The 115,343-nt window shown below is 30.1% G+C and carries 123 protein-coding genes, 2 tRNA genes and 5 pseudogenes; 42 read left to right on the plus strand and 88 right to left on the minus strand.

All coding sequences use genetic code 11. The features are described from left to right. The 17 genes and pseudogenes from FMM56_RS06375 to FMM56_RS06455 all read right to left on the minus strand — a co-directional run. Window positions 1-319, minus strand: a 319-nt coding sequence (locus FMM56_RS06375; protein ID WP_150152011.1) for an arsenate reductase family protein, incomplete at its 3' end; no start/stop codon positions are given. After that, a complete protein-coding gene (locus FMM56_RS06380) occupies window positions 316-1,662 on the minus strand; it encodes a class II 3-deoxy-7-phosphoheptulonate synthase (RefSeq protein WP_150152008.1) in 1,347 nt (448 codons plus the stop codon). The genes FMM56_RS06380 and FMM56_RS06375, both read right to left, overlap by 4 nt. Window positions 1,663-1,790: 128 nt before the next feature. Continuing rightward, on the minus strand, window positions 1,791-2,147 hold the full coding sequence (gene rplS / locus FMM56_RS06385; protein ID WP_150141666.1) for a 50S ribosomal protein L19: 357 nt from the start codon (window positions 2,145-2,147) through the stop codon (window positions 1,791-1,793). A 9-nt stretch (window positions 2,148-2,156) separates the two neighbouring features. Beyond that, window positions 2,157-2,867, minus strand: coding sequence for a tRNA (guanosine(37)-N1)-methyltransferase TrmD (gene trmD / locus FMM56_RS06390; RefSeq protein ID WP_150141665.1), 711 nt, complete (start codon window positions 2,865-2,867; stop codon window positions 2,157-2,159). Next, complete coding sequence (gene rimM / locus FMM56_RS06395) at window positions 2,867-3,394, minus strand: ribosome maturation factor RimM (protein ID WP_150141664.1); 528 nt, start codon at window positions 3,392-3,394, stop codon at window positions 2,867-2,869. Before rimM ends, trmD begins: the two co-directional genes overlap by 1 nt. Further along, window positions 3,387-3,629, minus strand: coding sequence for a KH domain-containing protein (locus tag FMM56_RS06400; RefSeq protein ID WP_150141663.1), 243 nt, complete (start codon window positions 3,627-3,629; stop codon window positions 3,387-3,389). The genes rimM and FMM56_RS06400 overlap by 8 nt, the downstream gene beginning before the upstream one ends. Before the next feature lie 2 nt (window positions 3,630-3,631). Continuing rightward, window positions 3,632-3,859, minus strand: a complete 228-nt coding sequence (gene rpsP, locus FMM56_RS06405; protein ID WP_150141662.1) for a 30S ribosomal protein S16 — start codon at window positions 3,857-3,859, stop codon at window positions 3,632-3,634. A gap of 65 nt (window positions 3,860-3,924) precedes the next feature. Then, complete coding sequence (ffh, locus tag FMM56_RS06410) at window positions 3,925-5,262, minus strand: signal recognition particle protein (RefSeq protein ID WP_150180541.1); 1,338 nt, start codon at window positions 5,260-5,262, stop codon at window positions 3,925-3,927. A gap of 62 nt (window positions 5,263-5,324) precedes the next feature. Continuing rightward, entirely contained in the window at window positions 5,325-6,077 is a 753-nt protein-coding gene (locus tag FMM56_RS06415; protein ID WP_150180540.1) for a pseudouridine synthase family protein, read from the minus strand. Beyond that, the gene (gene waaA / locus FMM56_RS06420) at window positions 6,058-7,212 is read right to left on the minus strand and encodes a lipid IV(A) 3-deoxy-D-manno-octulosonic acid transferase (RefSeq protein ID WP_150208105.1); all 1,155 of its coding nucleotides are present in this window, start codon (window positions 7,210-7,212) and stop codon (window positions 6,058-6,060) included. Before waaA ends, FMM56_RS06415 begins: the two co-directional genes overlap by 20 nt. 200 nt (window positions 7,213-7,412) lie before the next feature. Then, window positions 7,413-8,120: pseudogene (locus FMM56_RS06425) on the minus strand (zinc ribbon domain-containing protein); the annotation flags it as partial. 9 nt (window positions 8,121-8,129) lie between these two features. Then, window positions 8,130-8,855 carry a Nif3-like dinuclear metal center hexameric protein gene (locus FMM56_RS06430; RefSeq protein ID WP_150208110.1) on the minus strand — a complete coding sequence of 242 codons (726 nt, stop codon included), beginning with the start codon at window positions 8,853-8,855 and terminating at the stop codon, window positions 8,130-8,132. Beyond that, entirely contained in the window at window positions 8,856-9,716 is an 861-nt protein-coding gene (gene glyQ / locus FMM56_RS06435) for a glycine--tRNA ligase subunit alpha (RefSeq protein ID WP_150208113.1), read from the minus strand. It lies immediately after the preceding gene. Then, window positions 9,713-10,303: a DUF3972 domain-containing protein gene (locus FMM56_RS06440; RefSeq protein WP_223811480.1), complete on the minus strand. Its 591-nt coding sequence runs from the start codon at window positions 10,301-10,303 to the stop codon at window positions 9,713-9,715. The genes glyQ and FMM56_RS06440 overlap by 4 nt, the downstream gene beginning before the upstream one ends. Window positions 10,304-10,312: 9 nt before the next feature. After that, window positions 10,313-10,807 (minus strand): 5-(carboxyamino)imidazole ribonucleotide mutase, encoded by a 495-nt coding sequence (purE, locus tag FMM56_RS06445; protein WP_150141655.1) that lies wholly within the window; start codon window positions 10,805-10,807, stop codon window positions 10,313-10,315. Next, complete coding sequence (locus FMM56_RS06450; RefSeq protein ID WP_150151995.1) at window positions 10,808-12,061, minus strand: peptidase U32 family protein; 1,254 nt, start codon at window positions 12,059-12,061, stop codon at window positions 10,808-10,810. Then, a complete protein-coding gene (locus FMM56_RS06455) occupies window positions 12,058-12,765 on the minus strand; it encodes a protein phosphatase CheZ (RefSeq protein ID WP_150141653.1) in 708 nt (235 codons plus the stop codon). Before FMM56_RS06455 ends, FMM56_RS06450 begins: the two co-directional genes overlap by 4 nt. 262 nt (window positions 12,766-13,027) lie before the next feature. Between FMM56_RS06455 and glnA the strand changes: the two genes are divergently transcribed. Then, window positions 13,028-14,458, plus strand: coding sequence for a type I glutamate--ammonia ligase (gene glnA / locus FMM56_RS06460; RefSeq protein ID WP_150141652.1), 1,431 nt, complete (start codon window positions 13,028-13,030; stop codon window positions 14,456-14,458). Window positions 14,459-15,153: 695 nt separating this feature from the next. Here the strand turns inward: glnA and FMM56_RS09230 are convergent. The 5 genes from FMM56_RS09230 to FMM56_RS06475 form a co-directional block, all read right to left on the minus strand. After that, window positions 15,154-15,282 carry a hypothetical protein gene (locus FMM56_RS09230; RefSeq protein ID WP_263312617.1) on the minus strand — a complete coding sequence of 43 codons (129 nt, stop codon included), beginning with the start codon at window positions 15,280-15,282 and terminating at the stop codon, window positions 15,154-15,156. A gap of 802 nt (window positions 15,283-16,084) precedes the next feature. After that, window positions 16,085-16,234, minus strand: a complete 150-nt coding sequence (locus tag FMM56_RS08770; protein WP_190319032.1) for a hypothetical protein — start codon at window positions 16,232-16,234, stop codon at window positions 16,085-16,087. Window positions 16,235-16,315: 81 nt separating this feature from the next. Beyond that, complete coding sequence (locus FMM56_RS06465; RefSeq protein WP_150208116.1) at window positions 16,316-16,783, minus strand: tRNA (cytidine(34)-2'-O)-methyltransferase; 468 nt, start codon at window positions 16,781-16,783, stop codon at window positions 16,316-16,318. Next, window positions 16,783-17,775, minus strand: coding sequence for an alanine racemase (locus FMM56_RS06470; protein ID WP_150208119.1), 993 nt, complete (start codon window positions 17,773-17,775; stop codon window positions 16,783-16,785). The genes FMM56_RS06465 and FMM56_RS06470 overlap by 1 nt, the downstream gene beginning before the upstream one ends. Further along, window positions 17,775-18,755 (minus strand): murein L,D-transpeptidase family protein, encoded by a 981-nt coding sequence (locus FMM56_RS06475; RefSeq protein ID WP_150141649.1) that lies wholly within the window; start codon window positions 18,753-18,755, stop codon window positions 17,775-17,777. The genes FMM56_RS06470 and FMM56_RS06475 overlap by 1 nt, the downstream gene beginning before the upstream one ends. A gap of 181 nt (window positions 18,756-18,936) precedes the next feature. Between FMM56_RS06475 and FMM56_RS06480 the strand changes: the two genes are divergently transcribed. From FMM56_RS06480 to FMM56_RS06490, 3 genes are read left to right on the plus strand one after another with little or no spacing between them, the layout of a single operon-like run. Further along, window positions 18,937-19,407: a copper chaperone PCu(A)C gene (locus FMM56_RS06480; protein ID WP_150141648.1), complete on the plus strand. Its 471-nt coding sequence runs from the start codon at window positions 18,937-18,939 to the stop codon at window positions 19,405-19,407. Then, a complete protein-coding gene (locus FMM56_RS06485) occupies window positions 19,394-19,831 on the plus strand; it encodes a hypothetical protein (RefSeq protein ID WP_150141647.1) in 438 nt (145 codons plus the stop codon). The genes FMM56_RS06480 and FMM56_RS06485 overlap by 14 nt, the downstream gene beginning before the upstream one ends. A gap of 4 nt (window positions 19,832-19,835) precedes the next feature. Continuing rightward, a complete protein-coding gene (locus FMM56_RS06490) occupies window positions 19,836-20,387 on the plus strand; it encodes an SCO family protein (RefSeq protein ID WP_150141645.1) in 552 nt (183 codons plus the stop codon). 150 nt (window positions 20,388-20,537) lie between these two features. On the opposite strand, the gene kcuS is transcribed toward FMM56_RS06490, so the two are convergent. The 9 genes from kcuS to secA form a co-directional block, all read right to left on the minus strand. Further along, a complete protein-coding gene (gene kcuS, locus FMM56_RS06495) occupies window positions 20,538-20,759 on the minus strand; it encodes a KCU-star family selenoprotein (protein WP_150141644.1) in 222 nt (73 codons plus the stop codon). Next, on the minus strand, window positions 20,725-22,839 hold the full coding sequence (locus FMM56_RS06500) for a carbon starvation CstA family protein (protein ID WP_150141642.1): 2,115 nt from the start codon (window positions 22,837-22,839) through the stop codon (window positions 20,725-20,727). The genes kcuS and FMM56_RS06500 overlap by 35 nt, the downstream gene beginning before the upstream one ends. A gap of 437 nt (window positions 22,840-23,276) precedes the next feature. Beyond that, the gene (locus tag FMM56_RS09040; RefSeq protein ID WP_223811481.1) at window positions 23,277-23,498 is read right to left on the minus strand and encodes a hypothetical protein; all 222 of its coding nucleotides are present in this window, start codon (window positions 23,496-23,498) and stop codon (window positions 23,277-23,279) included. A gap of 74 nt (window positions 23,499-23,572) precedes the next feature. Continuing rightward, entirely contained in the window at window positions 23,573-23,725 is a 153-nt protein-coding gene (locus tag FMM56_RS09045) for a hypothetical protein (protein WP_223811482.1), read from the minus strand. Further along, entirely contained in the window at window positions 23,722-23,940 is a 219-nt protein-coding gene (locus FMM56_RS06510) for a hypothetical protein (protein ID WP_150151990.1), read from the minus strand. The genes FMM56_RS09045 and FMM56_RS06510 overlap by 4 nt, the downstream gene beginning before the upstream one ends. Before the next feature lie 42 nt (window positions 23,941-23,982). Then, window positions 23,983-24,068, minus strand: a tRNA-Leu gene (locus FMM56_RS06515). A gap of 26 nt (window positions 24,069-24,094) precedes the next feature. Next, entirely contained in the window at window positions 24,095-24,433 is a 339-nt protein-coding gene (locus FMM56_RS06520) for a F0F1 ATP synthase subunit C (RefSeq protein WP_150141638.1), read from the minus strand. A 109-nt stretch (window positions 24,434-24,542) separates the two neighbouring features. After that, complete coding sequence (locus FMM56_RS06525) at window positions 24,543-25,742, minus strand: ABC transporter permease (RefSeq protein WP_150141636.1); 1,200 nt, start codon at window positions 25,740-25,742, stop codon at window positions 24,543-24,545. A gap of 4 nt (window positions 25,743-25,746) precedes the next feature. Beyond that, window positions 25,747-28,323 carry a preprotein translocase subunit SecA gene (secA, locus tag FMM56_RS06530; protein WP_150141634.1) on the minus strand — a complete coding sequence of 859 codons (2,577 nt, stop codon included), beginning with the start codon at window positions 28,321-28,323 and terminating at the stop codon, window positions 25,747-25,749. A gap of 100 nt (window positions 28,324-28,423) precedes the next feature. On the opposite strand from secA, the gene lolA reads away from it, so the two are divergent. Then, window positions 28,424-28,933, plus strand: coding sequence for a LolA-like outer membrane lipoprotein chaperone (gene lolA / locus FMM56_RS06535; protein ID WP_411675406.1), 510 nt, complete (start codon window positions 28,424-28,426; stop codon window positions 28,931-28,933). Between the two features lie 2 nt (window positions 28,934-28,935). Here lolA and FMM56_RS06540 read toward each other — a convergent pair whose 3' ends face one another. The 17 genes from FMM56_RS06540 to FMM56_RS06620 all read right to left on the minus strand — a co-directional run bounded on the left by FMM56_RS06540 (window position 28,936) and on the right by FMM56_RS06620 (window position 48,411). Beyond that, window positions 28,936-29,469, minus strand: a complete 534-nt coding sequence (locus tag FMM56_RS06540; protein WP_150141630.1) for a HyaD/HybD family hydrogenase maturation endopeptidase — start codon at window positions 29,467-29,469, stop codon at window positions 28,936-28,938. Continuing rightward, window positions 29,466-30,158, minus strand: a complete 693-nt coding sequence (cybH, locus tag FMM56_RS06545; RefSeq protein WP_150151987.1) for a Ni/Fe-hydrogenase, b-type cytochrome subunit — start codon at window positions 30,156-30,158, stop codon at window positions 29,466-29,468. The genes FMM56_RS06540 and cybH overlap by 4 nt, the downstream gene beginning before the upstream one ends. A 9-nt stretch (window positions 30,159-30,167) precedes the next feature. After that, complete coding sequence (locus FMM56_RS06550; protein WP_150141627.1) at window positions 30,168-31,883, minus strand: nickel-dependent hydrogenase large subunit; 1,716 nt, start codon at window positions 31,881-31,883, stop codon at window positions 30,168-30,170. A 2-nt stretch (window positions 31,884-31,885) separates the two neighbouring features. Further along, complete coding sequence (locus tag FMM56_RS06555; protein ID WP_150208124.1) at window positions 31,886-33,025, minus strand: hydrogenase small subunit; 1,140 nt, start codon at window positions 33,023-33,025, stop codon at window positions 31,886-31,888. Window positions 33,026-33,165: 140 nt separating this feature from the next. Next, window positions 33,166-34,995, minus strand: a complete 1,830-nt coding sequence (gene mnmC, locus FMM56_RS06560; protein ID WP_150208127.1) for a bifunctional tRNA (5-methylaminomethyl-2-thiouridine)(34)-methyltransferase MnmD/FAD-dependent 5-carboxymethylaminomethyl-2-thiouridine(34) oxidoreductase MnmC — start codon at window positions 34,993-34,995, stop codon at window positions 33,166-33,168. Beyond that, on the minus strand, window positions 34,992-36,953 hold the full coding sequence (locus FMM56_RS06565; RefSeq protein ID WP_150208176.1) for an N-acetylmuramoyl-L-alanine amidase: 1,962 nt from the start codon (window positions 36,951-36,953) through the stop codon (window positions 34,992-34,994). Before FMM56_RS06565 ends, mnmC begins: the two co-directional genes overlap by 4 nt. Further along, window positions 36,946-38,037 carry a nitronate monooxygenase gene (locus tag FMM56_RS06570; protein WP_150208129.1) on the minus strand — a complete coding sequence of 364 codons (1,092 nt, stop codon included), beginning with the start codon at window positions 38,035-38,037 and terminating at the stop codon, window positions 36,946-36,948. Before FMM56_RS06570 ends, FMM56_RS06565 begins: the two co-directional genes overlap by 8 nt. Further along, entirely contained in the window at window positions 38,034-39,239 is a 1,206-nt protein-coding gene (tyrS, locus tag FMM56_RS06575; protein ID WP_150141619.1) for a tyrosine--tRNA ligase, read from the minus strand. The genes FMM56_RS06570 and tyrS overlap by 4 nt, the downstream gene beginning before the upstream one ends. A gap of 8 nt (window positions 39,240-39,247) precedes the next feature. After that, complete coding sequence (locus FMM56_RS06580) at window positions 39,248-41,440, minus strand: RelA/SpoT family protein (protein WP_150141617.1); 2,193 nt, start codon at window positions 41,438-41,440, stop codon at window positions 39,248-39,250. Next, entirely contained in the window at window positions 41,427-41,645 is a 219-nt protein-coding gene (locus FMM56_RS06585; RefSeq protein ID WP_150141615.1) for a DNA-directed RNA polymerase subunit omega, read from the minus strand. Before FMM56_RS06585 ends, FMM56_RS06580 begins: the two co-directional genes overlap by 14 nt. A gap of 9 nt (window positions 41,646-41,654) precedes the next feature. Beyond that, window positions 41,655-42,374 carry a UMP kinase gene (gene pyrH / locus FMM56_RS06590; RefSeq protein WP_150141613.1) on the minus strand — a complete coding sequence of 240 codons (720 nt, stop codon included), beginning with the start codon at window positions 42,372-42,374 and terminating at the stop codon, window positions 41,655-41,657. 50 nt (window positions 42,375-42,424) lie between these two features. Then, entirely contained in the window at window positions 42,425-43,606 is a 1,182-nt protein-coding gene (locus FMM56_RS06595) for a murein hydrolase activator EnvC family protein (RefSeq protein ID WP_150141611.1), read from the minus strand. Beyond that, entirely contained in the window at window positions 43,603-44,409 is an 807-nt protein-coding gene (locus FMM56_RS06600) for an ABC transporter permease (protein WP_150141609.1), read from the minus strand. Before FMM56_RS06600 ends, FMM56_RS06595 begins: the two co-directional genes overlap by 4 nt. Further along, a complete protein-coding gene (locus FMM56_RS06605; protein ID WP_150141607.1) occupies window positions 44,396-45,061 on the minus strand; it encodes a cell division ATP-binding protein FtsE in 666 nt (221 codons plus the stop codon). The genes FMM56_RS06600 and FMM56_RS06605 overlap by 14 nt, the downstream gene beginning before the upstream one ends. Before the next feature lie 35 nt (window positions 45,062-45,096). After that, a complete protein-coding gene (trmB, locus tag FMM56_RS06610; protein ID WP_150141605.1) occupies window positions 45,097-46,266 on the minus strand; it encodes a tRNA (guanosine(46)-N7)-methyltransferase TrmB in 1,170 nt (389 codons plus the stop codon). Continuing rightward, the gene (locus FMM56_RS06615) at window positions 46,266-47,492 is read right to left on the minus strand and encodes a fibronectin type III domain-containing protein (protein ID WP_150141603.1); all 1,227 of its coding nucleotides are present in this window, start codon (window positions 47,490-47,492) and stop codon (window positions 46,266-46,268) included. Before FMM56_RS06615 ends, trmB begins: the two co-directional genes overlap by 1 nt. Beyond that, window positions 47,440-48,411: an RluA family pseudouridine synthase gene (locus FMM56_RS06620; RefSeq protein ID WP_150141601.1), complete on the minus strand. Its 972-nt coding sequence runs from the start codon at window positions 48,409-48,411 to the stop codon at window positions 47,440-47,442. The genes FMM56_RS06615 and FMM56_RS06620 overlap by 53 nt, the downstream gene beginning before the upstream one ends. Before the next feature lie 73 nt (window positions 48,412-48,484). Here FMM56_RS06620 and FMM56_RS06625 point away from each other — a divergent pair, with 73 nt between their 5' ends. Next, on the plus strand, window positions 48,485-49,579 hold the full coding sequence (locus FMM56_RS06625) for an FtsW/RodA/SpoVE family cell cycle protein (protein ID WP_150141599.1): 1,095 nt from the start codon (window positions 48,485-48,487) through the stop codon (window positions 49,577-49,579). A 47-nt stretch (window positions 49,580-49,626) separates the two neighbouring features. Next, a tRNA-Ile gene (locus FMM56_RS06630) sits at window positions 49,627-49,703 on the plus strand. Window positions 49,704-49,730: 27 nt separating this feature from the next. On the opposite strand, the gene FMM56_RS06635 is transcribed toward FMM56_RS06630, so the two are convergent. The 3 genes from FMM56_RS06635 to FMM56_RS06645 form a co-directional block, all read right to left on the minus strand. Further along, entirely contained in the window at window positions 49,731-50,213 is a 483-nt protein-coding gene (locus FMM56_RS06635; protein WP_190318979.1) for a DUF2726 domain-containing protein, read from the minus strand. Between the two features lie 156 nt (window positions 50,214-50,369). Then, window positions 50,370-51,440, minus strand: coding sequence for an FUSC family protein (locus FMM56_RS06640; RefSeq protein ID WP_150141595.1), 1,071 nt, complete (start codon window positions 51,438-51,440; stop codon window positions 50,370-50,372). After that, a complete protein-coding gene (locus FMM56_RS06645; protein ID WP_150141593.1) occupies window positions 51,437-52,669 on the minus strand; it encodes a glutamate-5-semialdehyde dehydrogenase in 1,233 nt (410 codons plus the stop codon). The genes FMM56_RS06640 and FMM56_RS06645 overlap by 4 nt, the downstream gene beginning before the upstream one ends. Before the next feature lie 75 nt (window positions 52,670-52,744). Here FMM56_RS06645 and FMM56_RS06650 point away from each other — a divergent pair, with 75 nt between their 5' ends. The 3 genes and pseudogenes from FMM56_RS06650 (at window position 52,745) to FMM56_RS06660 (ending at window position 55,003) form a co-directional block, all read left to right on the plus strand. Then, window positions 52,745-53,683 carry an NAD(P)-binding domain-containing protein gene (locus FMM56_RS06650; protein WP_150208131.1) on the plus strand — a complete coding sequence of 313 codons (939 nt, stop codon included), beginning with the start codon at window positions 52,745-52,747 and terminating at the stop codon, window positions 53,681-53,683. Window positions 53,684-53,727: 44 nt separating this feature from the next. Further along, window positions 53,728-54,502: pseudogene (locus FMM56_RS06655) on the plus strand (threonine/serine exporter ThrE family protein). Next, window positions 54,499-55,003, plus strand: a pseudogene (locus FMM56_RS06660) (threonine/serine exporter family protein). The pseudogenes FMM56_RS06655 and FMM56_RS06660 overlap by 4 nt, the downstream one beginning before the upstream one ends. Here the strand turns inward: FMM56_RS06660 and FMM56_RS06665 are convergent. Further along, entirely contained in the window at window positions 54,984-56,249 is a 1,266-nt protein-coding gene (locus tag FMM56_RS06665; protein WP_150141589.1) for a M20/M25/M40 family metallo-hydrolase, read from the minus strand. The pseudogene FMM56_RS06660 and the gene FMM56_RS06665 overlap by 20 nt on opposite strands. Window positions 56,250-56,301: 52 nt before the next feature. On the opposite strand from FMM56_RS06665, the gene FMM56_RS06670 reads away from it, so the two are divergent. Beyond that, the gene (locus FMM56_RS06670) at window positions 56,302-56,841 is read left to right on the plus strand and encodes a thermonuclease family protein (RefSeq protein ID WP_150141587.1); all 540 of its coding nucleotides are present in this window, start codon (window positions 56,302-56,304) and stop codon (window positions 56,839-56,841) included. Here FMM56_RS06670 and FMM56_RS06675 read toward each other — a convergent pair whose 3' ends face one another. Next, window positions 56,842-57,441, minus strand: a complete 600-nt coding sequence (locus FMM56_RS06675; RefSeq protein WP_150141585.1) for a sugar O-acetyltransferase — start codon at window positions 57,439-57,441, stop codon at window positions 56,842-56,844. A gap of 162 nt (window positions 57,442-57,603) precedes the next feature. Here FMM56_RS06675 and FMM56_RS06680 point away from each other — a divergent pair, with 162 nt between their 5' ends. After that, window positions 57,604-57,771: a hypothetical protein gene (locus FMM56_RS06680; protein ID WP_411675309.1), complete on the plus strand. Its 168-nt coding sequence runs from the start codon at window positions 57,604-57,606 to the stop codon at window positions 57,769-57,771. On the opposite strand, the gene FMM56_RS06685 is transcribed toward FMM56_RS06680, so the two are convergent. The 9 genes from FMM56_RS06685 to panB form a co-directional block, all read right to left on the minus strand. After that, on the minus strand, window positions 57,764-58,339 hold the full coding sequence (locus tag FMM56_RS06685; RefSeq protein WP_150141581.1) for a hypothetical protein: 576 nt from the start codon (window positions 58,337-58,339) through the stop codon (window positions 57,764-57,766). The genes FMM56_RS06680 and FMM56_RS06685 overlap by 8 nt on opposite strands. 2 nt (window positions 58,340-58,341) lie before the next feature. After that, a complete protein-coding gene (gene cmoB / locus FMM56_RS06690) occupies window positions 58,342-59,205 on the minus strand; it encodes a tRNA 5-methoxyuridine(34)/uridine 5-oxyacetic acid(34) synthase CmoB (RefSeq protein ID WP_150151979.1) in 864 nt (287 codons plus the stop codon). Further along, entirely contained in the window at window positions 59,206-59,967 is a 762-nt protein-coding gene (locus FMM56_RS06695; protein ID WP_150151976.1) for a thiazole synthase, read from the minus strand. A gap of 62 nt (window positions 59,968-60,029) precedes the next feature. Beyond that, entirely contained in the window at window positions 60,030-61,403 is a 1,374-nt protein-coding gene (locus FMM56_RS06700; protein WP_150141575.1) for a TolC family protein, read from the minus strand. Window position 61,404: 1 nt separating this feature from the next. Further along, complete coding sequence (locus tag FMM56_RS06705) at window positions 61,405-63,330, minus strand: ABC transporter permease (protein WP_150141573.1); 1,926 nt, start codon at window positions 63,328-63,330, stop codon at window positions 61,405-61,407. Continuing rightward, window positions 63,330-64,484, minus strand: coding sequence for an efflux RND transporter periplasmic adaptor subunit (locus tag FMM56_RS06710; RefSeq protein WP_150151973.1), 1,155 nt, complete (start codon window positions 64,482-64,484; stop codon window positions 63,330-63,332). The genes FMM56_RS06705 and FMM56_RS06710 overlap by 1 nt, the downstream gene beginning before the upstream one ends. Window positions 64,485-64,534: 50 nt before the next feature. Continuing rightward, entirely contained in the window at window positions 64,535-64,927 is a 393-nt protein-coding gene (gene panD, locus FMM56_RS06715) for an aspartate 1-decarboxylase (protein ID WP_150141569.1), read from the minus strand. Further along, window positions 64,924-65,775, minus strand: a complete 852-nt coding sequence (gene panC, locus FMM56_RS06720; protein WP_150208133.1) for a pantoate--beta-alanine ligase — start codon at window positions 65,773-65,775, stop codon at window positions 64,924-64,926. Before panC ends, panD begins: the two co-directional genes overlap by 4 nt. 9 nt (window positions 65,776-65,784) lie before the next feature. Continuing rightward, complete coding sequence (panB, locus tag FMM56_RS06725) at window positions 65,785-66,612, minus strand: 3-methyl-2-oxobutanoate hydroxymethyltransferase (RefSeq protein WP_150208136.1); 828 nt, start codon at window positions 66,610-66,612, stop codon at window positions 65,785-65,787. A 125-nt stretch (window positions 66,613-66,737) separates the two neighbouring features. Here panB and FMM56_RS06730 point away from each other — a divergent pair, with 125 nt between their 5' ends. From FMM56_RS06730 to FMM56_RS08775, 8 genes and pseudogenes are all read left to right on the plus strand, one after another. Beyond that, window positions 66,738-67,349 (plus strand): NAD(P)H-dependent oxidoreductase, encoded by a 612-nt coding sequence (locus FMM56_RS06730; protein ID WP_150141563.1) that lies wholly within the window; start codon window positions 66,738-66,740, stop codon window positions 67,347-67,349. Next, window positions 67,346-67,945: a nitroreductase family protein gene (locus FMM56_RS06735; protein WP_150141561.1), complete on the plus strand. Its 600-nt coding sequence runs from the start codon at window positions 67,346-67,348 to the stop codon at window positions 67,943-67,945. The genes FMM56_RS06730 and FMM56_RS06735 overlap by 4 nt, the downstream gene beginning before the upstream one ends. A 60-nt stretch (window positions 67,946-68,005) precedes the next feature. Continuing rightward, window positions 68,006-69,707, plus strand: a pseudogene (locus FMM56_RS09050) (DNA methyltransferase). 3 nt (window positions 69,708-69,710) lie between these two features. Continuing rightward, on the plus strand, window positions 69,711-69,920 hold the full coding sequence (locus FMM56_RS06755) for a hypothetical protein (protein ID WP_150151967.1): 210 nt from the start codon (window positions 69,711-69,713) through the stop codon (window positions 69,918-69,920). Beyond that, window positions 69,893-70,768: a DEAD/DEAH box helicase family protein gene (locus FMM56_RS06760; protein WP_150151964.1), complete on the plus strand. Its 876-nt coding sequence runs from the start codon at window positions 69,893-69,895 to the stop codon at window positions 70,766-70,768. The genes FMM56_RS06755 and FMM56_RS06760 overlap by 28 nt, the downstream gene beginning before the upstream one ends. A gap of 128 nt (window positions 70,769-70,896) precedes the next feature. Then, window positions 70,897-71,250 (plus strand): hypothetical protein, encoded by a 354-nt coding sequence (locus tag FMM56_RS06765; RefSeq protein ID WP_150141558.1) that lies wholly within the window; start codon window positions 70,897-70,899, stop codon window positions 71,248-71,250. A gap of 258 nt (window positions 71,251-71,508) precedes the next feature. Continuing rightward, window positions 71,509-71,895: a hypothetical protein gene (locus FMM56_RS06770; RefSeq protein ID WP_150208138.1), complete on the plus strand. Its 387-nt coding sequence runs from the start codon at window positions 71,509-71,511 to the stop codon at window positions 71,893-71,895. 218 nt (window positions 71,896-72,113) lie between these two features. Further along, the gene (locus tag FMM56_RS08775; RefSeq protein WP_190319033.1) at window positions 72,114-72,281 is read left to right on the plus strand and encodes a hypothetical protein; all 168 of its coding nucleotides are present in this window, start codon (window positions 72,114-72,116) and stop codon (window positions 72,279-72,281) included. Between the two features lie 23 nt (window positions 72,282-72,304). On the opposite strand, the gene thiF is transcribed toward FMM56_RS08775, so the two are convergent. Genes thiF through FMM56_RS06795 form a run of 5 tightly spaced genes read right to left on the minus strand, consistent with a single transcriptional unit; the run spans window position 72,305 to window position 75,684 of the window. Further along, window positions 72,305-73,099, minus strand: a complete 795-nt coding sequence (gene thiF, locus FMM56_RS06775) for a thiamine biosynthesis protein ThiF (protein ID WP_150208140.1) — start codon at window positions 73,097-73,099, stop codon at window positions 72,305-72,307. After that, window positions 73,099-73,290 (minus strand): sulfur carrier protein ThiS, encoded by a 192-nt coding sequence (gene thiS / locus FMM56_RS06780; protein WP_150141551.1) that lies wholly within the window; start codon window positions 73,288-73,290, stop codon window positions 73,099-73,101. Before thiS ends, thiF begins: the two co-directional genes overlap by 1 nt. Window positions 73,291-73,298: 8 nt before the next feature. Then, window positions 73,299-74,396, minus strand: coding sequence for a succinyl-diaminopimelate desuccinylase (gene dapE, locus FMM56_RS06785; RefSeq protein WP_150141549.1), 1,098 nt, complete (start codon window positions 74,394-74,396; stop codon window positions 73,299-73,301). Between the two features lie 9 nt (window positions 74,397-74,405). Then, the gene (locus tag FMM56_RS06790; RefSeq protein WP_150208143.1) at window positions 74,406-75,002 is read right to left on the minus strand and encodes a LysE family transporter; all 597 of its coding nucleotides are present in this window, start codon (window positions 75,000-75,002) and stop codon (window positions 74,406-74,408) included. Continuing rightward, complete coding sequence (locus tag FMM56_RS06795) at window positions 74,995-75,684, minus strand: SIR2 family NAD-dependent protein deacylase (protein WP_150208145.1); 690 nt, start codon at window positions 75,682-75,684, stop codon at window positions 74,995-74,997. Before FMM56_RS06795 ends, FMM56_RS06790 begins: the two co-directional genes overlap by 8 nt. Before the next feature lie 338 nt (window positions 75,685-76,022). On the opposite strand from FMM56_RS06795, the pseudogene FMM56_RS06800 reads away from it, so the two are divergent. The 3 genes and pseudogenes from FMM56_RS06800 to FMM56_RS06810 all read left to right on the plus strand — a co-directional run bounded on the left by FMM56_RS06800 (window position 76,023) and on the right by FMM56_RS06810 (window position 77,500). Beyond that, window positions 76,023-76,472: pseudogene (locus tag FMM56_RS06800) on the plus strand (DNA methyltransferase). A 217-nt stretch (window positions 76,473-76,689) separates the two neighbouring features. Then, entirely contained in the window at window positions 76,690-77,139 is a 450-nt protein-coding gene (locus FMM56_RS06805) for a hypothetical protein (RefSeq protein ID WP_150208150.1), read from the plus strand. Between the two features lie 157 nt (window positions 77,140-77,296). Beyond that, the gene (locus FMM56_RS06810) at window positions 77,297-77,500 is read left to right on the plus strand and encodes a hypothetical protein (RefSeq protein WP_150141539.1); all 204 of its coding nucleotides are present in this window, start codon (window positions 77,297-77,299) and stop codon (window positions 77,498-77,500) included. A gap of 2 nt (window positions 77,501-77,502) precedes the next feature. On the opposite strand, the gene FMM56_RS06815 is transcribed toward FMM56_RS06810, so the two are convergent. The 9 genes from FMM56_RS06815 to waaC form a co-directional block, all read right to left on the minus strand. Next, window positions 77,503-77,913: a hypothetical protein gene (locus FMM56_RS06815; RefSeq protein ID WP_223810459.1), complete on the minus strand. Its 411-nt coding sequence runs from the start codon at window positions 77,911-77,913 to the stop codon at window positions 77,503-77,505. Between the two features lie 200 nt (window positions 77,914-78,113). After that, entirely contained in the window at window positions 78,114-79,316 is a 1,203-nt protein-coding gene (locus FMM56_RS06820) for a transcriptional regulator (protein ID WP_150208152.1), read from the minus strand. Next, the gene (locus tag FMM56_RS08780; protein WP_190318977.1) at window positions 79,313-79,471 is read right to left on the minus strand and encodes a hypothetical protein; all 159 of its coding nucleotides are present in this window, start codon (window positions 79,469-79,471) and stop codon (window positions 79,313-79,315) included. The genes FMM56_RS06820 and FMM56_RS08780 overlap by 4 nt, the downstream gene beginning before the upstream one ends. A 132-nt stretch (window positions 79,472-79,603) precedes the next feature. Then, window positions 79,604-79,933, minus strand: coding sequence for a hypothetical protein (locus FMM56_RS06825; RefSeq protein ID WP_150141535.1), 330 nt, complete (start codon window positions 79,931-79,933; stop codon window positions 79,604-79,606). A gap of 44 nt (window positions 79,934-79,977) precedes the next feature. Next, the gene (locus FMM56_RS06830; RefSeq protein ID WP_150206350.1) at window positions 79,978-80,364 is read right to left on the minus strand and encodes a DUF4878 domain-containing protein; all 387 of its coding nucleotides are present in this window, start codon (window positions 80,362-80,364) and stop codon (window positions 79,978-79,980) included. A gap of 239 nt (window positions 80,365-80,603) precedes the next feature. After that, window positions 80,604-81,125 (minus strand): peptide-methionine (S)-S-oxide reductase MsrA, encoded by a 522-nt coding sequence (gene msrA, locus FMM56_RS06835; RefSeq protein WP_150141675.1) that lies wholly within the window; start codon window positions 81,123-81,125, stop codon window positions 80,604-80,606. A gap of 93 nt (window positions 81,126-81,218) precedes the next feature. Then, window positions 81,219-82,757, minus strand: coding sequence for a glycosyltransferase family 2 protein (locus FMM56_RS06840; RefSeq protein ID WP_150208154.1), 1,539 nt, complete (start codon window positions 82,755-82,757; stop codon window positions 81,219-81,221). Beyond that, window positions 82,744-83,637, minus strand: coding sequence for a lipid A biosynthesis lauroyl acyltransferase (locus tag FMM56_RS06845; protein WP_190318976.1), 894 nt, complete (start codon window positions 83,635-83,637; stop codon window positions 82,744-82,746). The genes FMM56_RS06840 and FMM56_RS06845 overlap by 14 nt, the downstream gene beginning before the upstream one ends. After that, window positions 83,621-84,643, minus strand: a complete 1,023-nt coding sequence (waaC, locus tag FMM56_RS06850) for a lipopolysaccharide heptosyltransferase I (RefSeq protein ID WP_150206343.1) — start codon at window positions 84,641-84,643, stop codon at window positions 83,621-83,623. Before waaC ends, FMM56_RS06845 begins: the two co-directional genes overlap by 17 nt. 68 nt (window positions 84,644-84,711) lie before the next feature. Between waaC and FMM56_RS06855 the strand changes: the two genes are divergently transcribed. The 7 genes from FMM56_RS06855 (at window position 84,712) to FMM56_RS06890 (ending at window position 89,496) form a co-directional block, all read left to right on the plus strand. After that, window positions 84,712-85,509, plus strand: a complete 798-nt coding sequence (locus FMM56_RS06855; RefSeq protein ID WP_150208179.1) for a 3'-5' exonuclease — start codon at window positions 84,712-84,714, stop codon at window positions 85,507-85,509. 39 nt (window positions 85,510-85,548) lie between these two features. Further along, window positions 85,549-86,562 (plus strand): UDP-glucose 4-epimerase GalE, encoded by a 1,014-nt coding sequence (galE, locus tag FMM56_RS06860; RefSeq protein ID WP_150208156.1) that lies wholly within the window; start codon window positions 85,549-85,551, stop codon window positions 86,560-86,562. A gap of 421 nt (window positions 86,563-86,983) precedes the next feature. Then, a complete protein-coding gene (locus FMM56_RS06870; RefSeq protein ID WP_150208159.1) occupies window positions 86,984-87,415 on the plus strand; it encodes a DUF4878 domain-containing protein in 432 nt (143 codons plus the stop codon). A gap of 101 nt (window positions 87,416-87,516) precedes the next feature. Next, window positions 87,517-88,230, plus strand: coding sequence for a DUF2726 domain-containing protein (locus FMM56_RS06875; RefSeq protein WP_150208161.1), 714 nt, complete (start codon window positions 87,517-87,519; stop codon window positions 88,228-88,230). 211 nt (window positions 88,231-88,441) lie between these two features. Next, window positions 88,442-88,849 carry a DUF4878 domain-containing protein gene (locus tag FMM56_RS06880; RefSeq protein ID WP_150208164.1) on the plus strand — a complete coding sequence of 136 codons (408 nt, stop codon included), beginning with the start codon at window positions 88,442-88,444 and terminating at the stop codon, window positions 88,847-88,849. Between the two features lie 85 nt (window positions 88,850-88,934). Then, complete coding sequence (locus FMM56_RS06885; protein WP_150151951.1) at window positions 88,935-89,279, plus strand: hypothetical protein; 345 nt, start codon at window positions 88,935-88,937, stop codon at window positions 89,277-89,279. Continuing rightward, window positions 89,248-89,496, plus strand: coding sequence for a hypothetical protein (locus FMM56_RS06890; protein WP_150141520.1), 249 nt, complete (start codon window positions 89,248-89,250; stop codon window positions 89,494-89,496). Before FMM56_RS06885 ends, FMM56_RS06890 begins: the two co-directional genes overlap by 32 nt. Here the strand turns inward: FMM56_RS06890 and murG are convergent. Next, window positions 89,486-90,496, minus strand: a complete 1,011-nt coding sequence (gene murG, locus FMM56_RS06895) for an undecaprenyldiphospho-muramoylpentapeptide beta-N-acetylglucosaminyltransferase (protein ID WP_150141518.1) — start codon at window positions 90,494-90,496, stop codon at window positions 89,486-89,488. The genes FMM56_RS06890 and murG overlap by 11 nt on opposite strands. Beyond that, entirely contained in the window at window positions 90,490-91,653 is a 1,164-nt protein-coding gene (ftsW, locus tag FMM56_RS06900) for a putative lipid II flippase FtsW (RefSeq protein ID WP_150141516.1), read from the minus strand. The genes murG and ftsW overlap by 7 nt, the downstream gene beginning before the upstream one ends. A 133-nt stretch (window positions 91,654-91,786) precedes the next feature. Here ftsW and FMM56_RS06905 point away from each other — a divergent pair, with 133 nt between their 5' ends. The 4 genes from FMM56_RS06905 to FMM56_RS06915 are packed head-to-tail and all read left to right on the plus strand — an operon-like array spanning window position 91,787 to window position 94,929. Continuing rightward, complete coding sequence (locus tag FMM56_RS06905) at window positions 91,787-93,232, plus strand: acetyl-CoA carboxylase subunit A (RefSeq protein WP_150206339.1); 1,446 nt, start codon at window positions 91,787-91,789, stop codon at window positions 93,230-93,232. Then, complete coding sequence (locus tag FMM56_RS08785; RefSeq protein WP_190317964.1) at window positions 93,232-93,402, plus strand: hypothetical protein; 171 nt, start codon at window positions 93,232-93,234, stop codon at window positions 93,400-93,402. The genes FMM56_RS06905 and FMM56_RS08785 overlap by 1 nt, the downstream gene beginning before the upstream one ends. Beyond that, window positions 93,402-94,121 (plus strand): arginyltransferase, encoded by a 720-nt coding sequence (locus FMM56_RS06910; RefSeq protein WP_150141512.1) that lies wholly within the window; start codon window positions 93,402-93,404, stop codon window positions 94,119-94,121. The genes FMM56_RS08785 and FMM56_RS06910 overlap by 1 nt, the downstream gene beginning before the upstream one ends. A 1-nt stretch (window position 94,122) precedes the next feature. Further along, window positions 94,123-94,929: an adenylosuccinate lyase gene (locus FMM56_RS06915; protein WP_150206335.1), complete on the plus strand. Its 807-nt coding sequence runs from the start codon at window positions 94,123-94,125 to the stop codon at window positions 94,927-94,929. 6 nt (window positions 94,930-94,935) lie between these two features. Here FMM56_RS06915 and metF read toward each other — a convergent pair whose 3' ends face one another. The 3 genes from metF to luxS form a co-directional block, all read right to left on the minus strand. Then, a complete protein-coding gene (gene metF, locus FMM56_RS06920; RefSeq protein ID WP_150208166.1) occupies window positions 94,936-95,781 on the minus strand; it encodes a methylenetetrahydrofolate reductase [NAD(P)H] in 846 nt (281 codons plus the stop codon). Beyond that, window positions 95,778-98,048, minus strand: a complete 2,271-nt coding sequence (gene metE, locus FMM56_RS06925) for a 5-methyltetrahydropteroyltriglutamate--homocysteine S-methyltransferase (protein ID WP_150208169.1) — start codon at window positions 98,046-98,048, stop codon at window positions 95,778-95,780. The genes metF and metE overlap by 4 nt, the downstream gene beginning before the upstream one ends. A gap of 250 nt (window positions 98,049-98,298) precedes the next feature. After that, a complete protein-coding gene (gene luxS, locus FMM56_RS06930) occupies window positions 98,299-98,793 on the minus strand; it encodes an S-ribosylhomocysteine lyase (RefSeq protein ID WP_150141507.1) in 495 nt (164 codons plus the stop codon). Window positions 98,794-98,908: 115 nt separating this feature from the next. Here luxS and gatB point away from each other — a divergent pair, with 115 nt between their 5' ends. Continuing rightward, window positions 98,909-100,327 (plus strand): Asp-tRNA(Asn)/Glu-tRNA(Gln) amidotransferase subunit GatB, encoded by a 1,419-nt coding sequence (gatB, locus tag FMM56_RS06935; protein ID WP_150208171.1) that lies wholly within the window; start codon window positions 98,909-98,911, stop codon window positions 100,325-100,327. A 17-nt stretch (window positions 100,328-100,344) separates the two neighbouring features. Here the strand turns inward: gatB and FMM56_RS06940 are convergent, their stop codons facing one another. From FMM56_RS06940 to ileS, 5 genes are all read right to left on the minus strand, one after another. Further along, complete coding sequence (locus tag FMM56_RS06940) at window positions 100,345-101,130, minus strand: carbon-nitrogen hydrolase family protein (RefSeq protein ID WP_150141503.1); 786 nt, start codon at window positions 101,128-101,130, stop codon at window positions 100,345-100,347. Beyond that, window positions 101,123-101,302 (minus strand): exodeoxyribonuclease VII small subunit, encoded by a 180-nt coding sequence (gene xseB, locus FMM56_RS06945; RefSeq protein ID WP_150141501.1) that lies wholly within the window; start codon window positions 101,300-101,302, stop codon window positions 101,123-101,125. The genes FMM56_RS06940 and xseB overlap by 8 nt, the downstream gene beginning before the upstream one ends. After that, window positions 101,299-102,753, minus strand: a complete 1,455-nt coding sequence (gene guaB, locus FMM56_RS06950) for an IMP dehydrogenase (RefSeq protein WP_150141499.1) — start codon at window positions 102,751-102,753, stop codon at window positions 101,299-101,301. Before guaB ends, xseB begins: the two co-directional genes overlap by 4 nt. A 3-nt stretch (window positions 102,754-102,756) precedes the next feature. Continuing rightward, a complete protein-coding gene (gatA, locus tag FMM56_RS06955; protein ID WP_150141497.1) occupies window positions 102,757-104,121 on the minus strand; it encodes an Asp-tRNA(Asn)/Glu-tRNA(Gln) amidotransferase subunit GatA in 1,365 nt (454 codons plus the stop codon). A 106-nt stretch (window positions 104,122-104,227) separates the two neighbouring features. After that, the gene (gene ileS / locus FMM56_RS06960) at window positions 104,228-106,987 is read right to left on the minus strand and encodes an isoleucine--tRNA ligase (protein WP_150180542.1); all 2,760 of its coding nucleotides are present in this window, start codon (window positions 106,985-106,987) and stop codon (window positions 104,228-104,230) included. Between the two features lie 86 nt (window positions 106,988-107,073). On the opposite strand from ileS, the gene FMM56_RS06965 reads away from it, so the two are divergent. Continuing rightward, window positions 107,074-108,174, plus strand: coding sequence for a CinA family protein (locus FMM56_RS06965; RefSeq protein WP_150141495.1), 1,101 nt, complete (start codon window positions 107,074-107,076; stop codon window positions 108,172-108,174). Window positions 108,175-108,277: 103 nt separating this feature from the next. Beyond that, entirely contained in the window at window positions 108,278-108,817 is a 540-nt protein-coding gene (locus FMM56_RS06970) for a superoxide dismutase family protein (RefSeq protein ID WP_150141493.1), read from the plus strand. A 141-nt stretch (window positions 108,818-108,958) separates the two neighbouring features. Here FMM56_RS06970 and FMM56_RS06975 read toward each other — a convergent pair whose 3' ends face one another. Continuing rightward, on the minus strand, window positions 108,959-109,225 hold the full coding sequence (locus FMM56_RS06975) for a hypothetical protein (RefSeq protein WP_150141492.1): 267 nt from the start codon (window positions 109,223-109,225) through the stop codon (window positions 108,959-108,961). 270 nt (window positions 109,226-109,495) lie between these two features. Between FMM56_RS06975 and FMM56_RS06980 the strand changes: the two genes are divergently transcribed. The 5 genes from FMM56_RS06980 to FMM56_RS07000 all read left to right on the plus strand — a co-directional run bounded on the left by FMM56_RS06980 (window position 109,496) and on the right by FMM56_RS07000 (window position 114,826). After that, on the plus strand, window positions 109,496-109,996 hold the full coding sequence (locus FMM56_RS06980; protein WP_150141490.1) for a ferritin: 501 nt from the start codon (window positions 109,496-109,498) through the stop codon (window positions 109,994-109,996). 35 nt (window positions 109,997-110,031) lie between these two features. Then, a complete protein-coding gene (locus tag FMM56_RS06985) occupies window positions 110,032-111,405 on the plus strand; it encodes an MBOAT family O-acyltransferase (protein ID WP_150141488.1) in 1,374 nt (457 codons plus the stop codon). Between the two features lie 3 nt (window positions 111,406-111,408). Next, window positions 111,409-112,401 carry a GDSL-type esterase/lipase family protein gene (locus FMM56_RS06990; RefSeq protein WP_150141486.1) on the plus strand — a complete coding sequence of 331 codons (993 nt, stop codon included), beginning with the start codon at window positions 111,409-111,411 and terminating at the stop codon, window positions 112,399-112,401. Beyond that, window positions 112,391-113,551, plus strand: coding sequence for a GDSL-type esterase/lipase family protein (locus tag FMM56_RS06995; RefSeq protein WP_150141484.1), 1,161 nt, complete (start codon window positions 112,391-112,393; stop codon window positions 113,549-113,551). The genes FMM56_RS06990 and FMM56_RS06995 overlap by 11 nt, the downstream gene beginning before the upstream one ends. Window positions 113,552-113,656: 105 nt before the next feature. Beyond that, window positions 113,657-114,826 (plus strand): pyridoxal phosphate-dependent aminotransferase, encoded by a 1,170-nt coding sequence (locus tag FMM56_RS07000; RefSeq protein WP_150208174.1) that lies wholly within the window; start codon window positions 113,657-113,659, stop codon window positions 114,824-114,826. 4 nt (window positions 114,827-114,830) lie between these two features. Here FMM56_RS07000 and FMM56_RS07005 read toward each other — a convergent pair whose 3' ends face one another. Beyond that, on the minus strand, window positions 114,831-115,295 hold the full coding sequence (locus tag FMM56_RS07005) for a hypothetical protein (RefSeq protein ID WP_150141480.1): 465 nt from the start codon (window positions 115,293-115,295) through the stop codon (window positions 114,831-114,833). Between the last annotated feature and the right edge of the window lie 48 nt (window positions 115,296-115,343).

The raw sequence follows: 115,343 nt of genomic DNA on the forward strand, positions 1-115,343 counted from the left end.
TATATTTTGTTAAATATTCTTGTCCTATTAAAATTTTATCCTTATATTCTATAATAGGACGTTTAATAAGACTTAAATTTGATAAAACTAATTGTTTTAAGCTTTTTTCATCCATATCTAAGGATTTTAAATTTAATTTTCTAGCTGTCATACCTTTTAGATTGATTAAATCTTCAAAGGTTCTTTGTTTAAGCCAAGTATTTAAAATACTTTCATTAATCTTTTTAATATCTAAAAAATCAAAATTAATACCTTTATCTTCTAAGTAAGATAAAGCTTTTTTCACACTTGAACAATTTTTAATCCCATAAACTTTCACGCCCTAGCCTTTTTTACTAAATCAGCGATTAAAAAGGCAAGTTCTAAGGCCTGGTCAGCATTTAACCTTGGGTCGCACTGAGTTTCATACCTTTTTTGCAAATTCTCAGTTTTTACATTTGAGACAATGCCACCCGTACACTCTGTAACATCCTGCCCTGTCATTTCAAGATGAACTCCACCTGGATAAATGCCCTCGGCTATGCCTACTTCAAAAAAGGCCCTAACCTCTTTAATGATATTATCAAATTCTCTAGTTTTATAATTACCAGCCTTAACAGTATTGCCATGCATTGGGTCTATACTATAAATTAAATTTAAGCCCTCGCTTCTTAATTCTTTAAAGATTTTTGGCAAATTTTGTTCTATTTTTTCGGCACCCATTCTAATAATAATATTTAATCTTCCTTCTTCATTGCTTGGATTTAAGGCATTTGAAAGGGCTATGATATCACTAGCACTGGCACTTGGACCGATTTTAACGCCTAATGGATTTTTAACCCCACTTAAAAAATGAACATGTGCTCCATCAATCTCACGCGTCCTTTCGCCTATCCAAAGCATATGGGCAGAACAATCATAAATTTCATTGCTTAAACTATCAACCCTAGTAAGTGCTTCTTCATAAGGCAAAAGTAAGGCCTCATGCGAAGTATATATAGAAACTTCTTTTAAGCTTGGGACATTGCCAGTATTGATACCACAAGCTTCCATAAAGGCTAGGGTCTCTGAAATTTTTTCACTTATATCTGTGTATTGTTTTTGCAATTTACTCTTTTTCAAAAAGCCCAAATTCCAGCGATGAACTTCGTGTAAATCAGCTAAACCACCCTTAGCAAAACCTCTTAATAAATTTAAAGTCGTAGCACTTTGATAATACGCTTCTATCATACGTTTAGGACTAGGCACTCTCGCCTTTTCATCAAATTCAAAACCATTTATAATATCGCCTCTATAACTTGGCAAACTAACCCCATTAACCTCTTCAAAATCAGAACTCCTAGGCTTTGCAAACTGCCCAGCAATGCGACCTATCTTAACCACGGGACAGCCACCTGCAAAGGTTAGCACAATAGCCATTTGCAATAAAAGCTTAAACATATCCCTAATATTTACAGCACCGAAATTTTCAAAGCTTTCAGCACAATCTCCACCCTGCAATAAAAAGGCCTCTTTTCTAGTGACCCTTGCGAGATTTTTTTGTAAATTTCTGATTTCACCAGCAAAGACAAGAGGAGGTAATTTTTCAAGCTTTGCTAGAGTTTTATTTAACTCTTTTTCATTTGGATAAACAGGTTGTTGCTTTATAGGATAGTTTTTCCAAGAATCTTTTTTCCAATTCATAATAAATTCCATATTTTAATAAATTCATAATCCTAGAAAAATTTTTAAATGATAAATAAATGAAGCTAAGAATATGAATGTTTAAATAGCAAAAATTTGAGAAAAACTCAAATTTTAAAGCTAAACTACTATTTTTTAAGTTCTTTGATACGAGCAGCCTTACCACGTCTTTGTCTAAGATAAAATAATCTAGCACGTCTAACATGCCCTCTTCTAAGTACGCTAATGCTTTCAAGGCTTTCGCTATAAATAGGGAAAATTCTTTCAACACCTATATTATTAGCACCAATCTTGCGTACAATAAATGTTTCACCTACTCCATTACCTCTTCTAGCTATGCAAACACCCTCGAAATTTTGAATTCTTGACTTATCGCCTTCTTTGATACGAATAGCAAGTTTTAAAGTATCACCAGCACGAAAATCAGAAACCTTTTTTTCTCCAATTTGTTTTGCCTCAAACTGCTCAATATATTTATTTTTCATATCTTTTCCTTACTTTTTGCGTTCATGCTCCAAGAATAAATCTGGCCTAAAAAATTTCGTTTTGCAAGACGCTAAAATGTATTTTAAATCGGCAATTTTAGCGTGATTACCCTTTAAAAACACTGAAGGAGGATTAAAAATTTTAGCTTTTTTACTTGTATCAAAATCAAAGGGCTTTGCAAAAGCAGGAGCTTCTAATAAATTATCTTCAAAGCTTTCTTCTTCTAGACTTTTTTCATTGCCTAAGACCTCATCCACATTTCTTAAAATCGCATCACTTAAAACAAGGGCAGCTAACTCTCCACCTGTTAAAATCACGTCACTAACGCTAAAAATTTCATTTGCAAAAAGTTCAATCACTCTTTCATCAATTCCTTCATATCTTCCACAAACAAAGACAATATGTTCTTTTTTACTAAGTCTTTTTGCATCCTTTTGAGTAAAGGTCTTAGCACAAGGGTTTAAAAAGATAAAATGAGCCTTTGAATCTTGCTTTTTTATGAATTCTAAACTATCAAAAAGAGGTTGAATTTGCATTAAAAGACCAGCCCCACCTCCTATTTTATAATCATCTACCTTTTTATGTATATCCTTGCTAAAATCTCTAGGATTTATGAAATTTAAAGAAAATAAATTATTTTTCCTAGCCCTTGAAAGTATAGAATCAGAAAAATAAAACTCGATTAAATTTGAAAATAAAGACACAAAAGAAAGTTTCATTATGAATTTTCCAAGATATAAATAGCCTCGTCGCTACAATTAATTTTAAAATTTTTTATATCAACACTTAAAACATATTTATCAATGTAAGGTATATAAAAATTCTTAGCTAAACCTTGTTTTATAAGTGTTTCATCGGTGTTAATTTCAAACAAACAAGAAGAAGTATTTTCTAAAATATCAACAACTTTTCCAAGTCTTTGTTTGCTATCATAAACCTCGCATTTTAAAATATCAAAATAAAAAAATTCATCCTTTTTAAGTTTGCATTCTTTGCGAGTTTTTTCTATACTTTGATAAAGTTCTTTATTTACTAAATTCTTAGCTAAATTTATATCTTCAAAGCCTTCAAATAAGATAGTTAGATTATCCTTATTAAAAGCTTTGATAGTAAGTGTTTTGTCATTACAAAAAAAAGTAGCACCTTTTTTAAACTGAGATAAAAAATCACTTAAATTATGCAATCTTAAATGGCCATTTAAACCTATAGTTTTACCAAGTTTTGCAACCTTTAATAATTCATTCAATGGCTTTAACCGTGACTCTATAATTAGTATCATCCTTGCTTTTATAAGCTGAAATCACAGTTTTAATAGCATTAATCATCTTGCCATTTCTACCTATCAATTTACCCGTATCAGCCTTGTCCGCATAAAGAATAAGTTCTACAAAATTATCGCCCAAATCAAGCTTTTCTATGGAAATTTTTTCAGGATATTGAGCTATTAATTTTGCATATTCTTCTAAAAATTTCTCAACCATAATTATTTACTAGTAATAGAAATAACTTTATCGCTAAGTCTAGCACCGACGCTTTTCCAATAATTTAATCTTTCAGTGTCAAATTTTACTACTTCTGGTTCTACCATAGGATTATAATATCCTATACTTTCGATCCAGCCACCATCTCTACGTTTTCTACTATCAGTTACAACGATACGATAAAATGGTCTTTTGGTCCTACCCATTCTTGTAAGTCTAACTACTGTCATATTTTCTCCTTAAAACTTTTAAAAAATTTTATTTATAAATACCACTAATATTTATAAATAAAATTTCACATAGGTCTTCTTGCTTGATTCATCATCTGCATTAAGCTATCCATTCCTTTTTTACCCGAAAAACGTTTTGCAAGTTTTGCAGCATTTTCAAACTGCTTTAAAAAACGATTTACTTGAATTTGAGATAAACCAGCTCCTAATGCAATTCTTCTTTTTCTAGCATTATTTAAAAGTTCAGGGTTTTGCCTTTCTTTTAAGGTCATTGATGAAATCATTGCCTTTATATGAATAATTTCTTTTGAATTTTCAAGGTCTATATCTTTTAATTGAGAAGCCATATTTGAAAGACCAGGTATCATTCCTATTAAAGATTTCATACTTCCTAACTTTTTCATACTTTCCATTTGATTTAGAAAATCTTCAAAATTAAAAGCCCCTTTTTTAATCTTTTGAGTTAATTTTTTCGCATCTTTTTCACTAATTACGGCTGCTGTTTTTTCAGCTAAAGTAGCTAGGTCACCCTCGCCCATAATGCGACTTACTATTCTATCAGGTACAAATAATTCTAAGTCAGCTACCTTTTCACCAACACCGACAAAACGCAAAGGAATTCCTATTTGTTTAGCTATACCAAGTGCAACCCCACCCTTTGTATCAGCATCAAATTTGCTTAAAATAACCCCACTAATGCCTAAACTATCATTAAAAGCTACAGCAGTTTTTACCCCATCTTGCCCACTCATAGCATCGGCTACATAAAAAATTTCATCAGGGTTTAAACTTTGCTTAATATCTCTTAATTCTTGCATCAAAGGCTCATCAATAGCCAAACGACCAGCAGTATCGACAAACAAAACATCCACCATGCTTTCTTTTGCTTTTTTAAGTGCTTCTTTAGCTACCTTTAAAGGATTTGTTTCATTTTCTATATAAAAAAGTGTTAATTCATTGCTTTCGCAAAGTTGTTTTAATTGTTCAACAGCGGCCAATCTTTGTAAATCACAGGCTGCGATTAATACCTTTTTATTGCGTAATTTTAAGTAATTGGCTAATTTAACCGTGCTAGTTGTCTTACCTCCACCTTGAAGTCCTACCATTAAAACGATAGTTGGTGGCTTTAAGGCAAACACAAAACCCGAATTTGCACCCTTAATACTTAAAATTTCTTCTAAATTTTTCTTAATGGCTAATAAAAATTGTTGCTGTCCTATACCACTTTTTTTTAAATCTTCTTCTATTAAAACTAAAAGTTCTTTTACTACTTTATGATGCACATCAGCCTTTAAAAGGGCTTTTTTTAGTGTATCTAAGGCGTTTTTAAGTGCCTTTTCATCATCTATAAAACGAAGTTTATTAATAGCAGTTTTAAAAGATTCGCTTACAAGTTCAAACAATTTTTACCTTTTTTATTAAAATTTTAAACTTCGCATTTTATAAAATTTTTGCTTAAATAGCTTTAAAAATCAAAATTTTTTAACTCAAAACCAAAATTTGAAAAACTATCATCTGGCAAGGCCTTAAATTTATAATCTAAAAGCCCTATTTCAAAGCTATGCAAATACATTCTATCAGCCTTAATTTTAGCATATTTTTCATCGCCTATAACACCATGTTTTATAAAAGAAGTATGCAGTCTAATTTGATGAGTGCGACCCGTTTTAATGATAATTTTAACCAAACTTTTATGCTTAGCAACCATTAAGGGTATTATTAAAGAATTTGCTTCTAGTCCTTGTTTTGAAATTTTACTAATAGCCCCACTCTTACCCTTTGTAGTTAACATAGGCTCATTTATCTCAATTTCTTGGGCTATTATGCCATCAAGTATGGCTATATAGCTTTTAAAAACTCTTTGTTTTTTAAACTCATTTATGCAAAGTTGGCGAAAATTCTCATCCTTACAAAGCAAGATAAGCCCACTAGTTTCTTTATCAAGCCTATTTAAAAGCCTTGCTTTGAAAAGTTCTTGCAAATTCTCACTTATTAAAGAATTTGGTTTATTTACAGCTATAATTTTTTCATCTTCAAAGATAATTTTAATATCTTGCATTTTTTTAATTTTAAATTTAACACTTGAATTTAATAAAGACCTAGCAACTGCAATTTTTTGTCCATTTACAAACACTAAACCCCTATCGATTAAATCCTTTGCCTTTGAGTGTGAAATTTTTTCTTGCAAAGCTAGTAATTTATATGCTTTTTCTTGCATTAATACCATCTTGAATACTTTGCATTATAGGGCTTAAATCTAGTTTTGATTTTAATTTTGCCCTTGTTTTAAAATTATGTATAAAATCATTTAAGTCCTGTAAATTTTCACAAAAACACACATTTTCAACCATTTCAAAGAGACTTTTTTGATTGTGTATAAATTTACCACTTATTAAAACATTATCAAAACTTGCAACCTCTATAGGATTGTGCCCTCCTATATTATCAATAAAAGAACCACAAAGTACCACTATATCACTAATCGCATAAAAATTTACAAGCTCACCTAATTTATCTAAAAGCAAAATTTCTTTATTAAATTCGCTAATATCATTTAAATTTGAAAATTTATCAAAGCTTAAATTTAAGTCCTTTAGCAAAGTCTCAACCTCCACAAAACGTTCAGGGTGTCTTGGGGCTATGATTAATTTTTCATTTTTTTCTAGCTTGAAATTTTGTAATAAAAGTTCTTCTTCGCCCTTATGAGTACTTGCAAAAATTATTAATTTTTCTTTAAATTTAGTATATTTTTTACTAGGATTAATTTTTAAAGTGCTTTTAATATTTGTAAAAACCTTAATATTTTTTGCCCCAAGTTCGCTAAATCTAGTTTTATCTTTATCACTTTGTACAAAAATTTCATCTATATAAGAAAAAATTTTTTTATAAAAAAAAGAAAATTTTTTATAAGAAGAATAAGAATTATCAGAAATTCTAGCGTTTATTAAAAGTATTTTAGCCTCTTTTAATTTTGCTATAAATACAAGCATTAACCAAAATTCAGCCTCAAAAATAACTAACACCTTGGTTTTACTCAACCAAAAAGGCAAAAATATCTCAAAGGCTAAAAAATTTACCTTAGAACAAAAACTTTTAGCCAAATCAAAACCCGTTTGAGTGATAACTGAAATTCTACTATCATAATTTAAACTTAATTCTTTAATGCTATTAACTTCCCCATAAGAACAAGCATGAAAATGTACATCTGCTTTTTTTTGAATTAAATTTTTATATAAAAAAAATCTTGCCTTTAAGCTTTGTTTATATTTTTCCTTACAAAATGAAAGTATGAAAATAAAGGGGCTTAAAGGTATAAAAAGTATGATTAAGATTAAATAATAAAAAAAAATCAACTCTTTGTGCTTTTTGATTTAGTACTTGTTTTTACGCTCTTTGTACTTTTTGTACTCTTAGTGTCAGTTTTGCTAGTACTTTTTGCCGAAGTAGCTTTTGCCTTTGTAGCTGTTTTTGTATTTGTAGTCATCTTTGTACTAGCTTTTTTAGTGCTTTTACTTTCTTTTTTTTCTTCTTTTTTACTAATTAAATTATGGGCTTTTTCATCTTCAATATATAAAATTCTACCACAATGTGGGCAAGTTACAATCTCTTCACCCTTTAAGATATCCAAATAAGTCTTATCATAAATTCTCATAAAACAACCATAACAAGCTTGTTTGCGAACAGGAGTTACAGCTGTATTTTTTGCCCATTTGCGAATTTTTTCATAAAAGCTTAACATTCTTTGATTTATATCACCGACAAGCTTAGTTTTTTTATCATAAACTACCATTCTTTCTTTTTCTATATCGTTAATCTGTTTTTGAATGCTAGTTTGAATATTTGTAAATTCTTCTTCTTCCTTTATTTTTTGTTCTAAAAGCTCATTTTTAAAGCCTTGTTTATTGCTTAATAGCTCGTCAAGTCTTATTATCTCAGTATCTGCAGCCTTTAATTGTTCTTTTGCTATGCCTTCTTCTACCTTTAAGGCATTTGCCTCTCTTTCTGTTTTAATCAAGGCGCTTTTTTTAGAAAGTTCTTTTATTTTTGCATTAAATTCTGCTATGTGATTATTATTTTGCACCTTTTGTTGTTCTATGTCTTTTATCTCATCATCAATTTGTGAAAGCTGGGTATTGATTTTATTAATTTTATTCTCAGATAATCTTAAAGCCTTACTAATATCTTCAATCTTTGGTTCAAAGCTATCAATCTCTTGGTCTATCTTTGATAAAAACACTAATTGTTCAAGGTACTTGTTCATAGAATTTCCTTAAAAATATTGAAATGGATTTTTTGAAACTGATATTATAACCTTTAAGGGCAATTTTTGCAAGTATTTTTTTAAACTTTGTGCAAAATATCTCTCACTTTCATAATGCCCTAAATCTATTAAATTTAACTTATTGCTAATGGCTTCTAAAGCCATATGATACTTAAAATCTCCACTTAAAAAACAATCAGCCTTAACTAGATTTATTAAATCGCCACCACTTCCAGTACAAATTGCAAGGGTTTTAATATTTTGCTTACCACAAAAACTAGTTCTTAAAATTTCTAAATTTAAACTCTTTTTTATATCATCACAAAGCGTTTTAAAGCTTGTATTTACTTCTATATATATTAAAAATTTATCCTGTGTAAAGTTTTTATAACCTAAAATTTCTTTCACAAAATACGCATTTAAATGAGATAAATCATAATTTGTATGCATAACAATCAAGCTTATATTTTTTTTAATTATTTCTTTTATAAATAAGCTAGGGTATTTATCATTGGCTAAATTCTTTAAACCCTTAAAAATCAAAGGATGATGAGTTATAAATAAAGAATTTTCTTCTGCCTTTTCAATCAAATTTTCATCTATATCAAGGCTTAAATAAATGGTTTTTATCTCATCGTTTTCATTACCTAATAACAAGCCACTATTATCCCATTCTTCTTGGTTAGCAAAGGGACTTAAATTATCTAAAAAATTATAAATTTCACTAAGTTTCATTTAATTCTCATTTAAGCTTTGCTTATAAACACTAGCACAAGATTTTGATAGCTCTCTAATTTTAAGCATATAATCTTGCCTTTTAGCCACTGAAATAGCCCCTCTTGCATCAAGTAAATTAAAAGTATGGGCTGCTAACATACAATAATCATAAGCTGGTAAGGCAAGGCCCTTTTCTAAAATATGCTTACATTCTTTATAGGCATTTTCAAAATTTTCATTTAAAATTTCTACATTACTTACTTCAAAATTATACTTACTATACTCAAATTCGCTTTGCTTGTGTATATCATTATAAGTGATTTTTTTACCATTAAACTCATTCCAAACTATGTCATAAACATTATTTACATTTTGAATATACATAGCAAGTCGTTCTAAACCATAGGTAATTTCAGCACTTACTAAGTCAACAGCAATGCCTCCAACTTGTTGAAAATAAGTAAATTGAGTAATCTCCATTCCATCAAGCCAAACTTCCCATCCAAGTCCCCACGCACCAAGACTTGGGCTTTCCCAGTTATCTTCTATAAAACGAATATCATGCTTTTTTAAATCAAAACCTAAATTTTCAATACTTTTTAAATACAATTCTTGGATATTATCAGGGCTTGGCTTAATGAGTACTTGAAATTGATAATAAGCCCCTAAGCGATTTGGATTTTCCCCATATCTTCCATCTGTTGGCCTTCTACTAGGGGCTACGTACGCAGTGGCAAAGGGTTTTTTGCCTAAACTTCTTAAAAAAGTAGCAGGGTGAAAGGTACCAGCCCCTGCTGGCATATCGTAAGGCTGCATAATAGCGCATCCTTGTTTTTGCCAAAAATCTTGTAAACTTAATATTATTTGCGAAAATGTCATTTTTGCTCACTTTGTTCTAAATTTTCTTCTAAAATTTCTATATTTTCGGCTTCTTCTTTAATATTTTCTTCTTTAGAATTTTTTTCTTCCTTATTTTCAGCCATTTTTTTATCAGAATTTACACCAAAGGCCTCCATTGTTTTATTCCACATTAATTTATATTTTCTTTTCATAAACTCAGCCTCTTCTCTGGCGTGTTTTAATTCTTGATTTAAGGTATCTATCGTCTTTCTATCTTCATCGTAAAGTTCTTGCATTGAATAAAGGGCATCTTTTAAGAATTTATTTTCATTTTTTAAAGTATCAAGGGTTTCATCCTTTGCATCAAGCACCTTTTCATGCAAATTTAAAATGGTTCCTATAGTTTTTTCAACAAAGCTTTCACCTGCTAAGGTCATTGAATTTACCATTGAATTTTTTGAAACAGAACTTGGCACCACGCTAAAGGTACCTTGATTTGCCTCTATATAAATTTTGCCATCTTCTTCTTTAAAATTTAAGGCACCATTTGCCATCATTCCCTTAACGACGTCCTCATTTAAATGCACTAATTTGCAAAATTCTTCAAGTTCTAAATAAGTTTGCATAAAAATCCTTTACAATAAAACTTCCACAGACTTAGAATCTTTAATCAAATTCTCCTCATTTTCACTTCTTTCATCCCTTAAAGCATTGGCTAAATTTTCATCATTTAAGGCTAGAATTTGCACAGCTAAATAGGCTGCATTAATAGCCCCTGCCCTACCTACAGCAAGGGTTGCTACTGGAATTCCCTTTGGCATTTGCACGGTTGAAAATAATGAATCCATACTAGCTAAAGCACTTCCTGGCATGGGTACGCCAATTACAGGCTTTATAGTAAGTGCTGCAACAGCCCCTGCTAAATGTGCTGCCATACCTGCTACTGCTATAAATACCTTAGCTCCTTTATCTTCTGCTTGTTTTACATATTTTTTAGTTCTTTCAGGGCTTCGGTGTGCTGAACTAATTACTAATTCATACTTAACTCCGAATTTTTCAAGTATTTTAACACTTTCAGTAATAAGTTCATAATCACTCTTACTTCCCATTATAATAGACACAAAAGCCATTTAAATTTCCTTTCTTAAAAAGCTAAATTCACTAACTTCGCTTGGCATTTTGATAGCATTTTCATTGCCACTATGAATTTCACTCATGCTTTTACCATTTTTTGTTATAAGTTCTTTAAATTCAACAAAAAATTTATCATCTTTTTTATAAATTTTACCAATTTCATTATCACATTCTTTTAAATTTGAATTTAAGGGTGTCAAAAGCTCATAAGCTGTATTTAAAACAATTTTACCTTTGCATTTAATAAACTTGCCATCCTCACAAATTCCATGAACTTGGTGAGTCCCTTCTTCTATGCTTGAGAAATGATTTTGAGTATTTTGTTTTTCAAAGGCCCTTTGTATCAAATAACCATCTGTAAAACCACGATTTTTTAAGGTATTAATTTCATTTTCATATTTTTTAGCGTTAAAGCTATCATTTAAAGCATCCATTATAGCCATCTTATAGGTGCGAGTTGTAAGTGCTACATAATACTCACTTTTAGTACGACCCTCGATTTTAAAGGCATTTATACAATTTTCTTTCATAATTTTTTGTATATAAGCACACAAATTTAAGTCCTTAGAATTAAACACATGAGTACCTTCTTCATCTTCTTCTAAACGAAACAAAACGCCATTTTCTTCATTTTTAGCATAAAGTTCGTATTTAAAGCGACAATCATTAGCACAACTCCCCCTATTACTCATCCTGCCACTTTGCACAGAACTTATCAAACAGCGTCCAGAATATGCAAAACACATAGACCCATGCACAAATGCTTCAAGTTCTAAATTCGTTTTTTCTTTGATAATTTTTGCATCATTTAAACCAAGTTCTCTTGCTATAACTACGCGTTTTACCCCGAGTTCTTTATACATTTTAGCATCTAAGTAATTTAAAACATTTGCTTGAGTTGAAATATGTAAATTTATATCAGGGGCTAGTTCTTTAAGTAAATAAATAGTTCCTAAGGACGCTACTATAAAAGCATCAGGCCTCATTTCATAAAGCCTTAAAATATGTCTTTTTAAGCCTTCTATTTGACCACTTAGATAAAAGCCATTTAATGTAACATAAATTTTTTTACCCATTTTATGAGTGTATTTTATAGCCTCTTCAAAGCTATCATAATCAAATTCCCTATCTGTTCTAGCCCTTAAAGAAAAGTTATTAACCCCGGCATAAACAGCGTCAGCACCATATGCTAAGGCTATTTTTAACTTAGTAAAATTTCCTGCTGGTGCGACAAGTTCGGGTATAATCATTTTTGTCCTAATGACGCAATCAGTGCCTCGATATCATCATTGCTTACTACATCAGTATTTATATCCCCTTCGATATGAACGGCTGAACCAACGCGTTTTTTATCATCAATCTTGCCCTCAAATAAAGAACTCATATAGCGACTCAATGCTCTCATAACATTAATAACGCGTTCAATTTTTTGCCTATGTATATCTTGATACTGCATAGCATCCATTGCCATAATAACTTCATCTTGCCCATCTTGCAAATTTGTAGCTATTTCCTTGCTTTTGTCTTTAATATTTTTATTTAATTCAAGTGCTTCAACAAAGCTTACAACATGTGGAAATTTAGTATTTAGCTTAGTAAAAATTTCTATATTTTTATCAAAAACCTTATTTAACTCACTCATTAGGGTTTCAGAATTTGCAAAGAAATTATTAATACTTTCAAGTTTTTCTAATAACTCAGTAGCCTTTACTTCGCTATCCTTTGTCACATCATCAAGCTGGTGAACTACCTTGTGTTGGTCATTTGGTGGAGGAGGTGGCCAAAGTACATCAGGATGTGGGGAATAATCAGCGATTTTAACATTTTCAAGCATAACATTATCACCCTTATCCTCCAAGTCTTTCAAGCTTTCATCATCTTCAAGCTTATCTGTGTTTTCTTCATCAAGAGAAACATCTCCCTCCATTAAAGCATCAAGTTCTTCTTGAGTCATAACTTTCCCTTTTTATAGTTTAATACTTAAAATTATAGTCTATTTATTTTAATTTGTCGTTATTTTTTACATATTTTTCATATTAAATTAGTCTTTTGTTTCTTTTTTATAAAAATTATTTTCATTACTAGGCTATTTTTAAGGCTTTGAAAGGACTTTTAAAAATAAAATTTTAAAAAATATAAAAAATTTTTTTTAATTAAAGCTTAATTAAAAATTTTATGCTACAATTTTAAAAATTAATTCTTAGAAGGAGTAAAAAATGGGTAAATTTGTTAATAATATTGACGAATTTTTTAAGTTTTGTGAAAAAAATGAGGTAATTTTTGCTGATTTTCGTTTTACTGATATGATAGGTACTTGGCATCATATTACCTATAATATACACGCTATTAGCAAGGAAACTTTTGAAGCAGGAATTCCTTTTGATGCAAGTTCGGTTAAGGCTTGGCAACCTATTGATAAATCTGATATGATTTTAAAACCTGACGCACAAAGTGCGTTTTTAGACCCCTTTACGGCCGACCAAACTATAGTTGTATTTTGTGATGTTTATGATATTTATAAGGGGCAAATGTATGAAAAATGCCCTAGAAGTATAGCAAAAAAGGCTATGAATTATCTAAAAAATAGTGGCATTGCTGATACTGCTTATTTTGGACCTGAAAATGAATTTTTTATCTTTGATAATGTAAAAATCGTAGATAGTTCAAATTGTATGAAATTTGAAGTAGATACAGAAGAAGGCGAGTGGAACGATGATAAGGACTATATTGATGGCTATAATACAGGGCATAGACCAAGGGCTAAGGGTGGTTATTTTCCAGTTCAACCTGTTGATTCTTTTGTTGATATTAGAGCTGAAATGGTTCAAACTCTTGAAAAAGTTGGTCTTAAAACCTTTGTTCATCACCACGAAGTAGCACAGGGACAATCTGAAATTGGTATAAATTTTGGTACCTTAGTTGAGGCTGCTGATAATGTACAAATTTATAAATATGTAGTAAAAATGGTAGCTCATTTAAATGGCAAAACAGCTACCTTTATGCCAAAACCTTTATATGGTGATAATGGCAATGGAATGCATGTACATATGAGTTTGTGGAAAGACGGGGTAAATTTATTTTATGATAAAGATGGCTATGGAGGTCTTAGCCAAACAGCTATTCATTATATAGGTGGAATTTTAAAAAATGCTAGAAGTGTAGCAGCCTTTACAAATCCAAGTTCAAATTCGTACAAAAGGATTATCCCTGGTTTTGAAGCACCTTGCATTTTAACCTATTCTTGTCAAAATAGAAGTGCAAGTTGTCGCGTACCTTATGGCACAGGCAAAAATTCAGCTCGCATTGAAATTCGTTTCCCTGATAGTACCTCTTGTCCTTATCTTGCCTTTGTAAGCTTGTTAATGGCAGGGCTTGATGGCATAGAAAATAAAACTACGCCTGTTGGTCCTATGGATGAAAATTTATTTGAATTAACCTTGGATGAAATTCGCGAAAAAGGTATAGAACAATTACCTCACACTCTAAGAGGAAGTTTAGAGGCCCTAATTCGTTACAATACCTTTTTAAAGCCTGTTATGAGTGATATTTTTATAGATGATTATCAACATTTAAAATTTGAAACTCAAGTGTGGCCGGTTGAGGCTAGGCCTACTGCTTATGAGTTTAAAACCTGCTATTCTTGTTAATTTAAGCGACTTTTTCAGTCGCTTAAATTAAATATTATTTTTAATCTTTTTGTATTATAACGTCGAAATTTTTCAAGGAGTTTTACAATGAAAGTTAAAATTTTAGTATTTAGCTTACTTGATATTTTATTTGTAGCAAAGATGAGTTAAAGAATAATGCTATAAAAGATAGAAATTATTATGAAACACATGAAGATAAACTTAATGCTAAATTTGATTGGTGTTTAAATAAAATTAAACAAAATGGTGGCGATGGAGTAGATATTAAATAAGTATTTTCATATAGAACTCAACATATATTTTCTAGGGCAAAATACCTTGCAAGCTTACTTGAAGACTATGAATACATTCATTTTAAAGATGATAAAATCGATATGGAAAACTGCATTATGGCAACCACAATAATATGCGATAGAATTTTAGCAAAAGAAATGCAATAATTAATGTCATCTCAACAATAATCCATTATGTAAATTTAAATTTGCATAATGGAATTTAAATATAATTTACTATATTTTTAATCCTTAAAAAACCAATTAGCTTTAAAAAAACCTTATTATGAAATTTCAAAAATTATACTTAAAGTATAGCCATTTTTATAAATTTTTTCGTTTTTTAAATCTGAAAAACTTACTGCATATGTAAGTATCTTACCACTTTCAAACACTTTTCCTACTAAAGCTTTTGAAAAATCGCTAGTATGTATATAAAGCACATCTAATTTTTATCTTAGGTCTTATGCTATTATCTATCTCAATCATAAAAATATCATAATCATTCATATCTTTATAATTTTCATGTTCATATAAATATAATGGTATCATTTTTGGATAAATACATTTTTTAATTGTTTTTGAATTATATATCCAAAAAATATTTTGAAATTTGCCTCTAAGAGAATCTAATGTAAAAAAACAAGCTTAGTAATTTTTTTGAAATACTAATTTATTATCTTGCATAATAAATTGTGGAATATATTCAAAATTACAACGATTTTTTATATTTGTATACAAATTTTTCCTGTTTAAATTACAAGCTTTAATACGAGAAGTAAGCACATTCTGCATATAAAAATAAATAAAAATATAAAAAAAATCATTAAATTTCTTTAATAATATACAATATTCCAACATATTGTATATCTTGGTCTATTTGATTTTATATAAGATAATTATATAATTTTTCCCAATTATAGTTAAGTTGTAATGTAGTCATTGGTATATGTCCTGTATGAATATAACATGAATTATTTCCATATTCATAGCAAACTAAACTCTGTAAAATTTTGTTTTTTTCAGAATAATCATAAGAATATCTATACAGAAATATCTGGTGTAAAAATTTTATATGTAATATCTGTTTTTATATAGGACTATTAAACACAATCTCAATTTCATTATTATTAAAAAACAAATTTGCTTTTATTTCTTTTTTGCCAATGTCGTATTCTTTATTTTAAGATAAGCTTCGTCTCATTACTAATATTTAGCTTATTAATTACCAACCTATAAGAAATATTAGTAATAGATAGCCATACTTTTTTATTGTTTAAAACAATATTTATCTTTGTCCTTCTGATATTATTTTTGATTGTGTGTTTCCATTCAAAACTTTAAAATTGTATATTTATTCTCTATTTTCAATCTTTGCAATCTCGTATATTGATGCAAAAAGCACTATATTTTTTTTTCCATTATACTCATATAAATTATTAGAATTTTTATAATCTAGGGCATATAAATTTAAACACAATAAAATAATTAATATTTTTTTCATTGTTTATCCTTGGTTTTTTAATAATTAATTATATCAATTTTTTTATTTTACAAACAAAAATTTTTAAAATACTTGTATAAACTAAGCCTTAAAATAAATAAAATTTTGCCTTAATGCTTCATAGCTTATAATGCCAACGCTTGTGGCCAAATTTAAACTTCTGCCACATTCTTTCATAGGAATTTTAATCATATTTTCTTTATTTAAATCCATTAATGATAAAGGCAAACCAAAGCTTTCACTGCCAAAAAATAGGTAATCCCCTTCTTTAAATTTAACTTCAAAATAAGCTTTAACGCCCTTAGTTGTAGCAAAAAAGAACTGTTGTTGAAAAGCTAAATTCTTAGCCAAAAACTCGTCTAAATTCTCCCAAATAATAGGTTCTAACTTAGCCCAATAATCAAGACCAGCCCTTTTAAGTGCCTTATTTGATATATCAAAAATGGTAGGCTTTATGATATGTAAGGTAAAACCTGCATTAAAACACATTCTACCGATGCTACCTGTATTTTGTGGAATGCGTGGATTTACTAAGACTATATTAAACATTAAACAAGAATTCTTTTAATATTTGGGTGTAATTTTACTAAAATTTCATAGCTTATAGTGTTAAAAAAATCTGCCCAAATTTGAGCGTCTTTTAAAACACAAATTTCATCCCCACTATCTTCGCAAGAAAAACTATCCATAGACATTCTACCAAGCATTTTTTTACCATTTGCTAAATACAAAATTCCTTTTCCATTGTATCTAAATAAACCATCCGCATAACCTAAATCATAAGTTGCTATATTTATACTTTCTTTTGCTACAAATTTACCACCATAGCCCACACCTTGCCCGACTTCTAAAACCCTAGAACTAAGTTTATGAGCGTATAAACTTAAAATTTTTTGCAAACTTTCATCACCATAACCAAACTGCGTTAAACCTACCCTGCATAACTCATCTTTTGGAAAATTATTTGTTCTAAAAAGGGCCGATGAATTATAAGAATGAAAAAGCAAATCTTTTTTAGCTAAATTTTTTATAATTTTCTTAGCCATTTCAAAGATATTTTTTTGTATAAAAAAACTTGCGTCCATTTCATCAGAACCCGCAAAATGCGTAAAAATTCCTTCTAAATTTAGCTTATTTTTTAAAATTTCTTTATAGGCAAATTCTAAATTTTGAACACAAACGCCATTTCTATGCATTGCTGTATCTATTTTTAAATGAATGCGAGTATTTTCTTTAAATAAACGGGCTTTTGAGATATCATTTAAGGCATAAATAAAGGCTGAGTTTTCATTGCTATTTGGGATATGAGATAGGATTAAGATATTATCAAAAAAAGCCTTTAACTCATTAGCCTCACCTTCATTTTTAACGGCTATGAAATTTACACCCATATTTTTTGCAATGGGTGCTAAAAGCGTGGCTGAGTGCCCATAAGCATTATCTTTAAAAACGCAAATTATTTTATTAAAACCACCTGCCCTAGATGCAATTTTATTTAAATTTGCTTCGTAGAATTTTTGATTTATTCTAATTAAAGACATTATTTTTCTGCGAGAATTTGCATCTTGCCATTATTTCCTAACCTTACATACAAAACCTTATCGCCTCTAAATTGATAATTTTTTGTGTAATAATCTTCAAAAAATGATATCCTATACATTTTATCGCCATTTATATTTGGATAAGGGCTTATAGAGATATTTGAGAATTTAATAACCTTATGTTCTTTGCGCGAAAAAATACTTCTTTTCATTTCGGCAAATTGTGAAAACTGACTCTTATCAAAGCGTCTAAAATTATCCTTATCATAAAAACTTAGATAGGTATCAACATCGCTAATTGTCCAAGCATGTTTCCAAGCAAATAAATCAGCAAAAAGTCCTGCTATCTCATCCTTTGAGGCACTTACATAATCCTTTTCTTCTGTTAAAACAAAGACCTTAGTTTTACCATCATCAAGCACCTTTGAAAAATTTTCCAATTGGTCATTTGTTAAAGCTATACAACCTCTCGTTTTGAATTCATCAAGCCTTTCTCCATCAAGAGGATAACCATGAATCCAAATTCCACCACCTGTTTTACCTTGTAACTGATCAAGTAAATTTGGATAAGAAGTAGCAAAAGCAAGAGGTCCATAATACTGATCAGGTCTAAACTTACGACCCAGCTCATAAAAACCAACAGGCGTTTTTAAATCGCCTTCTTTTTCTTTATCGCCCATTAAGCCGGTAATTACATCTTTTTGTTCAAATTGTTGCTGTAAAACCCCGTTTTTATAAGAATAAACCCTTACTACCTTATCTGTTTTATTTGTCCTAACGATAAAGGCATCATTATCATAATATCCCAAAGAAATATCCTTATTTGCTAGTTGCTCAAGCCAAAGATTTTTATTTGCAAGTTCTTTTTCAATAGCCACACCAACAGCTTCTAAGCCGTCATTTAAGTAAATTTTTACCAAATCAGCAGAGGCGAATAAGCTAGTTATGAAAAGAAAAAAAATCGTAATTAATCTTAACAAAATTTATCCTTATTGAAATGAAATTAAAGTGAAATTATATTATTTTTTTCTTAAATAAAAGCAAATCTAAAAATATTTATTAAAAACAACTCAAATTTAATAATCGTTTGCAAAAAGTTAATTTTTATTTTTTATAATACAAAACTTGTTTTTTACAAGCAATATATTCAAAGGAGAAAATATGAAAAAAGCGATGCTTTCTTTAAGTCTTTTAAGCCTTGGGCTCTTTGCAGCAGATATTAGCGTAGAGGATGTTTTTGTTAAACAAACTCCTCCAAATGCAAAAAATAGTGCTATCTTTTTAACGCTTAAAAATAACAGCGACAAAGACATAGCCTTAGTTAGTGCAAAATCAAATTTAAGCGATAAGGTAGAACTTCACACTCATACTAATCAAGATGGCAAAATGTCTATGATTAAGGTTGATAAGATAGATATTAAAGCTCATTCTAATACTGCTTTAAGACCTGGCAGTTATCATATAATGCTTTTAGATATTAAAAATCCAGTTGATGCAAATACTAGGGCTGATTTAACTCTTGTTTTTGATAATAAAGAAAGTATAGAGCTTAAAAATATTTCTAGCAAAGAACTTAAAAAGCCTAACCACCCAAAACCAAAGGGTGATAACACAACAAATGATAAAAAATAAAATTTTTCTTATTTTAATCTTTGTTATTATACTTGGCATTGCTTTATATGGGCTTTTGCCAAGTTTTTCAAATGAAAATTTACTTCCCTTAGAATGTAATTTAAATAAAGAAAATTGTGAATATAAATTTAAAGATAAAATGGTTAAAATTTCACTTAATCCTAAACCTCTACAGGCAATGGATATTACTCATTTAGTAGTTGAAAATTTACCTGAATTTGAAAATTTAAAACTAGAACTTTATGGGCTTAATATGGATATGGGTAAGATAAAACCAAGATTAATTAGACTTGAAAATGGTAATTATATAAGTAAAATTGTACTTAGTCTTTGTAGCTTAGAACAAATGCGTTTTAGAGGCGAATTTATACAAGATAATAAGCCTATAGGGCTTCATTTTGATTTTGATTTAACAAATAGGTAAGAATATGAAAAAAATTTTAATTGCTTTAATAGTATTTTTATGTGTAATAATGACTTTTTTTTACTTTAAAGATACAAATAAATACGACTTTGTGCTTAATTCTGAATTTGGAGAAAATACTACTTTATCAACCTTTAAGGGTAAAAAATTAATTATTTATTTTGGCTATACCTTTTGCCCTGATGTCTGCCCTGCAACCTTAGTAGTTTTAGCACAAGAATTAGAAAAACTTGAAAATAAAGACGCTTATTTATTATTTGTTTCCCTTGATATTGAAAGAGATAAGGATATTAAAAAAACAAATGAGTGGTTAAGGTATTTTTACCCAAATTCCACCTCTTTAATAGCTAGTAATGAAAAAACTTTGCAAAAAATAGCAAATAATTATGGGGTAAAATACCATAAAGTTGACTTGCACGATTCTTTTATGCAATACTCAGTAGCCCATAGCAACGCCTTATATTTTATAGATGAAAATGGTAACTTTTGGGGAGATATCACAAATTTAGACCCAGAAGAATTACAAGATACCTTAAAGAAATTTTTGCAAGGATAGATTTATTTATAAATAAAAAATTTTTGACATTTTTACAAAAAAGTTAATTGATTAACCACAAAGAAAATTCAAAAAAGTACGCTAATAGTAAATGAAGAACTCACATTATACAAATATGTAATTTTATTAAAAAATGTTGTTAAGAAATTCTTAACAACATTTACCTACGCCACCACTATTATATCTTTTTTCTAAACGTTCTTTGAAAAACTCACCTCTGCTTTGTGGTTTTCTATCAGGGTGTGCTTTTTTCATATGTTCTAAGTATTTATCATAACTTGAAAGCCCAACAAGTGGATGGAAAAACCTTTCGGCTTTTCCATATATATGCTTTATTCTACTGACTATTTTTAATGGAGTCGAGTTTGACATAAGCATTTTCCTTAAGAGGAATTTTAATCTTACCAAAGCAAATACCAGCGCAAGCGATGATTACAAGCAAGGTAGTTATCATAAAGAATATACATAAAACAGCATTTAGAATATTAGCAAATTTAGACTGAGACGCGATAGATAGGTCTTTTTCAATCTTAGCTTTTTCGGCTTCATCTTGTATACTAGCAAGTTGGGCTTTTAAGGCTTCTATTTTATCGCCTTGTACCTTAGCAACTGCAATGTGTGAAACAGCATTATGAACCCTATCACCTTCTTTGTAAGGTAAAACTTTTTGAATTCCACCATAAAGAGTAGCTACTAAAACAAAGATAGCAGGTACGAGTGTAACCCAAGTGTAACGGGCTTTTCCCATTTTTACTAAGATAGCAGTAACTAAAAGCAAAGCCATACCAGCTAACATTTGGTTACTTACGCCAAAGAGTGGCCAAAGTGTATAAATACCACCTTTTGGGTCGATTGCCCCTTGATAAAGGAAATACCCCCAGCAAGCAACGCCTATAAGGGTAGCCAAAACACCAGCCCAGAAATTATGGATATTGCCAAGTGGTTTATAAATATGACTTAACATATCTTGTACCATAAAACGGCAAGCCCTAGTACCAGCATCAACGGCTGTTAAAATAAATAAGGCTTCGAATAAAATAGCAAAGTGATACCAGAATTTCATCATATCAACCCCACCTAATAATTCATGTAAAATCAAAGTAACGCCGATAGCAAAGGTAGGAGCACCACCTGTTCTTGAAAGAATAGTTTTTTCACCTATATTTTGTGTAAGATTGTTAATATCTTCTGGTGTTACCTTAAAGCCCCATTCTGAAATCACAACAGCAGCTTGTGCTACATCACTAGTAATTAAAGCAGCTGAGGAATTTACAGCAAAATAAAGACCAGGTTGTAGGATAGAAGCACAAATTAAAGCCATGATACCAACAGCACTTTCTGCAAGCATTGAACCATAACCTACAGGCAAGGCGTGGGTTTCATTTTCAAGCATTTTTGGAGTTGTACCACTTGAAATAAGGGCATGGAAACCACTAATAGCGCCACACGCAATGGTTATAAACAAGAAAGGAAACCAAGCACCAGCAAAAACAGGACCTGTTCCATCTAAATATTGTGGATTAATCTTTGGCATTTGTAAATTTGGGGCAACAAAAATAATAGCAATAGCCATTAATACGATAACACCTATTTTTAAGAATGTTGAAAGATAATCACGAGGTGCTAATAAAAACCATACAGGTAAGATTGCAGCGATAAAGCCATAAGCCATAACTATTAAAGATAAGGTAGGAGCATCATAAGTAAAATACGCAGCAAGAGCTGGATTATTAGCTACATCATTGCCCCAATAAATAGATAAAAGCAAAAGTATAAAACCTATAACAGAGGCCTCTCCAACCTTACCAGGACGCCAAAAACGCATATAAAGACCCATGAAAATCGCAATAGGAATAGTCATTGCGATAGTAAATAGACCCCAAGGAGAATCAGCTAAAGCCTTTACAACAACCATGGCTAAAATCGCAATGATAATAATCATAATACCAAAGATTGCGACCATAGCAACACCACCTGTAAAAGTGCCCATTTCATCTTTAATCATTTCGCCAAGTGAGCGACCATTTCTACGAGTAGAGATGAAAAGAACAACAAAGTCATGTACTGAACCTGCTAAAACGCCACCAACCAAAAGCCAAAGCATTGAAGGCAAGTAACCCATTTGAGCAGCTAGTATAGGACCTACCAAAGGACCAGCACCAGCAATAGCAGCAAAGTGATGGCCAAATAAAACATATTTGTTTGTAGGAACAAAATCACGTCCGTCATCTTGAGTAACAGCCGGAGTTGCTCTATTTTTATCAAGTCCTAAAACATTATAAGCAACAAAGCGACCATAAAATCTATATCCAATAGCATAGATACAAATCGCTGCGACAACTAGATAGATTGCCGATACTGTTTCGCCATTTTGTAATGCCAGATAGCAAAAACAAAAGGCACCAAGAACAGCTATAAATAGCCATAGTATTTTATTAGTAATACTACTCATTCATTCTCTCCTTAAATTAAATTACATTACAAGATTAGCAAAATAAAAATTAAAATTAGTGAAAAAAGTTAAAAATTGTATAATTTTTTACTAAAAGTAACATTTTTTATTAATTTTTAAAACTAAACTTAAATTTAGCTTTAAAAAATATTTATGTATAACTTGAAATTTATTGAAAATTTAAAGTTATTTGTGTTTGTTTTTAGTGAAAATGTTTATTACCTACGCCTATGCTTATTTTTAGTATCCATTGTCTTATAAATTACTATCAGTTAATAAATCACTAAGATTTTCTTTATTTTCTTTTAAATATAATAAATTGCATTTAAATAAATTTCGTACTTGTTCTAATTGTAATTTACTTGCTAAAATACTTGAATCAATAAAATGTTTTTTAGGGATTAAATTTAAATCTAGTTCATATCCAGCATTTTTAGCTAATTGATTAATAAAAGTGCGTTGTGTTCTGCCATTGCTCTCTCTCTAAAAGGATGCAAGGCGTTTAAATTTGCAAAAAAATCCGTAATCTTATCTAAAAATTCATCACTTTCTAAGCCACAAAATAGCCTATTTTCTTTTAAATCGTTAAAAATTTCATCTGCATATTTTACAACTAAATCGCCAGGTACAAAATGCGTCAAACCCTTTAAAAATGGCATTAATAAATTTAATTCAAACCTATCTTTTCCTACCCACTCATAGACATCTTAAAATAAAAAATAATGAATAGCCTTTAAATGTTTATAATCAAATAAGCCTTGATATGGTTAAAAAATAATTGCTTCTCCTTAGCTTCAACCATTTTTACTTCTTTTTCAAATAATTCTTTTAAATTATTTGCCCCTATTTTATTAGTTTTAAGCAAGAAATTATCAAATTCTGTCATTTAACTCCCCAAGCCCTTAGTTTTTCATTCATAATATCTTCGGAGTCTTCACCTCTATCAATCCTAATTAAATCAAAAATATCCTCTTCATCCAAATACATACCCTCAATTGCCGAATTTCCTATAATAGAAAGATTTTGTTTATATTGTTCGTAAGTTAATTCATCTTTGTAGCGATTTAAAAGATCGATACATTTTTGAATTTGTAGGTCCATATTAGCACCTTTGCAAAAATTACAAAATTGTATAAAATAAAATGGTGCGGTTAGCGAGATTTGAACTCGCACACGCGTGGCGCACTACCCCCTCAAGATAGCGTGTCTACCAATTCCACCATAACCGCAAAAGCCCTAAATAAGGGCTTCATTTTTAAGCAAAAGGTATAAAAGGGTTAGCATAAAGGGCGATTAATGCAATAACAAGTGCGTAAATAACTTGTGCTTCTATCATCGCTAATGCGATAAACATTGTTGTCATTAATTTCCCACCAAGTCCTGGATTTCTTGCAGTACCAGCAATGGTAGCAGCCGCAGTATGTCCCATACCTATAGCCCCACCAAGTGCAGCAACACCAAGTCCAACACCAGCAGCTAAAACAGAAAAAGCTTTAATCCAAACATTGATTGCTTCTTGTTCAACAGGAGCATTTCCAACATCAGCTAATGCAACCACTACAAAAGCCATGAGTAAAAAAACAATTTTTTTCATCGTAAGACCTTTAAAAAGAATTTGTTTTAAATCCGTTCGGCTTGCGTATCCCTACTTAACATTTAAAACGGCTATTATTATAACAATTGCTAACTTTAAATAAATTTAATTACTCATTTCTTAAAGCATCTAAAACATCAATTTGAGTTGCCTTTTTTGCAGGGTAAAATGAAGAAAAAGCTATTATAAGCAAGGTGCCTATTAGGGTAAGCAAAAAATCTAAAATGGATAAATCAAGAGGAAGCTTACTAGTACCATAAACATCAGCTGGTAAATTTATAATATTAAAATTTCCTAGTACAAAAAGCACTATAAAGGCAAGTATAATCCCACATATCATTCCACTTCCACCGATTAACATGCCTAGTACAAAAAAGCTTTTGTTAACTTCTTTTTTACTGGCACCTAGTGCAAGTAAGATAGCTATTTCATTACGTCTAGTCATAACTATCATTAAAAGTGAGCTAACTATATTTAAACTAGCTACTAGGATAATTAACATTAACACTATAAAAAGTGCCCTTTTTTCGAGTTCAAATGCAGAAAAAAAATTTGAGTTTTGTTCCCACCAACCTATACTAGCATAATCATCGCCTAAGAAATTTTTTATCCTTTCAATATCCTTAAAGGCATCATTTGAAAAGACATGCACTCCATCATACACATCAAAGATATTTAAAATTTTTCTAAGGGCATTTACATCAACAAACATATAAGCCTTATCATAAAAAGCAAGACCAGAAGTAAAACAAGCCTTTACATCAAAACGTTTTGTTTGAGGTATCAAAGAAAAGCCACTTGGATTAAAATTTGAAAAAATAAGCGTGTGTTTATCATCTTTTTGTAAATTGAACTCACTTGCTAGATTACAACCTATTAAAATATCATAATTGCTTAATTTTTTATCCTTTAAGGCCTTTGCAATAACTTCATTTATCTTTATCTCATCACTAAAATTTACACCAAAGACAATGCCACCTTCAAAGCGATTGTCGCCCTTTGAAATAACTTGAGTACTTAGATAAGGACTAAAATTTAAATTTGGAAATTGAGTTTTTAAACTATTTATAAGATTATCATCAATCCTTGCGTAAAATTTTGGCAAGATTGTAATAGGATAATTCATAACAAAAAAACGTTTTTGAAATTCCTTGTCAAAGCCATTCATTATAGCCATAGCAACAAGTAAAACGCAAAGCCCTACACATACGCCTAAAAAGGCTAAAATCATTGATAGGGCTATAAAGGGTTGTTCTTTGTCAAATCTTAGATATTTAAAAAGTAAATATCTTAAAACGCTTTTTTTCATTATTTTAAGCTAAAATTCCTTGCTTTGGACCACTTTTTCCATGGCATTCTTTGTATTTTTTACCACTACCACAAGGACATTTTGCATTTCTTGGTACCTTTTTAAATTCAGCCTCGCCACCTTCGCTTACTCCAATTTCCACGCTTTGTGCCCTTAATTTTTCAGCTTCTTCATTTACCTTTTCTTCAAGCTGTTCTTGTAAGCTATCCTTTAAAACAATGCTAAATAAAAGCTTAACACTATCAAATTTAATGCGTTCGACAAGCTCTAAAAATAAATTATAACTTTCTTTTTTATATTCTACTAAGGGATCTTTTTGATTATAACCTCTTAATCCTATGCCCGTTTTTAAGATATCCATTTGATATAAATGCTCTCTCCAAGCATTGTCAAGCACTTGCAAATATAAAATTCTTTCTATATTTCTAAGCTGGTTTGTTGGAATGGATTGCATTTTGTTATTATAAGATTGTTCTAAAATTTCATTTAATTTATCTTGAATTTCTAGTATGCTTAAATTTGTAAAATCTTCTTTTATTATTTGGGTAGAACAATCATGTAAAATTGTATTTTTTAAGCTTTCAAAATGCTCTCCACTTAAACTTTCTTCAATCATATACTCACTAATTACACTAGCTACATACTCAGCAATATTTTGAGAAATTTTAGCCCTAATATCATAATTTTCATCTAAAAGCTCGTTTCTATATTTATAAATACTCTTTCTTTGTTCATTTGCTACATCATCATACTCTAAAAGGTGTTTTCTACTTTCAAAATGCAAACTCTCTACTTTTTTTTGTGCATTTTCAACTGCCCTTGTAACAATACCTGATTCTATGCTTTCGCCTTCTTTTATACCAAGTCTATCCATAATAGCCTTAATTCTATCACCCCCAAAAATTCGCAAAAGATTATCTTCTAAACTTAGATAAAAACGACTCATTCCAGGGTCTCCTTGCCTACCTGAACGACCTCTTAATTGATTGTCAATGCGTCTGCTTTCATGCCTTTCAGTGCCTATTATGTAAAGTCCTCCAAGTTCTCTTACCTCATCATCAATCTTTATATCAACGCCTCTACCAGCCATATTCGTAGCTATAGTTACAGCACCCTTTTTTCCAGCATCTGCTATGATTAAGGCCTCTTGTTCATGGTTTTTTGCATTTAAAACATGGTGAGGGATTTTTTCCTTAACTAGCATATTATGAAAAACTTCACTTCTTTCTATGCTTGCAGTTCCTACTAAAACGGGTTGTCCCTTTGCATTTGCGTATTTTATCTCATCAATTACAGCCTTAAATTTTTCATCTTGAGTTTTATAAATTAAATCATGCCTATCTTGCCTAATAACAGGGATATTCGTAGGTATTGAAACAACGTCAAGTCTATAAATTTGTGAAAACTCGGCTGCTTCAGTTTGAGCTGTTCCTGTCATACCTGCTAATTTTTTATACATTCTAAAATAATTTTGAAAGGTTATATCGGCTAGTGTTTGACTTTCTTCTTGGATTTTAACCCCTTCTTTTGCCTCTAAGGCTTGGTGTAAGCCCTCGCTAAACCTCCTACCCTCACTTAATCTACCTGTAAACTCATCCACTATAACTACTTCTTGATTTCTTAGCACGTAATGAACATCTTTTTCAAAAAGATTATGAGCCTTTAAAGCTTGGTCCAATTGGTGTGCTAAAATAGCATTATCAAGGCTATATAAATTTTCAACCCCAAAAAGCTTTTCTGCCTTTGAAATTCCTTCTTCTGTGATTAAAATCGAACGATTTTTTTCATCTACTACAAAATCACCTTGTGGTTTAGCCGGTGGAATTACATTTTCTGCCCTTTGCATTTGCTTGGCTACTTCATTTGCCTTAATATATCCATCTAGTGTGCGATTTGTTGGACCACTGATTATTAAAGGCGTTCTTGCCTCGTCTATTAAAATACTATCAACCTCGTCTACAATCACAAAATTATGTCCTCTTTGAACCTTATCAGAGGCTGCAAATTTCATATTATCACGCAAATAATCAAAGCCAAATTCATTATTTGTACCATAGGTAATATCGCAAGTATAAGCAAGTTTATGCTCATCATCTGAATTTGAAAGCACTACCCCTACTGAAAAACCTAAAAAATTATATAAAACGCCCATTTGTTCAGCATCTCTTTTAGCTAAATAATCATTTACCGTTACAACATGCACGCCCTTTAAAGTAATGGCATTTAAAACCACAGGCAAGGTGGCTACAAGGGTTTTTCCCTCCCCTGTTTTCATCTCAGCAATCTTTCCTTCGTGAAGTACCATACCTCCTATTAATTGCACATCAAAATGTCTCATTTGTAAGGTTCTTTTACCTACCTCTCTAACAATGGCAAAAACATCACACAAAACATCATCAAGGCTTCTTTCATCTTTTAAAACTGATTCTTTTATTTTATTAAATTCAGTCTTTAAATCTTCATCGTTTAAGGCTTCATAACGAGATTCAAGGGAGTTTATTTGTTCTACACGTTTAAGATATTTTTTAACTTCTCTTTCATTTTTTGTACCAAATATAGATTGTAAAGCTTTTGCAAACATTTAAAAACCTTTGCTAGAAATTTTAAAGTCCTTATTATAACGATTATTTAATTAAATTTAGCTAGAATACAAATAAAAATATGAAATTTTTTAAAGGATTATTATGAGAATTATTCTTTGCCTATTTTTGTGTCTTTTGCAAGGCTTTTGCTTTAATTTAAGTTTTAAAAATTTTTCTAGTGATTTTACTCAAAGTGTTAGTTCAAAAAATTCAAAGATTGATTACAAAGGACATTTTATAATAACTCCAAATCAAGCCTTTTGGAAGTATGAAAGCCCTAATAAAAAAGAAATTTATATAAATAAAGAAGATATTGTTATAATAGAACATGACTTAGAACAAGTTATTTTTTCTAAATTTGATAAGGTACCAAATTTAAGCGAAATTTTCAAAAAAGCAAAACAAATAGATAGCAAAACCTACGAGGTAAAATATGACAATATCAATTACACTATAAAATTAAATAAAGATAGCGTTGAAAATATATCTTATCAAGATGAATTTGAAAACAATATTTTAATAGAATTTTACAATCAAAACAAAGATGATTTTATAAATTCAAATGTCTTTACTCCTAAAATTCCTAAGCATTATGATAAGGTTCGCTAAATTTAATTTTTATAAGAATTTAAAGCTATTTCTTGCAAGGAAAAATCAGCTTTTTTAACATAAGAAAAACTTTCCTTACTAAGATAATCAAGCAAAGTTTTTTCCATTATACTAGCTGCTTTTATAAGCTCATTAGAAAGTTCAAAACTCATAGCCTCTATCCTTTTTGGAACACAGGCTAAAATTTGAGTTTTTGGTAAATCCCCATTTAACTCCATAAACTGCAAAGTTTGAAGCATTTCAAGCTCATGTGCACTTCCACTCCAAGAAAGCTTTTTTGGCATAGCATCATAAGGAAAAAAAAAGACATCGCCTATATTAGAACTATCAGCCTCAATGCAATCTACAATAACGATTTTATCATATTTTGCGATAATATAGCTCAAATGAAAGGCTAAGGTTCCACCATCTATAAAGTCTATATTGTGAGTTTTATGTGAAAAATCGTAGTTTTTTTGAAGTTGTTTGCAAAGATGAACACCAACGCCTTCATCTGCAAACATAATATTTCCTATACCAAGTATAAGAAAATTCAATTTTTTTCTTCCTTTATAAAACGATAACCACTAATTATCGCATCGAGGGCACCATCTTTTCCTTTTACAGCGTTAAACACAGCCATATAAATGTGGATAGGTACAAAAATCAATATAATCCACATAAAAATTCTATGCCAAGTTCTAACGCTTGCAAGTCCACCAAACATAGCCTCAACGGGTCTTAAAAGATTATGCAAAGCACCCGCTAGACCTTCGTGATAGGTATGTACATAAAGAATTAAACCTGTAAGAATAATGCCAAAAATCACTAGATAAAAGAAAAAATAAGTAACAAATTGCAAAGGATTATAAACGCCCTTTAAAGACGGGTGTTTTCCTACAAAAAGATAAAATTTAATCTGTTCTATCCATAATTTTACATTAAAGGTATCAACTATGCTTATTCTTTCCTTAGCACTTACCCTATCAAAAAAGAAAAGATAAATTTTAAAAATAACACAACCAATTAAAACAAAACCCACAGCTTGATGAACTAAGCGAATATTTGCTTGTAAAAAGCTTGTAGGTTCGCTATTTGGAGCAGCGCTTATAAAAACATAGGAAAGATAAAAGCCAGTCATCGCTAAAACTACTATACAAACGGCCCTAACCCAATGCGTAAAACGCAAACCTATGCTAAATTCGTAATCAGCCTTTCTTTGCAAAGCTTTATCTCTATCTTGCATGAAAGCCTCCTATAAATTGACATTAACTTTATATTCACTTAACTCATTTCCCTTTGTATCCATAACATGCACAGCACAAGCAATGCAAGGGTCATAAGAGTGAATTTTTCTAATGATTTCAAGTGGTTGTTTAACATCGGCTATTTTAAGACCAATTAAACATTGTTCATAACTTCCACCTACACCATTTGCATCCTTTGGAGAAGCATTCCAAGTAGATGGTACCACAGCTTGCCAATTTTCAATAACGCCATTTTTAATCCTACACCAATGGCTTAATGTACCCCTTGGAACATGCCCTATGTATCTACCTTTATATTCTTTATTTGGGTCTATTTTATAAGTAGTATAGGTACTTTCATCTATTTTTAAATTTTCAATTAAATTATTAAAGGCACGAAGTCCATGAGTAGCTATAATCTTAGCCTCAAGGCAACGAGTGGCAGTTCTTCCTAAGGTACTAAATACAGCTTCAAGTGGTAAGCCAGTATCCTTTAAAAACTCATCTACAATAGGAACTACATTTGCATTTCCCTTAGCATAATTTATAACAACATTTGCTAAAGGTCCTACTTGCATAGGCATTCCATCATATCTTGGGGCCTTAATCCAGCTATATTTGCCTTTTAAATCAAATACCTTACCCTTAAGTACTTGACCATGATGGTCAATGCTTTCTCCATCAACAAGCCCTGTATAATTAGGATTTGTCTTGCCATCATAAGGGTGTAAGGCTTCATTATCAGCATACCAAGAATGAGTAGCCTCTTCTGTGATTTTATCTTCTTCTACCTCATAAACCTTGCTAATATCGCCATTTTTAATGATACCACTTTCAAATAACCACTCATTTTTACCGAGTTGAAATTCTTGGAAGGTAAATAAATTTGTAACGCCAACATCGTTTAAAACGCTAGGTTCATTAGCATAAGCCTTACCAGCCATAATCAAATCAGGATAATAAGCCCGGTTAATGAAATCAGTGACCTCTTGAATCTTAACCAAATATTCTCCCATTCTAGCAGGTGATAAAAGATCCATTACGCAAGTAACACCACCAACGCTTAGACTTTGTGGGTGAGGTTGTTTAGAACCAAAGATAGCCATAGCCTGGGCTACTGAGCGTTGAATTTTTAAACATTCTAAATAATGGCTTAGGGCTATTAAGTTTTCCTCAGCACTTAAATGATAAGTAGGATGCCCATAATAAGCATTTGCAAAAGGTCCTAAATTTCCTTTATCTACAAATGCTTTAACCCTTTGTTGCACCTCTAAAAGTTTATCAGCACCAGTAGCATAAGGATTTGGAGTAAAATTAAAGGCTAAATCACTAGCTTTTTTTACATCAGCACCCAAAGCACTTACAATATCTACCCAATCAAGTCCGTGTAATTGATAAAAATGTACTATATGGTCATGTAAAAATAAAGCAATATTCATTAATGTCCTAGTAAGTAAGGCATTTAATGGAGGTTCAATGCCAAGTGCATTTTCAACTGCTACAATACCGGCCTTATAATGAGAAAAGGTACAAACCCCACAAATTCTTTGTGTCATAAAACCTATATCGCGTGGATCACGTCCTTTTACTATAGTTTCTATACCACGCCAAAGCGTAGAACCAGCATATGCTTCTTGTACTACATTATTATCATCAACCACAACTTCAATTCTAAGGTGTCCTTCTATCCTAGTAATAGGGTCTACTATTATTCTTTGACTCATTTTTAATCCTTATTTTTTTGTATAGAAGCAATAACTGCATGTGCTGCAATAGCAACGCCTGTTAAACAAAGCACACCTATGCCTATCTTATCGCTTAGATTATCAGCCCCAAGTCCTAGGGTAGTACCAAATTTATGACCTGCCATAGGCTCTTCAAATGGTTGCATATTATCCCAAAAATTAGGCTCAGAACAACCTATACAGCCATGCCCTGCTTGGATAGGCCAAGAGGTGTGGCTATTAAATCTTTCCCTTGAACAATTATTAAAGGTATAAGGTCCCTTACAGCCTACCTTATAAAGACAATATCCTTTTTTTGCACCCTCATCGCCAAATTCTTGCACGAATTCACCGGCGTCAAAATGCCCTCTTCTTTCACATAAATCATGAATTCTAAGTCCATAAGCCCACTTTGGTCTATTATAAACATCAAGAGTAGGAAGTTCTTTAAATAATAAAAGTTGTAATACATTACCAACTATATTTTTTTCACTTGGAGGACAGCCAGGAACATTAATAATAGGCTTTGAAGTAATCTTATGAACAGGTTTTGCATTGCTAGGATTTGGCCTTGCTGCTTGAATTCCACCAAAAGAAGAACAAGTACCTATAGCTAAAACTGCCATAGCATTCTCACAGGCCTTTCTTGTAATCTCATAACCAGTATGTGCTTGTCCTCCAACGGTTAAATATCTTTCTTGATCCCCTGTTGGAATACCTCCTTCTACCATTAAAACATAATTTCCCTTATATTTTTCAATGGCATTATTAAGATTATCTTCTGCTTGCCAACCAGCTGCAGCCATTACGGTTTCATGGTATTCAAGTGAAATATAATCAAAAATCAAACTATCAATAGTAGGGGCATCACTTCTTAATAAACTCTCACTACAACCAGTACACTCTGCCATATGTAGCCACACAACAGGCACTCTATCAGCAAGTTCTGCAGCACGTGCTACCATAGGCACAAAACTAGTAGGAAGTGCTAAAAATGCAGTCATAGCACCAGCCCATTTCATAAAATCTCTTCTGCTAAAACCAGCTTGTTCTAAGGCTTTGGAAATAGAATTGTTGGAATTACAGGAAGGTAGTTTCTCAAGTGCATCTAATCTAGCACCTATCTGAGAATAATCAAGCATCATATCTCCTTTTTTTGCTTAATATAATATTCTTTTCAGTTACAATAATAAGCTAAGTTCATTTAAAAGCTAGTTAAAGCGTTTATTTTTGTTATATTGTGTGCAATTTAGTAACATAAAAATAAAAAATTTAAGAAAATTTATAAGCCTTTTTTAAGCTTTCTAATTAAAAATCTAGCTGGGTGAATGTGTGGTACAAATTCTTTAAACATAGCTAATGGTTCATTACAAATTAAGGCACAAAGATACCTAGCAGCAATTATACTTGTACTAAAACCCCTTGAACCATGACCAAAATTTAAATATAAATTATCATAATTTTTTGGCAAAATTTGAGGTCTTTGTTTTGTCCAAAGTAAGCCTTTATAAGCATTTTTGTAAAATTCTTCATCATAAAAAGCACCAATTATTGCAAATCTATCGCTAGAATAAGAACGAAATCCTACCTTTGAACCTATGAGTTTTAAATTATAAATTTTAACAAATTCCTTAATATTTTCTAAATTTTCTTTATCATCTTCTAAATTTGGCATCTTACTTAAATTTAATCTATCATAACTAGCCCCTATTACTTGCAAATTATCTATTTTAGGACAAATATAACCCTTTGAAGAAAGGGCGATTTTAGTATTTAAAAAGGGCTTTAGGTGGCTAACCTGTCCTCTAACCTTACTTAAATTCATAGCATCATAATTTATAAAATCCTTTGTATCACTACCCATGGCATAAATTATTATATCAAAATTTGGCCTTTTATCTGCATTTTTAAAATACAAACTAAAATTTTTATCTTTTTTAAAATAGCTAAATTCATGCCCTAAATAAAGCTTTGCCTTGCTTAATTTAAGTAAATTTTTTACTATTTTTTTTGGGATTATTATTCCACCATCCTTTAAAAAAGCCTTATTATCATTTATACAAAATAGAATATTATCCCTTTGATCTAAAAATCTTTTATTCATTAATTCATTATGGCTAAATTCCATAACCCCATCAAAGCTTAATCCTAAAATTTGCCTATAAAATCTACTTGCTTCTATATAAGCAAACTGCGAAAATTCGCCAAGTGCCACGCCTTTTTTAAGTATCAAAGAACTTAATATTCCACTTTCATTATAACTAGTACCTTCTTCTAAAATTTCATTTTTTTCAAAAATGCTAATTTCAAAACCCCTTAAGCTTAACTCATAAGCTAAACTAGTTCCACTAATACCTGCCCCTATGATAGCTATTTTTTTGCCACTTATATTTGAAAGAAGCCTTGAAAAATAATTTTCTTTTTCTAAAATTTCACTTTCTTTTTTAAAAAAAGCCCTTAACATTTCTCTTTTATGAAAACTTTTTATTTTTTGAATTTCAAAGTCATATTTTAAAAGTATATTTTTTACCTTAGAAGAAGCACTATAGGTACAAATTATGGCATTTTTTAAACAAAGTTTGCTTAAATTTTTAATGGTATTTTCACTAAACATTTCTTCATTTTTACTAGGAGAAAAGCCATCTAAATACCACACATTAGCCTTAAAATCTAAATTACTTAAAACACTTATATCATCAAAGATTAAGTCTAAAAAAATATCCTTAAAATAAAAACGATAATAGCCCCTTTTACAAGGTGGATAAAATTCTAAAAATTTATCTATGTATTCTTTAAATTCATTGTAAATTCCAAGCCTTTCATAGCACTCTTTTAAAATGTGTTTTTCTATATAAAAACCTTCAACGCTTACATAAAAAAGTCGTTTTGGTCTATTTTTTAAGCTTAAAAAATGCTTTAATGTTAAAAAGAAATTTAAGCCTAGGCCAAAGCCTGTTTCTGCTATGATAAATTGTTCTTTTGTATCAAATTCAAAGGCTCTTGTATAAACAAATTCCCTTTCATTTATACTATTTTGTGAATTAAAATAAAAGTCGTTAAAATCAAGCGAAAAGGGGGTATTATCCTTAAAAACTAAATTCGCTTTTTTCATTTATTATGATAAAAATAATTTTCAACCCCATCAGCAATCCCTCTTGCTAATAGGTCTTGGAAATTCTTATTTGCTATTCTTTTTGATTCGCTTGGATGAGAAATATAGCCAATCTCTAATAAAATCGCTGGCATTTGAGCCCCAACTAAGACCCAAAATGGTGCCTCTCTTACTCCTCCATCAACTACCTTATATTTTTGCCTAGTATTTGATAAAACGCTTTTTTGTATATCGATTGCTAATTTATTTGAGGCAATTATTTTTTCGCGGTTTAAAAAGTGTAAAATATTTTGCTTAGAAAAATAATTAACCTCTTCTAAATCGCCTTGATTTTCCTTCTCAGCGACCTTTTTACTGCGTTCACTTCTAGCAGGAGATAAGAAAAAGGTTTCAACCCCTTCCATAGCCCTAGCCTTATCTTGCGTTGGTGCAGCGTTTGCGTGTATTGATAAAAACAAATCTGCCTTTTTATCATTTGCATACTTTGTCCTAGTTCTTAAATTTATAAAATTATCCTTACTTCTAGTGTAAAGCACCTTATAGCCCCTTTTTTTAAGCTCATTTCCAAGCTTTAAGGCCGTATTTAAAACTATATCCTTTTCTTTTAATTTTACCTTGTTATTAACAGCCCCAGCATCTTTGCCACCATGCCCAGCATCAATTACTATAAGCTTGGTTGCCTTATAAGCAGAACTTAGAGTATTTTTACCACCCTTTGGGATAGTTTTTGTAACGACAACTTCTTCTTCATCCTGCTTTTTTTCTTTGCTTTGGGTCTTTTTTTGTGTTTTTTCTTTACCTTGAGTTTTAGTGCTTTTTGTAGTACTTTTAGTATTTGAAAAGGCTAAAATTAAACTTTTATCACTGAGTTCTTTAAAAATTTTTTCTTCTTTAATAGAACTTAAAACTATACGAACAATTTGTGGAGTAAACTGAGTGATAGTAATAAATTTATCCTTAAATCCATAATTTTTACGACCACCTTCTAAAATACCTTCAAAAGAATAAATATAACGATAATACTTTGAGTCCTTTGTAGTGCTAATATTTATTTCATCATTATCTAATTTTTGATTTAATTTTAATAACACGCCCTCATTTTCTTTATCTACACTTAAAACATAAAGGTTTGAATTTTCTTTTTTAACATCTTTTTTTTCAGGCTTTTTTTCTTCTTTTGGCTTTTCTTCTTTTTTTACCTTTTTAACTTCACTTTCTTTTTTAACTTCTTTCTTATCAAAACTAGCTAAAAGATTAACCTTATTTTCATTAAATTTAAATTCTACATTAATTTTTTCCTTTGCCCTTACTACTATACGAATGGTTTTTGGATTATATTGAGATATTACTATGGAGTAATCTTCATAAGTAAAATCCTTTCTAACACTTTCAAAAACACCACTTAAATCAGTAATATGTCTATAATTACCTTTTTCATCTAGCACAAAGCTTTTTAAATCATCTTTATCTATCTTAGTATTTAAACTAAATTCCATGCCTGTATCATTTTTTTTAGCATTTAAAATATAAATTATCTTTTGCGAATTTTTTGAAGTGCTTGAATTTAGGGCTATTATACTATTATCTGGTAGTTTTGAATTTGTGTTTTGAGTAGTCTCATTTTCTTTTTTTTGAGTATTAAGTGATTTTGTAGCCTTTTTTAAATTATTGATATTTTCAGCACTTACCCCACTTTCTTCAAGCTCACTAACATAGCTTTCATCGCTTAAATTTAGGGTATTTGAACTTACCACTAATCTTTTTAAAATTTCTAGCTTAGTACTTTCATCATCCCTTATAACACTTTGTATATATAGGCTTTTGAGTTGTTGGTGATACTTAGTTTGCGTGTCAGGGTTAGAAGTTATAAAATTATCATCAAAAGATGTTAATTCCTTTTCATAAGCAGCAAAAAGAAAATTGAATAATATTAAACTAAGTAATAAAACCCTACTCACCATTCACAAGTTTATCCATTAATTCTTTCACTGAAATTAATTCTTTCAAACGATAGCCATTGGCACCCGTAAAGAAAAGTCCCGTTTCTTTTTTGCCCGCATAGGCATCATAAAGCCTATCAGCTATACAATAACCAACCTTTGTAGCCTCCTTGCCTCGCCCACAAGGTGCTACGCAATTACTAACACAATTTATCTTAGGTCCCATTCTTTTATCCACTAAATTTAATAAATTTGTTCTAATACCGCGAGCTGGGTATCCAACAGGAGATTTTATAAGTTCTATGTCTTCTTTTTTGCAATTAATCAAAACTTGCTTAAAATCATCACTTGCATCGCATTCAAAGGTACCTATAAAACGAGTTCCCATTTGTACGCCACTAGCACCCAAATTTAAAGCATTTTCTATATCTTTTTTATCCCAAATTCCACCAGCTACTATTATAGGAAAGGACCCCCAATTTTTAGCCTCTTCTACAACAGGCTTAATTAAATTTTCAAGTTGATAATTTATATCAAGGCATTGTTCATAAGTAAAACCCTGATGACCTCCACTTTTTGGACCTTCTAAAACAACAGCATCAGGCAAACGATTATATCGAGCTTGCCAACGTTTACAGATAATTTTTAAGGCCTTAGCAGATGAGATTATAGGCACAAGTGCAACATCTTCAAAACCCATTGTAAACTCAGGTAAATTTGTAGGCAAGCCAGCCCCAGAAATAATAACATTAAAACCAAGTTCACAAGCATCCCTTGCAATCCTTGCATAATCATTACTAGCACATAAAATATTACAACCCAAAGGTGCGTTTCCACAAACCTTTCTAGCATTATCAATAATGGCTTTAAGTCCATTTCTTGAATAAAAATTATTACTACCATAAGGCTTTGAGTTAAATTCCTTGCTAATATGGCTTAAATTCTCATAATATCCAGTTCCTACAGAAGAAATAATACCAAGCCCTCCATTTAAAGACACAGCACTAGCTAATCTATCCCAACTAATGCCAAGCCCCATTCCACCTTGAAAAATGGGATATTTTATAGTATGCTTTCCTATAGTTAAGGGTTTAAAACTCATTGAATTACCTTTAATTTTGCAAATTTTCTCTTGCCTATTTGTAAGATATACTCACCTGCTTTAAGTTTCATTTGTTCATCTTTTATTTTTTGTGAATTTATGCTAACTGCATTTGCTATTATATCACGTCTTGCAGCAGAAGTTGAATGGCACAAAGCACATTCTACTAAGGCCTTAGCTATCCAAATTTCACCACTAATTTCAAATTCTTTTATATCACTTGGCAAGGCATTTTGAGAATGGACCTTATCAAATTCATCCTTTGCAAGTTTTGCTAAATCTTCATTATAATACCTTGTAACTATTTCAAGGGCTAAATTTTCCTTTGCCTTTTTTGGGTGTAAAAAATTATTTTTAATATTTTCTTTTATCTCTTCAAATTCAGCCAAACTCTTAGAACTTAAAAGTTCGTAATATTTTAACATTAACTCATCACTAATGCTTAAAAGCCTTGCATACATTTCGTTTGGATTTTGAGTAAGCCCTACATAATTTCCTAAACTCTTACTCATTTTATTAACCCCATCAAGCCCTTCAAGTAAAGGCATCATAATAACGGCTTGTTGTTTTTGAGTGTTATAAATTCTTTGTAGGTGCCTACCCATTAAAAGATTAAATTTTTGGTCTGTCCCACCCATTTCTATATCACATTTTAAAGCCACGCTATCATAGCCTTGAAGTAAAGGGTATAAAAATTCACAAATACTTATAGGGCTTTGTTCTTTAAATCTTTTAGTAAAATCATCCCTTTCAAGCATTCTAGCTACGCTAAAAGTAGAACTAAGTTCGATTAAACCGGACGTTCCTAAAGCATTTATCCACTCAGAGTTAAAGCAAATTTTAGTTTTATCTTTATCTAAAATTTTAAATACCTGTTCTTCATAAGTCTTAGCATTTTTTAAAACCTCTTCTTTGTTAAGTCTTTTTCTTGTTACATTTTTACCAGTTGGGTCTCCAATTTGTGCTGTAAAATCACCTATTAAAAAATATACTATAGCCCCATGCTTTTGTAAAAAGGCTAATTTTGTTAAAACTACGCTATGTCCTAAATGCAAGTCAGGGGCTGTTGGGTCAAAACCAAGCTTAACAAAGAAATTTTCGCCCTTTTCATAATAATTTTCAATCAAAGTTTTAATCTTTTCTTCATCAATTATTTCAGCACAACCTCTTTTAAGTTCTGCAAAAATATTGCCCAAATCCATACCCACTCCTAAATAGAACTTTCTTTATATGCGTCATTTAAATACACAAAATCTAAAATTTTACAACGCGTTTCAAGTCTTTCGCGTATCTTTTTTACCTTGACATTCTCAGGTATTTCCATGGTTATTTCAAAATAATCAGCCATAGAATTTACGCTTGAAAGATTAATCGTCAATAAATTTATTTGCATTTTAGCAAGTAAATTTAAAAATTCGGCTAATACGCCTTTTTTATTTTCTAAAGAAAAAATCATTTTATAACTTTTTTGCGTATCTAAATCCCATTTTATAAAAACCATTTCTTTATTTTCATCAAGCATTTTTCCTGCCCTAGTACAAAGCTTATGGTGTATGCTAGCTACTGAATTTTTAACAAAGGCTATTATATCATCGCCCTTTTTTGGATGACAGCAATACTCAAATTCCACATTTGAAATTTTATGATTTGCATAAAAAATGCAATTGCCTATTTTTTGTTCTCTAATATCATATTTATTGAAAAAATAAGACTTTTTGCCGTATTTTTTAAGTATGTTTACCACATCTTTTAAATTTGATTGACTTTCTGAAATTTGGCGAATTCTGCGACTTAAATTTTCCTTTTCAATCCACTCTTCAATAAGTTCTTGTTTTTCACTAAAAATAAAACAAAGTATATTAAGGGCATTTTGATAACTAATCTCTTTTGCCTTTTGCCTACAATATTCCCTAATACTAGCCTTTGCCTTTGCGGTTTTAACGCTATCAATCCAAGAACACCTATAAAAACTCTCATCACTAGTAACAATACGAACAATATCCCCATTTTTAAGCTCAGTTAAAAGTGGCACTTTTATACGATTAACATAAGCAGTTTTTGCATGAAGTCCTATTTTAGTATGTACCTCGTAAGCAAAATCAAGCACGGTTGCACCTCGTGGCAAAGTAAAAATTTCACCATTTGGAGAATAAACAGCCACGTCTTCAACATATAAACTATCTTTTGCATACTCATAAAGTTCTACAGCATTATAGTCCTCACTAATATGATTTATACTTTGCATAGAAAGGTCACTCAACCAATCAAGCCTAGGAATAGCCACATTGCCACTTTCTTTATACTTCCAATGTGCAGCTATGCCAAATTCTGCGATTTTATGCATATCAAAGGTACGAATTTGGGCCTCTATAATATTTTTAGTATCAAAAAGCGTAGTGTGAATTGTTTGATAACCATTTTGCTTAGGCAAGGCAATATAATCTTTAAAACGCGATACAAGAGGGTTAAAATGCGTATGTAAAACCCCAAGTGCTAAATAACAATCGCTTATCTTTTCTACTAAAATTCTAACCCCAAGCAAGTCAAGTACCTCTTCAATCCCAACGCCCTTTCTTTGCATTTTTAAATAAATAGAATAACTATGTTTTATACGCTTTTGAATTTCAAAGGTCCCTTGCCTAAAACCATTACTTAAAAATAAAAGTTCAATCTTAGTAATAAATTCATTAAGTCCAAGTTGCATTTGTTGGTCGTTTGAGTTTATATAATTAAAAATTTGCAAGTACTCATCAGGCATTAAATATTTAAAACTTAAATCCTCTAAATAATTTTTAATGCTTGAAATTCCAAGTCTATGAGCTATAGGGGCGTAAACCACAAGGGTTTCTTCGCTAATTCTTTTTTGTTTATCCTCCCTTAGTGCATCAAGGGTTAGCATATTATGAAGTCTATCACAAAGCTTAACTATTAAAACGCCAACCTCTTTGACACTAGCAAGTAGCATATTTCTAAAAGTAAGGGCAGATTTAGTTAGGTTTTTGTTTGAATTTGATTCTATAAGATTATCCTCTCTTATTTCAATAATCTTAGTAAGCCCTAAAACAAGGCTTAGTACTTCTGAGCCAAATTCATTTCTTAATTCTTCTTCGCTACAAGCTGTATCTTCTATCACGTCATGTAAAAGTGCAGCCAAAATAGTAGGCTTATTTTCACTTAAAAATGCTACTAAACTAGCCACTAAGATAGGGTGAACTGCGTATGGTTCTCCACTTTTTCTAACCTGTCCTTCGTGCGAACTAATGCAAAAATCAACTGCCTTTTCTAGTAATTCATCCTTATCACAAACCCTAAATAAAAGTTCTCTAGCACCTTCAAGGTCTTTACAATTTTTAACCTCTTCAACTAAGTCTTCAAGAAATAATTCTTCATCAAGTGTTTTCAACTAAGCCCTCTAAAGTAATTTTGCCCTCGGCAATCTCAAAAAGTGCAAGGTCTGCTAACTTCATTTTTGTCTTATCAAATTCGATTAAAGGCTGTGCACCTTGTGCTAATTGTTCCGCCCTTTTTGCAACAACAAGGGCAAGTTTATACCTGTCATCATTCATTTTTTTAAGTGCTTTTGCCACAACTTCTTCAATTCTTTGCATTTTTTCTCCTTAACTATTTTTTACTATAGAACAAAGGCTAGTATCACCTTGTATTATCTTTAACAAATTCCCTTCCTTAAACATATTGCAAACCACGATAGGCAAGGTATTATCCTTAGCTAAAGCAATAGCTGTATCATCCATAACCTTAATATTATCTTTCATTGCCTCGTCATAGTTTAAAACATTGATAAATTGAGCGTTAGTGTATTTATTTGGGTCCTTATCATAAACCCCATCAACCTTTGTAGCCTTAATAACCATATGAGCGTTAATCTCAACTGCCCTTAAAATCGCCGTTGTATCAGTGGTAAAATAAGGATTTCCAGTACCAGCTGCAAAGATAACAACTCGCCCTTTTTCTAAATGCCTATTAGCCCTTCTCATAATATAAGTTTCACAAAATGCTTCCATTTTAATAGCACTTTGAACACGTACCTCAACACCATAACTTTCCAAGGCCTCTTGTATAGCAATAGCATTTATAACAGTGCCTAACATTCCCATATGATCGCCACTTGTTCGCTTTATAAGTCCACCCTTTGAAGCAGATACACCACGAATTATATTTCCACCGCCTATAACAATACCAACTTCTATATCATTTTCTACAAGTTCTTTAATCTGCATCGCAAGGTATTTTAAGATTGAATTTTCTATACCAAAACCATTCTCACCAGCTAAAGCCTCACCCGAAAATTTAACCAAAACCCTTTTTTTTTCTTGCATAATATCTCCTTTAAACTTTGCAATTATAGTTAAAATAGTATTAAAATAAGCTAATTTAAGCTAATGAGTTCTAAAGGATTTATGTGAAAATTTTTTTGAGTAACCTCAAAGGTTAAATCATCTTTTATCCTACCAACAACAGCACCTTTTTTTATATTTTTACCTACCTTAACGGTCGGGGCTATCTTATCTAAGTGTGCATAAATAGTATGAATTCCATTGCTATGTTCTATAATCACAACCCTTTCAAGCATACCAGTATCCTTTGCAAAAACGATTTTGCCATCAAGTACGCTTTTAACAGTGGCATCGCTTTTTTTACTACGCAAAATCACATTTTCATTAAAAATTTTAATATTATAAATTGGGTCTACATAATTGCCAAATTTTTGCTTTACAACAAAGCTTTCTAGGGGTGCGATAGTCTTTTTGCCAGTGTATTTTTTAACATTACTTCCTTGATAGCTAGAACCTATTTGACGAATTTTTTGACTATCATTAGAACTAATCTTACTATCCTTAGCGTTAGTTTTAGAATTTTGCTTTTCTATAATTTTAAGTTGATTTAGTGTCTTTCTAATCTCATTTTGCTGGGCACTTAAATTTTCAAGCTTTTTAGTATAAATATCCCTATCCATTTTTTGCTTATTAATAACATTTAATTGCTTTTTTTTAAGCTCGTTAAATTTATTTACTTGTTCGTTATAATCTTTAAGACTTAAATTTATTTTTTTAATCTGTTCTTGTTTATTATCTATCATCTTACTTAGTCCATCATAATCCTTACTAAGCTTTGAAATTTCATCATTTAGCATCATATCAATGCCTTGTAATACCTCTAAGGCTATAAAGCTTTCCTCACTTTCTATATAACCTTGGGGAATGGGCAAATCATAAGCAAAATCCTTAGCTATCAAGCTTACTAGTTTATTTTCCATTAAGGTCCTATTTTTTAATAATTCCTTGTTTTGATTAGCTAAATTATCAAGTTCTTTATTTTGTACCTTAGCATTGCTTTCTAGTTTTGAAATTTGCAAATTTAAATCTTGTATTTGAGAATTTATCTCTTTTAAAGCCTTTTCTCCATTTAAAATTTCAACTGCTAAGTCTTCAAGCTTTTTATTTAATTGTTCTTGGCTTTTTTTATTTGCTTCTAAATTCTTTGTTTTTTCCTTAATAGTACTTGAAAAAAGTACGCTTAAAGCTAGTAAAAAACAAAAAATAATTCTCATTTTTTAACCCTAAACATAACAGAATTTACACAAAATAAAGAAACTATTAAGGTAGCTACAAAAATAATTCCTAAATCAATGAAAAAATTTATAGGAGGAAGTTCTATATCTACGCTTTTTAAGCTTTCTTGTACTATGGATAGATTATAAAATTGGGTAAAAAATCCAAGTAAAATTAAAAAGGCGATTAGACAATCTAAAAAGACTATTTTATAAAGCATAAAAGAACGAAACCAAAAAGGAGCCCCAAATAAACACATAATCTCCACCCTTTGAGTGTGTTCATAAAGCCAAATTCGCATTTGTTTTAAAAATAAAACAAAGCTTAAAAGTATGATTATAAAAAGAAAAGACCAAAGAATCATTTCTATTAAGACAAGCAAAGAATAAATTTTATTATGCGTTTTTGCGAATGTTTCTACCTTGTTTATGCCATTAATGCTAAGTAATTGTTTTTCTATGTTTTCAAGTTCACTTTGAGTAGGTAAATAATCAAGTTTAAGGCTATAAAATTTAGGTAAAGAACTTCTTAAAAGCTTTAAATTTTTTTCAGAAACATCCTTTTTAAGCCTATCTATTAAATCCTTTGGATCAAGTAAGCTCATACTTATAAAAGAACTTACCTTTGATTTTATATTTTTTTCATCAAGCGCTATAGTGCTTGTAACTATAATGTTATAGTCCTTATTTACTATATTTTCATAATGCTTTATAGTAGCATTTGTAATAAAGACAAATTCAAAGGCAAACATCATAAAAAGCAATGGTAAAATAAGGGCTAAATGCGTTCTAAGAGATTTCATGCATGTTTCCATTGTCTATATTAAAACGTCTATAATTTACCCTTAGATTGCTTGGAATTCTATGAGTAACCACTACAACACAGGTTCCTAATAACTCTCTAGCTGATTTTAACAAAGTCCATATAATATCTGAGGAGTACTCGTCCAAATTCCCAGTAGGCTCATCACACAACAAAAGCTTAGGATTATGTGCTAAAGCTCTTGCCATTGCAACCCTTTGTTGTTCTCCACCAGAAAGCTGGTCAGGCATTTTATCGGCCTTAAAGGTTAAATTTACATGTTTTAAAAGCTTAGCAGCTTGCTCTTGGCAAATTTTCTTACTATAACCCTTTATCATTAAAGGTAACATAACATTTTTTGCCACGCTCATTTCTTGGATTAATCTATAATCTTGAAAAATAATACCTATCCTTTGCCTAAGTTTTAAAAGCTCATTATTTCCTATATGTTTCATAGATGCCCCACACACTTCAAGCTGACCAGAAAGCAGGTCTAAGTCCCCATAAAAAGACTTTAAAAGCGTGCTTTTTCCACTTCCACTTTTACCTGTGATAAAAACAAAATCATCCTTATTAAAGATAAAACTAGCCTCTTTAATAACAAGCTCGTCATAACCTAGTGAAAGTTTTTGTGCTACTATGAAATTTGACATCTTTTTCCTTTGCTATAATTTTGTTTTGTTTTTGCTTAAAATTCAAGAATCTTTCTCAAAAAATGCAAGGCTTTTAAATTTGCGTGAGTTTTAAAGGGTTCATTAAGAATAAATTCAATCTTATCGCTAAGTAATAAATAACTATGTTCTGGCTTATTGAAGTCCCCAAAGGCTATCTTTAAAACAAAATTTTCTTTAGTTTCATAAATGCTTTCTAAATTTAAAAAAAAATCATCTTCTTTAAATTTTTGCTTAGAAAAATTTTTTGCAAAATTTGCTAATTTTTCTTTATTAAGCTTAATCTCTTCTATATTAAATTTTTCAAGTTCTACCTTTTTTTCATCGCTACTTATCTTTGATACTATTAAATCATAAATATCCTTTTCTTGCTTTTTCCACCTATCTTCATACTTGCTTGAAATTTCTAAATCCACATTTTTATTAATTAAAATTTCATGCTTTTTAAAGCTTAAAAATTGTTTTAAAGTAAAATCAAGGTACTCAAAACTATCAGTCCTTAACTCAAATTTTCCATTATCAATTAAAACCCTTGCAACCTCTTTGCAAAATTCCTTACTTACAACCCTTCGGTGTGGCTTTTTATCCCAAGGAACAGGAAAATGCAAGAAAATTTTTTCAACACTATTGCTAGTCAAAACGTTTAATAAAAGCCTTGCATCGCTTTGAATAAGCAAGATATTATTTAAATTTTGAAACTTAGCTAATTTTGCAACTTGATTTAAACTAGGATTATAAATTTCAACGCCAAGTATTAAAATTTCCGGATTTTTTTTAGCTAAAAAAAGCAAATGACGACCCGAACCAAAGCCTATTTCTACATAAATTTTTTTATCTTTAATCCTTTGTAAAAGCTCGTTAAAATCACTTGCTATTAATGGAGTTTTACTTGTTAGATTATTATTTTTAACACAAATTGCACTATCAATTATATTATCACAAAACTCATCCCTAAACAAAACCAAGGCCTCTTGCAAAAGCCCTATTTTTGAAGGCTTAGAATGCTTATCTGCCTTGATTATAAAATAATCTTTTTCTTTTTTGATTTGTAAAAAAAATTTTTCATCGTTAAATTTGGTTAAAATAAGCGTAACTGATGAATTTTTAGCACTAAATAAAAAAGAAATGCCCTTTTTTTCAAAGGGCAAAGTTAAGGATTTTAGATATTTTGTTCTAAAATTTGGCATTATTGTTTTGCTTTTACCTTATTAGAAGCTTCTGATTGTAAATTTCCTGAATCAATGGCATATACTTCATAAGAATACTCAACCCCTGGCAATGCATTAGTATCAAGCATATTTTTATTTTTTATACCCTTAAACACTGCTGCTTTTTCACCGCCTGTTCTTTTTACTATATACTCAACTGCCCTATCATCATTATCAGACCATTCTAAACTTATACCCTCGCTAGTACTTTTCGCACTTATAAGGCTTGGGGCACTTGGAAGTCCTAGAGTTTGACCTGAAACGCCCTCGCTTTGCAAAGGACCTTCAAGCCCATCAATATCCACTATACTAACCTTATAACTTTTTGATTTACCAGCACCTCCAACGGCGTCTTCATAGTGATTTGATTGAGTTTTTGCAACTAGGGTATAAGGTAAAAAAGTTGAGCTTGTAGCATAAACCTTATAATATGAAAAATCCTTATAATTGCTTTCATTCCATTGTAAGCTAATCTTATTTGACCCATCAATACTTGCACTAAGTCCTTCTACAACAGGTGGCAAAGCCTTACTTGTAGCACTTAAAACAGCACTTGCCTCGCTAATCACCCCATCAAAGCTTTGTGCATAAATTATATAATCAAAGCTTTGATTTGGTTTTAAATCATCATCTATGTACTCAGCATTCAAGCGATTTTTAATCTGGGCTAGTTTTTTAAATTTGCTTTCATCACTTTCTTTTCTTTCTATGATATAAGCATTAACCCTTAAATCGCTATGTGGTCTCCATACAAGCTTAATTTTATTTGCTAAATTTGTAAGGGCCTGTGCGTAAGAAATGGCAGGCAATCTAACATCTGTCATAATCTCAATCACATCGCTTTCTTCTGAAATATGATTTTGGTCATTAAAGCTTTTCATCTTATAAAAATACTTTGTAGAAGGTTCAAGCTTAGTATCTACAAAATGCGTTTGAAATTTATTTGTAATAGTTTCAACAAGCTTAAAAGTAGGCTCAGCCTCACTAGCCCTATAAATATAAAAACCCTTGATATTTTCATTATACAAAGGCTCCCATTCAAGTGCGACATTACTCATATCGCTTAAGCTTTTAAGCTGTTCAATCTTTGGTAAACTCTCATTTAATAGCACTTCTTTAGCGGTAAATTGTTGTGAAACTCCACTACAAGCACTAAGAAAAAGAGTTAAACTCACTGAGCAAAAAATCAAGTGTAATTTTTTCATGTACTTCTCCTAAGGTAAATTTTTTCAATAATCTTTCTTTGAAATCTTGCATTAAAGGGGCCTTAACAAAAATTTCTTTTTTGCTTCTTGGATGCGTAAAATACACATAATAAGAATGCAACATAACCCTTTGTTTTTCGCCCTTAAAACCATATAATTCATCTCCTAAAATATGCCTATTTATACTTGCTAAGTGTGCCCTTATTTGATGAGTTCTACCTGTAAAAAGTTTTGCACTGATTAAGGCAAAATCATTACAATCTAAACACGATATAAAAGCACTTTTAGCACTCTTTGCACCTATTTTTAAGATACCTTTTTCATCAATAGCTAATTTTTTGATACGATTATTTGGCGTTCTAATCAATGCCTTTTCTATGATTATTTTACTATCTTTTAGTGGCAAATCAATTAATGCAAGATAAATTCTACCCATAGTTTTTAAAAAAAGTTGTTCGCTTAAATTTTTATGAGTAAAATTATTTTTAGCTATCACAATGGCCCCACTGGTATCTTTATCAAGCCTGTGTATTAAACCAGGTCTTAATTGCCCACCCAAATTTGAAAGCATAAAATTTTTATTAATAAGCCAGTCTACTAAAGTTGGTCCTTTAACCGAATTTGCCCCGTGAACTACTAAATTTGGTGTTTTATTAAGCACTAATAAATCATCATCTTCATATAAAATTTCAAGGTCAAAATTTATTTCTTGTTTTTCTTTAATATCTTTTATTTTAGGCTTTAAAATGCAAATTTCATCATTTAAATTTAACTTAAAAGAGGTCTTGTTTTGAATTTTATTATTTATTTTAACTAGGGAATTTTTAATTAATAAACTTACTTGATTGCGACTTTGTTTAAGGTGCTGGGCTAAAAAAATATCAAGTCTTATTTCTTCATTTGCTAAAAAAGTTTGCATTTTTTCCTTCAAATACTTTAAAAGTTTAAAATTTTAGCATATAATAGTAATAAATTTTTTAAAGGTAAAAATTTTGATTGTATTAGATAGACGCATTCTTACACATTTTGATTATATGCAGCCAATCTTAGTCTTACCTATTGTCGCGATTTCTTTTTTTTTAACCTATGAGGCAAGTGTAAATTTAGTAGAAAAACAATTTATATACACCTGTGTAGGCTTTTTCTTTTTTACCTTTTTCTTTTTCTTTCCCATTAGAAAACTTATGTGGCTTATACCCTTGTTTTATTGGGTTGGCATTCTTTTACTTTTAAGTGTTGATATCTTTGGCGTTGAAAAACTAGGGGCTGCTAGGTGGCTACAAATTCCATTTACTACTTATACCATACAGCCTTCTGAATTTTTTAAACCAGCCTTTGTCTTAATGCTTGCATATCTTATTTACAATAACCCACCACCTGATAATGGCTACAAACTTAAACAATTTATAAAGCTTAGCTTTTATATAATCTTGCCATTTTTATTAATAGCAAAAGAACCCGACCTAGGAACTGCAATGGTTCTTATAATAGTAGGCTTTGGAACGCTTTTTATCATAGGGATAAATTATAAAATTTGGCTTAGCATTGTTTTAGTACTCTCAATAACCTCGCCTGTAATGTATACTTATTTATTAAAGCCCTATCAAAAGCAAAGAATTCACGATTTTATAGCCGAAAAACCAAGCTATCAAGTAACCCAGGCCATGATTGCTATAGGCAATGGAGGACTTTTAGGAAAATCGCAAAGTGAGGCCACGCAAACGCATTTTAAATTCTTACCCATTCATACTAGCGACTTTATCTTTGCTTACATGGTAGAAAGATTTGGTTTTGTCGGGGGTTGTGTTTTAATCGTATTGTATATTTTTTTAATCTTGCATTTATTAAGCTTAAATCATAAACTGCGGAAGGACCACTTTGGGCGAGTAGTTTTAAACGCAGTTGCCTTATTTATTTTCATTTATACAGCTGTTAATATCTCTATGGTTATAGGCTTTGCGCCAGTTGTTGGAATTCCCTTGCCTTTTTTTAGCCATGGAGGAAGCTCTTTTACTACCTTTATGGTATTTTTTGGGCTTTTGCAACACTTAATAACCTTTCGTTTTTCTTGGTATGAAAAATACTAAATTTTTTTTAAGCAAAATATGCTATAATTTCGCTTTTTTACAAGGTTGGATTTATAGCTCAGTTGGTTAGAGCAACCGGCTCATAACCGGTTGGTCGCAGGTTCAAGTCCTGCTAAATCCACCATTAGTCATACTTTTAAAAAATAAATTTCTAATTTACTTTTAACTTTTCATTAAGAAGAGTGATTAATTTTTCTTTGTCTATCTTATTATTTTTAGTACAAATGTCTTTACTTGATATCTCTATATATAATATTTTCATTTTTTCTAAAAGTTTTTTCTTTAAAGTATCATTATTTTTAACTTGAATATATTTTTCTTCTCTTTCTTTTTCATTAGCTACAAAACCACTTCCAGTGTGTCCACTCCCATGAAATTCTATTACACACAAAGGTAGTTTAGAAACTTTATGCAAAAGAACAAAATCTGCAACAAAACTAGAATAAACTTTCCATGTTTCATCATTAGTGGTTTTATCTATAAAAGTTTTATAAGCTACTTGTGGACAAACTATATAAGCTCCTCTTATACAATTAACTAAAGCCCAATATATATCAGTTTCACTTTTATTCATCACTTTTTTTATTTTAAAATTTCCTTTTTCTACTAAATTTATTTTATCTTCAAAGGTCAAACTTTCTTGTAATTTTGTGCTTTCGTATTGTTTTTTTCTAAAAACACCTTTTTTATTTCTATTATAAGCATAAAAAATACGTACAAAAAACCTAAGAAACATAAAAACTCCTTAAAATGTATTTTCATAAAAATAACAATTTTTGTCTAAATATTACTAAATCTTCTTCCTAAAAACTAGTTTTGAAATTTGTTCAAAAGGGATTCTTAAAAATGGCTTGTAGATTACAAAGCCACCGATTAAGCCTAAAATACTACCCACAATCACATCTTGTAATCTAGCAAGGGCTATTAAATTCGCATCCACATTCATAAAGCTAGTAGCCTCTGCTAAGTAAGTTACATAAGGGGTTAAGAAAAATATAGCTATAGCATAGTTTCTAGTTACTACAAATTCAGTCATAAAAACTAAAAACATCATTAAACAAACAAAAGAAATAGTACTAAATTCAATCTTTAAAAGATACCAAGCAAACAAGGTCCCAAGGGCTGTGCCTAAAATCCTTTGAATTTGCTTTATCCAAACCCCATTTAAAGAAATGCCTTGCATTACAACAGTGCAACTTACTGCTACCCAATAACTTCTTTCAAGTTCTAAAAATGCCCCTAAAAATACAGCAAAACCTACAAAAAAGCCTATAATAACAGAATCAACTACTATTACCTCAAAGCCCCAGTTTCCTCGCTTTGGTATGGGCTTTGGAAGTGAGTTTTTAAAGCAATAAATTACCAATAAAGAGTAAATAAAGGCTATGAAATTTGCTACCATAGTACCAAGGGTTACAAGCCCTGTTAAAAAGATATAATCTTGAATTTCAAAGGGAAAAAATGAACCCAACAAACAAGCAAAAACGAAGAAAAAATAACCAGGTGCCCCTACATCATAATACCTTACTAAAATAGAACTAGCCATAGCTACAAAGCCCACTAAAATAGGCATTAAAGTAGGTGCTAAGTGTGTTAAAAGTCCTAGTAAAAAAGATAAAGAAATTCCAAAAGAACAACACATTACAACTGCCATTCTATGATACATAGGAGTATTTGGTATATATAAAAACGCCATTACCCCTATCATAGAAATAAGACCTAAATCAAGCCTTTTATAATATGCCCCAACCCCTAAAACCAAACCAACTCCCAAGGCTATAAAAAAAGGTAGTTGCCACACTCTTTGAGTGGAATTTAAGGCTAAAATATCTATAAAATGTTTAAATATTTTTTGCCTCATTGCCTTATTTGTCCATCACCATAAATGATATATTTGTAAATGCAAATTTCATCAACCCCCATAGGACCTCTTGCGTGAAGCCTGCTCGTGCTAATTCCAACTTCTCCACCAAAGCCAAATTCTCCACCATCACTAAAACGAGTAGAAGCATTTGCATAAACACAAGCTGAATTTATAAGCCTTTGAAATTTGGCTATGTTTTGTACATCATTTGAAAGTATGCAATCGCTGTGAGATGAACTAAATTCATTTATATGCCTTATAGCCTCGCCCAAATTTTTAACGCTTTTAATGCTTAATTCAAAATCAAGCCACTCAGTAGCAAAGTCTTTTTGAGTAGCTAAAAAAAGTTCTAAATTCGCATTTTCAAAATGTTTTATAATGTTTTTATGGGCATGAATTTTAATATTATGCTTTTTAAAGGCTTTTTTTAATAAATCAAAAAATTCTAAATTTATATTTTCATGTATCAATAAGCTTTCTAAAGCATTACAAGCACTTGGTTTTTGGCATTTTGAATTTATTATAATATCCACTGCATTTTTTAAATTTGCACTCTCATCAACAAAGATATGACAAAGTCCCTTATCTTGCTTAATGAGTGGAATTTTCGTATTTTGTGCTATATTTTTTATCATTTCTTCGCTACCTCTTGGAATGATAACATCTATTAAATCATCAAAGGCTAGCAATTCCTTAATCTCGCCCTTATCATAAAGCATTAAAAAACAATCTTTCAAGGCGTATTTTTCAAGTACTTCACAAACTATATTAAAAAGGGCTAAATTTGTATTCTTAGCCTCGCTTCCTCCTTTTAAAATACAAGCATTAGAACTTTTTATCATTAAGGCTATAATCTCAGCACTTAAAGCCGGTCTTGCCTCATAAATTACACAAATTAAACCTATAGGAATGCTAATTTTTTGAATGCTTAAGCCTGCATAATTTTTCCAGCCTCTTTGTATGTTGTTAATAGGGTCTTCTTGCAAAGCAATCTTTTCTAAGGCATCGCACAAAGAAGTTAAACGTTTTTCATTTAACAATAACCTATCTCTAATAGCCCCTGTTTTTTTGAAATTTGCCATATCCTTTTCATTTGCCTTTAATACATTTTTAAAATTTTTTCTTAAATTTAAGGCTATTTCAAAAATTATATTTTCTTTATCCCTTGAGGTTAAGTCTAGTAATTTTTGAGAATTTTTTTTGATATTTTTTATTAAATTTCTCATTTTTAATCCTTTATTTACGAAAAACTTGCTAAATTTGTTTATTATACAATCAAAATTAAAACCAAAGGTAGTATTATGAAAAAAGTTGATTTAATCGTTATCGGGGCAGGTCCTGCTGGTATCGGGTGTGCAGTTGAGGCAAAACTTGCAAATAAGGAAGTTTTACTTTTAGAAAAGGGTGGTCAAATTTGTCAAACCTTAATGCAATTTTACAAGGATGGAAAAAGGGTAGATAAGGCTTATAAAGGTTGTGATGGTACAAATCATGGGCATATTCCTTTTGAAGATGGTACAAAAGAAAGTACTATTGAAACCTTTGAAAAGGCATTAAAAGACAATAATATCGAGATTGAATTTTCAAGCGAGGTTGAAAGCGTTAAAAAAGATGAAAATGGCTTTATACTAAGTACTGGTAAGGGCGTTTATCAATGTAAAAATATAATAGTAGCAATTGGTAGAATGGGGCGCCCTAATAAGCCTGATTATAAATTACCTTCTTCTCTTGCTAAGGTGATAAATTATAACGCAAATTCAGTACAAAGTGGTGAAAATATCCTAATTGTAGGTGGAGGAAATTCAGCTGCTGAGTATGCTGTGGATTTAGCAAATTCAAATAAGGTTTGTTTATGTTATAGAAAAGATAAATTCACAAGGTTAAATGATATAAATTTACAAAATATTAACGATGCTGTTAGTAAGGGCAAGGTCGAATTAAAACTTGGCATAGATATCGTTGAAGTAGAGGATGAAAATGGCAAAGTTAAAGTTAAATTTAATGATAATTCAAGCCTAAGTTATGATAGATTAATTTATGCAATAGGAGGTTCAACCCCTGTTGATTTCTTACAAAAATGTGGTATAAATGTCGATGAAAAGGGCGTTCCTGCTATAAATGAAAATAAAGAAAGCAATGTTAAAGGAATCTTTGTAGCAGGTGATATAGCTACTAAAAACGGAGCTAGTATAGTTACTGGCTTAAATGACGCATTTTCCATTATAAAAACCTTATCTTAAATTTTAAACTTCTACTTTTTGTAGAAGTTTTTAAAGGGTGTTTCTTGCAAAAGCCACAAATTCAAGTAATTAGTAATTTTTTAATAGATTATGTTAGTACTATACTAAGTTCTGGTACCTATACGGCTATAATTTCAAAATGCGTTGGACGCATAGCTGAAATTTATGGCTATGATATAAATATAAATTATTTTTTTCACCATTATTCACTAAATATCACGGATAAAGATGATAATTCCATTTATAGAACCTATATAATCCCTAATAAACACATACATTTAAATTTTAAACTTATCTTAGACCTTAGCGGCCTGTCCTGGGCAATTTATGATAAAAAATACGATTTAGAACTTTCAAAAAGGCTTTTTGAAAACTAAGTACCCAAAAAAATATCCTTATATTTATAATCTTTTCTTTGTTTCCTTGGCAAATGCGTCCTTTTGTTCGCTTTTTGGTGGCGATATTTTTGGGGCTATTTTTGTATTTTTAGGTACGCTTTGTGGCTTGATTTTAAGATATTTTTTAACTAAAATAAAAATAGACTTACGCGTTCAATATGTTATTTGTGCCTTTATTTCTTCTTATATAGTTTATCTTGGTATAGTATTTTCTTATATACAAAAAGCAGATATCGCCCTTGGTTCAAGTATTTTATATTTAATACCCGGGGTATTTTTCATAAATTCTATAATTGATATCTTAAAAGACCATATTATAATGGGGATAAGTCGCATTATTAGCGTTGTAATCTTAGTTTGCTGTATAGCAGCAGGAATTTATCTAACTTTAAGCATTAGCGATTTTAGGTTTTTATTCTGATAGAAATATTGTTAAAAGATATATGTTTTGCAGCCATTGTGGGTTTTGGCTTTGCCTATGCTTGTAATTCTCCCTTAAAAACATTGATTTTATCAGCAATCCTAGCAGCCATAGCCTATGTTTTGCGTTTTTCTTTGCTAAATTTTGGCATAAATAACATAGCAATTGCCACCTTTATAGCATCTTTTTGTATAGGTTGTTTAGGAATTTTGCTTGCAAAGCTTTCAAAAACACCTGCTGAAATTATTGCCTTTCCTGCCTTAATCCCTATGATTCCAGGAATTTATGCTTATAAGGCAATTTTAAATTTCATATCCTTTACTAGAACTGAAAACATAGAATTAAAAAACAAATTTTTAACGCTTTTTTTTGATGAGTTTTTTACTACAATCTTTGTTAGTATATCCCTTGCCAGACATTAGTATAACTTTATTAATATTTTTTGAACAAAGCTTTATGATGACAAGGGGGAGAAAGGAATTTAAGAATAAATCCTTTTAAGCAAAGAAAACACCGCCCTTTTAATGCGTTCAATAGAGGCTAACTCACACCTTTCATCCGTTGAATGAGGATTATAAATATTTGGTCCTATACAAGCACAGATTAAATCTTGTTTTTGTTCTATTATGCCACATTCCAAACCAGCATGGATTGCTGAAATTCTAGCCTCTTTAATCTCTTTTTTAAGCTCATCTAATAACATTTTACTAAGTTCATTTTCCCCACCCTGCCAAGGTGCGTAAAAATTATAAGTTTTTATTTTAAAATCATTAAAATGAGCCTTTGTTTCAAATTCCAAATTTTTCAAGGCTTCTAAATTATTTGACCTGGCAAAAAGGCTAAATTTAACCACCTTTTTTTTCATTTTTAAAAGGGATAAATTTATACTGCTTTCAACTATGTTTAAATTTTTATTATAAGACCTAACCCCTTGAGAAAAGGAATTTATGATATTTAGTAAAAACTTACTTTCTTTTACAACCCTTACGCATTTTTTACCCTTGAATTTAAGTTCTATAAACTCATTTTCTTTAATCTTTTCTTTAAATAAAACTAATACCCTGGCATTTTTTGCTATAGAATTTATCCTTTCCCCGCCATTAAATTTAATTATTTCGCCACTATTTAAGGCTATAAATTTAGCCATTTCTTTAATGGAATTTTTACGATTTTCTACAATATCAATGCCAGAATGCCCACCCTTAAAATTCCTTGCGTTTAGCTCATAAACATAACCGCAACTTTTTTTAAAATGAACTTTCAAACTAGTATCTATATCAAGACCTCCAGCACAACTTACTATAATATCTTTTTCATCTTCGTGGTCTAAATTTAAAAGCATTTTTGAATGAAGTTTAAGCTCTAAATTCTTAGCCCCAAGAAGTCCTACTTCTTCGTTATTTGTAAGCAAACACTCAAAATTATCAAACTCACTCATAACCTGCATAATAATAGCTACTCCTATGCCGTTATCTGCTCCTAATGATGAGTTTTTAGCCTTTAAAAAGCCATTTTCTTCATAAAGTTTTATATTTGGGGCTTCCCCCATACAAACCATATCATAATGACTTTGCAAACAAATTTTAGGCTCCCCTTTAATACAATGGATATTTCCAGCCTTATCACTTTTTACAATGCAATTTTTATCTTTTGCAAATTCTATTAAAAAATCCCTTAGTTTTTCAGTTTCAAAACTGCAATGAGGAATCTGACTAATTTTTTCAAAATTTTCTAAAACTTCTTTCATTTATACTCCTTTGTTAAAATTATGGCATATTTTAATGAATTTTAGGCATACAATGAGAATAACAAGAAAAAATATACTAAATTTAAGAAGACTTTTAAGCAATCCAAAACAGCTTTTCATACTATTAATAATAAGTCTAGCCTTATTTTTAATGCAAGAATTTAGCCAAGAAGGTGAGCATTTTAGTGCCCAAGTTTTAAGGGTTATTGATGGTGATACCATTGAAATTTCATATCAAAATGAAAAAAGCAAGATTCGCTTTTTTGGCATTGATGCACCCGAGTTAAAACAAGAATTTGGGGAAGAATCAAAGCTTTTTTTAAGTTCTTTGATAGATAAAAAGCAAGTTGAAGTATTTAAAAAAGATAAGGATAAATACAATAGAATTTTAGCCATTATTAAGCTTAATAATGAAGATATTAATAAAAAAATGGTTAGATTTGGATACGCCCATGCCTATATTTATTACAGCGATATTTATAAGGATGATGAAAAAATCGCAAAGGAAAATAAATTAGGACTTTGGGCAGATAAAAACCCTGTAAGTCCTTATGAATGGCGTAAAAAAAATAACTTAATTAAGAAAAATTAATCAAATTTGCTTTATAATCCTTGCAGGATTTCCAGCCACAATCACATTTTCAGGCACGTCCTTTGTCACCACGCTTCCTGCAGCAATTATAGAATTATCCCCTATTGTCACATTTGGACAAATGGTAACATTAACCCCAAGCCATACTCTATTGCCTATGACAATGGGCTTATTAAAAGTAGAGTGGCGATTATAAGGGTTAATATCGTGATTTATGGTAACGATATTGCATTTTGGACCGATAAGAACGTCATCTCCTATACTAATGCCACCCCTATCCATAAAGGTACAACACTGATTCATAAAAAAATTCTTACCTATGCTAATATTTTTACCATAATCTACATAAAAAGGAGGGATTATCCACGCACTGCTATCAACTTCTTTTCCTATGATTTTACTAAAAAGTTCTCTTATTTTTTCTTCGCTATGATTGCCATTATTTAGCTCATTTGTAAGCCTTGCAGTTTCTAAAATAATATCTCTAATCTTTTCAAATTCCTTAGTTTTTGTATCGATTAACTCACCTTCTATGTCGCGTATAAAAATATCACGGTTAGTACTTTTACTTGGGGAATTTCTTTTGCTATATGAGTTCATTTTTTCTCCTTTTAAAATTGAAATTATAAAACTTAATACTAGCTATAAGTCAAGTAAAAATTATAAAAATTTATTAATTAAATAATGCTAAGATTTCAAAAATAAAAAAGGTTAAAAATGCTTTATAAGATACTTTTAAAAATAAGCTTAATTATCACAATAATGCTAAGTTTTAGTGCATGTTTTGTAAATGAAAGAGGGATAGGAAATCGTTATTATAGTGATTGTGTGGAGTATTATGATGCAAGTGGGACCTATCATAAGGATTGCCCTGAAAATTGGATAGATATCCCACAAACACCAAGCGAGGTTAGAAAAAAGCTTAATTAACCTTAGCCCCTGGCATATTTGGCATAACGCCAGTATTAACAGCAATGGTTTCAGCTGCTTCTTCTTCTGATTTAGCATTTGTAGTTGAAGGTGGTCTTTTAAGCCTAAATATATGCTCATCAGTTACTACAATTTGCAAGGTAGATTCAAAAACCTTTATCTCCTTAACATGTCCAACCACTCTAACATCTCTTTTTTTAGAAGTTTCATCAAAAAGTGCATGGGCTTCAAGTTCAAGTACGTCTCCAAGTTTTAAAGGTGCATAAAAAAAGCAACGAGAACCGATTAAAACAGAATACTCTTTATTAATAGCTGCTTGTGCTACATAATTGGCCGCTGCAAAGATATAACCATCAAAAACTAAGCCTTGGTCATCTACTATCATATCAGGGGCAGTTATAAGTACGGATTTTGCGTGATTTTTTGAAAGTTCTATTATAGTACCACTAACTGCTGTATTTAACTCAGGACATACTAAAAGCTCAGATTTAACACGGGTTATATCTTCTTGCGTAGCAAATTCCTCAAGCTGGGCGAATTCTTCGTAGTTTTGTTCTTTTTTTGCCATATTTAAACCTTTAATTTAACATAAACACGTTTTGGACTCTCATAACCCTCGAAAGTTAAACTGCTATCATTTGGATCTAAAAAATCACCCAAAGAATAAGAATCAATCCACTGCGTTTTACGTTGTTCATCAGTGCTAGTTGCCTTTTTTGCAAGAATTTCAAAGTCTACAAAACCAGCCCGTTCGCACCAATTTCTTAAAGCTAATATCGACGGAATGAAATAAATATTTGATATTTTTGAATAAGTTTTTCTAGGAATTAGTGCAACCTCTCTTTCATCATCTATATACATAGTATCTAAAAACACTACTCCTTTATCGTTTAAGCCTTTTTTTAAATCCTTTAACATTTTTATAGGGTCGCTTCTGTGATAAATCACGCCTAAACAAAAGATAATATCAAATTTTTTTTCATAACTTGGTAAATTTTCAACACCTAAAAGCTCGTATTTGATATCTGTTTTAATTAAGGAATTTATTAACTCAAATTGTAAGCGATATTTAATGCTTGGGTCAAAGCCGGTTATGCTTTTTGGGTTAAATTCAAGCATTTTAAACATATAATAGCCATTATTGCAACCTATATCAGCTACATTTTTATCCTTTAAAATATCTAAATATGGTCTTAAAATATCAAATTTAATAAAACTTTGCCACTCGCTATCTATAAACAAATCACCTATTTTAAAGGGTCCTTTTCGCCAAGGCTTTAATTCCTTAGCTAAATCTAAAATTTCTTTGTCCTTATCTTTATTAATAGCTATATCAACGTTTTTACTAAGACTAAATTTAGCATTTAAATCGCATTCTTTTAAGGCTTGAATTCTTTTAAAAAGTGGAGATTTTAATAATTGATTCTCAAGCATTTAATCTCTTAAAAAGCCTGTAACTGGCGAACTAGGTCTTGCATTATTTATACTAGCAAGACCTGATAAATAAGCAAGTCTACCTGCCCTAACCCCTAAAGCAAAGGCCTTTGCCATGCATGCTATATTATTAGCCTCTGCAATGGCAGTATTTGCCATAATAGCACTTACCCCCATTTGCATAGCCTCACAAGCTTGTGCAGGGTTTCCAATACCTGCATCAACTATTATAGGTAAATCAATCTCATTTAATAAAATTTGGATAAATTCCTTAGCACAAAGTCCCTTATTGCTACCTATTGGAGCTGCTAAGGGCATAATAGCAGCTGCCCCTGCATCTTGCATACTTCTAGCAGCGTATAAATCAGCACTCATATAAGGCAAGGGCGTAAAGCCATCCTTTGCTAATAACTCAACTGCCTTTATAGTTTCATAATTATCAGGCAATAAATACTTGCTATCATTAATAATCTCTATCTTTATAAGCTCACCACAACCAAGCTCCCTTGAAAGTCTTGCTAAACGCAAGGCCTCTTCTGCATTTCTAGCCCCTGAAGTATTTGGCAAAAGGGTAATATTTTTTGGGATAAAATCTAAAATATTAGCTATCTTGCTACCATTTGCACGGCGTAAAGCCAAGGTTATAATTTCAACCCCGGCCTCTTCAATGGCTGATTGTATTAAATTTAAAGAAAATTTACCAGAACCTAATATAAAACGAGAAGAAAATTCAAATTTTCCTATCTTTAAAATATCTTGCATTTCTAACCTTGAAAGTGTAATAAAAACTTATTTTAGCTTAAAAATTTTAATCTTATTTAAATTTATCGTTCTAACTCGCTAATGCCTATATTTTCATATTCAATAGTGGTTATTTGATAATAGCTATTGATTGTTGATAAAAGATTATAACGAGAACGAAGTAATTCTTGTGCTGTTGAATTTAAGCTATTGTTTGCGTCTAAATAATCCTTTAACTCACTTTTTCCAAGGCTGTATTTTTGATAATATGAGTTAGTGATTTGTTCTTGTTTAGTATAAATGTCTTGCAAATTTGCATAAAGGGCAATATAGCTTTGATAATCCTTTGTATTTAACCAAAACTCATTTATAGCACTTTGTAAAATTTGAACATATTCAAATAATAAGGTCTCGTAGGCAAATTGTGAAATTTTAATATTTTGACGCACCCTGCCATAATCTAAAAAAGGCAAATTTATTAAAATACTCCCACTTAAAACCTCAAATTTAAAGCTATTTTTTAAGCTCTCATCGCTCCCACTTAAACCACCACTTAAGCTAATGCTTGGCAAAATAGACTTTTGAACGCTGGTATAATCCTTAAAAGCTGAGTAAAGATTATGAATTTTTGATTTTACGTCCGGGCGATATGAAAAGAAATTTAAGGGCAAGTCATAATTTGGCTTTAATTCTACAAAATCCTTTAAAGAAAGACTTGAAAAATATTCTATGTAAGAAAAACCACTTTCATCTCCTATTAAATCTTTTAAGGTCTTTATCAAGGTGTTTTTATTTTGTTCGTTGCTTAATAAATTTTGCTTAGCATTTAAAAGACTTTGTTCTACGCTTAAAAGTTCTAATTCTTCTACCTTGCCAAGTTCGTATTTTAAAACATACAGCTTGCGCATTTGTTCTAAATTTGCAACATAATCTTTTAATAAAATATCTACATCGTTAAAATAAGCAAGTTCAAAAATTCCATTAATAGCCGAATTTAAAATACTTAGTTTTAAATTTTCTAAATCATAAGCACTAGCTATTGCATTAAATTCAGCTGCCTTAGTTTCATCGACTATTTTGCCATAAATATCAAGTTCATAACTTAAATTTAAATTATTTGAAATAACCCTTGAATTTGTAATGCCTGTATTTAAATTTTTACTCTTAGAAATTCCAAAATTTGCACTTAATGTTGGATACATATCATAATCAATTAAATTTGCATTTGCTATCATCGTTAAAAGCGTAGTTCTAGCCACATTTATATCAGAATTATTTGCTAAAATATAAGTCATAAATTCATTTATTTTTTCATTGTTATAGGCTTTCCACCAGGTCCTGCTTATATTTAAGTCGTTAAATTCATCTCTTGTAATGGTTTTTTCTTCAATCTTTGTAAGCTTTACCCCACAAGCACTTAAAAATATAAGTAAAAATATTAAAGATAATTTTTGCATATTATTCCTTTGATAAGGCACTTATTGGATTTAAATTTGCTGCATTTTTAGCAGGGAAAAAACCAAAAATAACGCCTATAAATACGGAGCTTAAAAGCCCTATTATAACAGAGGTAGCTGATAAAATCATAGGGAAATTTTCGCTAAAAGTATTAAAGGCAAAAACAACGCCTATTGATAAAATAACGCCTAAAATTGCCCCTATAGCACAAATCATAACAGCCTCAATTAAAAATTGCATTAAAATATCTTCTTTTCTAGCCCCTATAGCCATGCGAATTCCAATCTCTCTAGTCCTTTCGCTAACTGATACTAGCATAATATTCATAACCCCTATTCCACCGACAATCAAAGAAATAATAGCTATACAAGTAATCATTAAGGTTAGGGTTTGTTGATTTTCTTCAACAGCTTGTTTTATGCTATTTGAATTTATAGTAAAAAAATCCTTTTGTCCTCTTTTAATCTCTAAAATTCTAATAATAGCTTGTTCTGCTAAAATAGGGTCTGCATCATCCTTTATCTTAGTATTTATATCTTTTAACTCGCTTGAACCAGTGATTTTATTCATCATAGTAGTATAAGGCATGTAAACGCGAACCGTGCTATCATCAAACATTCTTTGAGTATTTTTTTCCAAAACGCCAATAATTCTAAAAGACTTGCCAGAAAAGATAATATTTTTATCTAAAATATCCCTAGCATTTACATTTGCAAATAAATTTTGATGTGCGTTATAATCAATCACAGCTACATTTGCACTCGTTTTTAAATCATTTTCAGAAAAAGATTGCCCTGCACTAAAGGTATAGCCCTTAATACTAAATTCATTTATCCCAACACCTTGCCCACTAGCATTTAAGGATAATTCTTTATAGGTTACTATGCCACTTGAACTAACCGTTGCTTCTACTGCATCAAGGTAAGGTAAGGAACGAAGCGTGGTTAAGTCGCTTAAATTTAGCCTTTTTGTATCTGAACGTGTATCACCAAAACCACGGCCTGTTTTTACCTCAATGGTATTTGTACCAAGCCTTGCAATAGAGGCTAATACCTTTTCTTGAGAACCAAGTCCAAGGGCTACGACGCATACAACAGAAGCAATCCCTATAATGATTCCAAGCATGGTAAGCAAAGAACGCATTTTATGAGCAATGATTGAAGAATAAGCAATTTTAAGGCATTCAAAAGCTTGATTTTTAAGCAATAAAAAAGTCTTTTTTTCAATTGGCATTTTTTTAACTTGAGGTCTTTGTTTTAACTCACCACCCTTGCTATCGCTTAAAATTCTACCATCCTTTATCTCTATGATTCTTTTTGCCCTACTAGCAATTTGTGGGTCGTGAGTTACTAAAACAATGGTATGACCTTCATCATTTAACTCTTTTAAAATTTCAAGCACCATAATACCACTTTTACTATCAAGTGCACCGGTTGGTTCGTCTGCTAAGATAAGTTCGCCACCATTCATTAACGCCCTAGCTATACTAACCCTTTGTTGTTGACCTCCGCTTAATTCATTTGGCCTTGAAAGATATTTATTGTTTAATTCTAAGTCATTTAAAAGCTTTTTAGCCCTTTCATCTCGCTCATAAGTAGATTTTCCTGCATAAACAGCAGGCAAGGATACATTGTCATTTGCACTAAGTAAGCTTAAAAGATTGTATCTTTGAAAGATAAAGCCTATTTTTTCGCGTCTAAGCCTTGCTTTATCATCTTTGCTAAGCGTGGTAACTTCATATTTATCAAAAATAAAACTGCCCGAACTTGGCTCATCAAGGGTGCCTATTATATTTAAAAGCGTGGTTTTTCCACTTCCACTTTGTCCTATAATGGCTACAAATTCACCCTTTTCTATGTGTAAATTTATATCCCTTAAAATAGCTGTTTGACCTATGGTTTTATTTATATCTTTTAAATGAATCATTATCTTACCCTAGGTTTTGACACACTTACGTCAAGGGACATTATAAGCTTATCGCCCTCATTTAACCCCTCTAAAATTTGAGTATTTAAAGAATCTTTTGCCCCAAGGGTAACATATTTTTTAGTCCTTACCCCATTTTCTAAAATATCAACATAATAGCCACCCCTATCATTTTTTATCAAATAAGTAGGCACAGCTAGAATATCTTTAACGCTATTTACTACTATTTCATTTTCTAAACTCATTCCTATGCGTAAAAAATTATCATTGTTTTGTACGAAAAAATTTGCATAGTAATAAATTGCTGTTGAAGATGAGCTAGAACTTGAACTTGAAGAACTTGTAGAAGAAGTAGAATCACTTACTTCTGTATTTGCTGGGTCTATTGAGGCTATGTTTGCTTCGTATTTTGTATCAGGGTCGCTTAAAAGTGAGAAATTTACCACGTCCCCTATTTTAATCTTACCAACATCTGCTTCTGCAATCTCCATTTTTACTTCCATAATGTCTAAATTTGCTATTCTAACAATGGTTGGCGTGTTTTGACTAGCATTAACAGTTTGTCCCTCATCAACTGCTACATTTATGATAACTCCATCAATGGGTGCAGTTATAGTGGTATATCCTAAATCTTTTTGAGCGTTTTTTAAGGTGATTTCATATTGTACTACTTGGGCATTTAACTCAGCCACATTTGCCTTTAATTCATAATAAGAATTTTTTAAAGTTTCTAAGCTTTCAAGCGAGGTAGCCTTGGCTACAAAAAGCTTTTTTTCTCTTTCGTATTGTTTTGTGGCTATTTCAAAGGCTACTTTTTTACTTTCTAAATTTGCCTTTGCACTTTCAAGCTGGGCCTTTGTAATGTCAAGTTCATTTTGTTGTTTATCCTTATCAATTTGGGCTATTAAATCTCCTTGCTTTACCTTATCACCTATATCTACATAAAGTTTTATGATTTGTCCACTAACTTGTGCACCAACGTCAACTTGTTCTTTAGCATAGACCTCGCCAACTGCTTGAATTACTTCTTCTATATTTGATTTTCCTAATTCTTGGACCTTAATTTCACCTTGTGCATCCTTTTTAAAGAATAAAAAATAAATAACTATTATCAAAATACAAGCTAATAAAATAAATAAAATTTTCTTTTTCATTAAAAACCTTAAACTTAAATTTGTGCGTTATTGTATAGTATTATTATAAATTAATTGTAAATTTCAAATATTTTGCCATGTTTTTCATAGTTTGAAATTTGACAAGGCTTATTATTTTCATCAACTATTACAACCCTTGGTTTAAAATTACTTGCCTCTTCTATGCTTAAATTTGCATAGGCCATAATTATAACCTTATCATTGTTTTGAACTAGCCTAGCAGCTGCCCCATTTAAGCAAATCATGCCCTCTTCATTTGTAGCTATGGTATAGGTTTCAAAACGAGCCCCTGTGTTAATGTTTACAACTTGAACCTTTTCATATTCTAAAATTCCACTTGCCTTTAAAAGCCTTTCATCTATGCTTATACTTCCCACATAATCAAGCTTGGCCTCCTTTACAACAGCACGATGAATTTTAGCCCTTAACATATTTATCATCATTTTAAATCCCTTAATAAAAAATTATCAATTAATCTTGTTTTGCCTATATAAACTGCAATCGCCCCTAAAATTTTATTCTGTATAAAATCAAATTCTTGCATGGTATCAGGGTCAACTAAGCTTATATAATCAATCTTAGCTAAATTTTCTTTTTCTAATTCTTTTTGCATAGCATTTTTAATTATTTTTGTATTTCTTTCACCCTTTAAAACTAAATTTTGCCCTAAAAAAATCGCCTTTGATAAAATTGTCGCTGCCTTTCTTTCGCTATCATTTAAATACACATTGCGCGAACTTTTAGCTAGATTATCACTTTCTCTAACTATAGGGCAAACTTCAATTTTCACATTTAAATTTAAATCCTTAACAAGTTGCTTAACCACTGCACATTGCTGGGCGTCCTTTTGTCCAAAATAAGCAATATTAGGTTCTATTATATTAAAAAGCTTAGTTAAAATAGTACAAACCCCTCTAAAATGCCCCGGCCGGCTTGTGCCACAAAGTGAATTTGTAAGGCTTGAATTAATATCAACAAAGCTAGAAAAATCACTTGGATACATATCTTTTTCATTTGGTATGAAAAGAATGTCCACGCCATTTTCTTCGCAAAGTTTTGTATCTTTTTCTAAATTTCTTGGATACTTAGCTAAATCTTCATTAACCCCAAATTGCATAGGATTAACAAAAATGCTTAAAACTAACTTATAATTTTTTTGACCTGCCCTAACTAAACTTAAATGCCCTTCATGTAAATAGCCCATAGTAGGCACAAAACCTATACTAAAGCCTTGTTTTTTCCACTGGATAATACATTCTTTCATTTTTGAAATTTCATTAATAACTTGCATTTTTAAACCTTAATAAAGCCTATCTAACCACTCATCATTTATATTAAAACTAAAATTTTCATCAGGAAAAACCCCACTTTTAACCTCATCTATATAAGCTTTTAAAGCTACTTGATAATCTTCATTTAAATTTGCATAATTTTTTACAAATTTAGGCTTAAAATTTGTATTAATGCCAAGCAAATCATGCCATACTAAAACCTGTCCATCAGCGTACTTTCCAGCCCCTATTCCTATAGTTGGCACGCTTAAAGAATGGGTTATTTTTTGCATAAGTTTTAATGGTACGCATTCTACTAAGACCATAAAAGCCCCTGCATCTTGTAAAGTCCTTGCATCATCTAAAATTTTTTGTGCACTTTGCATGGTTTTTCCTTGTACCTTGTAGCCACCCGTGTTATTTATGTTTTGAGGCATTAAACCAATGTGTGCTATAACCGGAATTCCTGCTTCATTTAGTAATTTAATAGTTTTTGCCATTTCAGCCCCACCTTCTATTTTAACGCCATTTGCCCTACCTTTTTTTATAAATTTAGTAGCATTTTTTAAGGCGTTTTTTTGTGAGCCTTGATAAGACATAAAGGGCATATCAGCCACGACAAAGGCATCTTTTGCACCCCTTGTAACTGCCCTTGTAAAAACTAGCATTTCATCAACGCTAATACTTAATGTATCTTCATAACCTAGCATAGCCATAGCTAAGGAATCACCAACTAAAATCATTTCTACCCCGGCAGTATCTAGGGCCTTAGCACTAAAATAATCATAAGCAGCGACCATAACGATTTTATTATTATCTTCTTTTTGCTTTTGCAAGGTTAGGATTGTATGTTTCATTTACTTTCCTTGAAAATTTAAAATTTCATAATTATATTTTTTTTTCGTAAAAATACAATAAAAAATATTTATTATTTTTGATTTATTATTTTTGATTATAATTTTAAAATTACAAAGGAGAAAGTATGAAATTTAAAAAAATGTTAAAACTACGGCATGCTTGTAAGCTTTTTGATGATAGAAAAATTTCACAAAAGGATTTAAAATTTATCTTAAAAAGTGGAGTTTTGAGCCCTAGTTCTCACGGTTTTGAACCTTGGAAATTTTTAGTCATTGAAGATAGTGAAAAAAACAAGGCCCTTAGCAAATGTTGTCAAAATCAAGAAAATGTCGCTACTGCAAGTCATAATATCATTATCCTAGCCAGAACTGATTTACAAAGCAAGGATGAATTCGCTCAAAGTCAAATTCGCCGTTTTACAGGAAGTAGCGAAGAAAATTTTCAAAGGGTGTTAAAAATTTACACACATGATACGGATTTAATGGATGAAAAAGAACTTTTTCATTTTTCTCAACTTCAATGCTACTTAGCTCTTATGCAAATGAGCTTAGCAGCTATGAATAAAGGCATTGATTCTTGTATGATAGGAGGATTTGATAAAAAGGCAGTTGATGAGTTTTTAAATTTAAAATACCCATTTCAAACAGCAGTTATATTGTCGCTTGGTTATAAGAAAAACGAGCCAAAGTACGCAAAAGTGCGTTTAGATTATAAAGATGTAGTGGAGTTTATATGAGTTTAGATATTTTTAAAACAAGATATTCTTGTAGGAATTTTAAGGATGAAAAGATAAGTAAAGAAAGCTTGAATCAAATTTTAGAAGTAGCAAGGCTTAGTCCTAGTTCATTAGGCTTAGAACCTTGGAAATTTATAGTGGTACAAGATATCAATAAGCTTAAAGAATTAAGCGTTATTGCAAATGGACAAGCCCACGTTGCAAAGGCAAGTGCTGTTATTATCATAGTTTCAAGGCTTGATTTTGCTAAATATTTTGAAAAAAGGCTAAGACAAAGAAAGATGAGTGAAGAAGATATTAACACTCGTTTAAAGCTTTATAAGCCTTTTTTAGAAAATATGAACGCCTTTGAAAAAATAAATTATGCAAGAGAACAAGCCCATATCGCACTAGCTAGTATATTATACGCTGCAAATGCCTTAAATATCGCAACTTGTACCATTGGAGGCTTTGATAAGGCTAAACTTGATTCTTATTTAAAATTAAATGTAAATGAGATGCAAAGTAGCTTAATGATAGCCCTTGGAATAAGCAATGATGAGAAAATTCCAGCTAAAATGCGTTTTGATTTTGATGAAGTGGTAGAGTTTATTTAAAGGGAAAAAATGAAATCATTATTAGATGATTTATAAAAAGAATTTAAAACGCTTAGGGGCATTGAAAATTATGTTTTAGATAATGATGAAAGATTATTTGATTTTTTACTTGAAAAATCACAATTTAAAGATAAATATAAAAAGGAATTCTTTAAAAACATTAATACTTTCATTTTTGAAAAAGAAAAATTCCTAAGCTTTATAGCTAGTAAAAGCTTAAATGAAAGCTATACTAGCTATATTAAATAAAATAGGACTTAGGACTAAAAAAGATAGCTACATTAAGCAAGATTCAAGAGTTATTCTAAATTTTGCTTATAAGGATTGCGTTTTAAAGGGTTCTCAAAGCAAGGATGAAAAAGATAAAAAATATACTGAAATTTTTTTCAATGATATAATCGCAAAAATTGATGTTTTGCTAAGTTCTAAGGTCTTTTATAATTTTGAATTGATTAACAAAGATTCTAATAATGAAGAGAGAGAAAATACAAACAAACTTAAAGAAATCTTAAATAGCTTTGAAAACAATAATTTTTTAAATTTACTCATAAAAGGCAATAACCTTTTAGCCTTACATTCTTTGAAAGCTAAATTTGCTAAACAAGTAAAATTAATATACATTGACCCTCCTTATAATACAAGCAATGACAGCTTTAAATATAATGATAAATTTAAGCATTCTACTTGGCTAACTTTTATGAAAAATCGCTTAGAAATTGCAAGGGAATTTTTAAGAGATGATGGGGTGATTTTTGTAAATATGGACTATAATGAAGTTCATTACTTAAAGGTTTTAATGGATGAAATATTTGGCAGAGATAATTTTCAACGAGAAATTATTTGGAGAATGGGTTTTGTATCTGGGTATAAGACCATGAAAAAGATTATAAGAAACCATGATACTATTTTGCTTTATTCTAAAAATTATAATAGTGTCAAATTAAATAAAATTCATATATAAAACAAAGATTTTAAAGAGATTTTACCACAATCTAAAGAAAATATAAAATTATTTAAAAATTATGAATTAGATGAAATAAGTATAAATAAAATTTTTTATCAAATTAATCATGAGATGCGTGGAGATAAATACTCCTTAGAGGATACTTGGAATTACAATAAATGGGATGAATTAGATAGTGTAGCAATAAAAAAACTCTGTATCACTTGATGAAGAAATTATTTTAGACAATAATAATGTAAATTTTAAAGGACAAAAACCCGAAGCCCTTTTAAAAAGAATAATAGAAATTTCAACACAAGAAAACGACCTAGTAATGGACTTTTTTGCAGGGAGTGGTACTACCTTAGCAGTAGCCCATAAAATGAAAAAAAGATATATAGGCATTGAACAAATGGATTATATTGAAAGTATCACAAAAGAAAGGCTTAAAAAAGTAGTACAAAGCGAACAATGTGGAGTTTCCAAGGCTTTAAATTTTAATGGTGGAGGTGAGTTTTTGTATTGTGAATTAATGCCTGTAAATGCTAAATTTAAGGAAAAAATAGACAATGCAAAAATAACGATGAGTTAGAACAAATTTTTAATGAGATAAAACAAAGGGCTTTTATTGATTATAGAGTAGACATTAAAAGGCTTAATGATGATGAATTTAAAAAACTTAGCTTTGATAAGCAAAAAGAAATTTTAAGAAAAATTTTAGATACAAATATGGATTATGTTTTGTATTCTGATATAGAAGATTGTAGCCTTGATATAGATGAGTTTATAAAAAAGATAAACGATAAATTTCAAGGATAAAAAATGGGTTGCAATTTACAAGAAAGCTTAAAAGAAAGATTTGGCACTAAGGGCCTTGAAGAATTAGAAATTCCAAAACATATAAAAGATAATTTAAGCAAAGATTTAAGAGAATATCAAACAAATGCCTTAAAATACTATCTAACAAATGAAGAAAGCTTTAAGAAAAATCACCTTTTTTTAATATGGCAACGGGCAGTGAAAAGACCTTGATAATGGCAGCTTTAATGCTTGATTGTTTTAAAAAAGGATATAGAAATTTTGTATTTTTTGTAAATTCAAATCCTATTATACAAAAAACAAAGGATAATTTTTGTAATCAAATTTCATCAAAATACCTATTTAAACAAAAGATTATGATAGATAATAAAATCGTTAAAATAAATGAAATTTCTAATCTACAAGAAAGCGATAACTCGGCTATAAATATCTATTTTACAACTATACAAAGCCTGCATTCTTTGTATAAAATTCCTAAGGAAAATAGCTTAACTTTTAATGATTTAAAAGAATTTGAATTTGTATATTTAGCGGACGAAGCACATCATTTAAACGCTGGGACAAAGGGTGTAAAAAATAAAAAAGAAAAAGAATTAAAAGAAAATTGGGAAAGCGTTATAACACAAGCTTTTCAAAGCAATAAAGAAAATAAAATGTTTGAATTTAGTGCAACTATACCAAATGATAAAAATGTACAAGAAAAATACGAAGATAAACTCATTTTTGAATATAATTTAAAGAATTTTTGCAAGGATGGTTATTCTAAACGCATTTTTATAGAACAATACCCTAATGATAATATAAATTTACGCTTTTTAGGGGCTATGTTGCTTAGTTTATATAGGGAATTAGTTTTACATAAATATAATAGAGAATATATAAAACCTGTAATTTTATTTAAAAGCAATACCATTTTTAAATCAAAAGAAAATCAAGCTAAATTTGAGGAATTTGTATCAAATTTAAAAGAAGATGATATAAAAAATTTTTATGATACATTAAATAACAATAATCTTTTTACAAGTGAAGAACTTTTCAATAAAAGTCCATATATTTTTTAAAGAATGTTTCAAGGATGAATATCTTTTAAAGCTTGTTGAAAGAATACAGCTTAAATTTAAAAAAGAAGTTATTATAAGTGTAAATGAGGATAAAAAAGATGAACCTTGGCAAGATGTTTTGAATAACCTTGAAGACAAAGACAATTATAAGGATAATTTTTGCTGTTAACAAGCTAAACGCGGGTTGGGATGTGCTAAATCTTTTTGATATAGTAAGGCTTGATAATAGTACAAAAGATACTACCTCGCAAGCCCAACTTATATGCAGGGGTGCTAGGTATTATCCTTTTTTAATATATAATTTTGATGAAAAATTTAAAAGAAAATTTGATAATGTGGCTATCACAGAAAAAGAACTTGTTTATCTTGAAAAACTAAGCTATCATAGCACAAATGATAGTGCTTTTATTAACGAACTTCAAAACGAACTTAGGCAAAAAGGTTTGATAGATTATATGCAAGAACATAAAAATACAAATTAATCCTACTTTAAAAGAAAAAATTAAAAATGAAAGAATTTATTTTGTAAACAATAAAAAATACGAGCTTAAAAGTAGCGAACGAAAGGCAAATAAAGAAAAATTAAAAAGTATATTAAAAGATGAAAAAATAGCATTAATAGGTGATAAAATTTTAGAAAGTGAGCAGTTTTTAAAATCTCAAAAAGCAAAAAGTAATGAAAGTTACTTTCCTAAAAAATTGAAGATTTTAATATAGAAGAAAGATTTTTTTTAAAGGCTATGAATATAATAGAACTTGAATTTAACGAACTTAAAAAGAATTTTAATTTTGAAAGCAAAGAAGAGTTTATAAAAGAATTTAAAACATACATAATACAATTTCACACAAATCAAAAAAAACACTTAAAAACTAATGGTAAACTCGAACTTGCAAAAGCAGTTTTGAACAAATTTAAAGACAACAAAGATAGGGTAATGGTCAATTATAAAATAGGAGATTTAAAAGTACATAAATTTGAGATTAAAGATAATCAAACTATATTGATAAGTAAAGAAACAAAAATAGTAAATAAAAATTATGAGTGGCTTTATTGCAATAAAATTATAAAAGATAGTGAGCTTGAAACTAAAATTTTAGACTATATAGAAAACAAAAAAAAGAATTAGATGATGTTTATGATACTTGGTTTGTATTAAGAAACGAACGTTTTAAAGAATTTACTTTATGTTGATATAGGAAAAGAAGTGGTTAAAGCAAGAGGTTTTGAACCTGATTTTATATTGTTTGCAAAAGAAAAAAAAATGGTGAATATTTTGGTGTTGAATGTATATTAGAGGTTAAGGGAGAAATTTATGAAGAAAAAGATAAATGGAAAGAAGATTTTATGAAAGAAAATAATCATAAGGAATTTAAAATTATTAATAATATCTTTGATTATAAAATACTAAAATTGCTTGGTTTATCATTTTTTAAGGTTAAAAATAATAATAATTTTGAAAGAGAATTTGAAGAATTTGTATTAAAAAATAACAATAAACTTAAAGGACTTTAAATTCCTTTCAGTTAAATATCCTTTTACCTTGCCAAAAGTTCTAAAACCAAATTTGCTTGGTGTGCTGCACAGATATTAACGCGAGGAGCCATTAAACCATTACCATGCCTAGCTGCATTTTTTAAATCTCCACAAACATAAAAATTTTGTGCAATTTTTCGCGTTTGAATAGAATTTGAATCCCCATATCCAGCAAGACCAGAGGCACAGATTAAAATTTTATCCTTAAAAATAGAATGAAAATTTTGTGCTAACATGGCCTTAGCCTGAGCACTATCAAAGGCCTCACAAACTATATCATCATTTATAAAAAGTTCTTTGATATTATCCTTTGTAACCCTTGTAGTATATATATTTACGCTTATAAAGGGGTTTATTTGCTTAATTTGAATTTGCAAAGCCTCGGTTTTAAACTTACCCAAATCATTAACTAAATAAGCTTGTCTATTTAAATTACTTGCATCAACTATATCAAAATCGATTAAATTTAAGTGCCCCACCCCACTTCTTGCAAGCATAATGGCTATGTTAGAACCAAGCCCACCAAGTCCACATATGCTAACACTTGCCTTTTTAAGCTTATCATGTAGTTTTGGCGTATGCCTTGCCCTCATCATAGCATCAAGAGCGTTTTCATCAGGCATAGTATTTTTAGGTATGCAAAAAAGCTCATCCCCCTCTTTCAAAGGCAAATTTTCCTTAGTAGCAAAGCCATTTACTATAAAAACATCGCTTTCATCCTTGCTTTGCGTTTTGAAAAAATCAAGGCTATTTTGAAACTGCGTCGTACATTCCTTGCCATTAAATTTAATACGCATCAACCACCTCCCACAAAATGCACAACCTCAGCTCTATCGCCTTCTTTAAAAACTAGGTCTTTAAACTCATCTTTTTTTATTATTTTGCCATTTAATTCTAAGGCTACAAATTCTTCCTTTAAGCCTCTTTGTGCTAAAAAATCCACAAATTTAAGTTCTTTAAAATCTAATTTTTCTCCATTAATTATCATTTTTATCCTTAAAAATTTTCTATTAAATCCTTGAAAATTAAACAAAGTTTTTCAAATTCATCAATGCTTACTCTTTCATCAACTGCGTGAATTCTATCATTACAAACGCCAAATTCAGCCACATTTACGCCAAATTGTGCAAAAAATCTCGCATCACTAGTACCTCCCTTTGTGTTAAGTTCAGGCACAACAGAGGTTATTTTTTGTACGCTTTTATTTAGAATTTGAACGATTTTATTTTGCGAATTTGTAAGAAAAGGCAAGGAACTTTGTTCTAAGCAAAGTTCGAAATTTAAACTCTCACAAATCTTTTCTACATAATTTTTAACATCTTCTATGCTAGTTTGACTAGAATTTCTCACATTAAACATTATTTTTAACTCACTTGGGGTTACATTGCTAAGCTCTAAACCCCCTCTTATATCGGTGATTACTATCTTTGAGGGGGCAAATTCAGCACTACCTCCATCTAGGTTAAAATCAGCCAAAAGCTTTAAAAGTGGGGCAAATTCATGCACTGGATTTATACATTTTTCAGGGTATGCTACGTGTCCTTGTTTTCCTTTTATACGCAAAATTCCATTTATAGAACCTCTCCTGCCTATCTTTATACTATCGCCTAATTCCTTAACGCAGGTAGGCTCAGCCACTATAGCAAAATCAGGCAATAAATCTTTTTCTTTTAAAAATTCCAATGCCTTTAAGGTACCAAATTTAGCCTCGCCTTCTTCATCGCTTGTAATGATAGCCGTTAACCTGCCCCCATTAAAACTAGCATTACTCATAGCCCATAAAAATGCTGCAAGCCCACTTTTCATATCTTGTGCACCCCTTGCGTAAATAAAGCCATCTTTTTCAACGGGCTTAAAAGGACTAGTATTCCAACAATCTCCTGGCGAAACCACGTCTATATGACCTCCAAAGGCTAGGTGTTCGCCCTCATCTTTAAACTTTTTGCTTAAAATTAAATTTCTAACCCCATTTTCATCAACAAAAAAGGCATCAAATTCGTTTAATTCTAAGGCTATAAAATTTAATGCCCCATCATCTTTTGGAGTGATTGATTTAAATTTTAAAAGCTCCATTAAAAGTTCTTTTGCATTCATTATCTTTTCCTAAAAAAAATTTTTGTATATTAGCATAATTGCGAAATATTCAATAATAATTGCTGAAACAAAATTTATAATATGTATAATTTTTGCCGTAAATAAGTGACTAAATTTACCCACAAAAAAAGATAGGCAAAATACCCAAGAAATAATGGCCAAAATCAATCCAAAAAACATAAAATTTGCGTGTTCATTTAAGGCACTAAGGGTTGCTACGCTTAGCCAAAAGCCTATTATGTAGGGGTTTAAAAGATTTAAAAATAAACCCTTGCTAAAACTTTTTAAAAGCCTTTCGTTTATGTTTTGACTTTGAATTTGTAAATTTTTTTGCTTACTTTTTAGCATTAAAAAGGCTATGTAGCTTAAAAAACAAAAGCCAAATATTGCTAGGGTTTTTAAAATATAATCTTGATTTAAAAATTTTAAAATTCCAAAGCTAAGCAAAAGAAAATAAATCATATCAGCACACATTGCCCCAAGCCCTAATAAAAAGGCGTTTTTAAAGGATTGTAATGCGTAAGTTAGTATTAAGATATTTAAAGGACCAAAGGGAACTGCTACTCCAAAACCTAATAACAAGCCATTTAATAATGCCTCAAGCACCTAAAAATTCCCTTATATCTTCTGAAATTTTAAGTATAGCCGTACTAGCATTTTCTTCATAAGCCTTATCAAAACATGATCTTAACTCGGCTATATCAAGGCCATTTAAAATGCTTTGTTCGCACATTCTAGCATAGCAATGAACGGGTAAAACGGTCCCACTTGTGCCAATTGCTATAAATAAATGAGTTTGTTCTAAGAGTTTGTGAAGTGTATTATAGGCCGGGGCTTGTTCTTCAAACATTATAATATTATGCCTTATATGCTTACTATCACATTTAGGACAGCTTTTGTCTTTATAACTTTCATAGCCTATATTAAAGATATTTTCACATTCTAAACAGCGAAGTTCGGGTAAAAAGCCATGTAAATGAATGATCTCCTTACAGCCTGCCCTTTCTAGTAAATCGTCTACATTTTGAGTTACTACAAAAAGATTATCTTTATAAGTATCTTTTAATTTGGCTATTACTTCGTGTGCCTTGTTTGGGACTACTTCTTTAAGTTGTGCCCTTCTTTCATCATAAAAATCAAGGACCTTGCTAGGATTTTTAGCAAAACCAGTAGCAGAACACACCTCCATTAAATCGTGTTGTTCCCATAAGCCTCCATTATCCCTAAAGGTTTTAAGACCACTTTCAGCACTTAAACCAGCACCACTTAAAATCATTACATTTTTCATTTTTAACTCCCCTTTTATTAAAAGTTGAAATTTTAGCATATTTAGCTTGAAATTTAACAAAAAATTAATAATAATTAAAAATATATTCTTTTAACAATTAGTTATTAAACATAAGGAATTTATATAAAGTTTTTGCTAAAAAGCACGATATAGGATTGAATCTTTTCAAAATATTGCTTAAAAGCCTAGCTTAGCTAGGCTTTTTTTTATGTCTATTTTTTAATCTATAAAAGGTATAATTACACAAAAATAAGGCTCAAATATGCAAGATATAATCATTAATTGCGATATGCTTGATTATGTAAAAACGCTAAAAAAACAATAGTATAGATTTAATCATTGCAGACCCTCCTTATTTTGAGATTAAGGGCGAGTTTGATTTTGGTGTTTTTAAAGATAAGAATGAGTATTTAGCTTGGTGTAAAAAATGGCTTATGTAGATGCAAAGAATTTTAAAGGATAATGGGACCTTGATATTATGGGGTGGGGTTGGACATAAACCACTTACCTTTGCAAGAGTGGCTATTATGATTGAAAATGAAAAATTATTTAAGATTAAAAACTGGATAACCCAAAGAAATAGTCGTGGTATAGGGACTAAGAAAAATTATATGTCAGCAAGGGAGGATTTTTTATTTTTAACAAAAAGCGAAAATTATACCTTTAATATCCCTTATACTAATGAAAAATCTACTAGAAAAGACTTAGGGGCTAATGGAAAGCCTAGAAAAAATACACATAAAAGGGTTTCTAATGTATGGGCTGATATAACGGAATCTTCTCAATAAAGCATTGAAAGGTGTGGCCATCCTACTATAAAAGCCCAAAAGCTTTGCGATAGGATAATTCAAACGCATTCAAATGAAGGAGATATTATCTTCATGCCCTTTGTATGAAGTGGAAGTGAAATAATATCTGCAATTCATAACAATAGAAAAGCCTTTGGCTGTGAAATAAATAAAGAATACTGCAAACTAGCAAAAGAAAGGATGAAGAAGTTTTTAAATGATTGACATAAAAGATATTATTTGTATTGATTGTGCTAAATTTAATATAAACGATAAAAATATACAAAAGATTACAAACCGTACACAAAACACTTGGCAAGAAAACAAATATAAGCTAACAAAGAAAAAAGATACTAAGCTTGGAAAAATAGCTGAATTTTGTGTTAATCAATATTTAAAAACTAATATAAAGACTCTAAATTTACTTAGTTATAATGATTTTAGAACAGATAATTTTAAAAAACACGCACCCTTTGATTGTCTTTTATTTAATGATAATGTAAATATAGAACAAATCATAAATAAAATAAATAATGAAGTAAGTAAGTTTGCTTATGGGAGTATAAACGATAAATTAAAATATGAGTATTTGCAAAATAAAATTTATATTTGTGAGATAAAATCAACTAGGATTAACAAAAGACATTTATTAAATAAAAAAAAATAAATTTTCAAGCTATTTTAAATGATGATTTTTTAACATATCCTAAATATTTAAGGATAGATAAAAACAATTTAATAAATAGCATTGAAGATTATAAAAACTATGTAAATAAAAGATTTAGTGTAAATATAATTAAATTTTAAAAATAGAACTTCAAAACATGGTCCATATTTATATAAGAGTTTACATAGATGAAATAAATAAAAAGGCTTATATTATAGGAATGATTAGCAATAAAAGCTTTAAAAATAATCTTACTATAAAACATATGAGACAAAAAAATAAAAGTGAAAATGCCTTATATTTGGCTACAAATTTAAAAAATGGAGTTTGTATAAAATTATTATCAAAATTAAGTTTTTAATTTTATCTAGTACGCACCCTATTTTTATTAAGTTTAATTGAAATTAATTTATCAAACCACACAATATTTTTATATAAATTTAACTCATTATTTTTTATTTGTGCTATTAATTCGTAATTTTTGCTATTATCATAGATAAAAACATTATCACAAAAGGAAGTAACTTTTAATAAATTTTGCATACTCTCATAATATCTTTTTTCTATCAAATTTGAAGCTACATTATGCTTACCCTTGCTAACTCTTATTTTTACCCTTTCTTTTGCAATATCTACGCTATTAACCCCCATAAAATACAAGATTATATTATAGTTTTTTTCTTTTAACTCATTAAATAATCTTAATATAGACTTGCCACAAAACGTACTTTCTTTATTAAAACTTAAATTATCATTAATATACATATCACGCATTTTTATGGCTATCTTTGAGGCCCTAATTTGAGTTTGTCTATCTCTTGGGTCGCCTATGCTTTAGGCTATCTCATCCACATTAGTTCTATATCCTAAATTTATCTTTTCTTCTTGCATTTTATAATATAAAGTAGTTTTTCCTGTCCCATTAACACCCCTAAAAATGCTAACTTTAAGCATAATTACTCCTTATAAATTTTTTAACGACTTCTGCCCTTAAAAGATAATTTTTTAGTTTTTAAATCCTTGCTTTTTTCTTTTAAAATGTTAAGGGCCAATTTGGCTTGTTCTTTAATAAAAGTTTCAAAGGCATTTAACCATTCATTACTAAGATTAAAAAGTTCATGTTTTTTAATCTTAAAATTTAAAAGTTGTTTTAAAGAATTTTCATGTCTAGGTCTAACATAAATTGAAAGTTGTTGTTTAAAAGTATAATTCATGCTAGTAGTATAGTTTTGTGCAATACTTAAAATATTTTTCAAATCCTGTGTTTGCATTAAATTTAACAAGACTAAGCCATTGTCAAAAATGGGGGCAGGTCTTAAAATTTCATTTGTATCATTATCAATAATCATTCCAAAATTTCCCAAATGCCTATCTGTATTGCCAATAATTGCATCAAAAAGCATTAAATTTTCAAAATTTTCCTTGCCAAAAATATCTTCAATATATTTTTCTTTTTTAAACGAAAATTTCTCTTTTCTTTCTTCTTTTGGCAAAAAATAATAAATCGGTACATAGCCTTCTTTTTCATTTGTAAATATAGGGCATGCACTAACTAATTCTTTATGAAATTCTTTTAAATCATAAAAAACATCATCAAATCCTAAAATTTTAGCTACTTGATAAGAATAATACTCGCTAAATACTTCTTTTCCTTGAAAATTTCCCTTATACAAATAAATTTTTTCATTGAGTCTATGCCAGCATTTTTTAAGCATGCCATTTGTAGTAAACTCAGGTGAAATAGTTAAACCACTTATGCTTTCATTTTCACCCATAAAAGCCACTAGTTCTAAAATTTCACTAAAATTATTTTCATAAAGATTATAATCTTTCCATTTATAATTTTTATCAAAGGGCGTAATCCAGTAAGTATCATTTAAGGATAAGCCAAAAGAAATATCTATATAAGACATAAAATTATTTGGGTTATAATCTTTATGTGCTTTTAAAATTTTATTTACAAAAGCCCTATTAGAAGGAATTTTTCTTTTTTCTATCCACTTGCTTATATTATCTTTGGTTAATTGAACTTCGTAATTTAAGGGTATAGGCAATAAATCTTTTTTTAAAACTAAAAAATTGACAATATGATATTCGATCCTAAATTTATCAATTTCTTCTTTTTTAATTTCAAATTCCAAAATATCGATATCTTTATTTTTTAATACATATCTCATTTTTCTAAACTTTGCATTAAGTCATTAATATTATAAAATGGTCCTTCAACCTCGCCATTTTCAATCTCCTTAATAGCCCTTAATGTATCCTTGCTAAACTTTTTAGTTAAAATTTTAGCTTTTTTAACTTGTTTTTGTATATTTTTTTTATTCATAATCTGTGTATTTACCTTCTTCCATAAATTGTTTTTTAACTCCTAAATTTTTAAAGTCATACTCAGTAATTACAGTATGTTTTAGATTTTTTATATCAAAAAAGCATCCTTTTCCTATCAAAATAGGATTAACTAAAAAAAGTTCTTAAAATAGGAACCTATGTTAAATTTTTTTGCTAATTTATCATTAAATTCATAAATTACTTCTTTTTCTAAAAGCCCTTTAAGACTTCTATAAAAAGAACTTTTTGACATATAACCCTTAACGCAACCTTTAAATGAAGTACCCGTTATAACAATACCTTGATAATTCATGCGATCTAAAATATTAAAAAACAATTTCTTTTCATTTTTATCTAAATAAATAGCATAAGTAGTAAGATTATCAATCAAAAGTTGTAAGAATTCGTCTCTTGTTTGTGCTTTTGTTATTATAACTTCACTTTTAGTCTCATAATCCATTTTATCCTTTTCCTAAATGTAGTTTTTAAAATTATAACAAAAACTTAAAATTTAAATTCCACTTTCCACTCGTTATTTATATTTTTTAAAGTAAATGTTTCGGTGGCTGTTTTGCCATTTGTTAAATTTAATTTTAAAACAATCTTAGCATTTTCTTTTTCTATTATTTCTTCTAAAACTTCCACACCCTTAATCTCGCCATAATGCTTAAAGCCCATATTTAATGCATTTACTAAAAAATCAATATCAGCGTCAATCTCTGCCTTTTCTAAGTTCTCAAATTTCTTATCGCCCATATACATTAAGGACTTTACCTTTTCATTGTCCTTATCTTTTATAGCAAAAAACATTTGAGAAGCTATTTCGCTAGGGTTAGCAAAAGAAAAATTTACAAAAAAGACTAAAAGAAAAAATCTAAATATTTTTAACATTAAATATCCTTTTTTTAAAAAAATATTATTTAATTTTCTTTAAATTTTTCTTTAATTTTTTAAAGATTAAGGAAATTTCACATTTTCTTTTAAATTCATAAAAAACCTTAAAAAAATATAAAAAAAATTTGTGAAAATATAAAGCTTAAAGTGCCTTTTTATAGGCATTTAAAAAGAAATTCACAGCGTGAAAAGGCTGTGAATAAAATGTAAAATTTCTTTAACTTAAAGGGAGTAAATTAGTGATTTTTAACCTTATCAAGCTTTGGAGCTATAACAAAACGACAATAAGCAGCATTTGGATTTTTCTTAAAATAATGTTGATGATAATCTTCTGCCTTAGTATAGCTTTCAAGCTTATAAAGCTTAGTAACTATAGGCTTAGAATAGCTATTTTGAGCGTTTTTTATAAAATCATCTATGATTTTTTTATCATCATTACTTTCATAAAAAATAGCCGAACGATACTGAATTCCAGCATCTGCCCCCTGTCTATCAAGACTAGTTGGGTCATGCATTTTAAAAAATAACTCAAGCACCTTATTAAGCGAAATTTTACTATCATCAAAGCTAATCTTTGCTACTTCTATATTGCCATCTCCATTACTTACTGATTTATAAGTGGGATTCATAGGTCCACCTGAATAACCAACCTCGGTATTTGTAACACCTTCAATAGTCTCAAAAACTGCCTCAACGCACCAAAAACAACCTCCTCCTAAAATTATACTTTTTTCGCTAGCATTTGAAATTCCAAGCATTAAAAGCACTCCTAAAATAATTTTTTTCATTATCTATCCTTAAAATATATTTAAAATCAAATTATATAAGTACTTTTTAAATAAAGACTAAATTTATACTTTTTTCCAAAAAATTTTACGATTTTTAATGGTATCTAGGTAAAGTTGATGATTTTTATCTAACATATTTTTATCATTTTCAAGGTGATAAATATGATAAGCAATGGCATAAAATTTAAGCCTATGAAAAAATCCACCATTAAATAAAAATCTTGCCACAAATTCACTATCTTCCCTGCCCCAGCCCTCAAAATTTTCATTAAAACCATCAATTGCGTTAAAATCGGCCTTAAAAAAGCTCATATTGCAAGTCTTACTACCTCTAACAATCTCTTTTTTATCAAAAAAATTAGCCTTAGTTTTTGAAAATTTATACATAAAAAAGGCAAGTATTTTACTTCTTAAAGCCTTTATATCCTTGTGCTTAAAAGCCAAAGTAAAATCATTTGTTTTTAAAATTTTATCGCTTTCATTTTCATTTAAAATAATCCTAGAACCTTGCAACAAAACGCCCTTTTGTGCAAATGCTAAATGGTCTTTTATAAATTTTTTTTCTAAAATCATATCCCCATCGATTAAAATTATATATTCATTTTTTGCTGCTTTTATGGCTAAATTTCTACTTTTAGCTGCACGAAATCCCTTATCTTCTTGCCATACATGCTTTAAAGGACAAGAAAAATCTAGCATAAATTTATTTATAAGTTCTTTTGTATCTTCCTTGCTTCCATCATCTGCGATTATTACTTCATTGGGGGAAGGTGTTAAATTTTTTACAGAGTTTAAAACTAAATTTAATCTTTCTTTTTGATTGTAAGTAGTGATTATAAGAGAGGTTTTAGGAATGCTTAATTCAAAGGCTTTCATGTATTTAAACACCCCTCCCAGTGCATTACAAAATGAGATTATAAAACCCTTATAGCCATAGCAAATTCCCTTTTTTAAAAAATAATGCTTAAAAAAGGTAAAAGCACCATGATTTAAAGCCTTTATAGGAGTTGATTTTTTATGTAAATTTTGCTGCGCCCATAGGGTTGAGTACTTTTGCATTTTAGTAATCAAATGTGAAATATCATTAAAAGCATAGTGAATAAGGGAAGTTTTAAGATAAATTTTTTGCGTTTCTTTTGGTAAAATAAGGCTTTCATGCACTAAATTATCATTAAATTTGCTAAAATTTTTATTAAAAATTCTAAATACAAAATCAGGATCCCACCCACAAGCCTTTATCCACTCATTTTTATAAAGATTTTTTCTAGGCAAGGCTACAATAGAATTTATATTTAAATTTATGTTTTTAAGCTCGTCTAAACTTTCAAGTATCTCATCACTATCAATTAAAAAAATCCACTCATTTTTAGCCTTTGAAATGGCTAAGTTTTTTAAGGGGCCAAAGCCTATAAATTCGCTTGAAAAAAGTTGTAAATTCTTATAATTTTGTCTAAATTCTTCTATAAGTTCTATGGTTTTATCATCGCTTTGATTATCAACTATTACAATCTCACCAAATTCCTTAACCGAATTTAAACACCTTAAAATATGGTTTTGGGCATTTTTTACTATCATGCAAACTGAAATTTTACTTAAATTCATTGTCTCTCTCGTAAAGTTTTTTATCAAATCTCCTATGAAAGAAAAAATACTCATCAGGCTTAAATTTAATCATTTCTTCACAACACCTTGCTTGATAAAGAGTTAATTCTTCTATATTATGATTTGTACTATCCATAGTCTCAAAGCTTTTTATATGATATTTATTATCTTTTTGATATATAAAACAAGCAATCATTAAGGCATTTGTTTTCTTAGCTATAACACTAGCTGCCATGAAAAAATTTACTTCTTGGCCAAAAAATTTTATTTGTAAGCCCTCGGTGTGTGAAGATTGCTGGTCTGTTAAAAGGGCTAACATTCTATTATTTTTCAAGGCTTTTAGCATTTGTTTAACGCTTGTGCCACTTTTTTTATCTATTAATTCTATGCCAAACTGAATTCTATTTTTACTTAAAATTTTATCCATAACCTTACTATCAAGTCCCCTGCTAACTACTGAAATAGGACCAAAATTTACTGCAAAGGCTAAAGAACCAAGCTCCCAATTTCCATAATGGGCTGTTGTTAAAATGAGTGGTCTTTTTGAATTTAACGCCTTTTTAATGCTTTCTTCATCATCAAAAACTACTTTTTTTAATACTTTTTCCTTTGTAGTGTTTTGATTTTGCAAACAATCTATACCAAAATTTGCAAAATTATTATAAATTTTAAAAGAAAGTTTGTTTCTTGCTTTTTTGCTTAAATCCTTAAAACAAATTCTAAGATTTATATCAATTATGCGTCTGTGCTTTTTATCAAGCAAAAATACCACTTTTGCAACAAAATAAGCTAGAAATTTTAGTATGAAATTTGGCAAAATGCTAACTATAATTTTAAGCACATAATAAGTGCCTAAATAAAGCCTATCTATCATTGTCATATAAAATTTCCTTAGCTAAGTCATAAATATCTTTTTCGTTTATGTTTTCTATGCAATTATCATTTTTATCGATATGATATGCATCAATATCCTTTTTTCCAGCATTTATGCTTTTATTAATATGAGTTTTAAAAAAATTTCTTGCACTTGGCGTTGGTCCAAAAATGGTAATTGAGGGCTTATTCATAGCAAAGGCCAAATGAGTTGGACCGCTGTCATTTCCTATTACTAAGCTTACTAATCTAGTTAGGGCTATTAATTCTTTCAAATTTAATCTTGGCAAAATTTCAATTTGTCCATTAAGCATACTTAACTTTAAAACTTCCTTGCTAAAATTAAGTTCTTTTTCACTTCCATGACAAAGCCAAATTTTTATATTTTTATCATCGCAAAGCAAAGTACAAAGTCTAGCTAAATTTTCTTTTGGGTAAATTTTATTTTCAACGCTAGAACCCACATGAATTAAGATATTTTTTTGACTCAAATTTAAATTCTTAGCTAATCTTTCTTTGATACTCTCATCTGCTTCAAAAACGCTTTGTTTAAAAATGATATTTTTTGGCTCAAAATCAGCATTTAAAGCAAAGGCAACAAGGCTTAGGTATCTTACATAGACATTTTCACTATAAGATAAATTTAATTTTTGATTATAAAAGCTATGGGCTAGACTTTCTTTTAAGCTTTTTGCATCAAAGCCAAAACTATTGCGACTTAAAATCCTTGAAACAAGGGCTGATTTTATAAGACCTTGCAAATCTAAAACGCTATTGTATTTATTTTTCCTAGCATTAAATAAAATCTTAAAGCTTTTAAAAATTTTTTTATCCTTTAAAGGCAGGGCGTATAATTTATCAATCAAGGGGTGATTTTCTAAAATTTCTTTAAATTTTTCATCAATAAACCAATGAATTTTTATATTTGGATTATTTTTTTTAATAAAATGCAAAACGATAGCACTTTGGATAATATCACCAAGTGCAGATAAACGAACTATTGCTATTTTCATGCATACCTAATTTTTATAATTTTTTGCTATGATTTTAACAAATTTTTTTAAAAAAAGGGTAATGAATGATGCAAAACAATATAGAATATATTTGCGTTTTTGATTGTGAGACAATCCCTGATACAACGCTTATTAAAAAAATTTATGGCTTTGATGGTGATGATTTAGAAATTAGCCAAATGGCTCAAAGTGTGCAAAAAGAAAAAACAGGCAGTGAGTTTTTACCCATTCCCTTTCATAAAATAGTAAGCATTTGTGCGGTAATATGTGATAAATTTGGTCGTTTTATCAAGGTTGATAACATAAATGGGGAAAATGAAGAAGAAATGGTAAAGAATTTTTTTCACTTTGTTAATAAACGTAGGCCTCGCCTTGTTAGCTTTAATGGGAAGGGTTTTGATATGCCCGTGCTTATTTTAAGGGCATTAAAATACAATGTAAAGGCACATGCTTACCTTGATACTAGCGAAAAATGGAATAATTATAGAACAAAATATGCAGAAAATAAGCATTGTGATTTATTAGAAATTTTAAGCAATTTTAATAGTAGTGGACGAATGACACTTGATTCTATTTGTTCTATGGCAAATTTACCTGGAAAATACGATATAAGTGGCGATAAGGTAATGGAACTTTACTATAACAACAAACTTGATAAGATAAATGAATATTGTGAAAGCGATACACTAAATACTTACATGCTTTTTTTAAAATATGAATTTATCAAGGGTTATGTAAATGAAGAAGATTATATGAATTATCTTTTTAAAATGAGTGAATATTTGCAAAAAAATAAAAAAGAAAGGGGCTATACGGAAATTTTTGTTAAGGCTTGTGAGAATGAGATAGAAAGGATTAAGACCTAATTTAAAAATTTATTTTAAAATAACAAAAAAGGATAAAAAATGAAAATTTTAATTACAGGTGGGGCTGGTTATATAGGCTCTCATACCCTAAGACAGTTTTTAAATACAAAACACGAACTTTTCGTGCTTGATAATCTTAGCAAGGGTTCAAGTATAGCTATTAATGATTTACAAAAATTAAGAAATTTTAACTTTATAAAACAAGATTTAAGCGATTTTAAGGGTGTAAAAGAACTTTTTAAGAAAGAAAAATTTGACGCAGTGGTTCATTTTGCAGCAAGTATAGAGGTCTTTGAAAGCATGCAAAATCCTTTAAAATACTATATGAATAACACTATAAACACTACAAATTTAATACATTCTTGTCTAGAAGAAAATGTAAATAATTTTATCTTTTCATCTACTGCAGCTACTTATGGAGAGCCAAAAACTGAGATTGTTAGCGAAACAAGTACTTTACAGCCTATAAATCCTTATGGTCGTTCAAAATTAATGAGTGAAGAGATTTTAAGGGATGCAAGCAAAGCAAAACCAGAATTTAAGCATTGTATTTTAAGATATTTTAATGTGGCTGGTGCTTGTATGGACTTTGATATAGGTCAACGCTACGACAAGGCTACGCTTTTAATAAAGGTAGCTGCTGAATGTGCTGCAGGTAAGAGAGATAAAATTTTTATCTTTGGGGATGATTATAATACAAGGGATGGAACTTGTATAAGAGATTACATACATGTAGATGATATTTCAAGTGCTCATTTAGCAGGACTTGAGTATTTGCAAAATAATGAAAGTTCAGTTTTTAATGTGGGTTATGGCCATGGATTTAGCGTAAAAGAGGTGATTGAAACTATGAAAATGGTTAGTGGGGTTGATTTTAAGGTTGAAATTTCACAAAGAAGACCAGGAGACCCTAGCATTCTTATATCAAATGCAAATAAAATCAAAGAAAAAACCTCTTGGAAGCCAAAATTTGATGACTTAAAACTCATTTGTAAAAGTGCTTATGAATGGGAATTAAAACTAATAAAGGAAAAAAATGTTAAAAATGTTTAAGTTAAGTTTTTTAGCTCTTATTTTAATGTGCTTTATGCAGTGATGGTCCAGGTAAGGTTGTAGAAAATTTTACTAAGGATTCTTTTAGTGGCAATGTGGAAAAAATGTTTTCTCACATTTATATACCAGAAGAAGAATTGCAAAAAACAAGTACTAAGGAAGTATTTATAGGTAAAATGTCAATGATGGCAGGATAGATTAAAAAAGAAATTGAGAAAAAAGGTGGTTTTAAATCAATAGAAATTTTAGATGAAAAAATATATAGTGAAACTGATACTGCTGTGGTAAAAGTTAGAGTAATTTTTAAAGATGATAGTAGTGGTGATGAAAGTTACACTCTTCATAAAACAAAGAATGGTTGGAAAATTAACATGAATAAATAAAGCTTAAACCATTGGGGTTTAAGGTTATAATAAAAAAAATGTTTAGATTAAGTTTTTTAGCACTTATAATAGTTATTTTTATAGCTTGTAGCAAGGAAGATACTAGTATTTCAAATAATAATATAACTAGTCCAAATGTGGTAGCACAAGATTTTATAATAGCCTCTTCAAATAAAAATTATAAACAAATGATTGATTTAATTGATTTAGATGAAGAAAGATTACAAGACAAAGATTATATTAAAACTGATTTAAAACAAGATATAGATAAAATAAGCGATAGAAAACTACTAAATGGATATACTGAGATTAATCTTATAGAATTAATAGATGAAGAAATAAAAGAAGATGAAGCTAAGGTTATACTTAAAATAGAACTAAGAAGAGAAACTTCAAACGTTCAAACTATAAGGCTTAAAAAGATTAAGGGCAATTGGAAAGTAAAAATGGACCAAAATTCTAGCCTTTAATTTTGTGTAAAATCGTTTCAAAAAGCTTAAAATAATTTAAATTTAAAGCATTAAAATAAAATTTTTGATAAAATATAAGAAAGTTTATAAAGGATTAAAATATGGATAAGGAAATTCAAAGACTTCGTGCTGAAAATGAGCTTTTAAAAGAAGAATGTTTGCATTTAAAAAAATTATTAAAATCAAACGAAAAAGAAAACAAAATAAGGGTTGAGATAAATGAACTTATAAAGGATATGTTAGAATTTAATCTACTTAATGAGTTTTTACAAGAAATTAGTTTTAGCAAAGATGCCCTGGTTGCAAATTTGCTTAAAAAAACAGATGATGAAAGATATAAAACTATTAATTTTTTGCGTCATTTATGTTTTGAAGAAAGTATAAAAAAAGATGAGATAAGCACAAAGAAAAATATCTTTAACAAACAAGAAAAGGAGATTTACAAAGCACTTTGCAAGATAGCAAATAAACATAGTGCTAGTGTTTATCCGCAAATTTCTTTATCGGCTATTTTAGAGCATAAAAATAGGGCTTGTTTTGCAATGAGTGGAAAATTTGTTGATTTTTTAATAGCTTGTAGCGAACATTCAAAACCACTTTGCGTGATAGAATACTTTGATAATAATCACTATACTACAGATGATGATTTAAGAATTCATAAACAATACACAGATAAACTTAAAAAAATGCTTTTAAAAAAGGCAGGTGTAAAACTCATAATTTTAGACTTTGCAAATTTGCAAAATGAAAAAGGCGAACTTTCAAAAGATAAGCTAAACAAGGCTTTAAAAAAGGGTTTGAAAGAAGTTTTTTAAGTTATTATTTTTCAAAATACCTAAATTTCAAAAAAATTAAAAAAAAATATAATTTTGTATTTGATTTAAAGGGATAAAAATGAGCGAGTCTAATCATATAGACAAGTATAAAGAATTAGAAAAACAATGTACAAAATTAGAAAATGAACTAAAAGAAAAATTACAAAATTATTTTGATGAAAAAATTGAAATTTAACAAAAATGAGAAAAAATGTTAAAAATGTTTAAGTTGGGTATATTAGCCCTTATTTTAGCTAGTTTTGTGGCTTGTAGCAGTGATAGTCCAGGCGATGTTGTAAAAGATTTTACTAATAATGCCTTTAATAACAAAACAGAAAAAATGCTATCTAATCTTTTATCAAAAGAAGAAATGAAAGAAGAGTTTAAAAAAGAAGGAAAAAAAGAAGCATCAATAGGTAAAATGCAAATGTTAGCAGGACGCGTACAAAATATGACAGCTAGTCATGGAGGTCTTAAATCAGTAGAAATTTTAGAAGAAAAAATAGAAGGTGATACTGCAAAGGTAAAGGCTAGAACGAATTTTAAAGATGGCAAAAGTAGCGATGATAATTTTAGACTTCGCAAAGCAAAAGATGGCTGGAAAATTCAACTTAACTAAAAATTTTTAAGCCTTTATATGCTTAAAAATTTAAACTCAAATGAAGAAAAAATTATTTTTAATTTTATGCTTAATATCTTTTTTATTGATAATTATCTTTTTTAAACCCTTTAAAAATACTGAAAATAATGGCTTAAAAATACAAGATTTAAAGGATTTTCCAAAGTTACAAATAGCAGATTTGATTTTTAGACAAGGCATTGGGGCTGATAGCCTAATTATACAACAACTTAGCCAAAGTCCTTTTTATCATATAGGAATTATTGTTAAAACAAGCCCTATAATGATACTTCACGCAAGTGCTGATTACGAGGATAAAGACTTAAATAAAGTTGAAATTATAAGCCTTGAAGATTTTTTAAAACTTTCAAAAAACATAGCTATAAAAAAGATTAAATTTGACCCACGTACAAAAAGAAGAACTTGTTAAAAATTTAAAAAATGAGATTGGAAAGGAATTTGTTTTAAGTAGCGATGAGGATAATTTGTATTGTACTACCTTGCTTGAAAAGGCCATAAAGCCATTTTTAAATTTTGATTTAAATTATTCACATGTACAACTTCTAATTTTTCGTGGAAAATACCTATATCCAAAAGCATCTTATGATGATAATAATAGCGTTTTGATATATAAATTTAAAGATTAAGCGCCCTATAAAGCAAGATATCAGCCCCGTTTTTTTGAGTCACATTTGAAAGCTTAGAACTTATAAATTCTAAATTTAGCCTAAATATGCTTTTTAAGACATTTTCATTACTTAGTGTATTTTGCATAAAAAGATCGCATAAGTTTTGATTATATAAAAAAAGGGCGTTAAAAAATTGATGATTTTTTGTAGCATGTGGATAGGGGATAAATATGCAAGGTAAGGCATTTGCACAAAGTTCAAAAAGTGTGCTAGCTCCTGCTCTTGAAATAGCTAAATCAGCCTTAGCCATTTTTAAACACAAATTCTTATCAAAGTCAAAAATATCAGCACTAATTCCTAAATTTTCATAAGCCTTTTTACATTTTTCAAGATCATTTTTTCCACATTGATGAATGATTTTAATGCCCTTTTCATTTAAAACGGGGGCTAAATTGAGAGCTAATTCATTAATAAAACTCGCCCCTTGAGAACCACCTAAAAAAATGATACTTTCAAGTTTTTTTCTAATTCTTGCATTATCAAAAAATTTATCACTCACAGGATAAGGACAAGGATTTTTAATAAAAGCAGAATAAAAGCCCTTAGCAAAAGGTTTTAAAAGCATATTTAAAGACCCACTTTTTGAATTTTGTTCGTGTATAAAAAGAGGAATTTTACTAAATAAAGCCCCAAAAGAAGCAGGGGCTGCACTATAACCTCCTACGCTAAAAACAGCCTTAATATCATATTTTTTAAAAATTTTCTTACACTCAAAGGCAAGTTTTATTATGTGAAAAAAAGCACTAAATTTACCAAATTTAGCCTTATTTACAACCCCACTTGAACTTAAAAAATACTTAGCTTTAAATTTGTTTTCATTTTCAAACCAAGCCTTATCCTGCCCATTTTCACTTCCTATATAAATGCACTCAATACCCTTTTTTGTTGCACTTTCAAGTAGTGCACGAACTATAGCAAGGTGACCACCAGTGCCACCACCTGTTAAAACTATCATAATTTAACCTTTTTTGAAATCATTAACACATACCCAAGCCCTATACAAATAGCCCACATCGAACTACCTCCATAGCTTAAAAGTGGTACAGCAACGCCCTTTAAAGGTGTTAGTGAGATAACGCCAAAGGCATTCATAAAAAAAGAAAATAAAAGCAGCAAGGCAATGCCTGAACAAAATATAAAATGTTCTTTTTTTTCACAACGACCCGCAATGCGTAAAATTCTTAAAATCATATAAAGATATAAAACACAAATAAAGCCAAGCCCTACAAGCCCTATTTCTTCGGTAATACCTGATAAAACAAAATCGGTATGCACCTCGCTTAAAAAGCCTAATTTAAAGGTACCAAGTCCAAGGCCTTCTCCAAAAAAGCCTCCATGTGCAATAGCGTTTAAGGAGTGAGAAATTTGATAGGGTTCATTTTTTTCACTTACCTTTAAAGCTACACTCATCCACTCAGGAAAGATAGGTAAAAAGGCATCTTGAATATTGCCCCACCAACTTTTTATACGCTCTATTCTTCTTTGATTGCTAAAAATTACCATAAGCCCTATGATAAACACAAAGACACCACCAAGGGCAAAAAGCCTTTTACTTGTACCTGCAAAAAAAGCTAGGGAAAACACTAAAAATAAAGAAATAATACTTTGTCCTAAATCATTTTGCGTAAAATAAATATAACCAATAATCAAAGTAGATACGATTAAATAGGGAAGCAGTATTAAAATTTCGTTTTTAATAGCCTTTTTATCATCGTTAATTCTTCTTGTATAAGACCAGGCTAAAAAATATATCAAGCCTATTTTAAAAAACTCAACAGGAGAAACAGATATGGGCCCAAGCCTTATCCACCTTTTTGCCCCTCCACTTGCAGTAGCTAGTGAGGTTGGCAAAAAAGGTAAGATTATAATGCTTATAAAGGATATTAAAAGCACAAATATAATAAATTTATTTGCATAAGGGCTATCGGGGTTAAGTTGCGAAAGTAGAAACATTATTAAAATTCCACTTAAACCAAAAAAAAGTTGTCTTATAAAAAAATGAAAGTCATCATATTCAAAATATAACACGGCAAAAGAACTTAGCGAGTAAGAAAAAATTATGCCTATGGTGATTAAAACAGAACTAGAATAAAACAATTTTTTATCTGCACACATTAAAGACCTTGTTTAAATTATAAATTTCAATTATAGCTAAAATGAGTTTATGCTTTTTTATAAAAATTATCTTTTTACAAAGAATTTAAACTTAGTTTTGCTAAAATTAATGAAAATTTTTTAAGGTTGCTTTATGATACATATTCACAAAATTTTAATTGCAAATCGTGCTGAGATTGCCGTTAGGGTAATTAGGGCATGTAGAGATTTACATATAAAAAGCGTTGCTGTTTTTACTGAACCTGATAGAGAATGCTTACATGTTAAAATAGCTGATGAAGCTTATAGAATAGGAACTGATGCCATTAGAGGATACTTAGATGTAAATAGAATAGTAGAAATTGCTAAAGCTTGTGGGGCTGATGCAATACATCCTGGATATGGTTTTTTGAGTGAAAATTACGAATTTGCTAAGTCTTGTGAGGATGCAGGTATCATTTTCATAGGACCAAAATCAGAAGTAATTCATAAAATGGGTAACAAAAACATAGCAAGAAATTTAATGTCAAAAAATGGAATTCCTATAGTGCCTGGTACTGAAAAGCTAAATTCTCATACCCTAGCTGATATAAAAGGCTTTGCAGAAAAAATAGGCTATCCTGTTATTTTAAAGGCAAGTGGAGGAGGTGGAGGGCGTGGCATACGCGTAGTTTATAAGCCAGAAGAACTTGAAAATTCCTTGGAAGCTTGCAAAAGAGAAGCTTTGACTTATTTTAATAATGATGAAGTTTTTATGGAAAAATATGTGGTTAACCCTAGACATATTGAATTTCAAATAATAGGCGATAATTATGGCAATATAATCCACCTTTGTGAAAGGGATTGTTCTATACAAAGAAGGCATCAAAAGGTAATTGAGATTGCCCCTTGTCCTGGAATTTCTGAACATTTAAGAAAGACAATAGGCGTTACAGCAGTTGCTGCAGCTAAGGCGGTTGGCTATACAAATGCAGGAACGGTTGAGTTTTTACTAGATGATTATAATCGCTTTTATTTTATGGAAATGAATACAAGAATTCAAGTTGAACACCCGGTAACCGAAGAAATTACAGGGGTTGACTTAATAGTTCGCCAAATTCGCATTGCAGGGGGTGAAATTTTAGACCTTGAACAAAGCGATATTAAGCCAAGAGGCTTTGCTATAGAGGCTAGAATTACAGCTGAAAATGTATGGAAAAATTTCCTTCCAAGCCCAGGTAAGATAGGCGAGTACTACCCTGCTTTAGGACCTTCTGTACGCGTGGATAGTCATATTTATAAAGATTATGCTGTGCCTCCTTTTTATGATTCTTTACTTGCAAAATTAATTATCAAAGCAACTAGTTACGATTTGGCAGTAAATAAGCTAGAAAGGGCATTGAAAGAATTTGTTATAGATGATATTAGAACCACAATTCCTTTTTTAATAGCTATTTGTAAAATGAGAGAATTTAGAAGAGGTTATTTTGATACCTCTTTTATAGAAACTCATATGCAAGAACTTTTAGAAAATACAGAAGACAGGCACCAAGATAATAAAGAAGAAGTTATCGCAGCCATTGCAGCGACCTTGAAAAAGATTAGAGAAAGTAGGCAATAATGGACTTTTTAGATAGCTTAAAAGACATAAAAAAACAAATGCAAAATGATGTTAAAAAAGAAGAAAAGTCTGATAACGAAGATGAATTAAAACAAATTTTTTTAAAGGAAAAAAAACTAAGAGATGAATTTAGCGAATTTATAGCTAGTGAAGATATTAAGAAAATTTAATGCTTAGTATTGATTTTTGTAGCTTGGAAGATGAGTGCCCTTATTTAGCAGATAAAAAATCAAGAATGGAATTTAAGTGTATTGTGGGTTGTTCTAAAAAATTGAATTTAGAACTTGTAAAAAGGGGCTGGAGAAGATTTGGATATTATTTTTCAAGGCCAATTTGCAAGGATTGCAAAGAGTGTTTAAATTTAAGGATAAATGTAAAAAATTTTGAATTTAGTAAAAGCCAAAAAAGGGTTTTAAGGAAAAATGAAAAAACTAAATTCATACTTAGAAAACCAAAACTTACAAACGAACACATTTTTTTATACGATAAATATCATACAATAATGCGTGAAAAAAGGGGCTGGAAAGAAGGTCTTATAAATTTTGAAAAATATTATAATTTATATATAGCAAATTCTTTAAATTTTGGCTTTGAACTTGATTTTTATATAGATGAAAAGCTTGTATGTGTGGATTTTATAGATATTTTAGAAGATAGTATTTCAAGTATTTATTGTTTTTATGACCCTGATTTTTCGCATTTAAGTTTAGGTAAACTTTCTTTATTATATGAGCTTAAATTAGCTAAAATTAACAAACTTGATTACATATATTTAGGATATTATGTAAAAAATTGTCAATCTTTATCTTATAAAGCCGATTATACACCAAATGAAATTTTAAAAGGAACTTTTTCACTGGATGAAAAAGTTTTTCTATGGGAGAGTTAAAATGCAGATAGTACAAACCTTAGAATCTCTAAATGTCAATACAGATGACATATCTTTATTTCATTATTTTAAGGATTTGATTATTAAAAATTTTAGCAAGGTTGTGGGTAGAAAGGATAAAATTTTTTCTTTCTTTGATGAGAGTGAAATTCCACAAAGAAGGTATTTTTTAAAGCTTTTAAATCAAAAATTTAAAAAACTTTCTAATGAAAACATAGAAAATTTAAACGATGCTCACCTAAAGACCTTTAAATTAAATTTCAAGCAAGAAAATATGCTAAAACCTATGCTTTTTATTAAGGTAAGTTTTGCACAACAAAATATTTTAATGAAACTAAGTTCTAATGAAAAAATTTTTCTAACCTATATGAGAAATTATTTTAAAAATCACCTTGTAGAATACGATGAAAGCACTAAGATAGCAATGTTAAGATATAATGATGAAATTACCTTTGAACTTTTTGAAGCCTTTGCTGATGAGAGTGAGCATTTAAAGTATTGTGTTGATTTTTGCATAGATAGCAAAGAATATAAGGATTTTAGGGATAATATCCACAAAAAAGAAAATATGAAATGGAAATTTAACGCCCTAGCAAAGCTTTTTAATAATTATTTTAACATCTTAGAGTGTACCCCACAAAATGATTTAAGCGAGATAAGGCAAAAATATCTTGTTATGGTAAAGCTTTATCACCCAGATTTCCACCAGGATAAAAGTGCTATTGAAAAGGCTTATTGTAGAGAACAATTTGAAAAAATTCAAATCGCTTATGATAATTTAAAGGCACTTTATAAAAATAATGCTTAGCCAAATTTATTTATCTAGCATATATTTAACTGTGTTATAAATTTTAATCGCAGCCTTTGATTTATTCATAGTATAAAGATGAATTCCACTAACCCCACTTGCGATTAAATCAACTATTTGGTCTATCGCATAAGCAATTCCTGCTTCTTCAAGTGCTAGGGGATTGTTTTCGTATTTATCTAAAATTTTTTGAAATTTAAGAGGAATTTTAGCCCCACATAAACTTGCAATTTTAGTAACCTGTCTTTTATTTGTAATTGGCATAATGCCCGTTAAAATAGGCACTTTAATACCTGCTATTTCGCAATGTTCTTTAAATTTATAAAAGTCTTCATTGTCAAAAAACATTTGAGTTATAAGCTTATTAACCCCTGCGTCAATTTTAATTTTAAGATTATGTATATCTTGTACAAAATCCTTTGCCTCGTTGTGTTTTTCAGGGTAAGCTGCAGCATAAATTTCAAAATCCCCTTGGGTTTTAATGAATTTTACCAAATCACTAGCATAAGAAAAATCCCTACTTTTTTCTTGTCCCTCGCACACATCGCCCCTTAGGGCTAAAATATTTTTTATGCCTAATCTTTGGCATTCTTTTAAAATTTGGCTTACTTTTTCTTTGCTAGAATGTATGCAAGGTAAATGAACAATACTGGAGATTTTATACTCATTTTGTATTAAATTTGCTACTTCTAGGGTATGTTTTGAGTTTATACTACCACCAGCCCCAAAGGTAACGCTAATAAAATTTGGCTTTAAAATACTTAAATCATCAAAAATTTGAATTAAATTTGAGATATTATCCCCTCTTCTTGGAGGAAATACCTCGTATGAAAAGCTAAATTCAGCACTCATTTTAATTCTTTTCTTAACTCAATTGTCGCACTTACTAAATTTTTAAGGCTTTCAATGACCTCTTTATAAGCCCTTGTTTTAAGACCACAATCAGGATTTATCCAAACTTGATTTTGTGGCACTTTTTCTAAAATTTTTCTAATTGTATTTTTTATCTCATCAACACTAGGAACCCTAGGACTATGTATATCATAAACTCCAGGCCCCACTTGTGTTTGAAAATTCACTGCTTTTAGCGTATCTAATATGCTTAAATTTGATCTTGAAGCCTCAAAAGATATAACATCGGCATCCATTGCGTCAATTTCTTTTAAGATATCGCTAAATTCACTATAACACATATGAGTATGAATTTGAGTACTTTCTTTTACCCCACTATGTACTAAATTAAAGGCAGGAATGGCCCAATCTAAATACTCCTTATGCCAATCACTTCTTCTAAGTGGCAATTTTTCACGCAAGGCCGCCTCGTCTATTTGTATAATTTGAGTTCCCACGCTTTCAAGGTCTAGCACCTCATCCCTTATGGCTAATGCTATTTGTTGAGTACTTTCTTTTAAGCTAATATCTTCTCTTGGAAAGGACCAGTTTAAAATAGTAACAGGACCTGTAAGCATTCCTTTTACAATCTTTTGGCTTAGACTTTGGGCGTATTTTGTCCAAGAAGTAGTAATGGCCTTTTTACGAGAAACATCACCCCAAATAACAGGAGGTTTAACGCACCTTGTACCATAGCTTTGAACCCAACCATTTTGAGAAAATAAAAAGCCTTGCAAATTTTCTCCAAAATACTCAACCATATCATTTCTTTCAAATTCGCCATGAACTAAGACATCAAGCCCTATTTCTTCTTGTATTTTAATACATTCTTTGATTTTTGCCTGATTAAATTCAGTATAGGTAGTATCTGAAATTTTTTGTTGCTTAAAGGCAAGTCTATTTGCCCTAACATCAGCACTTTGTGGGAAAGAACCTATTGTTGTGGTTGGTAAAAGTGGAAGTTTGAAAAGTTCAGTTTGAGTTTTAATTCTTTCTTTAAATTTAGGCAATCTTACAAAGTCACTATCCTTTAAATTTGCTACCCTCTCCCTTACCTTTTCATCGATTCTATTTGGAGCTTTTTTAAATAATTCTTCATTAGCCTTTAATAATGGGTGATTTGCATCCTTTGAATTTAGAATTTCTTTTAATTCTTTAAGTTCTATTAATTTTTCCTCAGCATAAGCAAAATGTTCTAAATAAGCCTTATCAAGCTTTGTTTCATACTTAATGCTGTAAGGTACATGCAAAAGAGAACAAGAGGTATTTAAAACTATATTTTTAGCCTTTTTTTGAAGTTTTTCTATGATTTTTAGGCTTTTATTATAATCATTTTTGTAAATATTTTTACCATTTACAACACCTGCAAAAAGAATTTTATCATCAGAAAAACCATATTTTTCAACCAAATTTAAACTTTCTTTACCCTCGATAAAATCAAGCCCAAGGCCGTCAATATCAAGTTTAAGCAAGTTTTCATAAATGTCTCTAATATCACCAAAATAAGTTTGAATCAAAACCTTAATATTGTTTTTACTTGCTAAAATTTCCTTATAAAAGCTTTCAAAAAGTGAAATTTCATCTTTACTTAAATCATAAACTAAGAATGGTTCGTCAAATTGAATCCACTGAACACCTAAATCATTTAGCTTTTTAAGCAATTCTTTATAGACATTAACAAGCTTAGTTTTAGCTAATTCTTTATTTGTTTCATCACTAAAATTAATAAGCTTAAATAGGGTAAAAATTCCAACAATCACAGGCCTAGCCTCTATACCTAATTTTTTAGCCTCCTTATAAGCATTAAAAATCTTATCTCCTACAAGGGCGATATTTTCGGCATCATCGCATTCTGGTACCAAATAATGATAATTTGTATTAAACCATTTTTTCATAGCCAATGCTACCTCATCGCCTTGTTCGCCTTGATAACCTCTAGCCTGTGCAAAATACTCATCAAGCTTTGGTAAATTAAGCCTTTTATATCTTTTTGCAACTATGTTAAACAAAAAGGCAGCGTCTAAAATGGTATCATAAAATGAAAAATCATTACAAGGTATATAATCAATCCCTGCATCTTGCAAGCTTTTAAAATGTTTAAATCTTAATTCTTGTGCTAGAGTTCTTAACTCACCTGCTGAACTTTCTTTTTTAAAATACTTTTCAACTCCAAATTTAAGCTCTCTTAAAGCACCTATTCTTGGGTAAGATATAATCGAATTTTGCATATTTTTTCCTTAATAAATTTAATAAAGCTAAACTAGCAACTTTTTTACAAGAAAAGAAGTGATTAAAGTCAAAAGATAAATAAAACTAAATGCAACCTTTTCCTTGTCTTTTACAAAAGGCAGCTAAAAGTGCCCTAAATTACATATATTTGGCACATCAGTTTCATTTACATTCTCCTTCAAAGTTAAGAAATTTTTGAAAAAATTATAAATAAAAATCTATTAAATGAAACTGAAAATTTGCTCAAATTTATAAATTTTTAAGTTTTATATCCTCATTATTCATAACGCTAACGCCTAAATTTAAAACACTCTTAGCTATTTCTTGAGCCTCTTTTAAAGAATGCATTTTACAAGTACCACATTGATAAATATTAAGTTCAGGTATATCAGCTTCGCTTTTTACATTTAAAATATCTTGCATAGAAGCTTCCCATGAACGTGCAACTATCTCTTCATTAGGAGTTCCAATTAAACTCATATAAAAACCCGTTCTACAACCCATAGGAGATATATCTATAATCTCAACTAAGTCATTATTTAAATGTTCTCTCATAAAACCAGCAAAAAGGTGTTCAAGTGTATGAGTGCCTTTTTCACTCATTATTTCTTTATTTGGCAAACAAAAACGAAGGTCAAAAACGCTAATATTATCACCCTTAGGAGTAAGCATTGTTTTGGCAAGTCGCACGGCTGGTGCTTTCATTTTAGTATGGTCTACTTTAAAACTATCAAGTAGAGGCATTTTTTCTCCTTTGTTAAAAAAATTGAAAAAATTATAACTAAATTTGATTAAAATTTAAAATCCTTAAAAGACTTATTTTATATAATAGGGATTAAAAATTTTTCAAGGAAAATAAATGTTTGAAGTGGTTATAGGGCTTGAAGTTCACGCCCAATTAAATACAAAAACAAAAATTTTTTGTGCTTGTGCAATCTCTTTTGGAGAAGCACCAAATACCAATGTATGTCCTACCTGCCTTGCATTGCCTGGTGCCTTGCCTGTTTTAAACGAAGAGGTTGTAAAAAAAGCAGTTGCCTTTGGAAAAGCTATAAATGCTACTATTAATAAAAAAAGCGTTTTTAATCGCAAAAATTATTTTTATCCAGACCTGCCAAAGGCCTATCAAATTTCACAATTTGACATTCCTATAATAGAAAATGGGGAACTTTTTATTAATTTAGATGAAAAGTCTAAACGTATAGGCATTACAAGGGCACATTTAGAAGAAGATGCCGGCAAAAACATACACGAGGGCAATCATTCAAAGGTAGATTTAAATCGTAGTGGAACGCCCTTGCTTGAAATTGTTAGCGAACCTGATTTAAGAAGTAGCGACGAGGCAGTAGCTTACCTTAAAAAACTACATGCTATTATTCGTTTTTTAGATATTTCTGATGCAAATATGCAAGAAGGGAGTTTTCGTTGCGATGCAAATGTTAGCATTCGTCCAAAGGGCGATACTAAGCTTTATACAAGGGTTGAGATTAAAAATTTAAATTCCTTTCGCTTTATACAAAAGGCCATTGATTATGAGGTAAAAAGGCAATCAAGTGCTTGGGAGGATGGGACTTATGAAAGTGAAATCGTACAAGAAACTCGCCTTTTTGATACTACAAAGCTAGTTACAAGAAGTATGCGTGGTAAGGAAGATAGTGCTGAATATAGGTATTTTCCAGACCCTGATTTATTGCCTGTTTTATTAAAGGATGAGTTTTTAAATATTAAAATACCAGAACTGCCCGATGAAAAAAAGGCTAGATATATAAGGGAATTTAACATTAAAGATAGCGATGCTAGTTTGCTTATAAGTAGCCTTGAAATGAGTAGATTTTTTGAAAAATTAATAGATAAAAAATTAAATCCTAAGCTTTGTGTTACCTGGTTAAATACTGAATTAATGGGGCTTTTAAAGGGAGAACTTAGCATAGAAAAATCCCCTGTAAATGCTGATAAATTAGGAGCTTTAATAGCTAGAATTGAAGATGGAACAATTTCAGGCAAGGCAGGAAAAGAGGTCTTAGCCTTTATCTTTAAAAATACCGATGCTAGCGTGGATTTAGCTATTGAAAAACTAGGCTTAAAACAAGTTAGTGATGACGGGGCTATAGAAAAAATTATAGATGAAATTTTAAGCAAAAATGCTGATAAAGTAAATGAGTTTAAAAGTGGTAAAGACAAGCTTTTTGGCTTTTTTGTAGGTCAAGTTATGAAAGAAGGAAAAGGGGCTTTTAATCCTGCAAAGGTAAATGAGCTTTTAAAAGCAAAATTAAGCTAAATTTCAAGCCTTGAAATTTAGCTTTGTTGTTCTTTAAGAATTTTATCAAATCCCCATAAATTCCTAGTCTCGTTAGCTTTTTTAGGATTTATTATAAGCATTTCTTCATCACTCCCAAGCCTATCTTCAATCTCTCCAAAGGCATTTATAAACAAGCTATCACCATAAAAATTCCATTCTTCGCCTTGCTTTAAAGAACCTATCCTATTAACCCTTAAAATATTAACTGAATTTAAAAAAGCACGAGTTTTCAATAAAGACTCCCACCTATCCTTACTTTCAAATGCACAAGCTGTAGGCATTATAACAATATCAATTTTTTTAGCCATAATCTCTTGCCAAAATATATCAAAATGTGCTTCAAAACCAAAAAGTAAGGCACATTTAAGATTGCCATGAGTAAAGCTAAAAATTTTAATATTTTTTACTTTATTATTAAAAAATTTCCTTTCATTCCAGTGAGTATAAGGCATTAAAATTTGTTGTTCATAACTTTTAATCATAGTCGGCGAAACCTTTAAACAAAGCTTTTTAAAACCTTTACTTTCCACACTTACAAAGGGAGCTATTATGTCTAATTCATATTTTTTAGAAAGCCTTATTAAACTTTCCTTTTTACTTTGACTTTGCTTTAATATCATGGATTTTGGCATGGTTAATAACTCAGTAAAAAAGCTATTTATCACATATTCGCCAAGTACTACTAAATTTGCCCCACTATCCTTTGATGCCTTTAAATAATAATCAAGCCTTGATTCACTCATTGCTAAGGTAGGAAACTGCAAGGCTGCTATTTTATTCATCTATATTTTCCACTTCTAATTTAGCATTTTGCAAAATTTCTCTTGCTGTTTTTATGCTTTTTAAGCCTTCTTTGTAAATTTTAACACACTCATCAAGGCTTAGTTCTTCATTATTTTGATTTAATTTTTCAAGCACTTCATTTGCTTTTTTTATACATTCTTCATATTTCATTGATGAACCTTATAATTTGGAGCCTCGTGAGTTATAGTAACGTCATGTACATGACTTTCTTTAAGCCCGGCACTAGTAATCTCAACAAATTCAGCCTTTTCTTGAAAAATTTCAATACTCTTAGCCCCAACATAACCCATAGATGAGCGGAGTCCACCAATTAATTGATGTATAACATCCCTAATAGCCCCTATGTAAGGAACTCGCCCTTCAATGCCTTCGGGTACTAATTTATCTTGTGCAGTTCCTTCTTGAAAATACCTATCGCTACTTCCTTTTTGCATTGCCCCAAGGCTACCCATTCCCCTATAGCTTTTATATTGTCTTCCTTGATAAGTAAAAAGTTCTCCAGGGCTTTCATCAGTACCAGCTAAAAGCGAACCTATCATAACAGAATGAGCCCCTGCTGCAAGTGCTTTAGCTATATCACCAGAATACTTAATACCCCCATCGGCAATCACAGGTACTTCATATTTTTTAGCCTCCCTCGCACATTCATCAATGGCTGAAATTTGAGGCACCCCAACGCCTGAAACAATGCGAGTAGTACAAATGCTACCAGGTCCAATGCCTACCTTTATGCCATCAACGCCCACATCGCACAAGGCCTTAGCTGCACTAGCAGTAGCTATATTACCAGCTATCACTTCTAATTTTGGATATTTATTTTTAATAGCCTTTATGGTATCAATAATGCCCTTTGAATGCCCATGGGCACTATCTAAAACGACAATATCGACGCCAACTTCAACCAAGGCATCAACCCTATCCATTTGCCCAACGCCAATAGCAGCCCCAACTCTTAAACGACCAAAATCATCCTTATTTGCGTTTGGATATTCCTTTTTTTTCTTTAAATCCTTTATAGTTATAAGCCCTTCTAAATAGCCATTATTATCAACTATAGGTAATTTTTCAATCTTATGTTTTGAAAAAATTTTTTCTGCATCATCTAGGGTACAACCTTGCAAGGCAGTAATTAAAGGCATTTTGCTCATAACATTTTCAACAAAGCTTGTATAGTCATTTTCAAAACGCAAATCCCTATTTGTTAAAATTCCTATAAGTTTTTTATCATTATCTACAACAGGAACGCCTGAAATTCTATACTCAGCCATTAATTCTAAGGCATCTTTAACACTGGCCTTTGGTCCTATAAAAATAGGGTCCATTATAACCCCACTCTCACTTTTTTTAACCCTTTTAATCTCTCTTGCTTGTGAGCTTATATCCATATTTTTATGGATTACCCCAAGTCCACCAAGCCTTGCCATCATAATAGCTGTTCTATGCTCAGTTACCGTATCCATAGCAGCAGAGATTATAGGCATATTAAGATTTATATTTTTTGTGAGTTTTGTATTAATGCTAACTTCTTTTGGTAAGACCTCTGAATAAGCAGGAAGTAAAAGTACATCCTCAAAGGTCAAAGCCCGTTTTACAATCTTCATTTGTCACCTTTCTTTTATGATATTTTCAAGACTTAAAGCACCATTTAATAAAGTTTGTTCATCATAAGCCTTGCAAATAAGTTGGGCTGAAATATTTAAGCCATCCTTATCCTTACCAACGGGTATAGAAATTCCACCAAGTCCAGCTAAATTTAGCGAAATAGTATAAATATCTTCTAAATAAGTTTGCATAGGTGATTTTGTACTTTCAAATTTAAAAGCAGTTGTAGGGGCTACGGGCATAAAGATTAAATCACAATCTTGTAAAATTTCTTCATATTTTGCCTTTATAAACGCCCTTGCCTTTTGGGCTTTTATATAATAAGCATCATAATAACCACTACTTAACACAAAGGTCCCTAGTAAAATTCTTCTTTTAACCTCTTCACCAAAACCCTGGCTCCTAGAATTTATATATAAATCCTTTAAATTTTCACAATCTGCCCTTCTTCCATATCTTACCCCATCATACCTACTTAAATTAGCACTAGCTTCTGCTGTTGCTATTATATAATAAGCAGCAATGTCAAATTTACTATCAAGCAAATGCTTATACACTATCTCATGCCCATTTGCTCTCATCATATCAATACTTTTTAACAAGGCATTTTTTACCTCTTCATCAGCCCCGTTTACATAATTTTCAATAACGCCGATTCTTAATTTTACCTTTGAATTTAACTTTGGGGCTGTTTTTTCAAAGGCAATATTTGCACTAGTACTATCTAGTTCATCATGCCCTGCGATTGCATCGTATAAAATGGCGACATCTTCTACATTCTTAGTTAAAACACCTATTTGGTCAAGGCTTGAAGAATACGAGGCAAGGCCGTATCTACTAACCCTACCATAACTTGGTTTAAAGCCTACGCAACCACAAAATGCTGCAGGCTGGCGAACCGAACCACCTGTATCACTTCCTAAACTTGCCAAAGCTAAATTAGCAACAACAGCCGCTGCACTTCCTCCACTACTTCCACCTGGTACATGGTCTAAATTTAAAGGATTTAGAGTTTTTCCATAAAATGAAGTAGCAGTGGAATTTCCCATAGCAAATTCATCCATATTACAACGTCCAAAAGGCACAAAGCCATTTTTCTTTAAATTTTTAATAGCAGTTGCATCAAAGGGGGCCTTATAGCCTTGCAAAATCTTACTTGCACAAGTTAAGTCCCAACCCTTAACGCTGATATTGTCTTTAATGGCAATAGGAATTCCACTTTCTTCCACCTGGCTTAAATCAGTGTTTAAAAATTGTTCTATGTAAGCCCCTATTTTTCTTTCTTTTTTAGCTTTTTCATTTAATTCTTTTTTTAAGGCCTCAAGTTCGTTTTGTGAGTATGATAAAGCTTCTTTTAAGGTAATCATTTTTTATCCTTTTTTAATTTAATAAAAAAAACTGCCACTGCACTAAGGGAAAATACCACTATAATAGTACTTAGTACTATGGATTGAGGAATAGGATTTGAAAACATTATTTATTCCTTAGTACTTCTTGGCATCTTTGGCAAGGTTCGTTTTCATTTATGCTATTTAATTTCCAACACCTTGGGCATTTATGTAATTTCGCCTTAACAATTTTAAATTTCTCATTTTTAAATTCAAATTCAGCTAATGCTTGATTATCATCAAATTTTTCAATCAAACTCACTAAGAAAAAATCAGCCAACTCATCCCTTGGCAATGCTAAAATTTGACTAGAAGTTATCTGAAAATGAAGTTCTAGGGTAGATTTTATAACTTTATTTTTCTTTAAAATATCTATTTGTTCAAAGAATTTTTCCCTTATTAAAAGTAAATTTTCATCATCAATACCAAAATCATAATTAAATTTTTCTTTTAAGCTTAAATCAAAAACATCCACTGCATCTTTTTTTATCAAAGAATTTGCATGTTCTAAGGCCTCATCAACGCTATAAGTTAAATAAGGGGCTAATAAATTTAAAAGTTCTCTTGCAATCAAAGCCATAGCAACTTGGGCACTCGTTCTTTTTTTGTCATTTTTGGCATTACAATAAAGCCTATCTTTGCAAATATCAAGATAAATTCCACTTAAATCAGCACTTAAAAAATTTAAAAGCAAATTAAAGGCCTTTGCAAATTCATAGCTTAAAAATAACTCCTTGCTTTCTTTAAATACCCTTGTAGCCTTGGTTAAAATCCACTTATCAAGGAAAGAAAACTCGCTTACTTCTAAGCTTTGTAAGTCATTTGTATTTGCTAGTAAAAAGCGAATTGTGTTTCGGATTTTTCTATATTGTTCACCAACTTGTTTAAGTATATTTTCAGACATTTTTAAATCACTAGAATAATCACTCAAAAATACCCATAATCTTAAAATTTCGATACCATAATGCTTTGCTACAAATTCAGGGGCTATAACATTTCCAAGGCTTTTACTCATCTTTTGACTTTTTTCATCAGTGGTAAAACCATGGGTTAAAATGCTTTTATAAGGGGCTTTTTCATCACTTCCACAAGAAACTAAAAGTGAGCTTTGAAACCAACCTCTGTGCTGGTCACTTCCTTCTAAGTACATATTTGCCATACTTTCACCTGCATCATATTCCCCACTTTGCAAAACGGCCTTAAAAGTACTTCCACTATCAAACCAAACATCTAAGATATCATATACCTTTTCTAAATTTTCTGCCTTATATTTTGAATTTGCAGGCAGTAAATCTTTAATATCAAATTCCCACCAAGCATCAGCTCCGTATTTTTCAAAAATACTAGCTATAAAGTCTAAAATCTCATCATCCAAAATAACTTCTTTAGTATTTTTATCTCTAAAAAAGGCTATAGGCGTACCCCAATCTCTTTGCCTTGAAATACACCAATCAGGGCGATTTTCAATCATAGAACTAATGCGTTTTATAGCATTTTGAGGATAAAATTTAATCTTTGAAATTTCACTTAGGGCTAATTCTCTAAGGCTTTGATTGTGTAATTTTTTATTGTCCATTGTGATAAACCATTGCTTTGTAGCCCTGTAAATTACGGGTTTATGTGTCCTCCAACAAAATGGATACGAGTGAGTAAATTTAGATGAATGTATTAAATTTTCGCCCAAAAGTTCTAAAATTCTCTCATTTGCCTTAAATACATGAAGTCCTATAAACTCATCTACCACATTTTCATTAAAAAGCTTTTTAGTTTTTAAGCTTTCATCAAAACAACCCCCATCATCAACAGGCATAATAACCTCTATATCATATTTTAAACTAGCATAATAATCATCTTCGCCATGACCTGGTGCAGTATGCACTAAACCTGTGCCTCCGTCCATTAATACATGTTCGCCTAAAATAAACATTGATTTTCTTTGATTTAAAGGATTTATAGCGTGATTTTTTTCAAGCAAACTTGCCTTAAATTCCTTTTGTATTTCACCCTTAGTAAAGTTCTTTTCTATCATATTTTTAAGCAAAGCTAGGGCAAATATAAAGCCATCCTTTGTTAAAACATATTTTTCATTAGGATTTAAGGCTATGGCTTGATTTGCAGGCAGTGTCCAAGGAGTAGTAGTCCAAATAACAGCTTTTGCCCTTTCTGCCCCAAGTTTTTCTAAGCTATTTTTATCTAAATCAAAGGCTACAAAACAAGAATAATCTTCTTTGTCCTTATACTCCACCTCTGCTTCTGCTAAGGCCGATTTTGCAGCCCAACTCCAAAAAACAGGCTTTAAACGTTCAATCACAAGCCCCTTTTTTGCAAGGGTACATAAGGTGCGATAAATTTGGGCCTCAAAGGCAAAGGTCATTGTTAAATAAGGCTTGTTCCAATCAGCTATGATTCCTAACTTTTTAAACTCATCCTTTTGAATTTGGACAAATTCTGTAGCGTGTTTTCTACATAAGGAGCGAATTTCTTTTTTACTTAACTCACTTTTTTTACCCTTTAAATTTAACTCAATTTGCTGTTCAATAGGCAAACCATGACAATCCCAGCCAGGCGTGAAACGAATTTTTTCTCCATTAAAATAATGAGTTTTAACAATGCTATCTTTTAAAATTTTATTTAAGGCATGTCCTATATGTAAGTGCCCATTAGCATAAGGGGGGCCATCATGCAAGGTAAAACTAGTTTTAGCATTTAATCTTTTTTGCTTCATTTTTTCATAAGCATAATTGTTATTAAACCATTTTTCAAATCTTTCTGGTTCAAGTTGTGCCAAATTTGCACGCATTTCAAAGCTTGTATTTGGCAATAATAAAGTATCTTTGTAATCCATATTTTTTCCACCTATTTTTTTAAAATTTCTAATTTTACTCAAAATTGCTTTAATTTAAGATATAATCACGCAAAAAAAGGAAAAAAATGAATCATTTGCTTTTTATTATAGGCGATAATATCATTATGAATGAAGATTATAAGGCCTATATTTTAAGAGTTTATAAGGATAAATTTAAAGAAGTAAATTCCATAAGAATGCAAAGTTCAAGCGATAAGGAATTGCCTTTTTTACTTGAAAAAATTAGCCTTGAATATGATTATATAACTATTTTTGTAGCAAATGAATATTATGCTGTGGTGGCTAAAATTCTAGCTACCTTGTGCGAGGACGTGCTTGTCTTAAAGGATGAAACCTTAGTGCCTGACAAGGCCTTTTATGATAAAAATAGCTTTGTTTGTGATTTTAAAGATTGTAAAATAAATTTAGTAAAAACTGATACTAAGGCTAAATTGCCAAAATTGCTTGGTGAGTTAAATTTAAATTTTTCTTATTTTTCCTTACTTGGCATAGATGAAGAAAGTGCTTTAATCTTACTTGAACCCTTAGCAAAATCCTATGAAATTGATATAAAATCCACTATGCTAACGGATAATTTAACTCTCATAAAAGCCTTTAGCTTACAATATGGCAAGATGGATGGCTTTTTAGCAAGTGTACAAAAGCTTTTTGATAAAAAATTTTTTAAAGGGAGTGACCCTATTAAATTTATAGTGGATAGGCTTTTAGAACGTAAAATAAAAGTTTCTTTTGTAGAAAGTTGTACTGGTGGGCTTTGTGCAAGTGAGCTTACTAAGATTGATGGGGTGAGTGAAATTTTTGAAGGTTCAATCATTACTTATTCAAATCGCTTAAAACACGAATGGGTAGGCGTTAGCAATGTGGTGCTTGAACAAGATGGAGAATATAGCGAAAAATGTATTTATTATATGTTAAAAGGGATTTTTAAGACTGCAAAACCTGATTTTGCCTTGGCTATTAGTGGGGTTACAGGGGATGAAAATGACAACAAAAATGGCAAAGACATTAAATCAGGTACAATTTATATAGGGGCAATGTTTAAAAATGGAACATATATACAAGAAGTTTTAAATCTTTGTGGAGATAGGGAATTTAAACGCAGACAGGCTATGCTTAAAGCCTTTTATCTTATGCCAAAATTAAGACCTGAACTCTTTGAACTTTAATTTTATTCTTTAAAAGCATAAAATTATTTTTTAAAAAAAATTTTCTAAATAATAAATTTTTATTGTATAATTTACTCGCATCTTAAATTTTAAAGGAGAACAAATGAAAAAAATTATTCTTGCATCTATGGCCGTGGCTAGCTTTTTATTGGCTGCAAATACTGAGGTTTTTGACCCAAAATCAGTAAAAGAACACATTGTAATCAAAATGGATTTACTTGGCAAAGATGGCAATAAAGCAGTTGGCGAAGTAGTTGCTATTAATACAAAATACGGAGTTGCATTCTTCCCTAACCTACATAGTTTAGAACCTGGCGTTCATGGTTTTCATGTGCATGAAAATGGAGATTGTGGGGCAAATGACAAAGGTTTAGGAATGAAAGCTGGAGGTCATTGGGACCCGGCAAAAACTACAAATCATTCTTTTACATGGGATGATAATGGACATAAGGGCGATTTACCTGCACTTTATGTAGATAAGGATGGAAAAGCAACTAATCCTGTATTATCACCAAAGATTAAAAATATCAGTGAGCTTAAAAATCTTTCTTTAATGGTTCATGTTGGAGGAGATAATCACAGCGACCACCCAGCAGCACTTGGCGGTGGCGGTGCTAGAATGGCTTGCGGTCTTATTAAATAACACTTCACAAAGGCTATTGCCTTTGTGGATTTTACTACGAATTTTTAAAAAAACTACTATTAATTTTTAAGTTTATATTTTTTATAATTTTGCCTAAAATTTTAATCTGTTAAAAAATTTATTACCCAAGTTTATGTTAGATTATGCTACTATCTCATTAAAACCTAAATTAGTTGCTTCTTTGTTGGTTAAATAATAAAGTAAATTGTATTTTTGACCATATTTACTTTTAGTTTGTTTTGCAAAACAAGGAATGTCAGAGTGTGTAATGGTTTTACGAACAAATAAAATATCATCAAAATCATCATTTAAAATTTTTTCTAAAATTTCACTTTTAAAACTTAAAAATTTTTTAATAGCTATTTTGTCCTTAATAGTGAAAATTGAAGCATATTCTTTATTTTTCATTATTTAACCTTGGTTATTTTTATATTTTTTATAAAAAATGATATTTTTGAAAAATTATAACAAATGAAAGTTTTAACAACAATATATTAATAAAAAATTAAAATTAATACTTAAATAAATTTTTTTTTAAATGCCTAAATTAAACCCTTTAAATGCTTAGTTTTATTATTGTGTAAAAGTAGAAAAAGATTATCAAAAATGTCAAATTTTAAAAATTTTTTAAAAAATCTTTTTGTATTATTTTAATCACAAACTTTTAAAGGAGAAAGAATGCTTACACAAGAAGTTATAAAATTGCTTAGTGAGCAAATTAACAAAGAACTTTACGCTGCAAATTTATATTTAAGTATGAGTTCTTGGTGCTATGAAAATAGTTATGATGGTGCGGGTTTATTTTTATTTGACCATGCACAAGAAGAAAGTGAGCATGCAAGAAAGCTAATTACTTATTTAAATGAGACAGATTCTCATGTTGAAATAGGTCAAGTAGAAAAACCTGAACAAAGTTTTAAATCCTTGCTTGATGTTTTTGAAAAAACTTATGCACACGAACAATTTATCACAAAATCGATAAATACACTAGTTGAGCATATGTTAGCAAATAAAGATTATTCAACCTTTAATTTTTTACAATGGTATGTTAGCGAACAACACGAAGAAGAAGCCCTTTTTAGAGGCATAGTTGATAAGATTAAGCTTATAGGCGATCAAAGCCATGGTGTTTATTTGGCCGATCAATACATTAAAGATATAGCATTATCTAAAAAATAACATTCGCCCTTAGGGGCGATTTTTTTGGATTTGAAGTGACTTATTTTTCATTAGAATTTAGCATATTGATGATTGCATTTTTTGCAATTTATTGGTTTTTTAAAGAAAGCTATAAGATACAAAATGTACTTATTTTATGTTTTTCTTATTTAATTTATACACTGATAAATCCTTATTTTTCATTGATTTTATTTGTTTATACCTTTTTTATACATTATTTTGCACTTTTAATTTTTGTGCGTAGAAAACGGCATATTTTTGCTACTTGTCTAGCCTTTGTTATCTTAAATTTATGTGTTTTTAAATATTATCCAAGTATTAGAAGTAGTGCTGAAAGTATACTTGATATCTTTGGCTTAGAATTTATAAGTGTAGATGTTATTTTACCTATAGGCATTAGTTTTTATACCTTTAATTCAATTACCTATCTTGTAAATGTTTATAAGTATCATCGTATTGAAAAATTTATTGATTTAGCAACCTATCTATCTTTTTTCCCAACTCTCATAGCAGGTCCTATTATAAGGAGTCATTATTTTTTCGAACAAGCATATAAATTAAGGGAATTTAAACACGCAAATTTAATTATTATCTTGCTTGTTTTTGGTATAGTTAAAAAGGTATTAATAGCAAATTATTTAGAACTTTACGCAAAAGATATTTTAAACTCACCTGCAAGTTATAATTTTGTAGAACTTTTAAGTGCTATTTATGCTTATTCTGTGCAACTTTATTGCGATTTTAGTGGTTATGTGGATTTAGTTTGTGCTTTTGCTTTAATGCTTGGCTTTGTCTTGCCACCAAATTTTAATATGCCTTATTTAGCTAAGAATTTAAAGGATTTTTGGGTAAGGTGGCATATTTCTTTAACCACTTTTATAAAAGATTATATTTATATTCCCTTAGGTGGTAGTAGAAAAGGCAAGGCTAGAATGTATGTAAACATCTTTATAGCTTTTATACTTTCTGGAATTTGGCATGGAAATACCATAAATTTCTTTATTTGGGGGCTTTTGCATGGCGTTGGCGTTGCTTTAATGCACTTACTTGCAGAAAAAAAGGTTAATCTTAGTAAAATTCCAGCCCTTGGTCGTTTTTTAACCGTAAATTTTGTATGCTTTGCTTGGATTTTCTTTTATTATGCTGATGTCTTTGATGCCTTTGCTTATATTAGTGCTTGTTATGATAATTTTTTAATGAAACCAGAATATAAAGATATTTATATACTTGTAAGCTTTGTTGTACTTTTTATGATTTATCCTTTATTTGTGAATTTTAGAAAGTATTGTGTTAAAATTTTAGACCTTACTCCTTTTGTGCTAAAGCCTTTTATAATAGCCTTTATATTACTTTTAGTCTTTGCCTTTATGCCAAATGGAATTCCACAATTTATTTATGCAGGATTTTGACATATGAAAGTGCTTAGATTTTTTATTTTTATGATTAGCGTTTTCATACTTGTTGTAGCAGTTATGAATCAAAGCATTAGCTCTTATATAGAACAAAAATACCATATTTCATATTATCCTCAAAATGATATCTTAAAAGAGGCAAATGCCTTTAAGATGAAACTTGAACAAATTCGTGCAATTTTAAGCAATGAGCCCTTATTTTTTAGCGATGATTTAAATGAAAGCGTTATTTTAGATGAAAGTGATTTAAATAAAAGCATAGTACCTGAAAAGATTGATGAGAAAAAAGATGAAGAAAGCGAAGAAGAAAAAAAGGAAGAAAGCAAACAAATTAACCTTGCTGATTTAAATATAATAGACCCAAAAGAAGGCGAGGAATTCCTTTTAATAGGTGATTCTTTAATGCAAGGTGTATCTATAGCTTTAAGTAGGGATTTAAGGAATTTAGGCTTTAATGTTACTGATTTAAGTAGGCAAAATACAGGACTTGCCTATAAATCATATTTTAACTGGGCAGAAGCAACTAAAAAAGCTTTTTTAGCTAATAAAAATATAAAATATCTAGTTATCTTACTTGGGGCAAATGACCCCTGGGATATAAAAAGGGACGGCATATTTAGGCATTTTAATACACCTGATTGGTTAGAAATTTATACTGAAAGGGTTGATGAGATTATACAAATTGCAAAGAAAAACAAGGCAAGGGTGCTTTGGTTTGAGGTACCTCCTGTAAAAAGTGATGATTTTGAACGAAAAATGCAGGTTTTAAATAGAATTTATGGAGAAGAGGTACTAAAAAATAAAGAAATTTTTATAAACACTCGCCAAGCCTTTGCAATTAATAATAAATTTTCAAGCTATATAAAAGATAATGATAACAAAAGCGTAAAGATGCGAACAGATGATGGTGTACACTTTACGCCAGCTGGTGGCAGGCAAATGTCTAGTTTGCTTTTAAAGCACATCAAAAACAAGGAAGTTAATGAAGAGTAAAATCTTCTTTTTTTTACTTTGTTTTTCTTGTATATTAAAAGCAGACATTATAGATGAAATGCTTGCAAAAACTAGAAATTATAGTGCTTTAAAAAATTATACCTCAAGTACTAATTTACAAACTATTAAAAAAAAGCTTAAGGCTAATAAAGATATTTATATACGCGTTTTTGGCGATTCTCATATGGCAGCTGATTTTTTTCCAAGTGTGGTTAGAAATGTCCTTTTTAAGCCAAATTCCGTAGGTTTTGCCTTTCCTATGCAACCAAAATATCAACAACATTTAAATATAAAATACACTTCAAAAGACTTTGAGCTTTTTAATTCTAGGGTACTTGCACAGCAAAATAAAGACTATGCAATGGGTGGGATTATCGCAAGTGCTACAAAAAAGGGGGCTAAGATTACTTTGGATACAGACGAGCTTTTAGGTTCAAAAAATTATAAGGTAGGCTTTGTTTTTAAGGCATTAAATAATAAAAACGCCTTTACTATCAAGGATGCAAATAATAAAACTTACGAACTTAAGGCTAAAAAAGAAAATCAATGGTTTTATAAGGCCTTTGATTTAAAATTTCCCTTGCAAATTACGGCCCTACAAGCTAGGGCAGAACTTGGGGGCTATTTTATACTAAGAGATAAAAATAATAAGGTCTTAGATACCATTGCTGTAAATGGGGCAAAAAGTGATTTATGGCTACAATGGAATGAAAAAATTTTAAACTCAGAGTTAAAACTTTTTAAAAATGATTTAATCATACTAGCCTATGGTTCAAATGATGCATTATCAGGAAATTTTGATAAGGTAAAATATAAGGCTAATCTTAAAAAATTTATAAAACTTTTAAAAAAACACAATAAAAACGCTACTATTATGATAATCTCACCTCCTACAACTACTCAAAAAAAGGGTAAAACCTATGAATTAAGTCCTGATTTTAAACTAGTTAGAGAATTAAACTATGAAGTAGCAAAGGAAGAAAAGGCAATTTTATTTGATATGCATAAATTTATGCAAGATAGTGGAGGTAAAAATTTTTGGATAGAACAAAAGCTTTCCTTAAAAGACGTGCACTTAAGTACAAAGGGCTATGAATTAATGGCTAAAAAATTTGTTTATGATTTTGAAAAATTAATGCGTTTAAACTAGTATAAATTTAAACATTGCTTGTAAAAAATATTGAAATTTTGTTAAATTTATATTCTAATATACAAATTTTTGTTATTATTAGTCAAAATCAATTAAGGATACAAAATGTTATTAAGCGAACGTTCTCTTGCCCTAGGCGAGTCTTTAACCCTTGCAGTTACAGCACTTGCTAGCGAATTAAAGGCTAAGGGTGAAGATATTATAAGTTTTTCAGCAGGTGAACCTGATTTTGATACACCTCAAATCATTAAAAATGCCGCCATAAAGGCTATTGAACAAGGTTGTAGTAAATATACAGTAGTTAGTGGAATGCCTCAAGTACTTGAAGCCGTGCAATATAAGCTAAAAAGGGACAATAAACTATCTTATGAAACTAGCGAGATTATTACAAATGTCGGGGCTAAGCATTCTTTGTTTGAGTGTATTGAGTGTTTAATTAATCATGGCGATGAAGTGATAATTCCAAGTCCTTATTGGGTTAGTTATCCTGAAATGGTAAAATTTGCAGGAGGTGTACCTGTTTTTATTGAAGGCAAGGAAGAAAATGGTTTTAAAATTACTGCCAGTGAGTTAAAACAAGCAATTACCCCAAAAACTAAAATTTTAATTTTAAACTCACCTTCTAACCCCGTAGGTTCAGTTTATAGCAAGGAAGAATTGCAAAACATAGCAAATGTTTTAAAGGATACTGATATTATCGTGTTAAGTGATGAAATGTATGAAAAGCTTGTTTATGATGATGTTAAATTTCAAGCCTTTGCAGCACTTAGTGAGGATGCTTTGCAAAGAAGTGTTACTATAAATGGACTTAGCAAATGTGGGGCTATGCCTGGTTGGCGTTTTGGTTATTTGGCAAGTAAAAATAAGGATTTAATCAAGGCTATTAAAAAAATGCAAGGGCAAAGTACTTCAAATATTTGTTCAATAGTCCAACATGCAGCCATTCCTGCACTAAAAGGAGAGTGCGATAAGGACATTGAATACATGAGACAGGCATTTAAAAATCGTCGTAATGTAGCCCTTAAAATGTTAGAAACTGTGCCAAAAATTAGCGTTTATAAGCCTCAAGGTGCCTTTTATTTGTTTATAAATATTTCAAAGATTCAAAAAGATAGCGTTGAGTTTTGTCGCTTACTTTTAGAAAAGAAAAAGGTAGCAGTAGTACCTGGTATAGGCTTTGGAATGGATGGATATTTTAGACTTTCTTATGCTACAAGTGATGAGTTGATTAAACAAGGTATTCAAAGAATCAAAGAATTTATAATGGAATTTTAAAATCTTAATTTGGAGAATTTAAGCTTAGATATTTGCTATCTTTTTTAAGTTCTTCAAATTTATTTGCAAATTCTTGCCTTAAATTATCGTTTAATTCTTCTGCATTTTGTATAAATTCATTTATTAAATTTTCTAGGTTTTGAAAAAACTCAAATAACTCACTTTGCCAGATATTATCATTTTTCTTGCTTAAATTCATTGTTTGAATAAAGGTTAATTTTCTACTTAAATCCCCTAATTTTTCTAAGAATATATCCTTATCATCTTCATTTATTAATTTTAATTCTTCTTTTTCTATTTTAGTTCTTAAATCTATTATTTTTTCATCTATATAATCGCAAAATTTAGGATAGATATCAACTTTTATAGGACTTGCAATTTCTTGTTCATCGGCTATTAATGCTACTTTTTTCACACCAAAATAAAGCACTAAAAAGGCTAGGGCACTGATTAATAAATAAAGACTCATTTTTATTCCTTGTAAATTTTTTATACAAACCTTGTCTTAGACAAGGTT

The organism is Campylobacter sp. LR264d (assembly GCF_008633895.1).
Classification (GTDB): domain Bacteria; phylum Campylobacterota; class Campylobacteria; order Campylobacterales; family Campylobacteraceae; genus Campylobacter_D.

What these genes read in the sequence shown, in the direction of transcription:
- FMM56_RS06380 (WP_150152008.1), bottom strand. Translation starts at nt 1,662, where the DNA reads ATGAATTGGAAAAAAGATTCTTGGAAAAACTATCCTATAAAGCAACAA.
- rplS (WP_150141666.1), bottom strand. Translation starts at nt 2,147, where the DNA reads ATGAAAAATAAATATATTGAGCAGTTTGAGGCAAAACAAATTGGAGAA.
- trmD (WP_150141665.1), bottom strand. Translation starts at nt 2,867, where the DNA reads ATGAAACTTTCTTTTGTGTCTTTATTTTCAAATTTAATCGAGTTTTAT.
- FMM56_RS06400 (WP_150141663.1), bottom strand. Translation starts at nt 3,629, where the DNA reads ATGGTTGAGAAATTTTTAGAAGAATATGCAAAATTAATAGCTCAATAT.
- rpsP (WP_150141662.1), bottom strand. Translation starts at nt 3,859, where the DNA reads ATGACAGTAGTTAGACTTACAAGAATGGGTAGGACCAAAAGACCATTT.
- FMM56_RS06415 (WP_150180540.1), bottom strand. Translation starts at nt 6,077, where the DNA reads ATGCAAGAAAAAGCATATAAATTACTAGCTTTGCAAGAAAAAATTTCA.
- FMM56_RS06430 (WP_150208110.1), bottom strand. Translation starts at nt 8,855, where the DNA reads ATGAAACTTAGTGAAATTTATAATTTTTTAGATAATTTAAGTCCCTTT.
- glyQ (WP_150208113.1), bottom strand. Translation starts at nt 9,716, where the DNA reads ATGACATTTTCGCAAATAATATTAAGTTTACAAGATTTTTGGCAAAAA.
- FMM56_RS06440 (WP_223811480.1), bottom strand. Translation starts at nt 10,303, where the DNA reads ATGCAAACTTATTTAGAACTTGAAGAATTTTGCAAATTAGTGCATTTA.
- purE (WP_150141655.1), bottom strand. Translation starts at nt 10,807, where the DNA reads ATGGCTTTTGTGTCTATTATAATGGGAAGTAAGAGTGATTATGAACTT.
- FMM56_RS06450 (WP_150151995.1), bottom strand. Translation starts at nt 12,061, where the DNA reads ATGATTATACCCGAACTTGTCGCACCAGCAGGAAATTTTACTAAGTTA.
- FMM56_RS06455 (WP_150141653.1), bottom strand. Translation starts at nt 12,765, where the DNA reads ATGACTCAAGAAGAACTTGATGCTTTAATGGAGGGAGATGTTTCTCTT.
- glnA (WP_150141652.1), top strand. Translation starts at nt 13,028, where the DNA reads ATGGGTAAATTTGTTAATAATATTGACGAATTTTTTAAGTTTTGTGAA.
- FMM56_RS09230 (WP_263312617.1), bottom strand. Translation starts at nt 15,282, where the DNA reads ATGATACCATTATATTTATATGAACATGAAAATTATAAAGATATGAAT.
- FMM56_RS08770 (WP_190319032.1), bottom strand. Translation starts at nt 16,234, where the DNA reads ATGAAAAAAATATTAATTATTTTATTGTGTTTAAATTTATATGCCCTA.
- FMM56_RS06465 (WP_150208116.1), bottom strand. Translation starts at nt 16,783, where the DNA reads ATGTTTAATATAGTCTTAGTAAATCCACGCATTCCACAAAATACAGGT.
- FMM56_RS06470 (WP_150208119.1), bottom strand. Translation starts at nt 17,775, where the DNA reads ATGTCTTTAATTAGAATAAATCAAAAATTCTACGAAGCAAATTTAAAT.
- FMM56_RS06480 (WP_150141648.1), top strand. Translation starts at nt 18,937, where the DNA reads ATGAAAAAAGCGATGCTTTCTTTAAGTCTTTTAAGCCTTGGGCTCTTT.
- FMM56_RS06485 (WP_150141647.1), top strand. Translation starts at nt 19,394, where the DNA reads ATGATAAAAAATAAAATTTTTCTTATTTTAATCTTTGTTATTATACTT.
- FMM56_RS06490 (WP_150141645.1), top strand. Translation starts at nt 19,836, where the DNA reads ATGAAAAAAATTTTAATTGCTTTAATAGTATTTTTATGTGTAATAATG.
- kcuS (WP_150141644.1), bottom strand. Translation starts at nt 20,759, where the DNA reads ATGTCAAACTCGACTCCATTAAAAATAGTCAGTAGAATAAAGCATATA.
- FMM56_RS06500 (WP_150141642.1), bottom strand. Translation starts at nt 22,839, where the DNA reads ATGAGTAGTATTACTAATAAAATACTATGGCTATTTATAGCTGTTCTT.
- FMM56_RS09040 (WP_223811481.1), bottom strand. Translation starts at nt 23,498, where the DNA reads ATGCCATTTTTAAAGGGTTTGACGCATTTTGTACCTGGCGATTTAGTT.
- FMM56_RS09045 (WP_223811482.1), bottom strand. Translation starts at nt 23,725, where the DNA reads ATGACAGAATTTGATAATTTCTTGCTTAAAACTAATAAAATAGGGGCA.
- FMM56_RS06510 (WP_150151990.1), bottom strand. Translation starts at nt 23,940, where the DNA reads ATGGACCTACAAATTCAAAAATGTATCGATCTTTTAAATCGCTACAAA.
- FMM56_RS06520 (WP_150141638.1), bottom strand. Translation starts at nt 24,433, where the DNA reads ATGAAAAAAATTGTTTTTTTACTCATGGCTTTTGTAGTGGTTGCATTA.
- FMM56_RS06525 (WP_150141636.1), bottom strand. Translation starts at nt 25,742, where the DNA reads ATGAAAAAAAGCGTTTTAAGATATTTACTTTTTAAATATCTAAGATTT.
- secA (WP_150141634.1), bottom strand. Translation starts at nt 28,323, where the DNA reads ATGTTTGCAAAAGCTTTACAATCTATATTTGGTACAAAAAATGAAAGA.
- cybH (WP_150151987.1), bottom strand. Translation starts at nt 30,158, where the DNA reads ATGCAAGATAGAGATAAAGCTTTGCAAAGAAAGGCTGATTACGAATTT.
- FMM56_RS06550 (WP_150141627.1), bottom strand. Translation starts at nt 31,883, where the DNA reads ATGAGTCAAAGAATAATAGTAGACCCTATTACTAGGATAGAAGGACAC.
- FMM56_RS06555 (WP_150208124.1), bottom strand. Translation starts at nt 33,025, where the DNA reads ATGCTTGATTATTCTCAGATAGGTGCTAGATTAGATGCACTTGAGAAA.
- mnmC (WP_150208127.1), bottom strand. Translation starts at nt 34,995, where the DNA reads ATGAAAAAAGCGAATTTAGTTTTTAAGGATAATACCCCCTTTTCGCTT.
- FMM56_RS06570 (WP_150208129.1), bottom strand. Translation starts at nt 38,037, where the DNA reads ATGAGTTTTAAACCCTTAACTATAGGAAAGCATACTATAAAATATCCC.
- tyrS (WP_150141619.1), bottom strand. Translation starts at nt 39,239, where the DNA reads ATGGATTTGGGCAATATTTTTGCAGAACTTAAAAGAGGTTGTGCTGAA.
- FMM56_RS06585 (WP_150141615.1), bottom strand. Translation starts at nt 41,645, where the DNA reads ATGCAAAGAATTGAAGAAGTTGTGGCAAAAGCACTTAAAAAAATGAAT.
- pyrH (WP_150141613.1), bottom strand. Translation starts at nt 42,374, where the DNA reads ATGCAAGAAAAAAAAAGGGTTTTGGTTAAATTTTCGGGTGAGGCTTTA.
- FMM56_RS06595 (WP_150141611.1), bottom strand. Translation starts at nt 43,606, where the DNA reads ATGAGAATTATTTTTTGTTTTTTACTAGCTTTAAGCGTACTTTTTTCA.
- FMM56_RS06600 (WP_150141609.1), bottom strand. Translation starts at nt 44,409, where the DNA reads ATGAAATCTCTTAGAACGCATTTAGCCCTTATTTTACCATTGCTTTTT.
- FMM56_RS06605 (WP_150141607.1), bottom strand. Translation starts at nt 45,061, where the DNA reads ATGTCAAATTTCATAGTAGCACAAAAACTTTCACTAGGTTATGACGAG.
- trmB (WP_150141605.1), bottom strand. Translation starts at nt 46,266, where the DNA reads ATGCCAAATTTTAGAACAAAATATCTAAAATCCTTAACTTTGCCCTTT.
- FMM56_RS06615 (WP_150141603.1), bottom strand. Translation starts at nt 47,492, where the DNA reads ATGAAAAAATTACACTTGATTTTTTGCTCAGTGAGTTTAACTCTTTTT.
- FMM56_RS06620 (WP_150141601.1), bottom strand. Translation starts at nt 48,411, where the DNA reads ATGCAAACTTTTTTAGCAAATGAAGAAATAAGACTTGATATTTTTTTA.
- FMM56_RS06640 (WP_150141595.1), bottom strand. Translation starts at nt 51,440, where the DNA reads ATGAGGCAAAAAATATTTAAACATTTTATAGATATTTTAGCCTTAAAT.
- FMM56_RS06645 (WP_150141593.1), bottom strand. Translation starts at nt 52,669, where the DNA reads ATGAGAAATTTAATAAAAAATATCAAAAAAAATTCTCAAAAATTACTA.
- FMM56_RS06650 (WP_150208131.1), top strand. Translation starts at nt 52,745, where the DNA reads ATGAAAAAAGTTGATTTAATCGTTATCGGGGCAGGTCCTGCTGGTATC.
- FMM56_RS06665 (WP_150141589.1), bottom strand. Translation starts at nt 56,249, where the DNA reads ATGAAAGAAGTTTTAGAAAATTTTGAAAAAATTAGTCAGATTCCTCAT.
- FMM56_RS06670 (WP_150141587.1), top strand. Translation starts at nt 56,302, where the DNA reads ATGAGAATAACAAGAAAAAATATACTAAATTTAAGAAGACTTTTAAGC.
- FMM56_RS06675 (WP_150141585.1), bottom strand. Translation starts at nt 57,441, where the DNA reads ATGAACTCATATAGCAAAAGAAATTCCCCAAGTAAAAGTACTAACCGT.
- FMM56_RS06680 (WP_411675309.1), top strand. Translation starts at nt 57,604, where the DNA reads ATGCTAAGTTTTAGTGCATGTTTTGTAAATGAAAGAGGGATAGGAAAT.
- FMM56_RS06685 (WP_150141581.1), bottom strand. Translation starts at nt 58,339, where the DNA reads ATGGCAAAAAAAGAACAAAACTACGAAGAATTCGCCCAGCTTGAGGAA.
- cmoB (WP_150151979.1), bottom strand. Translation starts at nt 59,205, where the DNA reads ATGCTTGAGAATCAATTATTAAAATCTCCACTTTTTAAAAGAATTCAA.
- FMM56_RS06695 (WP_150151976.1), bottom strand. Translation starts at nt 59,967, where the DNA reads ATGCAAGATATTTTAAAGATAGGAAAATTTGAATTTTCTTCTCGTTTT.
- FMM56_RS06700 (WP_150141575.1), bottom strand. Translation starts at nt 61,403, where the DNA reads ATGCAAAAATTATCTTTAATATTTTTACTTATATTTTTAAGTGCTTGT.
- FMM56_RS06705 (WP_150141573.1), bottom strand. Translation starts at nt 63,330, where the DNA reads ATGATTCATTTAAAAGATATAAATAAAACCATAGGTCAAACAGCTATT.
- FMM56_RS06710 (WP_150151973.1), bottom strand. Translation starts at nt 64,484, where the DNA reads ATGAAAAAGAAAATTTTATTTATTTTATTAGCTTGTATTTTGATAATA.
- panD (WP_150141569.1), bottom strand. Translation starts at nt 64,927, where the DNA reads ATGATGATAAATATGTTAAGGGCTAAAATTCATCGTGCTGTTGTAAAG.
- panC (WP_150208133.1), bottom strand. Translation starts at nt 65,775, where the DNA reads ATGCAAGTTATTAATGAAATTTCAAAAATGAAAGAATGTATTATCCAG.
- panB (WP_150208136.1), bottom strand. Translation starts at nt 66,612, where the DNA reads ATGAAACATACAATCCTAACCTTGCAAAAGCAAAAAGAAGATAATAAT.
- FMM56_RS06730 (WP_150141563.1), top strand. Translation starts at nt 66,738, where the DNA reads ATGAAATTTAAAAAAATGTTAAAACTACGGCATGCTTGTAAGCTTTTT.
- FMM56_RS06735 (WP_150141561.1), top strand. Translation starts at nt 67,346, where the DNA reads ATGAGTTTAGATATTTTTAAAACAAGATATTCTTGTAGGAATTTTAAG.
- FMM56_RS06755 (WP_150151967.1), top strand. Translation starts at nt 69,711, where the DNA reads ATGGGTTGCAATTTACAAGAAAGCTTAAAAGAAAGATTTGGCACTAAG.
- FMM56_RS06760 (WP_150151964.1), top strand. Translation starts at nt 69,893, where the DNA reads ATGGCAACGGGCAGTGAAAAGACCTTGATAATGGCAGCTTTAATGCTT.
- FMM56_RS06770 (WP_150208138.1), top strand. Translation starts at nt 71,509, where the DNA reads ATGAATATAATAGAACTTGAATTTAACGAACTTAAAAAGAATTTTAAT.
- FMM56_RS08775 (WP_190319033.1), top strand. Translation starts at nt 72,114, where the DNA reads ATGAAAGAAAATAATCATAAGGAATTTAAAATTATTAATAATATCTTT.
- thiF (WP_150208140.1), bottom strand. Translation starts at nt 73,099, where the DNA reads ATGCGTATTAAATTTAATGGCAAGGAATGTACGACGCAGTTTCAAAAT.
- thiS (WP_150141551.1), bottom strand. Translation starts at nt 73,290, where the DNA reads ATGATAATTAATGGAGAAAAATTAGATTTTAAAGAACTTAAATTTGTG.
- dapE (WP_150141549.1), bottom strand. Translation starts at nt 74,396, where the DNA reads ATGAATGCAAAAGAACTTTTAATGGAGCTTTTAAAATTTAAATCAATC.
- FMM56_RS06795 (WP_150208145.1), bottom strand. Translation starts at nt 75,684, where the DNA reads ATGAAAAATGTAATGATTTTAAGTGGTGCTGGTTTAAGTGCTGAAAGT.
- FMM56_RS06805 (WP_150208150.1), top strand. Translation starts at nt 76,690, where the DNA reads ATGATTGACATAAAAGATATTATTTGTATTGATTGTGCTAAATTTAAT.
- FMM56_RS06810 (WP_150141539.1), top strand. Translation starts at nt 77,297, where the DNA reads ATGGTCCATATTTATATAAGAGTTTACATAGATGAAATAAATAAAAAG.
- FMM56_RS06815 (WP_223810459.1), bottom strand. Translation starts at nt 77,913, where the DNA reads ATGCGTGATATGTATATTAATGATAATTTAAGTTTTAATAAAGAAAGT.
- FMM56_RS06820 (WP_150208152.1), bottom strand. Translation starts at nt 79,316, where the DNA reads ATGAGATATGTATTAAAAAATAAAGATATCGATATTTTGGAATTTGAA.
- FMM56_RS08780 (WP_190318977.1), bottom strand. Translation starts at nt 79,471, where the DNA reads ATGAATAAAAAAAATATACAAAAACAAGTTAAAAAAGCTAAAATTTTA.
- FMM56_RS06825 (WP_150141535.1), bottom strand. Translation starts at nt 79,933, where the DNA reads ATGGATTATGAGACTAAAAGTGAAGTTATAATAACAAAAGCACAAACA.
- FMM56_RS06830 (WP_150206350.1), bottom strand. Translation starts at nt 80,364, where the DNA reads ATGTTAAAAATATTTAGATTTTTTCTTTTAGTCTTTTTTGTAAATTTT.
- msrA (WP_150141675.1), bottom strand. Translation starts at nt 81,125, where the DNA reads ATGCTTGGAATTTCAAATGCTAGCGAAAAAAGTATAATTTTAGGAGGA.
- FMM56_RS06840 (WP_150208154.1), bottom strand. Translation starts at nt 82,757, where the DNA reads ATGAATTTAAGTAAAATTTCAGTTTGCATGATAGTAAAAAATGCCCAA.
- FMM56_RS06845 (WP_190318976.1), bottom strand. Translation starts at nt 83,637, where the DNA reads ATGACAATGATAGATAGGCTTTATTTAGGCACTTATTATGTGCTTAAA.
- waaC (WP_150206343.1), bottom strand. Translation starts at nt 84,643, where the DNA reads ATGAAAATAGCAATAGTTCGTTTATCTGCACTTGGTGATATTATCCAA.
- FMM56_RS06855 (WP_150208179.1), top strand. Translation starts at nt 84,712, where the DNA reads ATGCAAAACAATATAGAATATATTTGCGTTTTTGATTGTGAGACAATC.
- galE (WP_150208156.1), top strand. Translation starts at nt 85,549, where the DNA reads ATGAAAATTTTAATTACAGGTGGGGCTGGTTATATAGGCTCTCATACC.
- FMM56_RS06870 (WP_150208159.1), top strand. Translation starts at nt 86,984, where the DNA reads ATGTTTAGATTAAGTTTTTTAGCACTTATAATAGTTATTTTTATAGCT.
- FMM56_RS06875 (WP_150208161.1), top strand. Translation starts at nt 87,517, where the DNA reads ATGGATAAGGAAATTCAAAGACTTCGTGCTGAAAATGAGCTTTTAAAA.
- FMM56_RS06880 (WP_150208164.1), top strand. Translation starts at nt 88,442, where the DNA reads ATGTTAAAAATGTTTAAGTTGGGTATATTAGCCCTTATTTTAGCTAGT.
- ftsW (WP_150141516.1), bottom strand. Translation starts at nt 91,653, where the DNA reads ATGTGTGCAGATAAAAAATTGTTTTATTCTAGTTCTGTTTTAATCACC.
- FMM56_RS06905 (WP_150206339.1), top strand. Translation starts at nt 91,787, where the DNA reads ATGATACATATTCACAAAATTTTAATTGCAAATCGTGCTGAGATTGCC.
- FMM56_RS08785 (WP_190317964.1), top strand. Translation starts at nt 93,232, where the DNA reads ATGGACTTTTTAGATAGCTTAAAAGACATAAAAAAACAAATGCAAAAT.
- FMM56_RS06910 (WP_150141512.1), top strand. Translation starts at nt 93,402, where the DNA reads ATGCTTAGTATTGATTTTTGTAGCTTGGAAGATGAGTGCCCTTATTTA.
- FMM56_RS06915 (WP_150206335.1), top strand. Translation starts at nt 94,123, where the DNA reads ATGCAGATAGTACAAACCTTAGAATCTCTAAATGTCAATACAGATGAC.
- metF (WP_150208166.1), bottom strand. Translation starts at nt 95,781, where the DNA reads ATGAGTGCTGAATTTAGCTTTTCATACGAGGTATTTCCTCCAAGAAGA.
- metE (WP_150208169.1), bottom strand. Translation starts at nt 98,048, where the DNA reads ATGCAAAATTCGATTATATCTTACCCAAGAATAGGTGCTTTAAGAGAG.
- luxS (WP_150141507.1), bottom strand. Translation starts at nt 98,793, where the DNA reads ATGCCTCTACTTGATAGTTTTAAAGTAGACCATACTAAAATGAAAGCA.
- gatB (WP_150208171.1), top strand. Translation starts at nt 98,909, where the DNA reads ATGTTTGAAGTGGTTATAGGGCTTGAAGTTCACGCCCAATTAAATACA.
- FMM56_RS06940 (WP_150141503.1), bottom strand. Translation starts at nt 101,130, where the DNA reads ATGAATAAAATAGCAGCCTTGCAGTTTCCTACCTTAGCAATGAGTGAA.
- xseB (WP_150141501.1), bottom strand. Translation starts at nt 101,302, where the DNA reads ATGAAATATGAAGAATGTATAAAAAAAGCAAATGAAGTGCTTGAAAAA.
- guaB (WP_150141499.1), bottom strand. Translation starts at nt 102,753, where the DNA reads ATGAAGATTGTAAAACGGGCTTTGACCTTTGAGGATGTACTTTTACTT.
- gatA (WP_150141497.1), bottom strand. Translation starts at nt 104,121, where the DNA reads ATGATTACCTTAAAAGAAGCTTTATCATACTCACAAAACGAACTTGAG.
- ileS (WP_150180542.1), bottom strand. Translation starts at nt 106,987, where the DNA reads ATGGATTACAAAGATACTTTATTATTGCCAAATACAAGCTTTGAAATG.
- FMM56_RS06965 (WP_150141495.1), top strand. Translation starts at nt 107,074, where the DNA reads ATGAATCATTTGCTTTTTATTATAGGCGATAATATCATTATGAATGAA.
- FMM56_RS06970 (WP_150141493.1), top strand. Translation starts at nt 108,278, where the DNA reads ATGAAAAAAATTATTCTTGCATCTATGGCCGTGGCTAGCTTTTTATTG.
- FMM56_RS06975 (WP_150141492.1), bottom strand. Translation starts at nt 109,225, where the DNA reads ATGAAAAATAAAGAATATGCTTCAATTTTCACTATTAAGGACAAAATA.
- FMM56_RS06980 (WP_150141490.1), top strand. Translation starts at nt 109,496, where the DNA reads ATGCTTACACAAGAAGTTATAAAATTGCTTAGTGAGCAAATTAACAAA.
- FMM56_RS06990 (WP_150141486.1), top strand. Translation starts at nt 111,409, where the DNA reads ATGAAAGTGCTTAGATTTTTTATTTTTATGATTAGCGTTTTCATACTT.
- FMM56_RS06995 (WP_150141484.1), top strand. Translation starts at nt 112,391, where the DNA reads ATGAAGAGTAAAATCTTCTTTTTTTTACTTTGTTTTTCTTGTATATTA.
- FMM56_RS07000 (WP_150208174.1), top strand. Translation starts at nt 113,657, where the DNA reads ATGTTATTAAGCGAACGTTCTCTTGCCCTAGGCGAGTCTTTAACCCTT.
- FMM56_RS07005 (WP_150141480.1), bottom strand. Translation starts at nt 115,295, where the DNA reads ATGAGTCTTTATTTATTAATCAGTGCCCTAGCCTTTTTAGTGCTTTAT.